The organism is Nocardioides sp. NPDC059952 (assembly GCF_042730435.1).
GTDB lineage: Bacteria > Actinomycetota > Actinomycetes > Propionibacteriales > Nocardioidaceae > Nocardioides.
In genome coordinates this window covers 1-84996 of the sequence record NZ_JBHWLY010000020.1, presented here as the reverse complement: position 1 = coordinate 84996, position 84996 = coordinate 1, and the positions used below count along the sequence as shown (strand labels likewise).

83 protein-coding genes and 2 tRNA genes are annotated in these 84996 nt (G+C 69.9%); 53 read left to right on the top strand and 32 right to left on the bottom strand.

Going from position 1 to position 84996, the window contains the following annotated elements:
* Positions 1–819: copper homeostasis protein CutC (locus ACFV9G_RS11895; RefSeq protein WP_378727684.1), on the top strand; the 819-nt coding region annotated here is incomplete at its 5' end.
* A gap of 9 nt (positions 820–828) precedes the next feature.
* Here the strand turns inward: ACFV9G_RS11895 and ACFV9G_RS11890 are convergent.
* A complete protein-coding gene (locus ACFV9G_RS11890) occupies positions 829–1290 on the bottom strand; it encodes a MarR family winged helix-turn-helix transcriptional regulator (protein ID WP_378727683.1) in 462 nt (153 codons plus the stop codon).
* Between the two features lie 58 nt (positions 1291–1348).
* On the opposite strand from ACFV9G_RS11890, the gene ACFV9G_RS11885 reads away from it, so the two are divergent.
* The gene (locus ACFV9G_RS11885) at positions 1349–1888 is read left to right on the top strand and encodes a DUF1697 domain-containing protein (protein ID WP_091049175.1); all 540 of its coding nucleotides are present in this window, start codon (positions 1349–1351) and stop codon (positions 1886–1888) included.
* Between the two features lie 3 nt (positions 1889–1891).
* Here the strand turns inward: ACFV9G_RS11885 and ACFV9G_RS11880 are convergent, their stop codons facing one another.
* From ACFV9G_RS11880 to ACFV9G_RS11870, 3 genes are read right to left on the bottom strand one after another with little or no spacing between them, the layout of a single operon-like run.
* The gene (locus ACFV9G_RS11880) at positions 1892–2731 is read right to left on the bottom strand and encodes an SDR family oxidoreductase (RefSeq protein ID WP_378727682.1); all 840 of its coding nucleotides are present in this window, start codon (positions 2729–2731) and stop codon (positions 1892–1894) included.
* Positions 2728–4245 (bottom strand): flavin-containing monooxygenase, encoded by a 1518-nt coding sequence (locus ACFV9G_RS11875; RefSeq protein WP_378727681.1) that lies wholly within the window; start codon positions 4243–4245, stop codon positions 2728–2730. The genes ACFV9G_RS11880 and ACFV9G_RS11875 overlap by 4 nt, the downstream gene beginning before the upstream one ends.
* Entirely contained in the window at positions 4242–5180 is a 939-nt protein-coding gene (locus ACFV9G_RS11870; RefSeq protein WP_378727680.1) for a patatin-like phospholipase family protein, read from the bottom strand. Before ACFV9G_RS11870 ends, ACFV9G_RS11875 begins: the two co-directional genes overlap by 4 nt.
* 59 nt (positions 5181–5239) lie before the next feature.
* Here ACFV9G_RS11870 and ACFV9G_RS11865 point away from each other — a divergent pair, with 59 nt between their 5' ends.
* A complete protein-coding gene (locus ACFV9G_RS11865; RefSeq protein WP_378727679.1) occupies positions 5240–5842 on the top strand; it encodes a TetR/AcrR family transcriptional regulator in 603 nt (200 codons plus the stop codon).
* A 4-nt stretch (positions 5843–5846) separates the two neighbouring features.
* Here the strand turns inward: ACFV9G_RS11865 and ACFV9G_RS11860 are convergent, their stop codons facing one another.
* From ACFV9G_RS11860 to ACFV9G_RS11850, 3 genes are read right to left on the bottom strand one after another with little or no spacing between them, the layout of a single operon-like run.
* Positions 5847–7094 carry an MFS transporter gene (locus ACFV9G_RS11860; protein WP_378727678.1) on the bottom strand — a complete coding sequence of 416 codons (1248 nt, stop codon included), beginning with the start codon at positions 7092–7094 and terminating at the stop codon, positions 5847–5849.
* Positions 7095–7149: 55 nt separating this feature from the next.
* Positions 7150–7725 (bottom strand): nicotinamidase, encoded by a 576-nt coding sequence (locus ACFV9G_RS11855; protein ID WP_378727677.1) that lies wholly within the window; start codon positions 7723–7725, stop codon positions 7150–7152.
* Positions 7726–7746: 21 nt separating this feature from the next.
* On the bottom strand, positions 7747–9039 hold the full coding sequence (locus ACFV9G_RS11850; protein WP_378727676.1) for a nicotinate phosphoribosyltransferase: 1293 nt from the start codon (positions 9037–9039) through the stop codon (positions 7747–7749).
* Positions 9040–9065: 26 nt separating this feature from the next.
* Here ACFV9G_RS11850 and clpS point away from each other — a divergent pair, with 26 nt between their 5' ends.
* Entirely contained in the window at positions 9066–9359 is a 294-nt protein-coding gene (clpS, locus tag ACFV9G_RS11845) for an ATP-dependent Clp protease adapter ClpS (RefSeq protein WP_378727675.1), read from the top strand.
* Between the two features lie 70 nt (positions 9360–9429).
* The gene (locus ACFV9G_RS11840; RefSeq protein WP_378727674.1) at positions 9430–10020 is read left to right on the top strand and encodes a DUF2017 domain-containing protein; all 591 of its coding nucleotides are present in this window, start codon (positions 9430–9432) and stop codon (positions 10018–10020) included.
* A 10-nt stretch (positions 10021–10030) separates the two neighbouring features.
* On the opposite strand, the gene ACFV9G_RS11835 is transcribed toward ACFV9G_RS11840, so the two are convergent.
* Positions 10031–10453 carry a MarR family winged helix-turn-helix transcriptional regulator gene (locus tag ACFV9G_RS11835; RefSeq protein WP_378727673.1) on the bottom strand — a complete coding sequence of 141 codons (423 nt, stop codon included), beginning with the start codon at positions 10451–10453 and terminating at the stop codon, positions 10031–10033.
* 73 nt (positions 10454–10526) lie between these two features.
* On the opposite strand from ACFV9G_RS11835, the gene ACFV9G_RS11830 reads away from it, so the two are divergent.
* The 3 genes from ACFV9G_RS11830 to ACFV9G_RS11820 all read left to right on the top strand — a co-directional run bounded on the left by ACFV9G_RS11830 (position 10527) and on the right by ACFV9G_RS11820 (position 13178).
* Positions 10527–12359 carry an ABC transporter ATP-binding protein gene (locus ACFV9G_RS11830; protein ID WP_378727672.1) on the top strand — a complete coding sequence of 611 codons (1833 nt, stop codon included), beginning with the start codon at positions 10527–10529 and terminating at the stop codon, positions 12357–12359.
* A gap of 82 nt (positions 12360–12441) precedes the next feature.
* Positions 12442–12870: a Mov34/MPN/PAD-1 family protein gene (locus tag ACFV9G_RS11825; protein ID WP_378677502.1), complete on the top strand. Its 429-nt coding sequence runs from the start codon at positions 12442–12444 to the stop codon at positions 12868–12870.
* 32 nt (positions 12871–12902) lie between these two features.
* Positions 12903–13178 (top strand): MoaD family protein, encoded by a 276-nt coding sequence (locus tag ACFV9G_RS11820; protein WP_008358635.1) that lies wholly within the window; start codon positions 12903–12905, stop codon positions 13176–13178.
* Positions 13179–13288: 110 nt separating this feature from the next.
* Here ACFV9G_RS11820 and ACFV9G_RS11815 read toward each other — a convergent pair whose 3' ends face one another.
* The 4 genes from ACFV9G_RS11815 to ACFV9G_RS11800 all read right to left on the bottom strand — a co-directional run bounded on the left by ACFV9G_RS11815 (position 13289) and on the right by ACFV9G_RS11800 (position 16903).
* Entirely contained in the window at positions 13289–13915 is a 627-nt protein-coding gene (locus ACFV9G_RS11815; protein ID WP_378727671.1) for a response regulator, read from the bottom strand.
* A gap of 76 nt (positions 13916–13991) precedes the next feature.
* Positions 13992–15206, bottom strand: coding sequence for a sensor histidine kinase (locus tag ACFV9G_RS11810; protein ID WP_378727670.1), 1215 nt, complete (start codon positions 15204–15206; stop codon positions 13992–13994).
* Positions 15207–15218: 12 nt separating this feature from the next.
* Positions 15219–15962 carry an ABC transporter permease gene (locus ACFV9G_RS11805; RefSeq protein ID WP_378727669.1) on the bottom strand — a complete coding sequence of 248 codons (744 nt, stop codon included), beginning with the start codon at positions 15960–15962 and terminating at the stop codon, positions 15219–15221.
* On the bottom strand, positions 15959–16903 hold the full coding sequence (locus tag ACFV9G_RS11800) for an ABC transporter ATP-binding protein (RefSeq protein WP_378727668.1): 945 nt from the start codon (positions 16901–16903) through the stop codon (positions 15959–15961). The genes ACFV9G_RS11805 and ACFV9G_RS11800 overlap by 4 nt, the downstream gene beginning before the upstream one ends.
* 90 nt (positions 16904–16993) lie before the next feature.
* Between ACFV9G_RS11800 and ACFV9G_RS11795 the strand changes: the two genes are divergently transcribed.
* Complete coding sequence (locus ACFV9G_RS11795) at positions 16994–17941, top strand: PLP-dependent cysteine synthase family protein (protein WP_378727667.1); 948 nt, start codon at positions 16994–16996, stop codon at positions 17939–17941.
* A 113-nt stretch (positions 17942–18054) separates the two neighbouring features.
* A complete protein-coding gene (locus ACFV9G_RS11790) occupies positions 18055–18345 on the top strand; it encodes a GIY-YIG nuclease family protein (RefSeq protein WP_378727666.1) in 291 nt (96 codons plus the stop codon).
* Between the two features lie 157 nt (positions 18346–18502).
* Here ACFV9G_RS11790 and ACFV9G_RS11785 read toward each other — a convergent pair whose 3' ends face one another.
* The 4 genes from ACFV9G_RS11785 to ACFV9G_RS11770 all read right to left on the bottom strand — a co-directional run bounded on the left by ACFV9G_RS11785 (position 18503) and on the right by ACFV9G_RS11770 (position 22248).
* Positions 18503–18832 carry a hypothetical protein gene (locus tag ACFV9G_RS11785; protein ID WP_378727665.1) on the bottom strand — a complete coding sequence of 110 codons (330 nt, stop codon included), beginning with the start codon at positions 18830–18832 and terminating at the stop codon, positions 18503–18505.
* 30 nt (positions 18833–18862) lie between these two features.
* Complete coding sequence (locus ACFV9G_RS11780; RefSeq protein ID WP_378727664.1) at positions 18863–20077, bottom strand: FAD-dependent monooxygenase; 1215 nt, start codon at positions 20075–20077, stop codon at positions 18863–18865.
* A gap of 74 nt (positions 20078–20151) precedes the next feature.
* A complete protein-coding gene (locus ACFV9G_RS11775) occupies positions 20152–21207 on the bottom strand; it encodes an alkaline phosphatase family protein (RefSeq protein ID WP_378727663.1) in 1056 nt (351 codons plus the stop codon).
* 42 nt (positions 21208–21249) lie between these two features.
* Positions 21250–22248, bottom strand: coding sequence for an alkaline phosphatase family protein (locus ACFV9G_RS11770; protein WP_378727662.1), 999 nt, complete (start codon positions 22246–22248; stop codon positions 21250–21252).
* Between the two features lie 118 nt (positions 22249–22366).
* Here ACFV9G_RS11770 and murI point away from each other — a divergent pair, with 118 nt between their 5' ends.
* Both murI and ACFV9G_RS11760 read left to right on the top strand, forming a co-directional pair.
* Positions 22367–23224 (top strand): glutamate racemase, encoded by an 858-nt coding sequence (murI, locus tag ACFV9G_RS11765; RefSeq protein ID WP_378727661.1) that lies wholly within the window; start codon positions 22367–22369, stop codon positions 23222–23224.
* Complete coding sequence (locus ACFV9G_RS11760; RefSeq protein ID WP_378727660.1) at positions 23221–23991, top strand: MBL fold metallo-hydrolase; 771 nt, start codon at positions 23221–23223, stop codon at positions 23989–23991. Before murI ends, ACFV9G_RS11760 begins: the two co-directional genes overlap by 4 nt.
* Positions 23992–24122: 131 nt before the next feature.
* Here ACFV9G_RS11760 and ACFV9G_RS11755 read toward each other — a convergent pair whose 3' ends face one another.
* Together ACFV9G_RS11755 and ACFV9G_RS11750 are read right to left on the bottom strand one after the other, a co-directional pair.
* Positions 24123–24809, bottom strand: a complete 687-nt coding sequence (locus ACFV9G_RS11755) for a response regulator (protein WP_378727659.1) — start codon at positions 24807–24809, stop codon at positions 24123–24125.
* Positions 24806–25966: a sensor histidine kinase gene (locus tag ACFV9G_RS11750; protein WP_378727658.1), complete on the bottom strand. Its 1161-nt coding sequence runs from the start codon at positions 25964–25966 to the stop codon at positions 24806–24808. The genes ACFV9G_RS11755 and ACFV9G_RS11750 overlap by 4 nt, the downstream gene beginning before the upstream one ends.
* Positions 25967–26099: 133 nt before the next feature.
* Here ACFV9G_RS11750 and ACFV9G_RS11745 point away from each other — a divergent pair, with 133 nt between their 5' ends.
* From ACFV9G_RS11745 to ACFV9G_RS11710, 8 genes are all read left to right on the top strand, one after another.
* On the top strand, positions 26100–27029 hold the full coding sequence (locus tag ACFV9G_RS11745; protein WP_378727657.1) for an ABC transporter ATP-binding protein: 930 nt from the start codon (positions 26100–26102) through the stop codon (positions 27027–27029).
* Positions 27026–27862: a hypothetical protein gene (locus ACFV9G_RS11740; protein ID WP_378727656.1), complete on the top strand. Its 837-nt coding sequence runs from the start codon at positions 27026–27028 to the stop codon at positions 27860–27862. Before ACFV9G_RS11745 ends, ACFV9G_RS11740 begins: the two co-directional genes overlap by 4 nt.
* Before the next feature lie 73 nt (positions 27863–27935).
* On the top strand, positions 27936–28694 hold the full coding sequence (locus ACFV9G_RS11735; protein WP_378727655.1) for an SGNH/GDSL hydrolase family protein: 759 nt from the start codon (positions 27936–27938) through the stop codon (positions 28692–28694).
* A gap of 9 nt (positions 28695–28703) precedes the next feature.
* A complete protein-coding gene (rph, locus tag ACFV9G_RS11730) occupies positions 28704–29411 on the top strand; it encodes a ribonuclease PH (protein WP_378727654.1) in 708 nt (235 codons plus the stop codon).
* Complete coding sequence (locus tag ACFV9G_RS11725; RefSeq protein WP_378727653.1) at positions 29401–30015, top strand: non-canonical purine NTP pyrophosphatase; 615 nt, start codon at positions 29401–29403, stop codon at positions 30013–30015. The genes rph and ACFV9G_RS11725 overlap by 11 nt, the downstream gene beginning before the upstream one ends.
* 201 nt (positions 30016–30216) lie before the next feature.
* On the top strand, positions 30217–30969 hold the full coding sequence (locus ACFV9G_RS11720) for a 2-phosphosulfolactate phosphatase (RefSeq protein WP_378727652.1): 753 nt from the start codon (positions 30217–30219) through the stop codon (positions 30967–30969).
* Positions 30970–31028: 59 nt separating this feature from the next.
* Positions 31029–31439, top strand: a complete 411-nt coding sequence (locus ACFV9G_RS11715) for a hypothetical protein (RefSeq protein WP_378727651.1) — start codon at positions 31029–31031, stop codon at positions 31437–31439.
* 2 nt (positions 31440–31441) lie between these two features.
* Positions 31442–31873 carry a hypothetical protein gene (locus ACFV9G_RS11710; protein ID WP_378727650.1) on the top strand — a complete coding sequence of 144 codons (432 nt, stop codon included), beginning with the start codon at positions 31442–31444 and terminating at the stop codon, positions 31871–31873.
* Here ACFV9G_RS11710 and ACFV9G_RS11705 read toward each other — a convergent pair.
* From ACFV9G_RS11705 to cls, 4 genes are all read right to left on the bottom strand, one after another.
* Positions 31855–32592 carry a cytochrome c biogenesis CcdA family protein gene (locus ACFV9G_RS11705; protein ID WP_378727649.1) on the bottom strand — a complete coding sequence of 246 codons (738 nt, stop codon included), beginning with the start codon at positions 32590–32592 and terminating at the stop codon, positions 31855–31857. The genes ACFV9G_RS11710 and ACFV9G_RS11705 overlap by 19 nt on opposite strands.
* Positions 32589–33041 (bottom strand): thioredoxin family protein, encoded by a 453-nt coding sequence (locus ACFV9G_RS11700; protein WP_378727648.1) that lies wholly within the window; start codon positions 33039–33041, stop codon positions 32589–32591. The genes ACFV9G_RS11705 and ACFV9G_RS11700 overlap by 4 nt, the downstream gene beginning before the upstream one ends.
* 80 nt (positions 33042–33121) lie before the next feature.
* Positions 33122–34384, bottom strand: coding sequence for a hypothetical protein (locus ACFV9G_RS11695; RefSeq protein ID WP_378727647.1), 1263 nt, complete (start codon positions 34382–34384; stop codon positions 33122–33124).
* A gap of 71 nt (positions 34385–34455) precedes the next feature.
* Positions 34456–35928, bottom strand: a complete 1473-nt coding sequence (gene cls, locus ACFV9G_RS11690) for a cardiolipin synthase (protein WP_378727646.1) — start codon at positions 35926–35928, stop codon at positions 34456–34458.
* Between the two features lie 39 nt (positions 35929–35967).
* Between cls and ACFV9G_RS11685 the strand changes: the two genes are divergently transcribed.
* From ACFV9G_RS11685 to ACFV9G_RS11675, 3 genes are read left to right on the top strand one after another with little or no spacing between them, the layout of a single operon-like run.
* Entirely contained in the window at positions 35968–36846 is an 879-nt protein-coding gene (locus ACFV9G_RS11685; RefSeq protein WP_378727645.1) for an alpha/beta hydrolase, read from the top strand.
* Positions 36843–37487, top strand: coding sequence for a class I SAM-dependent methyltransferase (locus tag ACFV9G_RS11680; RefSeq protein WP_378727644.1), 645 nt, complete (start codon positions 36843–36845; stop codon positions 37485–37487). Before ACFV9G_RS11685 ends, ACFV9G_RS11680 begins: the two co-directional genes overlap by 4 nt.
* Positions 37488–37505: 18 nt before the next feature.
* Positions 37506–38078, top strand: a complete 573-nt coding sequence (locus ACFV9G_RS11675) for a hypothetical protein (protein WP_378727643.1) — start codon at positions 37506–37508, stop codon at positions 38076–38078.
* Positions 38079–38088: 10 nt separating this feature from the next.
* Here ACFV9G_RS11675 and ACFV9G_RS11670 read toward each other — a convergent pair whose 3' ends face one another.
* Positions 38089–39144, bottom strand: coding sequence for an inositol monophosphatase family protein (locus tag ACFV9G_RS11670; protein ID WP_378727642.1), 1056 nt, complete (start codon positions 39142–39144; stop codon positions 38089–38091).
* Between the two features lie 601 nt (positions 39145–39745).
* Here ACFV9G_RS11670 and ACFV9G_RS11665 point away from each other — a divergent pair.
* The 7 genes from ACFV9G_RS11665 to tig all read left to right on the top strand — a co-directional run bounded on the left by ACFV9G_RS11665 (position 39746) and on the right by tig (position 45471).
* Positions 39746–41017: a DUF222 domain-containing protein gene (locus tag ACFV9G_RS11665; RefSeq protein WP_378727641.1), complete on the top strand. Its 1272-nt coding sequence runs from the start codon at positions 39746–39748 to the stop codon at positions 41015–41017.
* A gap of 215 nt (positions 41018–41232) precedes the next feature.
* The gene (locus tag ACFV9G_RS11660; RefSeq protein WP_350716267.1) at positions 41233–41751 is read left to right on the top strand and encodes a ribose-5-phosphate isomerase; all 519 of its coding nucleotides are present in this window, start codon (positions 41233–41235) and stop codon (positions 41749–41751) included.
* A 7-nt stretch (positions 41752–41758) separates the two neighbouring features.
* On the top strand, positions 41759–42601 hold the full coding sequence (locus ACFV9G_RS11655; RefSeq protein ID WP_378727640.1) for an Fpg/Nei family DNA glycosylase: 843 nt from the start codon (positions 41759–41761) through the stop codon (positions 42599–42601).
* Between the two features lie 66 nt (positions 42602–42667).
* Entirely contained in the window at positions 42668–43744 is a 1077-nt protein-coding gene (locus ACFV9G_RS11650; RefSeq protein WP_378727639.1) for a PP2C family protein-serine/threonine phosphatase, read from the top strand.
* Between the two features lie 105 nt (positions 43745–43849).
* A tRNA-Gly gene (locus ACFV9G_RS11645) sits at positions 43850–43923 on the top strand.
* 35 nt (positions 43924–43958) lie between these two features.
* Positions 43959–44031: transfer RNA gene (locus ACFV9G_RS11640), tRNA-Pro, on the top strand.
* A gap of 57 nt (positions 44032–44088) precedes the next feature.
* On the top strand, positions 44089–45471 hold the full coding sequence (tig, locus tag ACFV9G_RS11635) for a trigger factor (RefSeq protein WP_378727638.1): 1383 nt from the start codon (positions 44089–44091) through the stop codon (positions 45469–45471).
* A gap of 71 nt (positions 45472–45542) precedes the next feature.
* On the opposite strand, the gene ACFV9G_RS11630 is transcribed toward tig, so the two are convergent.
* A complete protein-coding gene (locus tag ACFV9G_RS11630; protein WP_378727637.1) occupies positions 45543–46295 on the bottom strand; it encodes a hypothetical protein in 753 nt (250 codons plus the stop codon).
* A 209-nt stretch (positions 46296–46504) separates the two neighbouring features.
* Between ACFV9G_RS11630 and ACFV9G_RS11625 the strand changes: the two genes are divergently transcribed.
* From ACFV9G_RS11625 to ACFV9G_RS11605, 5 genes are all read left to right on the top strand, one after another.
* Positions 46505–47515 carry a hypothetical protein gene (locus tag ACFV9G_RS11625; protein ID WP_378727636.1) on the top strand — a complete coding sequence of 337 codons (1011 nt, stop codon included), beginning with the start codon at positions 46505–46507 and terminating at the stop codon, positions 47513–47515.
* Between the two features lie 121 nt (positions 47516–47636).
* Positions 47637–48299, top strand: a complete 663-nt coding sequence (locus ACFV9G_RS11620; RefSeq protein WP_371113349.1) for an ATP-dependent Clp protease proteolytic subunit — start codon at positions 47637–47639, stop codon at positions 48297–48299.
* Positions 48300–48303: 4 nt separating this feature from the next.
* Positions 48304–48909 (top strand): ATP-dependent Clp protease proteolytic subunit, encoded by a 606-nt coding sequence (locus tag ACFV9G_RS11615; RefSeq protein WP_355231559.1) that lies wholly within the window; start codon positions 48304–48306, stop codon positions 48907–48909.
* 100 nt (positions 48910–49009) lie between these two features.
* Positions 49010–50302, top strand: a complete 1293-nt coding sequence (clpX, locus tag ACFV9G_RS11610) for an ATP-dependent Clp protease ATP-binding subunit ClpX (protein WP_160024669.1) — start codon at positions 49010–49012, stop codon at positions 50300–50302.
* Positions 50303–50418: 116 nt separating this feature from the next.
* A complete protein-coding gene (locus ACFV9G_RS11605) occupies positions 50419–51333 on the top strand; it encodes a hypothetical protein (RefSeq protein WP_378727635.1) in 915 nt (304 codons plus the stop codon).
* 149 nt (positions 51334–51482) lie between these two features.
* On the opposite strand, the gene valS is transcribed toward ACFV9G_RS11605, so the two are convergent.
* Complete coding sequence (gene valS, locus ACFV9G_RS11600; protein WP_378727634.1) at positions 51483–54113, bottom strand: valine--tRNA ligase; 2631 nt, start codon at positions 54111–54113, stop codon at positions 51483–51485.
* 79 nt (positions 54114–54192) lie between these two features.
* On the opposite strand from valS, the gene ACFV9G_RS11595 reads away from it, so the two are divergent.
* On the top strand, positions 54193–55062 hold the full coding sequence (locus tag ACFV9G_RS11595; protein WP_378727633.1) for a GNAT family N-acetyltransferase: 870 nt from the start codon (positions 54193–54195) through the stop codon (positions 55060–55062).
* Between the two features lie 15 nt (positions 55063–55077).
* On the opposite strand, the gene ACFV9G_RS11590 is transcribed toward ACFV9G_RS11595, so the two are convergent.
* Positions 55078–56883 (bottom strand): M48 family metallopeptidase, encoded by a 1806-nt coding sequence (locus ACFV9G_RS11590; RefSeq protein WP_378727632.1) that lies wholly within the window; start codon positions 56881–56883, stop codon positions 55078–55080.
* A gap of 104 nt (positions 56884–56987) precedes the next feature.
* Between ACFV9G_RS11590 and ACFV9G_RS11585 the strand changes: the two genes are divergently transcribed.
* The 3 genes from ACFV9G_RS11585 to ACFV9G_RS11575 are packed head-to-tail and all read left to right on the top strand — an operon-like array spanning position 56988 to position 59126.
* Complete coding sequence (locus ACFV9G_RS11585) at positions 56988–58430, top strand: bifunctional folylpolyglutamate synthase/dihydrofolate synthase (protein WP_378727631.1); 1443 nt, start codon at positions 56988–56990, stop codon at positions 58428–58430.
* Positions 58420–58839 carry a DUF4233 domain-containing protein gene (locus ACFV9G_RS11580; RefSeq protein WP_378727630.1) on the top strand — a complete coding sequence of 140 codons (420 nt, stop codon included), beginning with the start codon at positions 58420–58422 and terminating at the stop codon, positions 58837–58839. Before ACFV9G_RS11585 ends, ACFV9G_RS11580 begins: the two co-directional genes overlap by 11 nt.
* A gap of 11 nt (positions 58840–58850) precedes the next feature.
* Positions 58851–59126, top strand: coding sequence for a competence protein CoiA family protein (locus ACFV9G_RS11575; protein ID WP_378727629.1), 276 nt, complete (start codon positions 58851–58853; stop codon positions 59124–59126).
* On the opposite strand, the gene ACFV9G_RS11570 is transcribed toward ACFV9G_RS11575, so the two are convergent.
* A complete protein-coding gene (locus ACFV9G_RS11570) occupies positions 59123–60472 on the bottom strand; it encodes a PLP-dependent aminotransferase family protein (protein WP_378727628.1) in 1350 nt (449 codons plus the stop codon). The genes ACFV9G_RS11575 and ACFV9G_RS11570 overlap by 4 nt on opposite strands.
* Before the next feature lie 73 nt (positions 60473–60545).
* On the opposite strand from ACFV9G_RS11570, the gene ACFV9G_RS11565 reads away from it, so the two are divergent.
* The gene (locus tag ACFV9G_RS11565) at positions 60546–61244 is read left to right on the top strand and encodes a pyridoxamine 5'-phosphate oxidase family protein (protein ID WP_378727627.1); all 699 of its coding nucleotides are present in this window, start codon (positions 60546–60548) and stop codon (positions 61242–61244) included.
* A gap of 80 nt (positions 61245–61324) precedes the next feature.
* Here the strand turns inward: ACFV9G_RS11565 and ACFV9G_RS11560 are convergent, their stop codons facing one another.
* Complete coding sequence (locus ACFV9G_RS11560; protein ID WP_378727626.1) at positions 61325–63727, bottom strand: Tex family protein; 2403 nt, start codon at positions 63725–63727, stop codon at positions 61325–61327.
* Positions 63728–63838: 111 nt separating this feature from the next.
* Between ACFV9G_RS11560 and ndk the strand changes: the two genes are divergently transcribed.
* The 9 genes from ndk (at position 63839) to ACFV9G_RS11515 (ending at position 75844) form a co-directional block, all read left to right on the top strand.
* The gene (gene ndk, locus ACFV9G_RS11555; protein ID WP_091049296.1) at positions 63839–64243 is read left to right on the top strand and encodes a nucleoside-diphosphate kinase; all 405 of its coding nucleotides are present in this window, start codon (positions 63839–63841) and stop codon (positions 64241–64243) included.
* Between the two features lie 263 nt (positions 64244–64506).
* Complete coding sequence (locus tag ACFV9G_RS11550; protein WP_378727625.1) at positions 64507–65532, top strand: rod shape-determining protein; 1026 nt, start codon at positions 64507–64509, stop codon at positions 65530–65532.
* Between the two features lie 73 nt (positions 65533–65605).
* Entirely contained in the window at positions 65606–66559 is a 954-nt protein-coding gene (mreC, locus tag ACFV9G_RS11545) for a rod shape-determining protein MreC (RefSeq protein WP_378727624.1), read from the top strand.
* Positions 66556–67110 carry a rod shape-determining protein MreD gene (mreD, locus tag ACFV9G_RS11540; protein ID WP_378727623.1) on the top strand — a complete coding sequence of 185 codons (555 nt, stop codon included), beginning with the start codon at positions 66556–66558 and terminating at the stop codon, positions 67108–67110. The genes mreC and mreD overlap by 4 nt, the downstream gene beginning before the upstream one ends.
* A 1-nt stretch (position 67111) precedes the next feature.
* On the top strand, positions 67112–69199 hold the full coding sequence (mrdA, locus tag ACFV9G_RS11535; RefSeq protein WP_378727622.1) for a penicillin-binding protein 2: 2088 nt from the start codon (positions 67112–67114) through the stop codon (positions 69197–69199).
* 17 nt (positions 69200–69216) lie between these two features.
* Entirely contained in the window at positions 69217–70440 is a 1224-nt protein-coding gene (gene rodA / locus ACFV9G_RS11530; protein ID WP_378727621.1) for a rod shape-determining protein RodA, read from the top strand.
* 93 nt (positions 70441–70533) lie between these two features.
* Positions 70534–72216 (top strand): S8 family peptidase, encoded by a 1683-nt coding sequence (locus ACFV9G_RS11525; protein ID WP_378727620.1) that lies wholly within the window; start codon positions 70534–70536, stop codon positions 72214–72216.
* Positions 72217–72501: 285 nt separating this feature from the next.
* Positions 72502–73707, top strand: a complete 1206-nt coding sequence (locus tag ACFV9G_RS11520; RefSeq protein ID WP_378727619.1) for a S8 family peptidase — start codon at positions 72502–72504, stop codon at positions 73705–73707.
* A 166-nt stretch (positions 73708–73873) separates the two neighbouring features.
* The gene (locus tag ACFV9G_RS11515; RefSeq protein WP_378727618.1) at positions 73874–75844 is read left to right on the top strand and encodes a TIGR03960 family B12-binding radical SAM protein; all 1971 of its coding nucleotides are present in this window, start codon (positions 73874–73876) and stop codon (positions 75842–75844) included.
* Positions 75845–75859: 15 nt separating this feature from the next.
* Here the strand turns inward: ACFV9G_RS11515 and ACFV9G_RS11510 are convergent, their stop codons facing one another.
* From ACFV9G_RS11510 to ACFV9G_RS11500, 3 genes are all read right to left on the bottom strand, one after another.
* Positions 75860–76555 (bottom strand): septum formation family protein, encoded by a 696-nt coding sequence (locus ACFV9G_RS11510; protein ID WP_378727617.1) that lies wholly within the window; start codon positions 76553–76555, stop codon positions 75860–75862.
* A gap of 98 nt (positions 76556–76653) precedes the next feature.
* Positions 76654–77037: a RidA family protein gene (locus ACFV9G_RS11505; RefSeq protein WP_378727616.1), complete on the bottom strand. Its 384-nt coding sequence runs from the start codon at positions 77035–77037 to the stop codon at positions 76654–76656.
* 46 nt (positions 77038–77083) lie between these two features.
* Positions 77084–77506 (bottom strand): GNAT family N-acetyltransferase, encoded by a 423-nt coding sequence (locus ACFV9G_RS11500; protein WP_378727615.1) that lies wholly within the window; start codon positions 77504–77506, stop codon positions 77084–77086.
* Between the two features lie 48 nt (positions 77507–77554).
* Here ACFV9G_RS11500 and ACFV9G_RS11495 point away from each other — a divergent pair, with 48 nt between their 5' ends.
* Positions 77555–77923 carry a nuclear transport factor 2 family protein gene (locus ACFV9G_RS11495; RefSeq protein WP_378727614.1) on the top strand — a complete coding sequence of 123 codons (369 nt, stop codon included), beginning with the start codon at positions 77555–77557 and terminating at the stop codon, positions 77921–77923.
* 1 nt (position 77924) lies between these two features.
* Here the strand turns inward: ACFV9G_RS11495 and ACFV9G_RS11490 are convergent, their stop codons facing one another.
* Positions 77925–78917: an endonuclease/exonuclease/phosphatase family protein gene (locus ACFV9G_RS11490; protein ID WP_378727613.1), complete on the bottom strand. Its 993-nt coding sequence runs from the start codon at positions 78915–78917 to the stop codon at positions 77925–77927.
* 100 nt (positions 78918–79017) lie between these two features.
* On the opposite strand from ACFV9G_RS11490, the gene ACFV9G_RS11485 reads away from it, so the two are divergent.
* From ACFV9G_RS11485 to ACFV9G_RS11475, 3 genes are all read left to right on the top strand, one after another.
* Positions 79018–79746 (top strand): TIGR03936 family radical SAM-associated protein, encoded by a 729-nt coding sequence (locus ACFV9G_RS11485; protein ID WP_378727612.1) that lies wholly within the window; start codon positions 79018–79020, stop codon positions 79744–79746.
* Between the two features lie 24 nt (positions 79747–79770).
* On the top strand, positions 79771–80967 hold the full coding sequence (locus ACFV9G_RS11480) for a winged helix DNA-binding domain-containing protein (protein WP_378727611.1): 1197 nt from the start codon (positions 79771–79773) through the stop codon (positions 80965–80967).
* A gap of 409 nt (positions 80968–81376) precedes the next feature.
* On the top strand, positions 81377–84996 hold a 3620-nt coding region (locus ACFV9G_RS11475), incomplete at its 3' end, for an Rne/Rng family ribonuclease (protein ID WP_378727610.1).

Here is an 84996-nt window from a genome sequence, read left to right as displayed (position 1 = left end):
GGCGTCGGAACCGGTCAGGACGAGCCGACTCGGCGGGAGGGTCGAGGGGTCGGGCACACTGTCTGCCGTGAGGACGCGATGACAGCACTCGAGATCGCCGTGACGTCGGTGGCAGGCGCGCTCGCCGCGCGTGCGGCCGGCGCGACCCGGGTCGAGCTCTGCTCCGCCCTCGAGGTCGGTGGGGTGACGCCGTCGCAGGGGCTGGTCGTGGGAGTCCTCGACGAGATCGGCGGCGTCGACGCCGATGACGGCTGGCAGGGTGTGCACGTGCTCGTCCGGCCTCGGCCGGGCGGGTTCGGCTACTCCACCGAGGAGCGCCTCCTCCTGCGACGCGAGGTCGAGACGGTGCTGGAGGCCGGAGCCGACGGGATCGTGATCGGCGCGCTCACCCCGCACGGAGAGCCCGACCTGGAACTGGTCAGGGAGCTGGCGGATGCTGCCGCTGCGTACGGGGCGACGGTGACGTTCCACCGGGCGATCGACCTCAGCGCGGACCCGGTCGCGGCGATCCGGGCACTGGACGGCGTGGTCGACCGGGTGCTCACCTCAGGCGGCGCGCCGACTGCCGCGGCGGGGGCGGCGACGATCGCCGAGATGGTCGCGGTCGGCGGACCGGACGTACTGGCCGGAGGCGGCGTGACCGTCGACGCGATCAGCGCGCTCGCGGCGCTCGGTGTCGAGGGCGTGCATCTCTCCGCCAAGCGACGGGTCGTCACGAGCGGCGGGGTGGCGCTGGGAGTCGCCGACGACGGTGGTCACTGGGTGACCGATCCCGATGTGGTCGCCGCCGCGGCAGCGGCCTTGGCCGGGTCCGCCTAGCTGGTCCGCCTAGCTGGGGGAGTCGCCCTCGACGAGGTCGCGCAGCACCGCCACGGCGCTCTCGAGGTCGGCCTGGGTGCGGTGACGCGACTCCAGCCGCTCGGCGATGAGGTGGGAGATGCGCTCACGTACGTCGGCGAGGTCGGCGCGGCCGGCGTCGGTCAGCGTCACCAGGCTCGCGCGGGCGTCGGCGGGGTTGGGCTCCTTGCTGACCAGGCCGGTCTCCACCAGCTGGGCGATCTGGGCAGACATGGTCGGCTGCGAGCAGCCGTCGGCCCGGGCCAGGTCGGTGATGCCGAGCGGTCCGATGGCGTCGAGGATCGTGAGGACCCGGACGCTGGCCGGAAGGTCGAGCTCGCGGCGGACCAGGCGCATGAGGCGCGCCGCGTAGACGACGAGGTCGCTGGAGAGGTCCAGGGTCTCCGCCGAAGCGGTCGGGGCTTCCGAGGGAAGCAGCTGCTGTGAAGGCATCGATCGGAATCCAGAGTTGGGGGTTGCGGCGCGGTGAACGGGTGGAGACTATCTGAGAATGACTACGGAACGGCACACCTGGATCGCGTTCCTGCGCGCCATCAACCTCGGCGCGAACCGGAAATTCCCGAAACAGGCGATCTCCGCCGCCGTGGTGAGGGCGGGCGGAACCGATGTCGAGACCTATATCAACACGGGCAACGTACGCTTCGACCACCCGGTCGGCGACCGGGCCGAGATGGAGGCGATCCTGGAGGAGGCCTTCGCGGCCGACCGCTTCTTCGAGGTGCCGACGATCTGCGTGACGCCCGCTGAGCTGAAGGTGATCGCCAACGACGCCGCCGCGGTGGGGATGGGGCACGAGGGCAAGCAGTTCGTGTTCCTGTGCAAGGAGCTCACCGACTCCGGCTCCCGGGACGCGCTGGTCGCCCGGGCGGGGGAGGGCGAGCGGGTCTATGTCATCGGCCGCGCCGTGCACCTGCTCACCGAGAGCTTCCAGCAGACGAAGATCACCAACGCGGTCGTCGAGCGCCACATCGCCATCAGCACCAACCGCAACATCAACGTGATCCGCACGCTCGCCGACAAGTGGGCGTGAGGCCTACTGCGCCTCGATGCGGTCGAGGTAGGCCCGGCGTACGTCACCGTCGACGCGGGTGATCGCGGCGTCGTCGTGGACGGCGCGTCGGATCAGCCGCATCACCCGTTCGGGGACGAGCGGGGCGCCGTTGGCGGCCAGGCCGACGTAGGACGGGACGGCGATCTCGGCGGACCGGCTGCGGACCGATCTCACCACCGCGGCCGCGATGTCCTCGGGATCGACCGCCGGGAGGACGCCGAGGTCGATGCCGGAGGAGAGCTCGGTGCGTACGGCGCTCGGCAGCACGGTGGTGAGCGAGACGCCGGTGCCCTCGAGCTCGAGCCGGGTGGCCGCGCTGAGGCCGACGACGGCGTACTTGCTGGCGTTGTAGACCGCCAGGCCCTTGAGCGGGAACTTGCCCGCCAGCGAGGCGACGTTGACGACGTGACCGTGGCCGCGGGCGATCATCTGGGGCAGCGCGAGCCGCATCCCGTGGATGACGCCGTGGACGTTGACCTCCATCGTCAGCCGGTCGATCCGGTCCTCCTGGTCGAGGAAGGAGCCGTTGGGCATGACGCCGGCGTTGTTGACCAGGACGTCGACCTGCCTGCCGTGCGCCTCCTCCGCGGCGGCGAGGAAGTCGGCGTAGGACTGCTTGTCGGTGACGTCGAGCCGGTGGCCGCTGGCGCTCTCGCCGAGGCCTGCCGCCGCGTCCCGCGCCAAGGTGTCGTCGAGGTCGCCGAGGGCGACCCGTGCGCCGGCCGCGACGAACTCGCTCGCCGTGGCTAGGCCGATGCCGCGGGCCGCGCCGGTGATGACGACGAGGGCGCCGTCGAGGTCGATCCTGGGGTAGCGGGTCATGCGCTCACTTCCTCCGTCTTGTGCTCCGTCTTGTGCTCCGTCTTGTGCTCTGTCTCGTGGACCGTGATCTCGAAGTCGGCCGGGTCGAAGCGGCTGATCCGGCGGACCAGCTCGCCGGTGGACCACGGCCAGGAGAAGCTGTTGCGACCGTTGGCGTCGATGAAGTAGCTGTGGCAGGACGCGCCGCTGTAGGCGGTGCCGGTGAGTGCGGCCTGCACGTCCTCGACGTACGCGGCCTGGGCCCGCGGACTGACGTCGAGCTTCGCCCAGCCTTCTGCGCGGGCGGTCGTGATGGCCTCGGTGATCATCGCCACCTGCGACTCGGCGACGGCGAACGCCGAGCCGTGACCGGTGCCGAGACTCGGGCCGAGCACCACGAAAGCGTTCGGGAAACCGGTGACCGAGGTGCCCTGGTAGGCCTCGGGGGAGCCGGCCCAGTGCTCTGCGAGCGTGCGGCCGTCGGCTCCACGGATCAGGTCGGCGACCGGCATGTCGAGGATGTGGAAGCCGGTGCCGAGGATGATCGCGTCGACCTCCGCGGTGCTGCCGTCGGCGCCGATCACGCGCGCGCCCTCGACCCGCTCGACGCCGGTCGCGTGGACCTCGACGTTGGGCTTCGTCAGCGACTGGAGGTAGTTGTTGGAGAAGAGGATCCGCTTGCAGCCGAGCAGGTAGTCGGGCGTCAGCTTGGCGCGCAGCTCCTTGTCGCGGACGGCGGCGCGCAGGTAGGCCTCGCCGATCTTCTGCAGCCCGTGCATCAGCGGCTTGGGGCGGTGGAAGGCGACGCCGACGGTCTCCATCGCGGCGTACTCGACCGCGCCGAGCGCCTTCTCGAAGAGGGGCACGTTGCGCTTGACCCACTTCTCCGCGTCGGGGACCGGATGGTCGACCTTGGGCAGCACCCAGTGGGCGGTGCGCTGGAAGAGGTGCAGAGCGGCGACCCGCTTCTGGATCCGGGGGACGAACTGGACGGCCGAGGCGCCGGTACCGATGACGGCGACCCGCTTGCCGTCGAGGTCGACGTCGTGGTTCCACCGGGCCGAGTGCCAGACCTCGCCGGGGAAGCCTTCCAGGCCGGGCAGGTCGGGGATGTTCGGCTCGTTCCACGGACCGGCCGCGGCGACGAGGAAACGTGCGGTGGCCTCGCCCTCGCTGGTGTCCAGGTGCCACGTCGCGGAGTCCGCGTCCCAGGTCGCGCCGAAGACCTCGACCCCGAACCGGGTGATGTCCTCGAGCCCTCGGTCCCGGGCTACGCCGTCGATGTAGGCGAGGATCTCGGGCTGGTTGCCGTAGACCCGCGACCAGTCGCTGTTGGGCGCGAACGAGAACGAGTAGAGGTTGGACGGTACGTCGCACGCGCACCCCGGATAGGTGTTGGCCCGCCAGGTGCCACCGTAGGTGTCGGCCTTCTCGAGGATGACGACGTCCTCGACGCCCGCCTCGCGTAGCTTGATCGCGGCCGCGATGCCGGAGATGCCGGCGCCGATGACGACGACCTCGTGATGGGTGCTCATGCATCTGCTCCTTCGAGCGCGGCCGCGACGCGGCCGGGGAGGTTTCGGCGGGCCGCGGCGAGGGTGGCCTCGCGGCGCCCGAGGTCCATGAAGTTCGGGCCCATCGCGGCCAGCTCCGCAGGCCCGGGCTCGACCCGGACGACGCGTACGCCGCTCTCCCGGAGCTGCGCGACCTCGCGGTCGAGCACGGCGGTCATCTGGGAGCGAAGCAGGCGCTCGATCCGGTCGAGGCCACGGGCGGGAACGCCGCCCTCGGTGGTCATCGGGGCGACCACGACGACCTCGTCGACCGCCTGGCCGAGGAGGAGGTCAGCCGAGACGGAGGAGACGGCACCGCCGTCGACGTAGCGACGGCCCGCGATCTCGACCGGCGGGAACCAGCCGGGGATCGCCCAGGAGGCCGCGACCGCCGCGCCCAGGGTGGCCGAGGGGGCGTCCGTGGAGCCGAACGCCACCCGCTCGCCGGTGGCCGCGTCCGCCGCGACCAGCCAGGTCGCGGGGTGGTCGACCCAGCCGTCGGGTCCGGCCAGCGCGTCGCCGTACGCCCGCAGCCAGCCGGCGTCGCCGCGGCCGCGGGGGAGCAGGCCCGCCAGTGCGCTGTAGGGCGAGCGGCGGGAGAGGCCGGGACGTACCAGGCCGAGCGCGGGCAGCGCGGGTGCCGGCACCGGTGGCGCCGCGCCGGGATGGACGGCGACGTGGGCCGCCAGGACGGGGTCGGCGCCCGGTGCCCCGTCGAGCGCGTCGAGGAGGTCCTGCGGCGTACGGCCGGAGCCGAGGGCCGCGACGATCTCCGAGCCCGCGGACGTGCCGACGAGGACGTCGGCCGTGCGGACGTCCCAGTCCAGCGCCTCCTCCAGGACGCGGAGGGCCACGGCCGTCCAGGCGAAGCCGAGAGTGCCGCCGCAGCCGATGGCGAGTGCGCGTCGTCGAGTCATATTCGGATACTAACGGTATTTGAATACCAGCGGTACCCCGAACTGATAAGATCTCACCCGTGGGCCGGATCACGCGCAAGGAGTCGCACGCACAGACGCGGGAGCGTCTCATTGCGACCGCACGCCAGCTGTTCCTCTCGGACGGCTACAACGCGACCTCGCTCGACAAGGTCGCCACCACGGCGGGCTTCTCGAAGGGAGCGGTCTACTCGAACTTCTCCACCAAGGACGAGCTCGGCCTCGCCGTGCTCGACGTGATCCACCGGGAGCGGGCAGAGTCCCTGGCGGACGCCGTCAGCGGCGTCGACACCGTCGAGGGCCGGATCGACGCCTTCGCGGCGTGGGCCGAGGCCAACATCGGCGACGTCGGCTGGACCGCGCTCGAGGTCGAGTTCGCGACCAGCACCCGCCGCGTCCCGGGGGTGAGCCAGCAGCTCGCCGAACGGCGCCGTGAGCTCACTGCGGCCATCGCCGGACTCATCGAGCAGCAGGCCGCCGACCTCGGCCTGAGACTCGCCTCACCGGCCGAGGACGCGGCGGTCCAGCTGCTCTCCCTCGGCATCGGGCTCGGCGTCCAGCGTGCGTTCGACCCCGATCTCTCGGTCACCAGCCTGGTCGACCTGCTGCGCTCGCTCCTGGAGAGCGCGACGCCTGCGTCGTAGGTCCCTAGTGGGCCGGCGCGCCGTTGCGCTCCGGGGCCGGGAAGGAGACCCGGTTCAGGTGGCGTACGGCCGGGCTCAGCAGCGTGGCGAGGGAGATCACCACGTAGGCGATGCCGGCGATCGCGAGCATGTTCTCGATCCCGTACGCAGCGGCCAGCGGCCCCATGGCCAGCTGTCCGACGGGGATGGCGATGTAGGTGCCGAGCTGGTCGTAGGAAGAGGCCCGGGAGAGCAGGTCGCTCGGGACGTTCTCCTGCATCGACAGCTGCCAGCCGAGGCTGAAGACCTGGATGCCGGCGCCGGAGAGGGCGGCGGCGGGCAACAGCACGGTGAGGTCGGTGGAGAAGCCGAGTGCGGCGATCGGCAGCCCGAACAGGGCCATGCCGATCATGCCGTAGAACAGCGGCCGCTCGAGCCGGACCTTCATCAGCACGAGCGTCGCGGCGAGCACGCCGATCCCCTGGAAGGTCAGGATCAGGCCCCAGCCGCCCGCGCCCAGCGCCGAGCTCTCGGCCCGCTGCGGACCGAGCGTGAGCAGCCCGCCCTCGTAGAGCGCGTTGAGCATGGTCGCGGCGCCGACGCAGAGCCACAACCAGCTCGTCGTGCGGAAGTAGTCCCAGCCCAGGCGCAGGTCGCCGACGACCGAGGCCGCCTTGGTGACCGAGCCTTCGATCTTGACAGGGAGCAACAGGGCGGCGGCGATGATCCAGGTGGCGGCGTCGAGCGCGAGCGCCCAGCCCGCGCCGACGCTGAGGACGAGCAGGCCGGCGGTGCCGGGACCGGCGACCGCGACGACCGCCCGGGTCAGCGACATCAGTACGTTGGCTTCCTGCAGCATGGTGCGAGGCACCACGAGCGGGATGATCCCCTGTTGGGCGGGCAGGCCGGCGGCGGAGACGATGCCGTTGAGTGCGGAGAGTGCGATCAGGTGCCACAGCTCGGCGACACCGGCGATGACGAGGACAGCGACGACCGCCTGGCTCAGCCCCGAGACCAGGTTGGAGGCGAACAGGATCCGGGCTCGGCCGATCCGGTCGGCGAGCACGCCGCCGATGAGCATGAAGATGATCATCGGGATGGTGCGGGCCGCCAGGACGGCGCCGATCGCGATCGGGGCGTCACTGACCTCCATGACCGCGAAGGCCAGGGCGACGGGCGCCATGAAGTTGCCCACCAGGTTGATCGATCGAGAAGCGAAGAACCAGCGGAAGTGGGGTTCGTGAAGTGGGGCTGTCGCCGAGATCCGAGCCATTCGAGAGAGAATAGACCGTCGGGTGATTTCTATCTCCCGAAAATTCCCAATTCTGTCACGAGACCGTTATACCGGCCGAGCGCATCTCCTCGATGGCGGCCGAGGTGCTTGCCGGAGCCACGCCGGCGGCCAGTTCGGCGAGCAGCGTGGTGTGGAAACCGGCGGCTCGGGCGTCGAGCGCGGTGGCGCGTACGCAGTAGTCGGTCGCCAGTCCGCACACGTCGACCTCCTCCACTCCGCGGGCCCGGAGCCAGTCGGTCAGGGTGGCCCCGCCGGTGGCCGCGCCCTCGAAGCCGGAGTAGGCGGCTGCGTACTCTCCCTTGCGGAAGATCTCGTCGAAGGTGACCGGGTCGAGGTTGGGGTGGAACGCCTCACCGTCGGTGCCGACCACGCAGTGCGCCGGCCAGGAGTCGACGTAGTCCGGCGGGTTGCCGAAGTGGTCGCCCGGATCGATGTGGTGATCCTTGGTCGCCACGACCAGCCCGTACGTCTGCTCCGGCTCCTTGCTCGCCGCCCGGTCCCGCAGCAGCTGACCGATGTCGTAGGCCACCCGGGCCCCGCCGTCGACCGGCAGGGAACCGCCCTCGCAGAAGTCGTTCTGTACGTCGACCACGATCAGTGCACGCGTCATGGACGTCAGCCTAGACCGGCTCTACTGGAAGAGCGTCGGGATCGCGGGGTCGCCCTTCAGGAGCGAGTGGGCGATGACCGGGAGCTCGGCGACCGAGGCCCGGTGGCGCTCGCGCGCGGCGTCGAGGGGCTCGCGGCCGACGACCTCGCCCTTCCGGACCAGCTGGGTGAGGAGCGGACGGTCGTTGTTGTCGCCCTGAGGAGCGGTGCCGATGCCGATCACCTCGGCGTCGGCGACGTCTTTGCGGTTGCGGCGGCGCAAGGCGTACTTCCGGCCGCCGATCGAGGCCTTGGCGGCGCTCTTCTTGGCGACCGGCTCGAGGTCGCCGGAGGCACCCTCACGGGCGACCAGCTTGTAGACGAAGCCGGCCGTCGGATGGCCGGAGCCGGTGACCAGCTGGGTGCCGACGCCGTAGCCGTCGACGGGGGCCGCCGCGAGGCCGGCGATGGCGTACTCGTCCAGGTCGCTGGTGACGATGATCTTCGTCTCGGTCGCGCCGAGGTCGTCCAGCTGGCGACGTACGTCATGGGCGAGGAGCCCCAGGTCGCCGGAGTCGATCCGCACCGCACCGAGCTCGGGACCGGCGACCTCGACGGCCTTGGCCACCGCCTCGGCGATGTCGTAGGTGTCCACCAGCAGCGTGGTGCCCTTTCCGAGGGAGGCGATCTGGGCCTGAAAGGCCTGCTCCTCGGTGTCGTGCAGGAGGGTGAAGGCGTGTGCGGAGGTGCCGGTCGTCGGCACGCCGAAGCGGGCGCGGGCGGCGAGGTTGGAGGTGGCGGTGAAGCCGGCGACGTAGGCCGCTCGGGCGGCGGCGATCGCGGCCGCCTCGTGGGTGCGGCGCGAGCCCATCTCGATGCACGGGCGCTCACCGGCCGCCATCGTCATCCGGGATGCCGCGGTGGCGATGGCCGAGTCGTGGTTGTAGATCGAGAGGAGCACCGTCTCCAGGACGACCGCCTCGGCGAAGCTGGCCTCGACCACGAGCAGGGGCGACTGCGGGAAGAAGGTCTCGCCCTCGGCGTACCCCCAGATGTCGCCGGTGAAGCGGTAGCCGGCCAACCACTCCAGGGTCGGGCCGTCGACGACGCCCTCCAGGATCGCCAGCTGCTCCGAGCCGAAGCGGAACGCCTCGAGCGCGTCGAGCGCGCGCCCGACCCCGGCCACCACGCCGTAGCGCCGCCCGCCGGCCAGGCGCCGGGGGAACAGCTCGAAGACGGCACGGCGCTCCGCGGTGCCCGCCTTCAGGGCTGCCTGGAGCATCGTCAGCTCGTAGTGATCTGTCAGGAGCGCGGTCGAGTCCGCTGTCGAGTCCACGAGCACATCGTGGCACGATGGACTGCATGAGCGCGCCAAGCCCCGTGGAGCTCGACGAGCCGGAGATCGATGATCTCGTCGCCCCGTCGACACCGTGGGTGACCATCGTCTGGAACGACCCGGTCAACCTGATGTCGTACGTCACCTTCGTCTTCCAGAAGTACTTCGGCTACTCCAAGAAGAAGTCGGAGAAGCTGATGATGGAGGTGCACAACGACGGCAAGTCGGCCGTCTCCACCGGGTCGCGCGAGGAGATGGAGCGCGACGTGCAGGCGATGCATGAATACGGTCTGTGGGCGACGCTGGAGAAGCAGGAATGAACACCCCACAGCGTTCTTCGGTTCCCCCGCTGCGCTCCTCCACCGAACAACGCTGCGGGGACCCCGTCTGATGGGCGGGTTCAGCTACCACCGCCGCGGCAAGCAGATCATCGCGACCTTCTCCGGGTTCGAGGCCGACCTGCTCCGTTCGCTGGCCTCTCAGCTCGTCGAGCTGCTGCGCAACGAGGTCGCCGCCCCGGCCGAGAGCGATGACCCGCTCGAGGCGCTGCTCGACTTCTCGGGGCCGACCACCGAGCCCGAGGACCCGGTGCTGAAGCGGCTCTTCCCCTCCGCCTACGGCAACGACGAGGAGGCGGCCGGGGAGTTCCGGCGGTTCACCGAGGGTGGCCTGCGCGACGGCAAGGCGCGTGCCGCCTCGACGATCATCGACGAGCTGGAGGAGGCCGGGCTCCCGCCCGAGCTCAACGAGGACGGGCTGGTCATCGACGTCGAGCTGTCGATCGCCGACGCCGAGGCGTGGATGCGCTCCTTCACCGATATCCGGCTCGCGCTCGCGACCCGGCTCGGGGTCGAGGAGGGCGACGAGGACTTCTGGGACTCGCTGCCCGACGACGATCCCGCCGGCCAGGTCTACGGGATCTACCAGTGGGTCGGGATCCTGCAGGAGACCATCGTCGAAGCCCTGTGGGCCGCGGCCTGACCGACGCGCCCTAGCGTCCGGTCGTACGACCGTCCAGCAGGGTGACCAGGATGCGGGTGAGCGTCGCCCGGTCCTCCTCGGGAAGGGGCCGCAGGAGCTCGTCGGCGGCCTGCTGGCGGGCATCCTCGATCAGCCGTCCCAGGCGTACGCCCTCCTCGGTCGCGACCACGCAGACCGCCCGGCGGTCGGCCGGATCGGGCCGGCGTGCGACCAGGCCGTGGCCCTCGAGGCCGTCGACGACCTCGGTGGCCGACCTCGGGACGATGCGGAGCCGCTCGGCGAGGGCCGAGAGCCGTATCGGCTCGTCGGCGGCGAGCACGATCCGCAGGGCTCGGCTCTGCGAGGGGGTGATCCCCCAACGGGCGGTCGCCTCGCCGAAGCGGCGGCGGAGGGTGCGTGCTGCCGCCATCAGCAGGTCGGCGGTCTCGTCCACAGGAATAACCCTAACCCATCGTGCGTTAGCCTCATTGTGAGTCAACCTCAGTAATTAGGATCGAGGTGATCGGATGAGTGACCCGCACCCGTACAAGTCTTCCGAAGGACCCGGCCGTTCCGGCCGTGACCCCCAGAACAAGCGCGCCGACCGCGCCCAGCTCGAGGCCAAGCCGGTCTCGCTGCGCCGGATCGCGCGGCTCTTCGCGCCCTACCGTGGGCGCCTGCTTCTCGTCGTGGCGCTGATCGTGGTCAGCTCGGTGATCGGGCTGGCGCAGCCGTTCCTGGTCAAGCACGTCATCGACACCGCCCTGCCCGAGCGTGACACCACGCTGCTCCTGCTCTGCGTCGCCGCGATGGTGCTCGTCGCCATCGCCTCCGCCGCCCTCGGGGTAGCCCAGACGCTGATCTCGACCGAGGTCGGCCAGCGGGTCATGCACCGGCTGCGTACCGATCTCTTCGGGCACCTGCAGCGCCAGTCGCTCGACTTCTTCACCCGTACGCGGGGTGGCGAGGTGCAGTCGCGGCTGGTCAACGACATCGGCTCGATGCAGTCGGTGGTCACCTCGACCGCGACGTCGATCGCCGCCAACGTCACGGTCGTGACCGGCACCGTGGTCGCGATGATGGCGCTCAACTGGCGGCTCGCGCTGATCTCGCTGGTGGTGCTGCCGCCGGCGGTGTGGACCACCCGCAAGGTGGCACAGATGCGCTACGCGGTGACGACGCAGCGTCAGGCGAAGATGGCCGACCTGCACGTGCAGGTCGAGGAGGGGCTCTCGGTCAGCGGCATCCTGCTGACCAAGACCCTGGGCGCCGCGCCGGCCCTGGCCTCCCGCTTCGAGCAGACCTCCCACGACCTCGTCGGTCTGGAGGTACGCAGTCAGCTCGCCGGGCGGTGGCGGATGGCGACCATGCAGGTCATCTTCGCCGCGGTGCCGGCCGCGCTCTACGTCGCCGCGGGCTTCCCGGCGACCTCCGGTGGGTTGACGATCGGGACCCTGGTCGCCTTCGTCTCGCTCCAGGGCTCGCTCTTCCGGCCGCTGATGGGGCTGCTCAACGTCGGGGTCGACGTGACCTCCTCCCTGGCGCTCTTCTCCCGGATCTTCGAGTATCTCGACCTGCCGGTCGAGATCGACGACCCGGCCTCGCCGGTACCGCTGGGCGAGGCTCGCGGGGAGGTCGTCCTCGACGATGTCGGCTTCTCCTACGACGGCGCGCAACCCGTCCTCGAACACATCTCGCTGCGGGTGCCCGCGGGCGGCTCGCTGGCGCTGGTCGGGGCCACCGGATCGGGCAAGTCGACCCTCGCCGGGATGGTCGCGCGGCTGCACGACCCGACCTCCGGTCGGGTGCTGCTCGACGGGGTCGACCTGCGCAGTCTGACCCTCGCCGACCTGGCCGCCAACGTCGGCATGGTCACCCAGGAGACCTACCTGCTCCACGCGAGCGTGCGCGACAACCTGCGCCACGCCCGCCCCGAGGCGAGCGAGGCCGAGATCGAGGCGGCTGCTCGTGCGGCCCGGATCCACGACGTGATCGTCGGGCTCCCGGAGGGCTACGACACGCTCGTCGGCTCCCGCGGACACCGCTTCTCCGGCGGTGAGCAGCAGCGTCTGGCGATCGCTCGCACGCTGCTGCGCGACCCGCGCGTGCTCGTGCTCGACGAGGCCACCTCCGCGCTCGACAACACCACCGAACGCGAGGTCCAGGCGGCCCTGGGCCGCCTGGCGGAGGGACGTACGACGATCACGATCGCCCACCGCCTCTCCACCGTCCGCGACGCCGACCAGATCGCCGTGCTCGACCACGGACGGGTCATCGAGGTCGGCACCCACGAGGAGCTGCTGCTGCGGGGCGGTGCCTACGCCGACCTCGTACGTGGCGGCCTGGCCGCGGTCGCCTAGCACGGTTGGTGAGCGGTGGCAGGCCGGAGTCCGAGGGCCGGTCACGTTCGGGATCCGGTTCGGGTCCGCCTAGGCTGAGCCTGTGCTGACCATCGACCAGGCGACGTACGACGCGATCGTCGCCCACGCGAAGCGCGACCATCCCGACGAGGCGTGCGGGATCGTCGCGGGGCCTGAGGGCTCGGATCGGCCCGAGCGGTTCATCGAGATGATCAACGCCGCCGGCTCGCCGACCTTCTACGAGTTCGACTCGACCGATCTGCTCCAGCTCTACAAGGAGATGGACGCCAACGACGAGGAGCCGGTGGTGGTCTACCACTCCCACACGGCGACCGAGGCCTACCCCTCGCGCACCGACATCGGCCTCGCGATGGAGCCGAACGCTCACTACGTGCTGGTCAGCACCAGGGAGCACGGAAATGACGCGGGTCCGGTCGAGTTCCGGTCCTACCGCATCGTCGACGGCAACGTCACCGAGGAAGAAATCAGCATCGTCGCGACGTTGTCGTGACGCGCACCACCTACATCTAGGAGAACGAACCCATGGCCATCGAGGTCAAGATCCCGACCATCCTCCGCACCTACACCGCCGGTGAGAAGGCAGTCAGCGCCGAGGGCAAGACCCTGAGCGCGCTCATCGACGACCTCGAGGCGAACCACTCCGGCATCAAGGAGCGCCTCATCGACAACGGCGACCTGCGCCGCTTCGTCAACGTCTACATCAACGACGAGGACGTCCGCTTCATCGGCGGTCTCGACGCCGAGCTCAAGGACGGCGACCAGGTCGTCGTCCTTCCGGCTGTCGCCGGCGGCTGCTGAGTGGTGTGGATGCTCACCGAGGTAACTCGGTGAGCGCTCACTGCCTTCGCGGAGTTCCGCGAAGGCAGTGACTCCAGACCGAGGTAACTCGGTCTGCGGGCAGCGGTTTCTCAGCCCAGGATGCCGCGGTCGTACGCTCGTGCGACCGCGGCTGCTCTGTCTGTGACCCCGAGCTTGTCGAAGATGTGGCCCAGGTGGGTCTTGACCGTCGCCTCGCTGACGAAGAGCGACGCGGCGATGGCGCGGTTGGTCGTGCCGCGGGCGACCAGGGTGAGCACCTCGCGCTCGCGCGGGCTGAGCTGCGCAGTCGGGCCGGGGGAGCGGAGCCGGGAGGCGAGCCGGGTCGCGACGGCGGGGGAGAGGACCGTCTCCCCGGCCGCGGTCGCCCGGACGGCCGCGATCAGGTCGTGCGTCGGGGCGTCCTTGAGCAGGTAGCCGGTGGCTCCGGCCTCGATCGCGGCGACGACGTCGGAGTCGGTGTCGAAGGTCGTCAGGACGAGTACGCCGGCCCGTGACTCGCGCGCCCGGAGCCGCTCGATCACCTCGACCCCTCCGGTGCCCGGCATCCGGAGGTCGAGGACGAGCACGTCCGGGTCGAGCTGTTCCACGAGGGCCAGGGTCTGCGCCCCGTCTCCCGCCTGGCCGACGACCTCGAAGCCCTGCGCGCGGAGCACTCCGACCACCCCGTCGCGTACGACCGGGTGGTCGTCGGCGACCACGATCCTGATCTGAGTCATGCCGTCACCTCCGTAGCGCAGGCGTAAGAATACGGACGTGGCGGCCTGACGCTGATCGTCGCTCGCTGGCGCTCGCTCATGAGGGTCCTCGGGGGAGAGCGGGGATGCTGGCGGAGACGGCGGTGCCGGCGTCGTGCGCGGACTCCAGGGTCAGGGCGCCGGTCAGGCGTTCGGCGCGGTCGCGCATCACGCCCAGTCCGAACGAGGACGAGCGCCGCGGAGCGGTCGGGTCGAAGCCGGAGCCGTCGTCGCGTACGTCGAGGATCACGTCCGCGTCGTCGAAGGTGAGCGTGATGCCGACCCGGGTCGCGCCGGCATGCTTGGCGACGTTGGCGAGGGCCTCCTGGGCGATCCGCAGCAGCGTCGCCTCGACCTCGGAGTGCAGCGCCGTGGCGTCACCGACGACGACGAAGGAGGCCTCGACGCCATGGTCGTCGCGCCAGCCGGCGACCAACGTCGAGAGGGCGTCGGCGAGGCCCGCGTCGGCCAGCTCGGCGGGGGTCAGGTCCTGCACGGAGCGCCGGGCCTCCACCAGTGCGGTGCGGGCCATCTCGGTGGCCCGGGCCACTCGGCGGCGTACGTCCTCGGCGTCGTCGGACCCCTGGGCGGCCTGGAGTTGGGCGACGGCACCGGCGAGGGACTGAGCGATGGTGTCGTGGATCTCGCGGGCCAGGCGCTCGCGCTCGTCGCGCACACCACTCTCGCGCGAGCGCGCGAGGAGCTGCTCCTGCAGCCGTTCGTTCTCGGCGCGCGCGAGCTCCAGACGGGTGATCGTCTCGGCTCGCTCCTGGCTGACCGCGTCGAGATGGAGGCTGTAACGGCTCATCAGCGAGGCCAGCCCGAAGTTGAGGACGAACAGCACGGGCAGCAGCACGCTCTGCCACCACTCGTCATAGGGCGGTGCGCCGCCGGTCTGCCCGGTGGCCATGATCAGCGCGGTGGCCGCCATCGCCACCCATCGCCACCGGCCGCGGAACGAGTCGAAGGCGTCCAGGAACCCGATCCAGGCGAAGATGCAGAACAGCGGGTGCATCACGGTGAGGGCCGCGACGAGGAGGGTGCGTCCGATATAGCCGACCGGATGTGGGCGGGCGTAGACATAGGTCCATCGCCAGGTCCACACCGCGGTCGCGGCCACGAGCACACCGAAGACGACCCGGGTCGCGACCGTGTCCGGCCCTATCACCGGGAAGGTCGCGACGCAGACGATGGTGGCGAGCGTGAGCAGCACGAAGGGCAATGCCTTCAGGTTGCGGTCCCACTGCCGCTCGAGCTCGACGGCCGAGGTCATGGTCAGACCCTCTCATTCCCAGCGGAAGACGCGCACGGCAATCAGGTAGAGCACCACGGCCCAGCCGCCCATCACGGCCAGGTCGACCAGCTGGGGGAAGCTCCCACCGGCGGCGTCGTTGAGCGCGTTGGAGGCCGCACCGTAGGGAGTCATCGAGATGACGTCCCGCACCGTGCCGCCGAAGGCCTCGATCGGGAAGTAGACCCCCGCGGTGAACATGCTCGGGAAGAAGGCCGCCATCCCCACGACCTGCCCGACCTTGGCGGTCGAGGACACGGCCGTGATCGCCGCTCCGATCCCGAGCGAGACGGCCAGGGCCAGGACGTACGCCACCACGTATCCCAGGAGCGATTCCGGCAGCGGCGTCCCGAACACCACCCGTCCGAGAAGGATCGCGATGACCGACGAGGCCACGACGGCGGCGGCGTGCGCCAGGACCTGGCCGAGCAGGATCATCGAGGGGCTGACCGGGGTGGTGCCGAGCCGTCTCAGCACCCCGCTCTCGCGGTAGCCGGTCAACGTCGCCGGCATCGTCATGATCGATGCCGCGATCATCGAGAACAGCACGGTGGTCGGCACGTAGACATCGATCAGGCTTCGACCGCCGAGGTCGGCGCTGTCCTCGCGAAAGCTCGGGATGACCCCGAGCACAACCAGCAGCAGGCTCGGGAACAGGACGATCCAGAAGAGCGAGAGCCGCTCGCGGGCGAAGAGCCGGGACTCCGTACGGATCACGGCGACGGTCGGGCTGGTCATCGGAGTGCCTCCATGGCGTCGGTCTCGGGCGAGGTGTCGGTGAGGTCGAGGTAGGCGGCGTCGAGGCTCCCGGCGGCGACCCGGAACCGCTGTGGCGCCACCCCCTGCGTACGCAGCGCCTCGACGACCGCGAGCGCGACGCCTTCGGCGCCCTCGACGGTGACGGTGCCGTTCGCGCTGCGCGCGGCGGTGACGCCGTCGAGCTCGCGCAGGGAGGCGAGGTCGATCGCGACCGAGGTCTCGAAGGTGGTGATCGTGGCGGCGGAGGCGGATTCGATGAGCCCCGCCGGGGTGCCCAGGGCCCGGATCCGGCCGGCGTCGACGATGGCGATCCGGTCGCAGAGCGTCTGCGCCTCCTCCATCGAGTGGGTGACCAGCAGGACGGTCACACCCCGGTCACGTACGTCCCGCACCAGGTCCCACACCTCGCGACGGGCCCGCGGGTCCAGGCCCGTGGTCAGCTCGTCGAGCACGACGACCCGCGGCCGGCCGATCAGCGCGAGGGCGATCGAGAGCCGCTGCTGCTGCCCGCCGGAGAGGTTCTCGAACCGCTGCCGCAGGTGGCCGCCGAGGCCCAGCCGCTCGGCCAGCGGCGCCCACGGCTCCGGGTCGGGGTAGAAGGCGCTCCACAGCTCCAACGCCTCCTGGACCGTGATCTTCGGCTGCAGCTTGGCCTCCTGGAGCTGTACGCCGAGCACCTCCGTCACGGCTGCGCGGTCGGTCCACGGGTCGATCCCGTGGACCCGGATCCGGCCGCGGTCGCCGACCCGCAGGCCCGCGATCGACTCGACGGTCGTGCTCTTGCCTGCTCCGTTCGGGCCGAGGATGCCGAAGATCTCGCCTTCGTGGACGCTCAGGCTGATCTCGTCGACCGCCACCTTCTCGCCATAGGTCTTGCGCAGGCCGTCCACGACGACCGCTGGTTCTCGCTCCTGATGCATACCTTCAGCCTGGTCGGTGACGCGATCTCACGGATCGGGCGATCGGCGCGAGTGGGCATCAGTCGATCGGTTGATGCGACGATGGACCTCATGCGCTACGACAACCTGCTGGCGTCGGTCGGGGGCACCCCGTTGGTGGGGCTTCCCCGCCTCTCGCCCTCTCCCGACGTACGTCTGTGGGCCAAGCTCGAGGACCGGAACCCCACCGGCTCGATCAAGGACCGCCCGGCTCTTCGCATGGTCGAGGAGGCCGAGAAGGACGGCAGGCTCCGCCCGGGCTGCACGATCCTGGAGCCGACCTCCGGCAACACCGGGATCTCGCTGGCGATGGCGGCCAAGCTCAAGGGCTACCGGATCGTGTGCGTGATGCCCGAGAACACCTCCGAGGAGCGGCGTCAGCTGCTGCGGATGTGGGGTGCCGAGATCGTCTCCTCGCCCGCCGCCGGCGGCTCCAACGAGGCCGTCCGGGCCGCCAAGCGATTGGCCGCCGAGCACCCCGACTGGGTGATGCTCTACCAGTACGGCAACTCCGCCAACGCCCGCGCGCACGAGGAGGGCACCGGCCCCGAGCTCCTCGCCGACCTCCCCGCGATCACCCACTTCGTCGCCGGGCTCGGCACGACCGGGACCCTGATGGGCGTCGGCCGCTACTTCCGCTCCGCCAAGCCGGACGTACGCATCGTGGCCGCCGAGCCCCGCTACGGCGAGCTTGTCTACGGCCTGCGCAACCTCGACGAGGGCTTCGTCCCCGAGCTCTACGACGCCTCCCTGATCGACGCCCGCTTCTCGGTGGGTCCGCGCGACGCCGTCCGCCGGGTGCGTGAGCTGTTGGAGCTGGAAGGCATCTTCGCCGGCATCTCCACCGGCGCCATCCTCCACGCCGCCCTCGCCCAGGCCGCCAAGTCCCTCAAGGCGGGCGAGAAGGCCGACATCGCCTTCGTCGTCGCCGACGGTGGCTGGAAATACCTCTCCACCGGGGCGTACGAAGGCACCATCGACGAGGCCGAGGAAGGCCTCGAGGGCCAGCTCTGGGCCTGATCGACCCGCTGGTCGAGGGCCACTTCGTTCAGACCCTCGCGCCAGCGAGCGTGTCGAGACCAACACGGTCACCTGCCGCGAAAACTGTCGGTGGTCGCGCCCAGAATCGCGTCATGCCTTACATGTACATACTCCGCTGCCGCGATCACATGCTCTACGTCGGAAGCACCCACGACCTGGAGAGACGCATCGCCGAGCACAACGCTGGCCTCGGTGCCGAGTTCAATGTCCGACGCCTGCCGGTGACCCTGGCGTACGCCGAAGAGCATCAGACGATCCTCGGTGCCTACGAACGTGAGAAACAGGTCCAAGGGTGGAGCCGGGCCAAGCGCGAGGCGCTGATAGCCGGGGAGCTCGATCGGCTGCACGACCTGGCTCGCCGCCGTGGCAAACGGTCGCCGTAGGTGACCGTGTTGGTCTCGACACGCCTCCGCCTAGCGGCTCCGGCGGCTCGACCAGCGGGAGGCCACGGCTGGTCGAGCCGCGAGCGCGAGCGAGCGTGTCGAGACCAACACGGCCCGTCTGAGCGCGTCAGGGACCGGGTTGGTCTCGAGCCGGGCGTCAGCGGCAGAAGGCGTAGACGACGAGGCCGTGGTCCTCGCCGGTGAAGACCTGGTCGAGGGCCTTGCCGGTGAGGTGGGCGTCGACGTATTGCGGGGCGGGGCCGGTGGCGACGATGGCGTGGGCGGGGAGCCGGCCGGTCATGTCACGCGGGGCCTTGGCGCTCCAGCAGTCGTGCTGCTGGATCAGGGCGGCGGGGCTGCCGGGGGCGAGAGGACGGTCGGCCTCGGGGGTGGAGCCGAGCTGGACCAGCGCTACGGCGATGGCCGATGCGTACATCGCCCAGATGCCGAGCGCCATGAAGCCCTGGCGTCCGAGGAAGGCTCTCACATCTGAGCAACGCGGCAGCGGGCTCCGGGGTTACGGGAGGGCGGCGTCGTGCTCGTGGATCCAGGCGAGATGGCGGTCGTACGCATCGGGCGACCCGAGCCGTTTGTTGCGGGCCTGAGCGCGGGGACCGTCGGGGAGGTGGAGGACGTCGGCGGCGGCCAGCGAGGCGATCTGGAGCCGGCGGGTGCGGTCGCGGCGGCGTACCTCGTAGGTCGCGCGGGCGCGGCCGGTGTCGTCGTCGGTGGCGAGGCACTCGGCCAGGACGATCGCGTCCTCGATCGCCTGGGCGGCACCCTGGCCGTGGTGGGGCGCCATCAGGTGAGCGGCGTCGCCGAGCAACGTGACGCGGCCGCGCGACCAGGTGGCCAGGGGCGGACGGTGGAAGAGGGCCCAGTGCTCCGAGCATGGTGCCGCGGAGATCATCTGGACCACGGCCGGATGCCAGCCGGCGTACGCGTGCACGTGCTCGTCGGGGTCGGCCGGCCAGGACCACGAGTCCGGTGCCCAGGGTCCGAGCTGCCTCTTGACCAGCCAGAACGCGTGGTCGCCGTTGCCGACGGGATGATGCATCAGATGGCCGTCGGCTCCCGTCCACAGCTGCACACGGTCGGGATCGGGGAGCAGGGTGAGCCGCGATCGCGGGACGATCCCGCGCCAGGCGATGCAGCCGGAGAACTGCGCGTCGTCGTAGCCGACGACGTGCTCGCGCAGCATCGATCCGGGCCCGTCGGCGCCGATGACCAGGTCGGCCTCGACCGACCCGCCGCCGGCGAACTCCAGGGTCACGGGTCCGTCGCCGGAGTCGGTGAGCTCGACCAGACGGTGGCCGAGGTGGAGCCCGTCGGTGCCGAAGGCCCGGCTCAGGAGCGCACGCAGGTCGGCATGACCGATGCCGTAGCAGGGCGCCCCGGCGCGGTCCGCATACTCCGCGGCGGAGAGCACCCTGCCGATCGCGGCGCCGGTGTGGCCGTCGCGCCAGACCAGGCCGTCGACGGTCGCCGCCGCCTCACCGAGGCCCGGCTCGAGACCGATGCGCTCCAGGAGCCTGGTCGCGTTGGCCGGCAGCAGCACGGCGTCGCCGGTCGGGTGCGGGTCGGTCGCGGCCTCGTACACCTCGACCTCGAGACCCCGGCGGCGCAGCTCGACGGCGAGGGTCAGGCCGCCGATGCCGGCGCCGATGATCGTGACCCGCCGGACACGACGATCTCTGCGTAAAGCTGCCCGAGCCATCCGGGTGACTGACATCGCACGCTCCTTGGGGAGGTTACGTTCGAAACGTACCTCAGGGGCGTGTGTGCTCGTGGACGGTTACGACAACGTCATGTGACGTCGAGCGTCTGGTCCTTGCCGATGTCGCTGGTCCCGATCGGTCCGAGGCCGAGGAGATCCAGGGCCAGGTTGCCGAGGTCGGCGTTGCGTACGGGCTGAGGGCCTTCGTAGTCGGGGCGGCCCTTGCCGGGGTCGCGGTAGTCGTCGGCGTTGAGCTCGTAGAGGTCCGTGCCCGCGCCGGCGTCCGGGCCCCACACGATGAAGGGGATCCGGTAGTTCTCGTAGACCTTCTCGGAGTGGTTGGTGATGCCCGGCTTGAAGCCGTGGTCGGCGGTGAGGATGACGTCGAGCTCCTTCGCCAGCCCGGGATCGGCGTCGACGACGTCGAGGAACTCGCCGACCTGGGCGTCCGACTCCTCGACGGCATCCAGATACTCCGGCGACATCCCGCCGAACTCGTGACCGGCGACGTCGGGCAGGGACAGATGTACGAAGGTGAGGTCGCGCCGCTCGTCGGCGAGGTCCTCGGCGGCCTCCGGGACCAGCTCGTCGTGGTCGTCGATCGGCACGTATCGGTCGATGTCGTCCTCCCAGGTCCGCTGCCACAGCTCGAACTTCTGCTTCGTCACGAAGACCCCGGTGCTGAGCCCGGCCTCGTGGGCGACGGTGAACACCGAGTCCTCGTTCTTCGCAATCGACCTGGTCGGGTCGCCGACGTTCCAGGTCACCCCGTGGCCGCCCTCGTCGGCGTCGATCGGGTCGCTGGTGACCATGCCGGTGTGGTTGGGCAGGGTGATGTTCTTCTCGTAGGCGGTGCGGGCGTTGAGCGTCGAGGCGCCCTCGTCGATCAGCCGGTGGATGTTGGGCGTCTTCGCCGGCCCCAGCTTCGTCAACGCATCCGGGTTGAGCCCGTCGATCGAGATCGCGAGCACCTTCCGGTCGACCTGGGTGGCCTCGCGTTCCGGTCGACCGCCACCGTCGGCGCCGCCACCACCGCCGCCACTGTCGCCACCGCCGCCGTCCCGGTCGGGCAGCGCGGTGAGGGCCACGACGAGCACGACGACGAGGAAGATCCCGACGGAGAGGAGAGGGAAGAGGCGACGCACCGGCACACCCTAAGTGAACCCGATGGCGCCCCGGGCGAACGCTCAGCGAATGTCTAGCGACTGGGTTGAGTTCAATGTGCTGCCAGGGATGGGCCCCAGGCCGAGCAGGTCGAGGGCCAGGTTGCCGAGGTCGCCGTTGCGGATCGGCTGCCTGCCGGCGTACGTCGGCCGGCTCGTCCCCGGCGCCCGGAAGTCCGGGTTGAGGCGGTAGAGCGAGGCGCCGCGAGCGACCCCGGGACCCCACACGACGAACGGGATCCGGTAGTTCGCGTAGAGGTGCGCGCCGTGGTCCTTGGCGCCGGCCTTGAAGCCGTGGTCGGCGGTGAGGATGACGTACGTCGACCGCTTCAGCGTGGCCGAGGAGTCGATCGTCTTCAGCAGCCTGCCGATGCGGGCGTCGGTGCGGATCAGCGAGGTCCGGTAGGCCGCGCTCATCCCGCCGTCGCGGTGGCCGTAGTGGTCGGGGGAGCCGAGGTGGACGAAGGTGAAGGCGCGCTTCTTGTCCGCCAGGTCGCGCGCTGCCCGGTTGACCAGGTCGGCGTCGCCGTCGACCACGAACCGGTCGATCGAGGGCCAGGAGCGGTCGAAGAGGCCGAACTTCGACTTCGAGGCGAACAGGGCGCTGCTCCGACCGGTCCGCTCGACCTGGCTGAAGACCGACGAGACCGGATGTCCGGCGGCCTCCTGCACCGTCATCCACGACCGGTCGGTGTTCCAGGTGACCCCGTGGCCGTGGGCGGACCGGGTGATCCGGCGGCTGGTGACCATCGAGGTGTGGTTGGGCAGGGTGACGTTCTGCTCGTACTCGCTGCGCGCCTCGCGGGTCGAGGCGCCACCCCGCATCAGCCGGTAGAGGTTGGGCAGGTTCTTCGGGCCCAGCCTGTCGATCGCGGTCACGCTGAGACCGTCGACGGAGATCGCCAGCACCCGCTTCGCCGTCGCCGCCTGCGCGGTCCGCCCGGGCAGCTCGACGACCGCAAACGTGATGCCCAGCAGGGCGATCATGACCACCAGCACCAGCGACCGTCCCGAAATCGTCATAACCGGACGTTAACAACAGTTTCGCGCGCCGCACATGAACGTGAGATGGATCTCGGGTATGTCTCGAGTGACCCCCGGCACTGCGAAGAGGCGGTGTTTGGGCCTAGCCTTGACGATCGTGCAGTCCGTCTCGTCACTGGGTTCGACCTCGTCCCTGGGCTCAGCCCAGCCCGATCGCGACGCCCCGATCGGGATCTTCGACTCGGGGTTCGGCGGTCTCACCGTGGCGCGCTCGGTGATCGACCAGCTCGCCCACGAGTCGATCCTGTACGTCGGCGACACCGCCCGCGCCCCCTACGGCCCCAAGCCGATCGCCGAGGTGCGCGAGTATGCCCTGGAGTGCCTCGACCATCTCGTCGCGCAGGGCGTGAAGGCGCTGGTCATCGCGTGCAACTCGGCCTCGGCCGCGATGCTGCGCGATGCCCGGGAGCGCTACCGGCCGTTGCCCGTCGTCGAGGTCATCCTGCCGGCGACCCGCCGCGCCGTCGCCGCGTCCCGCACCGGCCGAATCGGGGTCATCTGCACCCGTGCGACGGCCGAGTCGATGGCCTACGACGACGCCTTCGCCGCGGCTCCCCACGTCTCCCTGCACACCCGGGCGTGCCCCCGGTTCGTCCCGTTCGTCGAGGCCGGCATCACCGGCGGCGACGAGCTCCTGGCCGCCGCGCACGAATATCTGGACCCGCTGACCAGCGCCGGGGTCGACACGCTGATCCTCGGGTGCACCCACTACCCGCTCCTGACTGGTGTGATCTCCTATGTGATGGGCGACAACGTGACGCTGGTCAGCAGTGCCGAGGAGTCGGCGAAGGACGTCTACCGCGTCCTGGCCGAGCACGACCTGATGCGTGAGGGCGGGGAGCCGACCTACACGTTCCTGACCACCGGCAACCCCGCCGAGTTCAAGGCGATCGGCGCCCGGTTCCTCGGTCCGGAGCTCGCCGCCGCCCAGCAGTTCGCCGGGGGGATGGGATGACCTCCGGGATGCGGCTGACCGTCATCGGATGCTCGGGCTCCTATCCCGGGCCCGACAGCCCTGCCTCCTGCTATCTCGTCGAGGCCGACGATGATGCCGGACGGACCTGGCGGATCGTGCTCGACATGGGCAACGGCGCGCTCGGGGTCCTGCAGCGCTACATCGACCCGCTGCTGATCGACGCGGTCCTGCTCTCGCACCTGCACGCCGACCACTGCGTCGACATGACCTCCTACTACGTGCTCCGCAAGTGGCACCCGACCGGCCCGCAGCCGCCGATCCCCGTCTACGGTCCGAAGGGCACGGGCCGGCGCCTGGCGAAGGCCTACGACCTGCCCAAGCGCCCCGGGATGCGCGAGGAGTTCGCGTTCTCGACCTACACCGGGCCGATCAATCTCGGTCCTTTTCGGATCATTCCGACGGCCGTGGAGCATCCGGTCGATGCGTACGGACTCCGGATCGAGGCGCACGGCAAGGTCATCGCCTACAGCGGCGACACCGCCGAGACCGAGGCGCTGCTCGACATCGCCACCGACGCCGACCTGTTCGTCTGCGAGGCCGCCTTCCGCGACGGCGTCGAGAACCCGCCCGGGGTGCACATCACCGGCGTCCACGCGGGCGAGTACGCCACCAAGGCCCATGTGAAGAAGCTCGTCGTCACCCACGTCCCGCCCTGGCACGACTCCGCCGACGCCCTCCGCGAGGCGCGCTCGGCGTACGACGGGCCGACCGAGCTGGCGGCCACGGGAGCTGTCTACGACGTCTGATTCCCCCGCTGGTCGAGCCGCGAGCGAAGCGAGCGTGTCGAGACCAACACGGTCTGGTCGAGCGCCGAGGGGACTGTGTTGGTCTCGACACGCCTCCGCCTAGCGGCTCCGGCGGCTCGACCAGCGTTCGCTCAGACCAGCCCGGCGTCGTGGACGGTGATCGCGATCTGAACCCGGTTGGTGGCGCCGAGCTTGTCGAACAAGCGAGACACGTGCGCCTTGACGGTGGGGATCGAGAGGTAGAGCTCCTTGGCGATCTCGGCGTTGCTCAGCCCGCGACCGACCGCGAGAGCGACCTCGTGCTCGCGCTCGGTGAGCGCCTCGAGACGGCGGTTGGCGGCGGCGGCGCGGTCGCCGGTCGGCTCGGCGCGGAGCCGGGTGATCAGGGTGCGGGTGGCCTTGGGGGAGAGGATCGGCTCGCCCGAGGCGACCGCGCGGATCGCCGCGACGATCTCGGGCGGCGGCGTGTCCTTGAGCAGGAACCCGTCGGCGCCGGCGGCGAGGGCGTCGACGACGTACTCGTCGGCACCGAAGGTGGTCAGCACGATCACTCGCGGCGACTTTGCCTCGGTCAGCACCCTGCGGGTGGCTTCGAGCCCGTTGATCCGGGGCATCCGGATGTCCATCAGCACGACGTCGGGGGCGGACGTACGCACCAGAGCGAGCGCCTCCTGGCCATCGGTGGCCTCACCGACGACCTCGATGTCGGCCTGACCGCCGAGCATCAGCCCGAGGGCCGAACGCACCAGCGGGTCGTCGTCGACGATCCCCACCTTGATCTTGACCGGAGTCTCTGGGCTGGTCCCTGGGCTGCTCACTGGCCCCACGGTAGCCATGCTTCGAGAATGAAGACATCCTTTTCCGTACGGTGCGCGAGCCGTCCGCCCGCGAGGTCGACGCGCTCGGTGAGCCCGATCAGGCCCAGCCCGGCGCCGGGTGTGTTGGAGTCGAAGCCGAGCCGGTTGCGCAGCAGCACGTCGATCCCGTGCTCCTCCGAGCCCTGCAGGGACACCTGCAGCGCCGCCCCGGGCGCATGCTTGCGGGCGTTGGTGATGCCCTCCTGCACGACCCGGTAGGTCGACCGCCCGACCGCCTCGGGTGGCGAGCCCTCGACGTCGTCCTCGAAGGTGATGTTCATGCCGCCCGCGCGGGCCTCCTCGACGAGGCGGCCGATGTCGGCGTACGTCGGCTGGGGCGCGGTCTCGGGGCCCTCGCCGTTGCCCCGCAGCACTCCGAGGACCGTCCGGAGGTCGTCGAGCGCCCGGTGGGCGCCCTCGCGGATGGCGCCGACCTCGCCCCGGACCTGTTCGGCGGAGAGGTCCTCGCGGTAGGCGAGCGCGCCGGCCTGCATGGAGATGTGGGAGATGCGGTGGGCGAGCACGTCGTGCATCTCGCGGGCGATCCGCCGGCGCTCGGTCTCGCGGGCCTGGGAGACGCGCAGCGCCTGCTCGGCCTCGGCGGTCTCGGCGCGGAGCCGGAGGGTGGCGATCAGCTCGCGCCGGGAGCCGATGTACATGCCCCAGGCGACCATCGCGGCGACGATCACCACGTTGACGCCGAGGTTGAAGCCCCACAACGGGATGCCTGGGATCTCCTCCGCCGTGGTGGTCTCCATGACCGCGAACCAGAACACGCCCGCGGCGCAGCTGAGCAGAGAGATCGGGATGATCTCGCGCCAGCGACGCCGGGTCGCCAGCGAGACCAGCGCGAGGGTGGACGCCCCGGCGGAGAGGATCGAGACCGCTCCGGCAGCTGTGGCGAAGGTGGCGATGGCCACCGGCCAGCGGCGGCGCCAGAAGACCAGGACCAAGGAGAGGATGCCCAGGCCGAGATCGAGCGCGAAGCGCCACTGCGGCCATCCGTCGGTGCTGGAGATCAACCCGACGGCGCTGATCGCCAGCGCAAGGGCATACCGCCACACGTGTCCCCACAGGCTCAGGCGTGGCTGATAGTCCTCGGGTGACGGTTGCTGCACGGCGTACACGCTAGTCAACCGAGGTCAGGGACACAGGATCCCGCGGTCGCGCTCGGCCCCATACTTTCGTCGGGTTGCGGGTCATCCGTATGTCCGATGCAGTCTGCGCCGGATGCACGGCAGGATGTACGTCATGATCAAAGTCGAAGGACTGACGAGGGTCTATGGGACCTTCACCGCGGTCGACGACGTGTCGTTCACCGCCGAGGCCGGCAAAGTCACCGGCTTCCTCGGCCCGAACGGCGCGGGCAAGTCGACCTCCATGCGCATCATGGTCGGGCTGACCAACCCCACCAGGGGTCGGGCAACGATCAACGGCAGCCTCTATGCCGACCTTCCCAACCCGGGCCGCCACGTCGGCGTCCTGCTCGACGCCAGCGCCCAGCACGACGGCCGCACCGGCCGCGAGGTGCTCACTCTCGCCGCGATGACGATGGGCCTGCCCAAGTCGCGCGTCGACGAGATGCTCGAGCTGGTCTCGCTGACGCCGTCGGAGGCCAAGCGCCGGATCAAGAACTACTCCCTGGGCATGAAGCAGCGTCTCGGCATCGCGCACGCGCTGATCGGTGACCCCAAGGTGCTGATCCTGGACGAGCCGGCCAACGGCCTCGACCCGGCCGGTATCCGCTGGATGCGTGGCCTGCTGAAGGAGTACGCCGACCGCGGCGGCACCGTCCTGCTCTCCTCGCACCTGCTGCACGAGGTCGAGCAGATCGCCGACGAGCTGATCCTCATCGGCAACGGCCGGATCGTGGCCGAGGGCACCAAGGACGAGATCCTCTCCAGCCAGGGCACCGTCGGGCAGTCGCTGGTCACCGCACTGGACAACGAGGCGCTCACCGTCGCGCTCAAGGCCAAGGGCTACAGCGTCGAGCCGATCGGCACCGGCATGCGCGTCTCCGCCGCACCTGCCGAGGTCGGCAAGGCGGCTCTGGAGGCGAGCGTCGTGCTCACCGACCTGCGTGACGGCGGCGCCGGCCTCGAGGACATCTTCCTCCAGCTCACCGCCGAGACCCAGCGCGAGAACGTCGCCCAGATCCACGCCGAAGGAGCCTCCGCATGAGCGCCGTGTCCGTAGCGCCGTCGACCCCGTTGCCGACGGCCACCAAGGTGCCGTTCGGCCGTCTCGTGCTGGTCGAGTGGCGCAAGATGACCGACACCCGCGCCGGACGGGTCATGCTGATGATCACCGGTGGGCTGATCGCCCTGGTCGCCGGCATCATCCTGCTCGTCACAGCGCTGTCCGACATGTCCGCGCTGGACGCATCGACCTGGATGAGCGCTCTCTCGTTCCCGGTCTCGCTGCTGGTGCCCGTGCTGGCGATCATGATCGTGACTCAGGAGTGGGGCCAGCGCACCCACATGGTCACCTTCACCCTCGAGCCCAGCCGGCTTAAGGTCGTCTTCGCGAAGCTCCTCGCGGTCTTCGTCCTCGGCATCGTGACGATGGCCATCGCAGTCGGCATCGGGGCGATCGGCACGGTGGCGGGAGCCGCGATCGCCGGCTCGGACCCGAGCTGGAACGTCACCGGTGAGGCGCTCGCCTGGACCCTGGCGACGCAGATCCTCTACCTGCTCATGGGCTTCGGGTTCGCGATGCTGCTGCTCAACACCCCGGCCGCTCTGGTCATCTACTACGGCTACACGCTGATCCTGGAGGCGTCCGTCTTCAGCGCCCTCTACTTCATCTTCGACTGGGCCCAGAACGTCTTCCCGTGGATCTCCATGCAGGTCGCGATGATGCCGTTCATCGCGGGGAACGAGATGGAGGCGGCCGGAGTCACCGTCGAGGACGGGGCGCTCGGGATCCTCAGACTGGCCACCTCGATCGCGCTGTGGGTCGGCCTGCCGCTGGTGCTCGGCACCATGCGGGTCCTCAAGTCCGAGCTGAAGTAGTTCATCGGACTGTTCGCGACGCGACACGCGGGGGTGGGTGCTTCGGCACCCACCCCCGTCACCGTTGTGAGACGTGGGCACCTACCTGCGTTACGCGGCGCTGGGCGACAGCGCCACCGTTGGCCTCGGCGACCCGGTCATCGAGGGTTGGCGAGGATGGGCCCGGCTGCTGGCCGAGGCTCTGGGACAGACGTACGACATCTCCTTCTGCAACACCGCGGTGATCGGGGCGACCTCGACCGTGGTGGTCGAGCAGCAGCTCGCCGACGCGGTGACGCACCGGCCCGACGTGGCCTCGCTGATCGTCGGGGTCAACGACGTGATGCGCTCCGCCTGGGACGTCGCCAGGCTCCGGGACGACCTGATGACCTGCGCCGACGCGCTCTCAGGCCAGGGCGCGCTGCTGATGACCGCGCGTTTCCACGACCACTCGGTGATGTGGCCGATGCCGGGTTGGATGAAGCGGTCGATCCAGCGCCGCACCGCCGATCTCAACACCATCTGGGACGAGGTGCATGCCACCTACGGGGGTCTGCGGCTCGACCTGGGTGCGGTTCCCGACCTGGAGGAGCGGAGGTTCTGGGCCGCCGACCGGCTGCATCCCTCCGAGCTCGGCCACCGGAGGATGGCTCGTGCGTTCGGCGAGCAGCTGGTGACGTACGGCTTCACCTTCGAGCCGCCTTCGCTGGAGCCGGCCGGTGGGCTGCCGACCACCTGGCGGCAGGATCTGGCCTGGATGGCAGGCGAGGGCGTGCCGTGGATGGGGCGCCGGGCACGCGATCTGGGGCCGTGGGTCGTACGCCGGGCGTGGGCGCGGGAAACCGTTGCATAGGGTGGTGCCGTGACCACACGAGCTGACGGGCGCGCCGACGACGAGCTGCGCCCCATCAAGATCACCCGCAACTGGCTCGACCACGCGGCCGGTTCCGTCCTCATCGAGTTCGGCAAGACCCGGGTCCTGTGCGCCGCCTCGGCCTCCGAGGGCGTGCCGCGCTGGCGCAAGGGCTCCGGGCTGGGCTGGGTGACGGCGGAGTACGCCATGCTCCCCGCTTCCACCCACGAGCGCTCCTCGCGTGAGTCGGTGAAGGGCCGGATCGGCGGACGTACGCACGAGATCTCCCGGCTGGTCGGGCGCTCGCTGCGCGCCGTCATCGACTACAAGGCGCTCGGCGAGAACACCATCAACATCGACTGCGACGTGCTGCAGGCCGACGGCGGGACGCGCACGGCCGCCATCACCGGCGCCTACGTCGCGCTGGCCGACGCGGTCGCCTCGCTGGGTGTCCCGAAGGCGCTGACCGGCTCCGTCGCGGCGATCTCGGTCGGGATCATCGACGGTGCGCCGCGCCTCGACCTCCCCTACGAGGAGGACGTGCGCGCCGAGACCGACATGAACATCGTGATGACCGGCGAGGGCAAGTTCGTCGAGGTGCAGGGCACCGCCGAGGGCGTCGCCTTCGATCGCACCGAGCTCGACGCCCTGCTGGCGCTGGGCGAGAAGGGCTGCGCCGACCTGACCAAGCTGCAGGAGGCCGCACTTGCCGGCTGAGCTGAGGATCCACGTCGCCTCGCGCAACGCCAAGAAGCTGGAGGAGATGTTCCGGATCCTCTCGCCGCTGGTGCCCGGGGTCTCGGTCGTCGGCCTCGACGACGTCACCCACTACGACGAGCCGGTAGAGGACGCGCCTGACTTCGAGGGCAATGCGCTGATCAAGGCCAGGGCCGGTTTCAAGGCCACCGGCCTGCCGACCGTTGCCGACGACTCGGGCCTCTGCGTCGACGCGCTCAACGGGATGCCCGGGGTGCTCTCGGCACGCTGGGGTGGCCCGCCCAAGTCGGATGAGCGCAACAACGCGCTGCTCCTGGCTCAGCTCTCCGACGTCCCCGACGAACGCCGCGGCGCCCACTTCGCCTGCGCGATCGCCTTCGTCTGGTCCGGCGGTGAGCTGGTCGTCGAAGGCCGCATGGATGGTCGCGTCCTTCGTGAGATCCGTGGCTCCGGCGGCTTCGGCTACGACGTCCTGTTCGTGGCCGTCGACACCGAGGACGGACGTACGTCTGCGGAGCTGTCGATCGAGGAGAAGGACGCGATCTCCCACCGTGGGCGTGCCCTGCGCGAGATAGCGCCGCAGATCGCCTCCGTGCTCGGCTGATCGTGGGTGCTTGACCGAGGTAACTCGGTCGGGTGGGCGGATGTTCACCGAGGTAACTCGGCCGGGGCTCACTGTCTTCGTGGAACTCCACGAAGACAGTCGATGCTCACCGAGGTAACTCGGTCAGCATTCGCGCGCCGTCGCATCGACCCCGAACCTGTACGCCGATCCGCGAGCGCCGCCGTTCACTAACCTCTGCGCGTGGCCACCTTCGACACGGAACATCGTCAGCGCGCTCATCAGGTCCGGTTCGAGTGGGGGCCGGTGGGCGCCGAGGCGATCGGGCCCGTGGGCATCGCCGTCGTGGTGGACGTGCTCTCGTTCACCACGACGTTGACGGTCGCGGTCGAGCGTGGGATCGAGGTGTTTCCGTTCACGTGGCGCGACGACCGGGCAGAGGCGTACGCGCGCGAGCAGGACGCCGTCCTTGCGGTCCAGCGTCAGGACGCGGCACCGGGGCGGCCCTCGCTCTCGCCGGCGTCGCTGCGGGATGATGCTGACGGCGTCCGGCGGCTCGTGTTGCCCTCACCCAACGGCTCGACGATCAGCAGCCTTCTCGCGGAGGGCGGTGCCACGGTCGTCGGGGCCTCGCTCCGCAACCGCACCGCGGTCGCCGGCTGGCTCGCCCCGCACGTGGCGGCCGGCGCGACCATCGGCCTCATCGCGTCGGGGGAGCGCTGGCCGGACGGAACTCTTCGACCGGCGGTCGAGGACCTCTGGGGCGCCGGAGCGGTCCTTGACGCTCTCGCCCCGGATGATCTCTCACCCGAGGCGGCCATGGCGCGCGTCGCGTTCCGTGCCGCCGACCTCCCGGACGCACTCCACGCCTGCGCCAGCGGTCGAGAGCTGGTCGCCAAGGGCTTCGCAGAGGATGTGCTCGTGGCTTCCCAGCTCGATACGTCCTTGCTCGTGCCTGTTCTCGAGGGTCACTCCTTCACCGGCGCCGAGGCGTGACCGACACAGAAGACGATCTGTGTGTACACTGCGTACACACGGAACCGGAAGGAGTCGCGATGGCGGCGTCAGTGGACTACCGCAGCGCGCGCGAGGCGCGAGAGCACTTCAAGGACATCCTCGACGCTGCAGACGTGGGTCGCCCGGCAACGGTCGCGCGGGGTTCGCGGCGGGTGGCTGCGGTGGACGCGGATCGGCTGGTCTACTTCCTGATCAAGGTCCATCCATCGGGTGCGGTCGCGGTTGCGGAGAACGATCTGTGGTCGATCTTCATCCCCGGCCTGCCGGTCGCCGCGGATGGCGTCACCCTCGACGAGGCGGTCGAGGAGATGATCGAGGCCCTTCGCGACTACGCCGAGGACTGGGTGGACCGACTCCACTCCGCGCCGAACCACGCCGACAACTGGGGCCTGGTGCAGATCGTCGGACTGGCATCCGACGAGCAGTTGCGCGAGTGGCTGCTGACCTGAACATGACCGAGCGCAGAGGCCCGGCGACCAGGGTCGACCATCAGACTTTCTGCCTCACCGAGGGATGGATCGAGCGGCGCCGTGCCACGGGCAAGCGCGGCACCCACCACGTGAACTACGAGTTCGCGCTGCCAGATGCGCGGATCCTCTACACGCGCATCAGCCATCCGGTCGACCGCAGCGACTACGGGCCGAGCATGTGGGGCCACATCCTCAAGGACCAGTTGGAAGTCACGGCCGAGGAGTTCTGGGCGTGTGTCGAGGACAAGGCGCTGCCGTCGCGCAGTCAGATGCCCGAGCCGCGGGAGGCGATCCCCTTGGGTGTGCTCCGTGTTCTCATCCAGGAGGCGCACATCCCCGAGTCAGAGGTGCGGGCGATGACCAAGGCGGTTGCCATCCAGCGCTTGGCCGACTTCTACACCCACGGCAGCTGAGTCGATGGTGAGGTGCTGAGGCCGCCCTCCAGGCCGATCTGCCAGTCGAAGAGGCCCTGCTCCACCAGCACGGTGAGCAGGGCCTTGTCGAGCCCGGTCGCGATCGCGACGCCGATCAGCACCAGCACGACGCCGAGCACCTTGTGGAAGGCGCCCTCGGGGTCGATCGCCCAGCCGAGCCGGGCGATCAGCGCCCGCCCACCCACCATGACCGCGGCGAGCAGGAGCGTCAGGCCGGCGACGTACGCGACCAGGTAGCCGAGTCCGCGCAACGGCTCGGCGGGGAGGATGGCGGCCACGATCAGGGCGTACGTCGGGCTGCAGGCGCTGAAGACCGGGCCCATGCTCGCGCCCAAGAGGATGTCGCCGCCGAGCCCGCGACGGGTGTTCGCCCGGGCCAAGCGCTCCTGAGCACGCGACCCGAGCCCGAGGCGGAACGCCACCGCGTCCCACAGCCGTGGCCAGACCATCACGACGCCGAAGAGCGCCACGATCACGCCGGAGACGACGCTCCAGAACCGTGGCGGGACGTCGATCAGCAGGGTCGTGGACTTGAGCGCGACGCTGAACACGATGACGGAGACACCGAGCGCGGCCACCGCCACCCACGGCCGGCGCTCGCCGGTCCCGCGGGAGAATATGGCGGGCACGAAGGCCACCACGCACGGCGCGAGCACCGAGAGCGCGCCGGCGAGGAACGACGCGAGCAGCAGCGTCACTGGGTGTTCTCGAGGATGGCGTCGACCGACTTGTCCTGGCCGTAGCCCGACCAGAGCTTGACCGTCTCGCCGGCGGGGTCGACGCGTACGAAGGTCGACTGGATCGTCACTCCGTGCTGCTTGCGCAGGTCGGTCGCGGAGTCGTAGTCGACCTTCAGGATCTGCGCTCCCGCAGGAACCTCGCCGCTCTTGATCGCCTCCTCGAACCCGCGGCACTCCGGGCACCAGGGCGCGTGGAAGAAGAGGATCGTGTCGGTGTAGCACTCCTCGGCGACGGCCGCGTCGGAGTAGTCGGCGTAGCGACCCTCGCAGACGGGTTCCTCGGCCGGCGTCTCGGCCGGGGTGGACTCGGCGGTCGACGGCGTCGAGGAGGCGACTGAGGTCGTCGAGTCTCCTGCCTGGCCTGCGCTGGAACCGCAGCCGGCGGAGAGGAGGAGAAGTGCGATCACAGCCACGAGGCGAGAATTCATGTGACTGGGTTCGGAGTGGATCGCCACGCGGATGGGCGTTCTCGGGCGCATGCGGCCAGTCACTCGGAGGGCAGCTCGGCGAACCAGTCCCAGGTGCCCTCGACCAGCTGCTCCTGGGTGATGCCGTACGACTCCCGCAGGGCCTTGTCGGTCCCGTCGTGGAAGTCGTCGCTACCGCTCGGCAGGTGCATGTAGAAGTCGTTGCAGAACTCCAGGAACTTCTTGAGCCCACCGTTCTCGTCGATCAGCCACGAGACCGCCGCGTGGGAGACGGCGTAGTCGATCGACCCGTCCTCGCCCCATTCCGCGTCGCCCGGGATCGCTCGCTCGTGCCCGAGCAGCGTGTCGCGCTCCTCGTCCTCGCCGCAGATGTTGGCCTCGCAGCCGGAGAGGTATTCGGCGAGACCTTCGTTGACCCAGACGGGCACCAGCGCCGGACCGTAGACATGGCTCAGCTCGTGGCGCAACGTGTGGTCGTCCGTGGCCAGCCGGTTGGTCGCCACGGGGTTGTCCTTGACGACGGCGCCGGCTAAGCCCGACATGGACCCGGACGCGTCGACCCAGTAGGTCACCGCGGCGGCGCCGTCGTCGCCCTCGAAGGTGTCCCCAGGCGGGCTGCCGTTGTACGTCGCGTCGATGAGCAGCGGCGTCTCACCCTCCTCGCCGCGCCACACGGGTTCGAGGGCTTCCTTGATCTCGGCGCGCGCGGTCGAGACGCGGTCCAGGAGCTCAGCGGCCCCGGTGGGCCCGTCGCGCTCGGTGACGACGAGGACCGAAGGCCCGCTCGCCGCCGCGACCGGACCGCCGAACCACGGTCGGCTGTACCTGTCCTCGGGCGCGGCGCGGTCCCGTCCGATCACCCAGTCACCGTCCTGGCGTACGAAGGTCATGTCGGTCGCATTGGCGACCGGCGCACGGTGCGCCTCCTCGAGCTGGGCCACCTCGGTGACGTGCGGCGCGAAGAGGACCCCGTCGTTGCGGACCTCGTCCGGGGTGCGGTCAAGGGCCTTCACCTTGTAGGCGAGCGACTTCAGCGGAAGCAGCTGGAGGTTGGTGAAGATTGTCTGCTGCTGGTCGACGAGCTTGTCGTCGCGGGGGTCGACGGTGGCGAGGAAGGCCGCCTCGTCACCCTGCAGCGCCGCCGTCGCCCGCTGGGCGAGCAGGTCCTCGACGGCCTCGAAGTCGGCCGGAGCGGGGTCGTACGGAGGATGCGACGGTGCCGGGGAGGCCCCGGCGTCCCCAGGAAGATCCGCGCAGCCGGCGGCGACGAGGCCCAGGAAGACCAGGACCGCGAGCGTCGCAGCGCGTGCTCGAAGGTCCACGGCGGGAGTCTAGGGAGCCTCCGGCGACCCTGCCCCCGAATTCTTCGGGTGAGCCGCTGCGCTCGTCGGGCTCACTGGAGAGCGGCGGTGAGGCGCAGCACGTTGTCGACGTACGCCGCGACCTTCGGCCGCACGAGCCACTCCTCGAGCATCAGCTCGCGGGAGATCTCCCGGTAGCTGTCCTCGACCTTCCGCATCTGAGCCACCGGGTCGCCGTCGAAGAGCATCAGCGAGACCTCGTAGTTGAGGGCGAAGGAGCGCATGTCCATGTTGCTCGAGCCGAGCACGGCGACCTCGTCGTCGATGCTGAAGTGCTTGGAGTGCAGGACGGCGGGTTTGGGGTAGAGGTAGATCCGGACGCCGGCCCGGAGCAGCGCCTCGTAGTAGGAACGCTGGGCGTGGTAGACCATGAACTGGTCCTTGCCCTCGCTGACGAACAGCTCCACCGCGACGCCGCGCCGGGCAGCGGTCGTCACCGCGTAGAGGAGCGACTCGTCGGGCACGAAGTAGGGGCTGGTGATCGAGATCCGCTCCTTGGCCGCGTAGATCAGCGAGGTGAACGCGCGCAGGTTGTTCTCGGCGTCGATGCCCGGCCCGCTCGGCACGATCTGGCCGGTGACCTCGCCGACCCGCGAGTCCGCCGTCGCCACCGACGCGGAGACGGCGAGCTCGGATCTCAGCAGCTCGCCGGTCTCGGTGTCCCAGTCGCTGGCGAACATGACGTTGAGCGCCGAGACCAGCGGACCTTCGATCAGAGCGGTCAGCTCCACCCACTCGCGGCCCGCCTTGTGGTTCTTGGGCTTGTTGTAGCCAGGCTCGATGAGGTTCTGCGACCCGGTGACGGCGACCCGGCCGTCGACGACCAGGAGCTTGCGATGGTTGCGCAGGTCCGGCCTGCGGATCTGGCCGCGCAACGGGTTGATCGGCAGCAGCGGGTGCCATTCGATGTCGGAGGCGTTGAGGCGTCTCACCAGCTGACGCCAGACCGGGATGCCGCGTGAACCCAGGTGATCGAGGAGGAGGCGTACGCGCACACCACGCGCGGCTGCGCGGTCGAGGGCGTCGAAGAACGGCTCGGTGACGTGGTCGCAGGCGGTGATGTAGAACTGCACGTGCACGAAGGTCTCGGCCCGGTCCACCGCCGCCGTCATCGCCTCGATCGAGGCGCCGTAGTCGGCGATGAGCTCGACCTTGTTCCCCGTCGACGCGGGCAGCGAGCCGAGCCGTTCGTTGAGCTCCATCGTGGTCGCGTCGACCCGCGAGATCGAGTCGGGGTACGGCGACCTCGGCAGGCCGCGTACGTAGCGCATCACCTCGTCGTTGAGCGCCCGCTGCCGCTCGTGACGCCGCCGGTCCAGCCGCGTCTGCCCGAGCATCAGGTAGGCCACCAGGCCGAGCCCCGGGACTATGAAGATCGCCAGCAGCCACGCCATCGCGGTCCCCGGCCGCCGGTTCTTCGGCACGACACCGAGAGCGATGACCTTGATCAACAGGTCGATGATGTAGATCGAGGTCCCCATGACCCCCGCCACTGTCATGCGCATCAGCATGCACCACGGCCACTCGTGTGGGAATCTTCTGACATGGTTCGACTCTTCCCTGCCGCCCGCCGTGCCATCGCTGCCGAGGAGGCCTCGCCGCCGGTGTGGGAGGTCGAGGTCGCTGCTCAGCGCGACCAGGCCCGCAAGCTGGCCGCGGCCGAGGCGAAGGAGGAGGTCGCGGAGGTCGCCGGGATCGACGCCGACGGGGTCCAGTGCCGGCTCTACACCCCCGAGGACGTACGCGAGGGGGTGATCGTCCACCTCCACGGCGGTGGCTTCGTCTTCAACGACGTCGAGGTCCACGACGGAGCGTGCCGGAAGCTGGCCAACCGGAGCAGGCTGCGGGTGCTGTCCGTCGACTACCGCCGGCCTCCGGAGCACCCCTATCCGGCGGCGCCCGACGACGTCGACACGGTCGTCAAGTGGCTGGGCAACGACCCGCTGCTGAGCACCCTGCCGGCGTACGTCCACGGCGACAGCGCCGGCGGCAACCTCGCCCTCGTCGCGGCGCTGCGCAACCCCGGCGTCTTCGGCGCGATGGTGCTGGTCTACCCGTTCCTCGACCCGTCGATGAGCACCCCGGGCTATGCGATGGAGGACGGCTGGAAGGAGGAGGCGGCGTGGTACTGGAAGCAGTACGCCTCGACCGAGGCCGATCTCCGCAACCCCGACCTCGGCCCCTACCTCGCCTCCGACGAGGAGCTTCGCAGCCTGCCGCGGACGCTGATCGTCAGCGCCGAGGGCGACATCCTCACTGACGAGAACGAGGACTTCGCGCTCCGGCTGGCCGACCTCGGCGTCGAGGTGGTCGCCTTCCGTGCCGTCGGCCAGATCCACGGTTTCTGGCGCCACGGCCAGACCTTCCCGGCCGCGGAGTCGGTGATGGCGATGACGGGTGCCTTCTTGAGCGGACGCCCGTGACGGAGCCCTACGACGTCACCGAGACCCGGGCCGCCTACGACACGGTCTCCAAGGCGTACGCCGAGATCGTCGACCCGACGGTCACGGAGACCTCGTTCGACGCCGGTGTCCTCGACACGTTCGTCGCCTACGTACGCAAGGACGGCGGCGGGCTCGTCGGCGACATCGGCTGCGGGCCCGGCCGGGTGACGGCCTATCTGGCCGAGCGGGGGCTCGACGTCTTCGGGGTCGACCTGTCGACGGGGATGATCGCGCAGGCGATGGAGCGGCATCCGACGCTCCGGTTCGAGGTCGGCGACATGGCCCGTCTCCCGCTCCGCGACGGTGAGCTCGCCGGGGTGCTGGCGTGGTACTCCCTCATCCACACCCCGCCCGCGCGCCGGCCCGAGGTCATCGATGAGCTCGCCCGGGTCACCCGCCGCGGCGGCCGGTTCGTGACCGCGTTCCAGGTCGGGGACGAGCACGTACGCCACATCGGCGCCTACGGCCACGACGTCACCTTCGACGGCTACCGGCTCCCGGTCGAGGCGACCAGCGCCCTGCTCGAGGAGGCGGGTTTCGAGGTCACCGCGACCGTGGTGCGCTCCGCCGAGAACTGGGAGCGGACGCCGCAGGCCTATCTCGTCGCGCGCCGGCGGTGAGCCCGATAGGTTGCGCGCATGACGCAGCAGCCCTACCACGTCCCCCGCTTCTTCCTCCGCCAGAAGGTGACGCCCTTCACCAACAAGTACGTCGCCCAGGCTGCCAATGCCGACGGCTCGGAGGGGCAGGTGCTCGCCTTCGCGCAGCAGAAGCGGCTGGCGTTCAAGGAGCAGGTGACGTTCTACGCCGACGAGTCGAAGTCGCAGGCCGTCTTCGCCTTCAAGGCGCGGGCGGTGATGGACCTCAACGCCGGCTACGACGTCACCGACCCGAGCGGTGCCGCGCTCGGCTTCTTCCGCAAGGACTTCGGCAAGAGCCTGCTGCGCTCGACGTTCCAGGTGGAGGGCCCCGGCTACGCCGGAACCGGTCAGGAGCGCAACCAGGTGGTCGCCATCGTGCGCCGCTTCACCGAGCTCGACTTCCTTCCGATCCATTTCGACTACGTGTCCTCCGAGGGCCGGCCGCTGATCTCCATCGAGCGCCGCTTCGCCTTCCGTGACAAGTACACGGTCACCGTCCAGGACCCGCGTGTCGACTTCCGGGTCGCCGCTGCCCTCGCGGTCGCGATGGACGCGCTGATGCAGCGCTGAACCGACCGGCTCAGGCTGGGCTCGTCCGGTCCGGGTCCGCCGCCGCCAGGTGCGGGCGGACCAGATCCAGCAGCAGCTGGTGGGTGGCCGCGTCGGCCGTGGCGATCATCCCGCGGCCGGTGTGGATCGGGTTGCCGTCGAGGTCGGTGACGATGCAGCCGGCGGCCTGGCACAGCGCGATGCCGGCGGTGAAATGGACGCTGCCCTCGAGGTGGCCGTCGGTGACGTACGCCGCCCGCCGGCCGGCCGCGACCCAGGCGACCGCGAGGGTGGAGGACATCACGCGCGGGCCGAAGTGGGCTCGTAGGCGTGGGTCGGCGACGAGCTGCCCGCCGACGAACGGTCGGTCGAGCGGGCCGTCGCACTGGATGTCGACGAGCCGGGTGCGCGGGGTCGGGGTGAGGACCGTGTCGCCGCCGCCCTTGCGGATCCAGGCGTTAGTGCCGTCGGTCCAGAAGATCTCCTCGCTGATCGGGTCCGCCGAGACCGCCGTCCGGATGCCGTCCGGGGTCACGAGCGCGACGTTGACCGCGGCGAGCGGGGTCTGGGCGGCGTAGTTGAGCGTCCCGCAGAGCGGGTCGACCAGCCATCTCCGCTCGCTGTCGCCGCTGCGTCCGGACTCCTCACCCTCGAAGGCGTCCTCGGGTCGGTACGTCGCGATCGTCTCCCGGATCGCCTTCTCCGAGGCGATGTCCGCCTCGGTCGCGAAGTCGGTCGGAGACTTGTCGAAGTGGCTCAGGTCGGTGCCGTACATCTCTCGGACGACCGCCGCGCCCGCCGTCGCCGCTGCGATCGCGACGGCCTCGTCCGGGAACGCCGCACGGAACGCGTCGATCGCCGGATCTGGGGCTTCCTCCGGCTCGTCGCCGATGAAGACCGCCACCACCTCGGCCTCCGGATCCTCGGTCAGCGCGGGCCGGAGCCTGTCGCGCCAGGTCCACAGGTTGGGGTGGTCGTAGTCGACGTACGCCTCCGCCGGGGAGATCAGCTCGATCGCCCGCTCCAGCTGCTGTCTGGTCAGCCTGTACGCCGCGGTGCCGCGCTTGTGGCCGACGACTGTTGCCATCACCACTGCTGGGAGGCGGTGGCCGTAGGCGTTGACCAGGGGAAAATGTTCTGGGGCGTGGGTGGCTGCTGTCGACGGGCGGAGGCCTACGCCGTGGGCTTGTGGGGGAGTCCAGCCGTCTATGGCTGATTCGAACCTTGATCTTGCTGCGAGGATCTCGTCCATCGTCTTCCAGTGGTCCACGCCGGGGGAATCTATCGGGGTGTGCTCGTTGGGGCCGTGCTTTTCGGGCTGTTGCTTCAGGGATGGCGTGGGCCGCCGACCCGTTCTCGAGGGTCTTCTCGACGGACCCCGGAGTAAAGGACGGCCTTCGGCCGCCGGCTTTGCCGGCCGCTTCGCGGTCCTTGACACCGGGGCCCGTCGAGAAAGGATTTGGCTGGCTATCGGGGCGGCGGCCCGGGTGTGGCGCAGCGCATTCACTCCGGGACGGGTGGTGTTTCTGGGGCGGAGGGGTGGCCCTTCGGGCCACTTACCATCCACAGGAGCGGCGCCGTTCGCTCGCCGCGAAAAAAGCGTTTGACCTGCACCTATGGGTGGTTAGGTATCCGTTCGAGGCGTAGAATGAGACCCAACACAACACACCTCTAAGGGAGGGTATGCGATGAGTCTCGGCCGCGAGATCGACCCGTGGGGCACCAACCCCGGCGACGCGATCGATGCTGGCCTCGAGGCCATCGAGACCGCCCTCCACGAGCTCCTTGCGAGTGACCCGGCGTATTGGCGGACCGGGCAGAAGAAGGACCTGTTGGAGCGGTTGGAGAAGCTCCAGGCCCAACAGGCCGCGTTGAAACTTCGAGTCCTGGCTACGGCTGGCGATATCGCGGAGGAGACCGGCGCGAAGGATGCGTCGGGGTGGATGCGGAGCGAGTTGTTGGTCGACAAGGGGGTGGCTCGCTCCCAGATCAAATTCGCTGCCGGCCTCGCGAAGTACGACCTGGTCGCTGCTGGTCTGGCCGAGGGTGTGGTGTCCGAGGACAAGGCCCGGGTGATCACGAAGGCGCTCGATGTCATCGAGTCCGACCCCGCGGCCAGTGCCGAGGACCTGATCCTGGCCGAGAAGCTCCTCGTGGACTACGCCAGCCAGTTGACCGCGAACGAGCTCAAGATCGCCGGACGACGGGTCCTGGCCGAGATTGACCCCGAACGATTCGAAGCCGCCGAGGCCAAAGCCCTTCAGCGCGAAGAGGAGCACGCCGCCCGGCGCATGTTTTTCTCCTCGCGTGACAACGGCGACGGCACCATCGACCTCCATGCTCGGGTCTCCCGTGCGGTCGGGGTCCGGTTGCGCACGATCCTCGACTCGTTGGCCCAGCCCCGGAAGTGGTCCGCGGAGGACAAGGGCCGCAAAGCCCCCTACGACCGGCTCCTCGGCCAGGCGTTCGCCCGGGTGATCGAGACCTACGACGTCGACCAGCTCCCCAGGCACGGTGGCCACGCCACCACGGTGTTCATCACGATGAGCGTCGAGGACCTCCGCAAGGATCTCGGCACCGCGGCGTTGGGGTTTGACGGCGAGAAGATCACCGCCGCCGAGGCTCGCCGCCTGGCTTGCAACGCCGACCTTGTCCCCGCCGTGTTGGGCACCAACTCCGAAGTCCTCGACCTCGGCCGTACCGCCCGCCTGGCCCACCCGATCCAACACCGAGCCCTGCGGCTCCGAGATCAAGGCTGCCAAGCCGAAGACTGTGACGCCCCAGCAGCCTGGACCGAAGCCCACCACCTCACACCCTGGTCCGAAGGCGGCAAGACCGACATGGCGAACATGGTCCTGCTGTGTCCCAGCGACCATCGCCGCATCCACGACGCCGGCTCTGAGTATGAGCGGCTCCCGGACGGGCAGATCCGGTTCGCCCGACGTACTCGAACCGGCTGACCCGGGTCGATCGATCCCGTGGCTGCAGCCGCACCCGCAGCGTGTGTCCTGGCACAGCGGCGTGTCGCCGCTGCAGGTTGCGGGGCCGCCGGGCTCGTCGCTCCTTCAGGAGGACCGGATTCGGACCATCCGTAACGGGTCGGCGGCCCCAACCATCCGAGATACATCAACCCACCAAATCCGAAGATGAGCCGACGGTGAGAGAGGATGGAAGCATGCGCGTCCACATCGGCTGTGACCACGCCGGTCTCGAACTTAAGTCCCACCTGATCAACCGTCTGACCGAGCTCGGCTACGAGCCTGTCGACCACGGCCCGTTCGTCTATGACGCACTCGACGACTACCCGGTCTTCTGCATCCGGGCGGCCGAGGGGGTGGCCCGGGACCGGGAGCAGGGGCTGGACAGCCTCGGCGTCGTCATCGGAGGGTCGGGCAACGGTGAGCAGATGGCGGCCAACAAGGTGACCGGCATCCGCTGTGCGCTCGCGTGGAGCGAGGAGACCGCCAAGCTCGCCCGCGACCACAACAATGCCCAGGTGGTCGCGGTGGGTGGCCGGATGCACAGCCTCGAGGACATGACGAAGTTCGTCGAGATCTTCCTGGCCGAGCCGTTCAGCGAGGACGAGCGGCACGTCCGCCGCATCGACCAGCTCCACGCCTACGACGCCGACGGCGTACGTCCGCCGCTTCCCGACTCGGCCAAGGGCCTGGGGCCCGCCGAGGACCAGGACTGATCCGGGGATGCCCGAGGGGCACACGCTCCACCGTCTCGCGCTCGACCTGAGCGATGCCTTCGCCGGCGAGCAGGTCCGGGTCAGCAGCCCACAGGGCCGGTTCGCCGAATCCGCCGCGCTCCTGGACGGTCAGGTCGTCTCCGGCGCCGAGGCGTGGGGCAAGCAGCTGTTCCTCGAGTTCCCGGGGGAGCAGTACGTCCACGTCCATCTCGGCCTTTACGGCAAGCTCGACCTGAAGCCCTACTCCACCGAGCCGCCGCTCCCGGTCGGCCAGGTCAGGCTCCGGGTGACCGGCAGCGAGACGTACGCGGACCTGCGAGGCGCCAACACGTGCAACCTGGTCACCACGGCCCAGCGTGACGCCGTGGTCGCGAGGCTCGGACCGGACCCGCTGCGCGACGACGCCGACCCGGGCCGGGCGTGGCTGCGGATCAGCCGGAGCCGTACGACCATCGGCGCGCTGCTGATGGACCAGTCCGTCCTGGCCGGGGTGGGCAACGTCTATCGCGCCGAGGTGCTCTTCCGGCACCGGATCGACCCGATGCGCCCGGGCAACACCCTGCGCAGGCAGCAGTGGGACGCCATCTGGGATGACCTGGTCGAGCTCATGAAGCTCGGCGTCCAGCGGAACCGCATCGACACCGTCCGCGACGAGCACACCCCCGAGGCGATGGGTCGTCCGCCGCGCAAGGACGACCACGGCGGCGAGGTCTACGTCTACCGCCGCCACGGCCAGCCGTGCCTGGTGTGCGGCACGAGCGTACGCACCACCGAGCTGCAGCAGCGCAACCTGTTCTGGTGCCCGAAGTGCCAGCGCACCTACCGGCCCCGGACGACCGTAAAGAAGTAGCCCGCACTACTCTCCGGCCTGCGAGAACGACCACGCAGCTCCCCCCTCGAGACCTAGAGTGAGGCCATGTCGAGCCATGCCTTCGCGGACCGTCTGCGAAGCAACGCCCTCCGCCGCAGACTCCGCGACCCGGAGCTGCGAGCGGTGCTGTGGCTCGGCCCGCTCACGATCCTCCTGACGGTCCTCGCGGCGGCTCAGACAGGCTGGCTGCAGGTGGTCCCGGTGGCGGTCCTCACCGTCCCGCTGCTGCTCGGCGGGGTGCTGCTCGGGCCGCGTACGTTGAGCTGGTTCGTCGTCTTCGTGATGGTCATGATCGTGGTCGCCGCGAGCCGCCTCACTCTCTCCGACCGGGACGCCGTCGCCATCGGCGTCCACTTCATGCTCGGCTTCATCCTGCTGTTCGTCGGGGAGCGCCGCACCGACCTCGGGGTGGGTGGTCTGAGCAACGAGGTGATGCTCCGCGACCTGACCCGCAAGCTCGACCAAGGCGCGATCCCGCCGATGCCTCCCGGATGGCTCGCCGACTCGGCGGTCCTGCCGGCCGGTGGCACCCAGTTCGCCGGCGACCTCGTGGTCGCCGTGCGGGTCGAGGACCGGCTCGAGATCGTCGTCGTCGACGTCTCCGGAAAAGGGGTGCGCGCCGGCACCCGGGCGCTCCAGCTCTCCGGCGCGTTCGGGGGCCTTCTCGGTGCGCTCCCGCCGAGCGAGTTCCTACCCGCCGCCAACCGCTACCTGATCCGCCAGGACTGGCAGGAGGGCTTCGCGACCGCGGTCTACCTCTCGATCGACCTGACCAACGGTGCGTACGAGATCCGCTCGGCCGGCCACCCGCCCGCCCTCCTGCGCCGCGCCGCGACCGGCCGCTGGGAGGAGGCCGAGAGCAACGGTCCGGTGCTGGGGCTCATCGACGACGTCGAGTTCGACGCCTGCGAGGGAGTGCTCGGGGTGGGCGACATGGTGATGCTCTACACCGACGGTGTCGTGGAGGCGCGAGGCGTCGACCTCGAGCACGGCATCGGCAACCTGGTCGCCACCGCCGACCACCTGGCGGTCACCGGACGCGGTGGCGGAGCGCGCCGTCTGCTCGAGGGACTGAGCGCCAGCTCCGACGATCGCGCGCTCGTCGCGGTCGGGCGAAGGTGACCCGGCCGACCCCGCGAACCGGCCGGTAGGGGAGCCGGTTACAGGTGTGAGCCAGATCTATGGCAGGATTTCGCAGGTCGCACGAGGGCGCTGGCTCTCGCGTGCGCGGATGTAGCTCAATGGTAGAGCCTCAGTCTTCCAAACTGATTACGCGGGTTCGATTCCCGTCATCCGCTCCAAGTGCCATTCCCGCTGATTGGGGAGGGGCCCTTGACGGGGCGTAGCGTAGTGGCTAGCGCGCCTGCTTTGGGAGCAGGAGACCGCAGGTTCGAGTCCTGTCGCCCCGACATTTCATAGCCCTGCACGCGACATCATTCTCAGAATCAAACGACAGGAGACACCCTGTGAAGAGCGCCGTCGAGACGTTGAGCCCGACCCGGGCCAAGCTGACCGTCGAGGTGCCCTTCGAGGAGCTCAAGCCGAGCCTCGACGCGGCGTACAAGCAGATCGCCAAGCAGATCAACGTCCCCGGCTTCCGCCGGGGCAAGGTCCCGCCCCAGGTGATCGACAAGCAGGTCGGCCGCGGTGCGGTGCTCTCCGAGGCGGTCAACAACGCCCTCCCGCAGATGTACTTCGAAGCCCTCCAGGAGAACTCGCTCGAGCCGCTCGCGCAGCCCGAGATCGAGGTCACCAAGCTCGAGGACAACGAAACGCTGGAGTTCACCGCCGAGGTCGACATCAAGCCGGAGATCACGCTGCCCGACTACGAGGGCATCGAGGCGAAGGTCGACGACATCGAGCTCACCGACGCTGACGTCGAGGAGCAGATCCAGGCGATGCGCGAGCGCTTCGGCACCCTCAAGGACGTCGAGCGCGCAGCCGCCGACGGCGACTTCGTGGTCATCGACCTGAAGGCGACCAAGGACGGCGAGGACGTCGAGGGCGCCGAGGCCGTCGGGATGAGCTACCAGGTCGGCAAGGGCGGCATGCTCGACGGCCTGGACGAGGCCATCGCCGGTCTCTCCGCCGGCGAGTCCACGGACTTCAAGAGCACCCTCGTGGGCGGTGAGCTGATCGGCCAGGAGGTCGACGTCAACGTCACCGTCAACCAGGTGCAGGAGCAGGAGCTCCCCGCCTACGACGACGACTTTGCCCAGCTCGCCAGCGAGTTCGACACCGTCAAGGAGCTCGAGGAGGACGTCCGCGGCCGCCTCGGCAACGGCAAGCGCCTCGAGCAGGCCGCCGCCGCCCGTGACGCCGTCCTCGAGGCGCTCCTGGCGCAGATTGAGATCCCGCTGCCGGAGAGCATCGTCACCGACGAGCTCAACGCGCGCCGCGAGGGCATCGAGCAGCAGCTCGGCTACGCCGGCCTCACCTTCGAGAAGTACCTCGAGGACGAGGAGCAGACGATCGAGGAGTTCGAGGCTGACCTCGAGCGCCGCGTTCGTGACGCCGTCGCCGCTCAGATGATCCTCGACCAGATCGCCAAGGAGAAGGAGATCGGGGTCGAGCAGCAGGAGCTGACCGAGCACATGATGCGCCGTGCGCAGCAGTCCGGTCAGGACCCGCAGGAGTTCGTCAACCACATGCTCGAGCACAACCACGTGCCCGAGCTGGTCCAGGAGATCCTCCGCGGCAAGGCGCTCGCCCAGCTGGTCGAGGCCGCCAAGGTCACCGACGAGTCCGGCAACCACGTCGAGCTGAAGAACCTCCGCCCCGACGGCACCATCGGCGAGGACGAGCCCGAGGCCGAGGCTCCCGAGGAGACCGAGAAGGCAGACGCCTGATCACCCCCTGACGTACGTCACAGCGCCCCTGCCTCGCGGCAGGGGCGCTGTCGTTTTCGGGTGGCTCGGCGCTACTGGGCGTCGAAGTTGTCCGTCGGGTCGCCCGAGACCTCCAGGTGCTTGGCAGCACAGTCGGTCTTCGACAGTCCCTGCTCGACGCACCACTCCAGCGCGGGGCTGGAGGTGTCGCTGGGATGGGGCACCACGACGGCGTACATCCCCGGTTTCACGTACGAGCTCGGCCACTCGCCGGTATCGAGGAGCAGCGCCTCGGGGTGGGCGGTCTTGATCTTCTGGTAGCGGGTGAGCGCCTGGCGCCAGTCGGCGTCGCCGCCGTCCCCGGCCCCGACCGCCGCGAGCTGCGGGATCCAGGTGCCGATGAGCTTGGTGGCCGCCTCGGTGTCGAGGCGGGAGATGCGGAGCAGCTGACGCTCGGGCGGGGCGCTCGGGTCCACGGAGCTCGACGGCTCGCTCGTGGGGCTGGTCGAAGGCTCCGGCTCCGCCTCGGACTGCACGGGTCCGATCCCGTCCTTGCCGAAGATGAACCCGAGCACGCCGGCGACGAGCACCAGCACGACGATCATCACCAGGATCGGGGCGGTACGACCCTTTCGTCGCGCCGGTGGTGGTGAGGCAGCGTCGTCGAAGAAGTACCCGCGCGTGGTGCGGCCCGTGGTCTCCCCGTCGCCGAGCTCGTCCACGAAGAGCGGACGGTGCTGCTCCGGGGGAGCCAGGAGTGGGGTGCCGCAGCCGATGCAGTAGACGGCCCCCGGCAGCAGTGCATCACCGCACGACTGGCAGTGTGATTCCTTCTCGGTACTCACGCCTGGACACCCCCTTACCCATCCGACGGTAACCCCTGAAGGCCGCTGTCGTCACGCAACACCAGTAACAACAGCATCACAGACACCAGACGCGCGAGTGAACGCAAACGGTCTGAATGTGGTCGCGGCGGTGTGATCTGAGACACAGGCGGGCCGCGCAGTGGCCACGGGTGATCCTGTCGGCGGCGCGGAGGCCCTACGCTGCCAGCGTGACCCCCAGCCCTGAGACCGTCCGCGCCGTGGTCCTCAATGTCGAGGACGCCCCGGTGGACCCCGACGCCGAGGAGCTGCTCGACCGCGGTCAGGGCAAGGTGGCCGGCCTCGTCGGTCTGGCGAAGCTCGCCTGGCGCATCACGGCCTTCGCGCGCCGCCCGTTCGCGGCCCCGTTCGCGCTCGCGACGCCGATCATCCGTGGCGTCGTCAACACCGACTCCGGACCCGCCGTCGCGGTCCGGCACCAGGGCCGCACGGTCAGCCCGAAGGAGTGGGCCGCCGCCCAGCGGCAGGTCGGGACGAGCCCTCGGATCCTGGTCCTGATCCCACCGGCGGGCAAGAGCGAGACCGTCTGGGACGAGGGCTCGCAGGCGACCGGGGCGACGTACGCCGACCGGCTCGCCGATCTGCTCGGCTGGATGCCGCTGCACATGCAGGTGTCGGCCGGCAGCAAGTCGGTGCCCGCCGCGGTCGCGCTCAGCAGCCGGATCCAGGAGTGCGTCGACGCTCTCGCGGCGGAGTCGCGCATCGATGTTGCCGGCTCGCCGCGCATCGTCCTGGTCGGCTATGCCGGTGGTGGTCTGATCGCCCGCAACGCGCTCGGGGTGGCCACCGCCGGGGCGCGGCCCTGGACGACGTACGTCTCCGAGCTGATCGCCCTCGGCACGACCCCCTATGCGGTCACCTCCGCCCCGATCTCGGGTGGTGTCGGCAAGCAGCTCGACGAGCACCTCGCAGGCATCGCGGTCGTCGGGGCCGACGAGGCGATGCTCCCGCCGCGACCGGACGTCGACTATCTGCTGGTCACCGACAAGGCGACCTCGCGCCCCAACCGGGTGGGCCGACTCTTCGGCGAGATGCTGTGGTGGCGGCACAAGACGCCGCTGCGTACGCGCCGGGTGCGCGACCTGTTCCCGACGGCGGAGCGCTTCGCGCTCTCGACCGCCGAGACGCCGCTGTCGAACCATCCGGCGGTCCACGACGCGCTGCTGCGCTGGCTGGCGTAGCCGTCGGAATCGCGGCGCCGCCCGGATTGCGACGCGATCGCCAATAGTTCTGCCGTCGGCGAACAATGGCACACCAGCCGTGGAACAACGGGATGTGGCGGCTAGTGTCGATCCTGTGAACATCGACTCCAGCGCGGCTGACGCTCATGCCGGTGCCCCAGGGCTCTCCCCGAGCCTAGGCGGCAACGGCGGCGGTCTGAGCCTTCTCGACGACAACATCTACAACCGACTGCTGCGGGAGCGCATCGTCTTCCTCGGCTCCGAGGTCCGCGACCAGAACGCCAACGCGATCTGCGCGCAGCTCCTGCTGCTCTCCGCGGAGGACCCCGAGGCCGACATCTTCCTTCACATCAACTCGCCCGGTGGCTCGGTGGATGCCGGTATGGCCATCTACGACACGATGAACTACATCCCCAACGACGTCGCCACCGTCGGCATGGGCCTGGCCGCCTCGATGGGCCAGTTCCTGCTGTGCGCCGGCGCGAAGGGCAAGCGCTACGCGCTGCCGCACGCGCGGATCATGATGCACCAGCCCTCCTCGGGCATGGGTGGCTCGGCCTCCGACATCAAGATCCAGGCCCAGCAGTCGCTGCACATCAAGAAGGTGCTGCTCGATCTGATCAGCGAGCACACCGGCCAGAGCGTCGAGCAGGTCACCACGGACGCCGACCGCGACCGCTGGTTCACCGCCGCCGAAGCTCTCGACTACGGCCTGGTCGACCAGGTCATCCGGAGTGCCAAGGAAGCCTCCGACGAGGGCCGCCCCGCTCACAAGAAGGACTGAGGACATGAACTACTACATCCCGCAGTGGGAGGAGCGTACGTCGTACGGCGTCCGCCGGATCGACCCCTACGCCAAGCTCTTCGAGGACCGGATCATCTACCTGGGCACCCCGATCAGCGACGATGTCGCCAACGCGGTCATCGCCCAGCTGCTCTGCCTGCAGTCGATGAACCCGGACCAGGACATCTCGATCTACATCAACAGCCCCGGTGGCTCGTTCACGGCCTGCACCGCGATCTACGACACGATGCAGTTCATCAAGCCGGACGTGCAGACCGTCTGCATCGGTCAGGCCGCTTCGGCCGCCGCGATCCTGCTCGGCGCGGGTGCGCACGGCAAGCGGATGGCGCTGCCCAACAGCCGCATCCTGATCCACCAGCCCTACACCGAGGGCACCTTCGGCCAGACCTCCGACATCGAGATCCAGGCCAACGAGATCCTGCGGATGCGTGAGCTGCTCGAGAAGATGATCGCCGACCACAGCGGCAAGTCGATGGACGAGGTCAGCCACGACATCGAGCGCGACAAGATCCTCACCGCCGCCCAGGCGGTCGAGTACGGCCTGATCGACTCGGTGCTCGAGTCGCTCAAGACGCCGCAGCTCGTTTGACCTTCGGGCCCCGTGCCGCTCCCACACTGAGGGCGCGGCGCGGGGTACCGTCAGTAACTATTCGGACCTAGCAGCACAAGTCGGGGAAGGAAGGCCACTCGTGGCACGCATCGGCGACGGAGGTGACCTGCTGAAGTGCTCCTTCTGCGGGAAGAGCCAGAAGCAGGTCAAGAAGCTCATCGCGGGTCCCGGCGTCTACATCTGCGACGAGTGCATCGATCTCTGCAACGAGATCATCGAGGAGGAGCTCAACGAGGGCTCCGAGGTCGAGATCGCAGACCTCCCCAAGCCGAAGGAGATCTTCGACTTCCTCAACTCCTACGTCATCGGCCAGGAGCAGGCGAAGAAGTCGCTCGCGGTGGCGGTCTACAACCACTACAAGCGCGTCCAGGCCGGCCTGCAGCCCGGCGGCCCGCAGGGTCCTGGCAAGCACGCCAAGGAGGAGCAGGTCGAGGTCGCCAAGTCCAACATCTTGGTGATCGGCCCGACCGGCTGCGGCAAGACCTACCTGGCGCAGACGTTGGCCCGGATGCTCAATGTCCCGTTCGCGATCGCGGACGCCACCGCGCTGACCGAGGCGGGCTATGTCGGCGAGGACGTCGAGAACATCCTCCTCAAGCTGATCCAGGCCGCCGACTACGACGTCAAGAAGGCCGAGACCGGCATCATCTACATCGACGAGATCGACAAGGTGGCCCGCAAGGCGGAGAACCCCTCGATCACGCGCGACGTCTCCGGTGAGGGCGTGCAGCAGGCGCTGCTGAAGATCATCGAGGGCACCACCGCCTCGGTGCCGCCGCAGGGTGGCCGCAAGCACCCGCACCAGGAGTTCATCCAGATCGACACCACCAACATCCTCTTCGTGGTGGGTGGCGCGTTCGCCGGTCTGGAGCACATCATCGAGCAGCGGGTCGGCAAGAAGACCCTCGGCTTCACCGCCGAGGTGCGCGGCAAGGCCGAGAAGGAGTCCGAGGACCTCCTGAAGCTCGTGCGTCCCGAGGACCTCACCAAGTTCGGGCTGATCCCGGAGTTCATCGGTCGGCTGCCGCTGATCGCGAGCGTCGAGAAGCTCGACCAGGCCGCGCTGGTCCAGATCCTGACCGAGCCGCGCAACGCGCTGGTGAAGCAGTACCAGAAGCTCTTCGACCTCGACGGCGTCGACCTCGAGTTCACCGAGGACGCGGTCACCGCCATCGCCGACAAGGCCCTCGAGCGCGGCACCGGTGCCCGAGGCCTGCGGGCGATCATCGAGGAGGTCCTCCTCTACGTGATGTACGACGTGCCCTCTCGTGGCGACGTCGGCAAGGTGATCGTGACCCGCGAGGTGGTCGACGACGGCGAGATGCCGACCCTGGTTCCTCGTGAGAAGGAAACCAAGAAGAAGTCCGCGTAGCCCGTTTGGGTCATTTTCGCCGTCCGGGTCGGTATTGGCCCGGGCGGTCGGACACAATACGCACTGATGAGCATCTGTACCTTTCCAGCTCCGTCACTCGGTAGGGAAGTGGGCACGTGAGGTTCCAGAGGGGCCCGGTGATGGCCTACGCCGCCGTAGTGCTCATCGGCCTGCTCGTGGTCATCCAGACCCTCAGCCCGGACGTCTCCGCGCTGCACCGGGTGCCGCGTACGCTCTCGGGCCAGGCCGACTTCACCGTGATCCCTCCGGCGCCGTCTCCCGACGTCTCCGGGGTGTCGACGATTCCCAGCACCACACCCGACGCGGACCGGAAGAGCGACCGGGAGGACCCTGCCCCGCCGAAGAGCCGCGAGGACAAGAAGCCGGACAAGGCGCCGTCCGCGCCCGCCGAGCAGCCCGACGACGCGCCGCCGTCCGCGGATCCGACGACGCCCGCGGACCCCGGTGAGGATCAGGGCCACGGCAAGCCACCCAAGCTGGTTCCGTCCGTGGGGCCGATCCCGGGCATCATGGCGCCGCTGCTGTGGCCGTTCGTGGCCGAGGAGGACGCCCGCCCCGTCGACGAGGCCGTGCCGATGTTCCTGCGGCAGTTGATCGCCGCCGACGCCGGCGTCCCGGTCGAGGACCTTCCGCTCGAAGAGCCCAAGAAGGACCGGGAGTCCGACGAGGAGACAGCACAGACGAAGGAGTCCGACCCGGAGTCGACCAAGCGCGAGTCCGAGGCCGAGCAGGTCATCGAGAACGCCTGCGAGCTCACCGCCGCGATCGCCGAGGATGTGAAGACGCTGCCGGGAGCGGACGAGGCTCCCGACTCGAAGGGCACGCCCGAGTGCGATGAGGCGTGCGCTGAGCCGAAGACACCGGTAGGGTCGTCGCCCGCAGCCGAACCCGAGGCCACCACCGAATCCGCTGAGCCGTCCGTCGAAGAGACGACGGATTCACCGGAGCCGGAGGAGCCGAAGGAAGGCAGCAAGGACGACCAGACTTGTGCCGAGAAGTCGGTGCAGTAGGGATCACTCCGATGGCGACTGCACCACGCCAGAGTGACCGGCCGAGCGAGTCCCCCCGGGCGCTCGGCTGCAGTGAGGGACGAAGCAGGCCCCGGACCGCATCGCGGTCCGGGGCCTGCTCCGTCGTTCGGGCTCTGTCGGCCTGAGGCTCAGGCCTCCTCGGGGACCTCTGCCAGCTCGGCGGTGACGGAGAGCTCGGTGGCGTTCTCGTCGACGGTGAAGAAGAGGTCGCCGACGATGTTGCCGACCCGCTTGAGGTCCGGCCCGGCGGCCTCGGCGTCCTTGACCAGCTTGGCCGGGCCGGTGACCTCGGCCTTGGCCAGCGGGTGACGCATCTTCACCTTCGCGGTCGACTTAGCGCCGCGGATCCCGGTCAGGGTCGCCGCGACGGCGTCGAGCGCCGCCGGGTCGGCGGCGGCAGCGGTGCCGAGCTCGAGCTCACGCGGCCACGAGGAAGTGTGGATGGAACCGGGCTGCCACCACGACCAGACCTCCTCGGTGACGTACGGGAGGAACGGCGCCAGCAGGCGCAGCTGGACGTGGAGAGCCGTGGCCAGCGTCGCGCGCGCGGACTCGGTGGCGAGACCGCCGTCCTCGTCGTAGGCACGCTCCTTGACCAGCTCGAGGTAGTCGTCGCAGAACTCCCAGAAGAACTTCTCCGAGGTCTCCAGCGCCGTGGAGTAGTCGTAGGCGGTGAACGCGTCGGTCGCCTTGGTGATCGTCTCCTTGAGGCGGGCCATCAGGGAGCAGTCGACCGGCTGGGTGATCGCGACCGGGTTGAGGGTGGTCGCGCCGACGTTGCCGAGGACGAACTTGGAGGCGTTGAGGATCTTCATCGCCAGCCGGCGACCGACCTTCATCTGGGTCTCGTCGAACGGCGAGTCCATGCCCGGGCGGGTCAGTGCGGCACGCCAACGGACCGCGTCGGCACCGAACTTGTCGAGGATGTCGGTCGGGACGACGACGTTGCCCTTCGACTTCGACATCTTCTTGCGGTCGGGGTCGAGGATCCAGCCGGCGATCATCGCGTGGCTCCACGGGACGGTGCCGTCCTCGAGGTGGGCGCGGACGATGCGGCCGAAGAGCCAGGTGCGGATGATCTCGTGGCTCTGGGTGCACAGGTCCATCGGGTAGACCCGGCTGAACAGGTCGGGGTCGGACTCCCAGCCGCCGGCGATCTGCGGGGTCAGCGACGAGGTCGCCCAGGTGTCCATGACGTCCGGGTCGCCCTGGAAGCCGCCGGGCTTGCCGCGCTGCGCCTCCTCGTAGCCGGCCGGGGCATCCGTGGACGGGTCGATCGGCAGCTGGTCCTCGCTCGGCAGCAGCGGCTTGTCGTAGTCGGGGTTGCCCTCGGCGTCGAGTGCGTACCAGACCGGGAAGGGGATGCCGAAGAAGCGCTGGCGGGAGATCAGCCAGTCGCCGTTGAGGCCGCCGACCCAGTTGTCGTAGCGGTGACGCATGTGCTCGGGCAGCCAGGTCAGCTCGCCGCCACGGGCCAGCAGCTTCTCGCGCAGCTCGGGGTTGCGGCCACCGTTGGTGATGTACCACTGGCGGCTGGCGACGATCTCGAGCGGCTTGTCGCCGCGCTCGTAGAAGTTGGCCATCCGCTGGGTCTTCTTCGGCTCGCCGTCGAGGTCGCCGGACTCGCGGATCATCTCGACGACGGCCTCGCGGGCCGAGTGGACGGTCTTGCCCTTCAGGTCCTCGTACGCAGCGATCCCGGCCTCGGTGGTGATCCACTCCGGGGTCTCGCGGGAGAAACGGCCGTCGCGGCCGATCAGGGCACGGGCGGGGAGGTTGAGCTCACGCCACCACTGGACGTCGGTGAGGTCGCCCCAGGTGCAGGACATCGCGATGCCGGCGCCCTTGTCCATCTCCGCGGCCTCGTGGGCCAGGACCGGGATCTCGACCCCGAAGATCGGGCTGGAGACGGTGCTCCCGAAGAGGTGCTTGTAACGGTCGTCGTCGGGGTGCGCGATCAGCGCGACGACGCTCGGGATCAGCTCGGGACGGGTGGTCTCGATGTGGATCTTCGTGCCGTCAGGAGCGTGGAACGCGACCCGGTGGAAGAAGCCGGGGTAGTCCTTGGCCTCGAGCTCGGCCTGGGCGACGGCGGTCTGGAAGGTGACGTCCCACAGGGTCGGCGCCTCCTGCAGGTAGGCCTCGCCGCGGGCCAGGTTGCGCAGGAACGCCCTCTGCGAGGCGGTCTGGGAGACCTTGCCGATCGTCGTGTACTGCTGGTCCCAGTCGAAGGAAAGACCCAGCGTGCGCCACAGGTCCTCGAAGACCTTCTCGTCCTCGACGACCAGCTGGTTGCACAGCTCGACGAAGTTGGGCCGGCTGATCGAGATCTGGCGCTTCGGGTCCGGCTTCTCCGGCGGGGTGAAGTCGGGGTCGTACGGCAGGCTCGGGTCGCAACGGACGCCGAAGTAGTTCTGGACCCTTCGCTCCGTGGGGAGACCGTTGTCGTCCCAGCCGATCGGGTAGAAGACCGACTTGCCGTTCATCCGCTGGAAGCGGGCGACCAGGTCGGGGTGGGTGTAGGAGAAGACGTGGCCGACGTGCAGGCTGCCGGAGACGGTCGGCGGCGGGGTGTCGATCGAGTAGACGTTCTCGCGCGGCTGGGTGCGGTCGAAGGCGTAGGTCTTCTCGTTCTTCCAATGCTCGGCCCACTTGGCCTCCAGGCCCTCGAGGACCGGCTTGTCCGGTACGGCGACTACGCGCTGCTCAGCGGGCGTAGTCGTCTCCGGTGCGGTCTGCGTGGGCGTGGTCTCAGTCATGGGACCAAATCCTATGGGCGCGCGGTGGTTGGCGCGAAACCGGTTGAGACCGGCGTTGCGCACTCGCCATGCTTCGGTCATGGGCACCATCGACTTCTTCACCGACCCAGCCGAGTTCCTCGCCGTCGCGAAGGACTATCTCGCCGCGGAGCCGGTGACCGCCAACGTGGTCGCCACCAACGCGGAGAAGGCGACCCGGGTGGAGCAGAAGGGGCCGTATCGCTGGTTCGCGGTCGCCCGCGACGGTGACCGCGTCGTGGGGGCGGCGATGCGGACGGCCGACTTCGAGCCCTACCCCCTCTACGTCTGCCCGATGCCCGAGCCGGCGGCGCTCGAGCTGGCGCGGGCGCTGCACGCGAGGGGCGAGTACGCGGGTGGGGCCAACGGCGCACTCCCGGCGGCCCGGACGGTGGCCGAGGAGACCGCGGGGCTCGCGGGCGGGCGGGTGAGCGTCGCGATGGCGTCGCGCCTGCACGAGCTCGGCGCGCTGGTGATCCCGTCCGGCGTGCCCGGGCACGCCCGCCCGGCGACGTACGACGACCTCGAGCTGTGCCGGGAGTGGCTGGCCGACTTCGGGCACGCGGCCCGGGAGCAGTCCTCGAACAAGGCCTACGCCCACGAGCACGCTGCCGTCGGCGAGGACGAGGTACGGCGCCGGATCGAGGAGTTCCTGCTGCTGTGGGAGGTCGACGGTGAGGTCGTGTCCCTGTGTGGCGCGACCCTGCCGGCCCACGGCGTCGTCCGGATCGCGCCGGTCTACACGCCGAAGGAGCAGCGGGGTCACGGCTACGGCACCGCGGTCACCGCCGAGGCCTCCCGCCTTCTCGGTGCCGATGGCACTCGGCTGTGTCTGTTCACCGACGCCGACAACCCCGTCTCCAACCACGTCTACGCCAAGATCGGCTACCGCCCCGTCGTCGACATGGCCAACCACACGCTCGTCCCCTGACCCACCGACTCGGGGTCAGTCGACGGTGAAGCGGCGGCCGAGGTAGTGGTCGACGGCGGGCCAGATGTGGCCTTCGGCCTCGGCGGCGTCGGTCCAGCGCAGGGACCAGCCCTGCCCGGCGGCGGTGGTGATGTCGGCGGAGCGGCGGCCGCTGCTGCTCTGCTTGAGGTGGAGGGCGCGGATCTGGTCCCAGGGGACGTAGGCGGCGTTGGCGGTGGCGGCCAGCTCGGCCGGTGACCTGTCCAGGGCGCGCTGGATCAGCTTGCGGCCGGGGGAGCCGGCGGTCACCGAAGCCAGGCCGGTGGCGAGGCGGTCAGAGCCGGAGGGCTTGAGCAGCATGAGGCCGGCGTCGGTGACCAGCAGCGTACGGAAGCCGTCGCCGGAGATCGGCGCGAGAGCGCCGATGTAGCCGTCGGGCTGCGTCGGCGACGGTGGCTCGGGGTCGGCCTCCGGAGCGACCGTGGCGTCGAGCTGATGCACCCACGCGCGCAGGGCGGCGGCGTAGCCGGGGGAGCCCAGCGCCTCGTAGGCGAGGTCCTCGGGGTCGACCTCCTGGCCGGCGATGTCGACCAGTCGCCACGGGCCGGCCCAGCTGAGCTCGTAGCGGGCCTTGTCCTCGCCGACCAGCTCATGGGCGATGGCAGCGCCGAGAAGCCGGGCGATGACCTTCCGTTTCGCCTCGCCGGCCTGCTCGGGAGTGGTCTCGACCTCGACGAGGTCCAGGAGCGCGTCGAGGTTGCCAGCGGCGATCAGGTCGAGGGCGCCGCGGACCGTGGCCGGCAGGACCTGGTTCTCCTGCATCGCGTTCAGGAGGGCCTCGGCGTTGACCGCCGCGGCGCGGGCGCCGGCGACGGTGACGATCTCGGCCATCGGAGCCGGGGTCAGACCGGAGCCGGCGAACGTCTTGTCCTCGAGGGCGAGGAAGTTCTGAGACGGGTAGCGCAGGATGCTGGCGGCGTTGCCGGACTTGTCCGCCTCATCCACGGGGGCCATCGCCTCCAGCCGCTCGATCCGCTCGGACAGCGGCGGGTGCGAGTCGTAGGCCGACGTCTTCGCCTCCGGCGGCGCCGCGCTGATCCTGGCGAGCTCCTCGAGCCGCTCGGGGTCGCTCATCAGGTTCGTGAAGTTGTCGAAGAAGCGGGTGGGCCGCAGGCCGTAGTGGGTGCCGGCCTCGACGTACTGCTCCAGGTAGATGCGCCAGGCGGCGTCGAGCGCGGGGAGGGTGCGCAGCGCGATCGCGGCGGTCCGCGGGCCGGCGACCTCCGCACTGAGCCTGTCGGCGTCGATCTCATGGGCGTGCGCGATGGGGCCGGTGAGGGAGAAGAAGAACCGGGCGTACGTCCGGAACGGTCGCTTCGTCAGCGGGTTGGAGAGGCCGGCGGCAATCTCGGCGATCGCCAGGCGGCTGCGGTGGATGAGGGCGCCGAGCCGGGTCTGAGTGGTGCTGTGGTGACCGAGCTCGTGGGCGAGCACCGCGTGGAGCTGGTTGCGGGAGAGGCCCTGGAGGAGAGGTACGCCGAGGAACATCCGTCGGGTGCCGGTCCGGAGGCCGAGGAGGCTGGTCTCCTCACTGACCGCCGCGTTGGCGTCCGGCACCAGCCGGATCTCGTCGGGCGCACGGGTCCCCACGGCGGCGGCCAGCTGGCGCACCTCCGCCCACAGTCCCGGCTGATCCTGCTCGGTGAGGACGAGGCCGCCGGGATCCTTGGGGGCCCGCGGACGGCGTCGCGGGGCCACCTGCCGGCCGACGAGCGCGAGGGCAGCCAGGACGTAGGCGACGGCCAGGAGCGAGACCGCGAGAGCAGCCCGGAGCGTACGCATGAATGGTGGACCTTGGTGGGGGATGGGGTGTCAGTCCGAGATGAGGGGGAGGGTAGCCGGTCCGGCGATTCGCTGGGAAGGGACCACGCCTTAGACTCGGGCTGATGAGTGAGACTCCCGCGCCGCGCCTGGCGGCCACGATCGAGGAGGTCTGGGAAGCGCTGCAGTCGCGCTGGCCCGAGACCCGTCTCGAGCCCTCCCTGGATCGGATCCGCGCCCTGCTCGAGATTCTCGGTGATCCGCAGGACGCGTTCCGGATCATCCAGCTGACCGGCACCAACGGCAAGACCTCCACCTCCCGGATGATCGACACGCTGCTGCGGTCCTTGGATCTGCGGGTCGGGAGGTTCACCTCGCCGCACGTCGAGCGGATCAACGAGCGGATCTCGGTCGACGGTGCGCCGTTGGACGACGACGAGTTCGTGGCCGCGTTCAACGACGTCGCCCACTACCTCAGCATGGTCGACGACGACCAGCCGCACCCGCTGTCGTTCTTCGAGACGATCGTCGGGATGGCGTACGCCAAGTTCGCCGAGGCGCCGGTCGACGTGGCCGTCGTCGAGGTGGGCCTGGGTGGCGGCTGGGACGCGACCAACGTCGCGGACGCCGATGTTGCCGTGGTGACCCCGATCGCGGTCGACCACGCGAAATACCTCGGTGACAACCCGGTCGCCATCGCCCGCGAGAAGGCCGGGATCATCAAGCCCGGTGCGATCGCTGTCATCGCCGAGCAGTCCGTCGACGTCGCCGCCGTGCTGGACCAGCACGCCGCCGAGGTCGGCGCCCGGCTGCTGTGGGAGGGCACCGACTTCGCGGTCGAGTCCCGCACCCCGGCGGTGGGCGGACAGATCCTCACGCTGCGCGGGATGCGGGGGACGTACGAGGATCTCTTCCTGCCGCTCTACGGTGCCCACCAGGCGCAGAACGCGGCGGCGGCGCTGGCCGCGGTCGAGGCATTCCTCGGCGAGACCGTCCTGGCCGACGAGGTCGTGCGCGACGCGTTCGCGAAGGTCGACTCGCCGGCGCGGCTGGAGATCATGCGGTCGTCTCCGACGGTCCTGCTCGATGCGGCCCACAACCCTGCCGGTGCGGAGGCGACGGTCGCCGCTCTCGAGGACTCGTTCTCGTTCTCCGGTGTCGTCGGGGTCATCGGGGTGATGGGCGACAAGGACGTCGAGGGTCTGCTCGCGGTCTTCGAGCCCGTGCTCGAGCATCTCGTCGTCACCCAGAACTCCACCGAGCGAGCCCTTCCGGCCATCGAGCTCGCCAAGATCGCCGTCGACCTCTACGGCGAGGAACGGGTCTCGGTGGTCCCGCGTCTCGCCGACGCCATCGACGCCGCGATCGGCCTCTCGGAGTCCTCCGGCGGCGGCTCGATCTCCGAGGGTGCGGTGCTGGTGACGGGCTCCGTGGTGACCGCCGGAGAGGCGCGTACGCTGCTGGGCTCCCGCGGCCCGGCCGCCCGGTCGGCTGCGACCGCCCGGGTCGTACCGACCGCCGACCCCGAGCTGGACGCCTATCTGGAGGCGGACGCAGATGGCGAGTGAGCGGGAGAAGTCGCCGCGGCGCGGGATGTGCGCCGCGATCATCTCGATGGAGGGACTCGCGGTAGCGCTGGCCGCACCCGTGATGATCTCGATCGGCGGGGTCTCCGCCGGGCTGGCGCTGCCGCTGGGCCTCGGGTTCTTCGTGGCCTGCATCGTGGTGGCCGGCATGCTGCGCCGCCCGTGGGCCTACTGGGTCGGCTGGGCGCTGCAGGTCGTGGCTATCGGGATGGGCTTCCTGATCCCGATCATGTTCGTCGTCGGCGCGATCTTCGCGGTCCTGTGGGGCATGGCCGACATCCTCGGTCGCAAGATCGAGAGCGAGCGTGCCGCGGCTTTCGAGGCGTTCGACCGGATCACCACCGAGGAAGAGGCCGAGGAAGAGGCCGGGACTGAGGCCGAGCCCAGGTAGGGTTGGCTGCCGTGGAGGAGCACGACGAGCTGCAGATGGCGACGGACGACGAAGCGGCCACCGACTGGGCACTGTGCCCGGCGTGCGGCAACGCGCTGGTGCTGCGGCGGCCGCGGACGCGCACGGCCCACTACGCGCACAAGGCAGGGGAGTCGTGCCGGCTCGTCGGCGCCCAGCTGCGGCGGACCAGCTCCGGGTGGGCCGTCGGCGGAGGCGAGGACGACCCGGACAGCCTCGAGAACCTCTTCGACCTCATCGAGGACGACGCGCCAGGACGCTCCGGCTAAGGGGCGAGGGCGCCGGTGACCGCGGCGAGCGCTTGATCCAGCTCGGTGTCGGTGACGCCGCCGAACCCGATCACCAGCCCGGTCAGGCCGCTGGTGCGGGCGTAGGTGGAGAGCAGGTTGATCTCGAAGCCGGCGGCTCGGGCGGCGTCGCGGGCTCGGCGCGCGTCCGCCTCGGGCAGCAGCCAGGTGGAGTACATCCCGGCGAGCGGGCCGGCGAGCGTGGCGTACAGGCTCATCGCCTCGGCCACCTTCGGGGCACGCTCGGCGTAGACGCGGCGGGCGGAGCGTACGGCCCTGTCGAGCCAGCCGTCGCGAAGCAGCGTCAGGAGCGCGCGCTGCGAGGGCCAGGCGGCGCCGGCGTGGGTGATCGTGCGGCGGCGCAGGATCAGCTCGTGCAGGTCGGGCGGTGCGACCAGCCAGCCCAGGCGCAGCGTCGGAACCACCGACTTCGCCGCAGTGCCGAGATAGACCACCCGGCCGCGGTCCAGCCTGGCCATCGCGGGCACCGGCGCGACGTCGTAGCGGAACTCCGAGTCGTAGTCGTCCTCGATCACGACGGCGTCCGCCCGCCTGGCCGCCTCGAGGAGTGCCAGCCGGTCGGCCGCCGGCATGACGCGCCCGAGCGGGTGCTGATGCGCCGGAGTGACGTACGCCGCGACGGCAGGCCCCAGGTCGGTGACCCTCTCCACGGCCGGCAGGTCGATGACCTCACGTCCGTAGGTGAGCACCGTCTCGGCCGCCGCCCGGTATCCCGGGTCCTCCACCGCCACCGGCCCTCGGCGCAGCTCGGGGAGGAGCGCGCGGAGCCCGTCGGTGGTGCCCGCGGTCACGATGATCTCGTCCGGATGGAGGTCGAGGCCGCGGGTGCGTCCGAGCCTCGCCGCCAGCGCCTCGCGCAGCTCGAGCAGTCCCCGGGGGTCGTCATAGCCACGCGGGGGAGCGGCCACCGAGACCTCCCGCCACGCCCGCCGCCACCCCGGCTCCAGCCGCGGGTCGAAGAACGGTGTGCCCGTGTCCAGCCGAGGAGTCAGGCGCGTCGGCCGAGGTGTCGGTTGCGTCGGCCGAGGTGTCGGTTGCGTCGGCCGAGACGTCACGCCGGTCGGGTGGGTCGTGGTGACGTACGTCCCGGACCCGCGGCGCGCCTCGAGCCATCCCTCGGCGGTGAGCTGGTCGTAGGCCTGCTCGGTCACCGCGCGCGAGACGCCCAGATCGGCGGCGAGCGCGCGGCTCGAGGGCAGCCGGTCGCCGGTCCCGAGCGTGCCGGCCAGCACCAGGGTGCGGACCTGCCCGGCGAGCTGGGCGGGTAGCGGCTCGGCGGAGGTACGGTCGAGGGTCACGGGGAGCATTGTTCGAATGGCCTGTCGGAGTGGGCGGGAATTGGCTCGTGCATGCAGGCCACTTCGCTATCAAGATGGTGCCATGAGCACGATGTTGTCACCCACCTCACGCACCCGGGTCAGCCGCGGGAAGAACCGCGCCGTCCCCGACCGCGAGCGCCTCCACACCTTCCTCGGCGAGGCGCTCATCGCCCACCTGGGCGTCACCGTCGGGTCGGGCGAGGACGCCCACCCGGTCGTCCTGCCCACCGCGTACGGCTTCGATCTCGACGGCCCGGACGCGGGCGGGTCGCTCTACCTGCACGGCTCGGTGGCTGCCGGGTGGCTCGCGCGGGCGTTGGAGCGCGACGTGTGCGTCACGATCACCGAGCTCGACGGCCTGGTCGCGGCGCGGAGCGGGTTCCACCACTCGATGAACTACCGCTCGGCGGTGGTCATCGGCCGCGCCCGCCTGGTCGAGGACCCGGACGAGCGCGAACGCGCCCTCACGCTGGTCGTCGACCAGATGATCCCCGGCCGCTGGGAGACCCTGCGTCCGGCGACCCGCAAGGAGCTCGCCGCGACCGCCGTACTCGCCCTCCCGCTCGCCGAGGCGTCGATGAAGGCGCGCGCCGAGGGGCCGGTCGACGACCCCGCCGACATCGACTCCGGCACCTGGGCCGGGGTGATCCCGATCCACCGCGTCGCCGGCGCCCCGATCACCGCCGAGGACGCGACCGGGCCGGCGCCGGAGGATGTCGTACGCCGCGCCGCGGGGCTGAACCTTCGTCAAGGTATGTAGCCGAAGGCTCACATCCCGCGCGGAGGTCCGCTAGGGATGTGAGCCTTGACCTGCATACCTTGACGAAGGAACCGTCTGGCTCAGCTGAGCCCGGCGCGCCGCAGCGCGTCGGCCATGGCGCCGTTGGCGGGCGCCGGGCGGTTGCTCTGTCCGCCGCGGCCGCCACCCTTCGAGCCGCCCTTGGGCCCGCCCTTGCCCTGGCTGCCACGCTGACCACCGGGGCGCCCAGGGCGGCCACCGGACTCGCCCTTGGCGGGCGCGGCGGAAGGCGAGTCGTCGTTGAGCCGGAGCGTGAGCGAGATCCGCTTGCGGGCCTCGTCGACCTCCAGGACCTTGACGCGCACCACGTCGCCGGAGCGGACCACGTCGCGCGGGTCCTCGACGAACTTGTCCGACATCGCGGAGATGTGGACCAGGCCGTCCTGGTGGACCCCGATGTCGACGAAGGCGCCGAAGGCGGCCACGTTGGTGACGGTGCCCTCCAGGACCATGCCGGGACGTAGGTCGGCGATCACGTGCACTGACTCGGAGAAGGTCGCGGTTCGGAACTCCGGACGCGGGTCGCGGCCGGGCTTCTCGAGCTCGGAGAGGATGTCGGTGACCGTCGGCAGACCGAACTTCTCGTCGACGAACTCCGACGGTTTCAGCGACTTCAGCGTCGAGGCGTTGCCGATCAGCGAACCGATGTCCGCGGACGCCTTGTCCAGGATGCGGTTGACCACCGGATAGGCCTCGGGGTGGACGCCGGACATGTCGAGCGGGTCGTCGCCGCCACGGATCCGGAGGAACCCGGCCGCCTGCTCGAACGCCTTCGGGCCGAGCCGCGCCACCTTGGTGAGCTCGCGGCGGGTCCGGAACGGGCCGTTGGCGTCCCGGTGCGCGACGATCGCCGAGGCGAGCGACTCGGTGATCCCCGAGACCCGGCGCAGCAGGGGAGCCGAGGCGGTGTTGAGGTCGACGCCGACGCCGTTCACGCAGTCCTCGACGACCGCGTCCAAGGACTTGGACAGACCGTATTCGGGCAGGTCGTGCTGGTACTGCCCGACGCCGATCGACTTCGGCTCGATCTTGACCAGCTCGGCCAGCGGGTCCTGAAGACGGCGCGCGATCGACACCGCTCCACGCAGCGAGACGTCGAGCTCCGGAAGCTCGGAGGAGGCATACGCCGAAGCGGAGTAGACCGAGGCGCCCGCCTCGGAGACCATCACCTTGGTCATCTTCAGGTCCGGCAGCAGCTTCAGCAGGTCGGCGGCGAGCTTGTCGGTCTCGCGCGAGGCGGTGCCGTTGCCGATCGCGATCAGGTCGACGGAGTGCTTCTTCGCCAGCTTCGCCAGGGTCGCCAGCGATCCGTCCCAGTCACGCCGCGGCTCGTGCGGGTAGACCGTCGAGGTGTCGACGACCTTCCCGGTGGCGTCCACGACGGCCACCTTCACGCCCGTCCGGATGCCGGGGTCCAGGCCCATCGTCGCCCGCGTGCCGGCCGGCGCGGCCAGCAGCAGGTCGCGCAGGTTGTCGGCGAAGACCGCGATCGCGGCCTCCTCGGCAGCGGTGCGGATCCGGGTGCGCATGTCGAGCTCGAGGCGGAAGAGGATCCGCGTACGCCACGCCCACCGCACCGTCTCGGCCAGCCACTTGTCTGCCGGACGGCCGGAGTCAGCGATCGCGAAACGAGCGGCGATCGAGCGCTCGTAGTCGGTGACGACCCCAGCCTCCGGCTCCTCGGCGTAAGGGGAGAGGGTGACGTCGAGCACCTCCTCCTTCTCCGCGCGCAGGACGGCCAGGGTGCGGTGCGACGGCAGCGACGCGTACGCCTCGGAGAACTCGAAGTAGTCGGAGAACTTCGCCGCCGCCGGGTCGTTCTCGCGGCCCTCGCGGACGCGGGTCACCAGGCGGCCCTGCTTCCACATCCGCTCGCGCAGCGTGCCGATCAGGTCGGCGTCCTCGCCGAACCGCTCGACCAGGATCGCGCGGGCGCCGTCGAGCGCGGCCTTCGTGTCGGCCACGTTCTCCCCGAGGAAACCCTCGGCGAGAACGACCGGGTCCTGGGACGGGTCGGCCATCAGCCCGTCGGCCAGCGGCTCGAGCCCGTTCTCGCGGGCGATCATCGCCTTCGTGCGCCGCTTCGGCTTGAACGGCAGGTAGATGTCCTCCAGCCGCGCCTTGGTGTCGGCGGCGAGGATCGAGGCCTGCAGCTCGGGGGTGAGCTTGTCCTGCTTCGCGATCTCGGCGAGCACGGCCGCACGCCGCTCCTCCAGGTCGCGCAGGTAGCCGAGACGCTCCTCCAACGTACGCAGCTGGGCGTCGTCGAGGCCGCCGGTCACCTCCTTGCGGTAGCGCGCGATGAACGGCACCGTCGAGCCCTCGTCGAGCAGGGCGACCGCGGCGGTCACCTGCGCCGGGCGCACCCCGAGATCTTCGGCGATGCGGGCCGGGATGGCGGCCATCGAGTCTGCGAGCGTCGGAGCTGATGGGGTTGTCGTCACGGAGCGCCATCCTGCCGCATCCCACCGACATGGTTTCAACAAGGCTGACGAGGCACGGCCGTGACCGGCCCGAACGTGCCCGGGCCGGCTCGCCCCGATACGCTCAGCCCCATGACGCAGCGCACGTTCGTGATCCTGAAGCCCGACGCCGTCCGCCGGGGCCTGGTGGGGGAGATCCTGTCCCGCTACGAGGCCAAGGGCCTCTCGATCGTGAAGCTGGAGCACCGCACCATCGACGCGGGCACGGCCGACGAGCACTACGCCGAGCACGTCGAGCAGCCGTGGTACCCGCCGCTGCGTGACTTTGTCACCTCCGGCCCGCTCGTCGCCGCGGTCCTCGAGGGCGACGAGGCGATCGAGGTCGTCCGTGCGCTCAACGGTGCCACCGACGGCCGCAAGGCCGCCCCGGGCACCATCCGCGGCGACCTGTCCCTCTCCAACCGCGAGAACCTCGTGCACGGCTCCGACTCGCCCGAGTCGGCCGATCGCGAGATCAAGCTCTGGTTCGGCGCCTGAGACGCTCGAGCAAGTGACCGCGCGAAGCGCGGATCCGCTGACCGATCGCGCCGGTGATCCACCGGCGCGATCGGTCGTTTTTGCGGTCTTTCGACGGTGTCCGAAACCAGGTATCCCCGGCTTCGGCGCCGCGGACGTACCCCGTATCGTTGCGGTTTCGGCGAGCCTCTCCGGATTGAGGCTCGGACCTTCGTAGCCTCGTCGGGAGGCCCGTATCCTGCAGCACAGATCCCCGACGCGGCGCCCCGGGAACGCGAGGACGTATGGCGAGCATCATTGGACGTGACATGGCGGTGGACCTCGGCACCGCAAACACACTCGTCTACGTTCGCGGCAAGGGTGTCCTTGTCGACGAGCCGAGTGTGGTCGCGCTCAACAAGAACACCGGCGAGATGGTCGCCGTCGGCCATGAGGCCAAGAAGATGCTGGGACGTACGCCTGACGACATCGTCGCCCTGCGGCCGCTGAAGGACGGCGTGATCGCCGACTTCGAGGCGACCGAGCAGATGCTTCGCTACTTCATCCACCAGGTCCACCGTCGCCGCTACTTCGCCAAGCCGCGGATGGTCATCTGCGTCCCGTCCGGGATCACCGCGGTCGAGATCCGCGCAGTGAAGGAGGCCGGCTACCAGTCCGGCGCCCGGATGGTGAACATCATCGAGGAGCCGATGGCGGCCGCGATCGGCGCCGGGCTCCCGGTGCACCTGCCGACCGGCAACATGGTCGTCGACATCGGCGGCGGCACCACCGAGGTCGCGGTGATCAGCCTCGGTGGCATCGTGACGAGCCAGTCGATCAGGACCGCCGGCCACCAGCTCGACAACTCGATCATGACCTGGCTGAAGAAGGAGCACGCGCTGCTCCTGGGCGAGCGCACCGCCGAGGAGGTCAAGATGACCCTCGGGTCGGTCTGGCCGCTGCCCAACGAGCCCGAGGCCGAGATCAGGGGACGCGACCTGGTCAGCGGCCTACCGCGCACCGTGACCGTCTCGAGCGCCGAGGTGCGCAAGGCGATCGAGGAGCCGCTGCACGACATCTTCGACGCGGTCCGCTCCACCCTCGACCAGACGCCACCCGAGCTCGCCGGCGACATCATGGACCGCGGCATCGTGCTGACCGGCGGCGGTGCCCTCCTGCGCGGGCTCGACGAGCGCCTGCGCCACGAGACCGGCATGCCCGTCCACGTCGCGGAGCTGCCGCTGACCTCGGTCGCGATGGGCGCCGGCCGCTGCGTCGAGGACTACGACGTGCTCCGCCCCGTCCTGGTGAACGAGAACAGGAGATGGTGACGTGTCGTTGCTGAGCCCCCGACCCAGCGAACGTCTGCGCAAAGGGCTGGAACAACGCAAAGGCCCCAAACCCATGGGCCGTACGCCGCGGGAGAGGCTCAACCGCCGCGGCAGCCTCGAGACCAAGCCCGGCGGCGGGGGGCCGAAGCGCTCCTGGCTGATCGCGCTCATCCTGTGCTGCGCGACGCTGGCCACGCTCGACCAGACCCCCGCCCTGGAGCCGGCCCGGGCCGCGGTCGGCGAGGTGATCTCCCCGCTCGAGACCGGCGCTGCCCTGGTCGCCCGTCCGTTCACCGGCATCCCGGAGTGGTTCGACACCCGCGACGACCTGCGCGACCGGGTCGCGAAGCTCGAGGCCGAGAATTCCACGCTGCGCCGCCAGGTCGAGGTCACCGACTACGGCCGGGCCAAGCTCGCCGAGTACGAGTCGATCACTCGCGCCGCCGAGGACCTCGGCTACTCCATGGTGCCGGCGCGCGTGACCGCCTACGGCCCCGCCCAGACCTTCCGCCGCACCGTCACCATCGACGCCGGCAGCGCCGCCGGGATCAGGTCCGACATGTCGGTCGTGACCGGCGACGGCCTGGTCGGCCGGGTGCTGCGGGTCACCAAGACCTCGGCGACGGTCCTGCTGATCGTCGACGCCGCCTCGGTCGTCGGCGGCCGCGTCGGCGGCGCCGACCGCAGCGGCAAGAAGTCGGGCCAGGTCGGCATGGTCCGTGGCTCCGGCGTGGTCGCCGGCGGCGCCGGATCGGGTCTGCTGACCCTCGACCTCGTCGACCGTTCCACCGTCCCGCTCAAGGGCGACACGGTCATCACCTGGGGTGACGGCCGAGCCGCTCCGTACGTCTCCGGGCTGCCGATCGGCGAGGTGACCGACACCGCCGAGAGCGTGCGCGACTCCTCGCAGACGGCCCGGATCAAGCCGTACGTCGACTTCGGCTCGCTCGACGTCGTCGGTGTGGTGGTGCCCAACGGCACCATGAGCGACCGCGCCGTGATCACACCGGAAGGAGAGCTGCGATGAGCGAGATGGAAGGCCGTGCCTCGAGCGCCGCACCGGTGCTGCGCAACGTCCTGGTCGGCATGCTGGTCGTCATCGCCGTCGTCCTCCAGCTGAGCGTGGCGCCGGCCTTCGCCATTCGCGGGATCACCCCCGACCTGGCGCTCCTGGTCGTCCTCGCGGTCGCGCTCTCCCGCGGTGGGCAGGCCGGTCTGGTGACCGGGTTCGCCGCCGGGGTACTCCTCGATCTGGCGCCGCCCGCCGACCACACCGCGGGCCGGTGGGCCCTCGCGCTGCTGATCGTCGGCTACGTCGCCGGGCGCGTCCGCGAAGGCAGCATCGGCGAGGGCAGCAGCCACGGTGGCCAGGGCCGTCCCAACGCGATGACCGTGATGGCGACGGTGGCCACCTGCGCGTTCATCGGGGTCAGCATCTTCGCGGTCAGTGGGCTGATCCTCGGTGAGGCGCCGCTGACGCTGCTGCCGACCGTGGCGATCAGCGTGGGCTACGACCTGCTGCTGGCGCCGTTGCTCATCCCGGCGCTGCTGTGGCTGATCGGCAAGGGGGACGTCTGAGATGGCACCGAGTCGACTCTCCACCGCCCAGGTCAGCCGGCTGCGGCTGATCGTGATCCAGGCGCTCGTCTTCTCGCTGCTGGCCACGCTCGGGGTCAGACTCTTCTACCTCCAGGTACGCCACGGCGACGCCTATCAGGCAGCGGCGGCCTCGCAGTCCAAGCGCGAGATCGTGCGCCAGCCGGTGCGTGGCATCATCGTCGACGCCCAGGGTCGGCCGATCGTGACCAACCGCTCCGCCTGGGTGGTCAGCCTCGATCAGGGCGTGCTCGACGGCCTCGACGACGACGACAGGAAGACGCTGATGGCTCGCGTCGCCAAGGCCGTCGACGTGTCCCCCAAGAAGCAGAGCGAGGCGATCGCCAGCTGGTCCGGCACCCGCTACCAGCCGGTCCCGATCGCCACCGACGTCTCCGAGTCGACCGCGCTGCGCATCCTCGAGCAGCCGGAAGACTTCCCCGGCGTGGTCGCGGAGAAGCAGACGCTCCGCTCCTATCCCAGCCCCTTCGGGATCAACGCCGCCGGCGTCCTGGGCTATCTCTCCCCGATCACCGAGGACGAGAACGACAACGCCAAGGAGCGCGGCGACGAGTCGCTCAACATCACCTCGATGGTCGGTCGCTCCGGCGTCGAGAAGCAGTACGACCAGTGGCTGCGCGGGATGCCCGGCTACGACACCGTCACCGTCGACTCGCTCGGCCGTGAGATCGGGCGCGGCGACTCGGTCGCCTCCCAGCCCGGAGACACGCTGGTGACCAGCATCGACGCCAAGGTGCAGGGCCGCGCCGAGAAGCTGCTGGCCGAGTCGATCGAGACCGCCCGCGGCACCTTCGACAAGATCACCGGCCGCAACTTCGAGGCCGACTCCGGCTCGGTCGTGGTCATGGAGGCACAGACCGGACGGCTGGTCGCGATGGCCAGCCAGCCGACCTACGACCCGGAGGAGTGGGTCGGCGGGATCACCCAGAAGCAGCTGGACCGGCTCTACTCCGAGAAGGCGGGCTACCCGCTGCTGCCGCGGGCGACCCAGGGTCAGTTCGCGCCCGGTTCGACCTGGAAGCCGTTCATGACGGTGGGTGCGCTCAACAACGGATACAGCCGAGACACCCGGCTCAACTGCTCCAGCGGTCTCCAGGTCGGCAACCGCTGGTTCAAGAACTACGAGTCTGGCGCCTACGGTTTCATCGACTTCGCCAAAGCGCTCGAGGTCTCCTGCAACACGTTCTTCTACCAGATCGGGGTCAACTACTGGCAGAAGTACGGCTCCAACCCGGCCGACGTCAAGGCCAGGGACCCGCTGGTGGAGACGGCCAAGGCGTTCGGCTTCGGCAAGCGCACCGGCATCGACCTGCCCGGTGAGTCGTCGGGCCGGATCGCGGACCGGAAGTGGAAGGCCGAGTACTACGAGGCCATGAAGGGCTACTACTGCCGGATGGACGAGAAGGACAACGCGCCGACCCCGTTCCTGCAGCTGTTCGCCCACGAGTTCTGCATCGAGGGCAACTACTACCGCACCGGCGACGCGGTGAACTTCTCCGTCGGCCAGGGCGACACCATGGTCACCCCGATCCAGCTGGCCCGGGCCTACTCGTCCCTCGCCAACGGCGGCACCCTCTACGAGCCCCGGATCGGCAAGGCGGTCGTCAGCGGCGACGGCACCGTGGTCGAGAAGATCGACCCGAAGGTCGTCGGCAAGGTCAAGATGTCGGCCAAGAGCATCGACTACGTCAACGAGGCGCTCCTCGGCACCCCGCGCGCCGGCTCGCTGGCGTGGAAGTTCGGCGGGTTCCCGCTCGACGAGGTGAAGGTGCGCGGCAAGACCGGCACCGCCGAGGTCACCGGCAAGCAGACGACCGGATGGGTCGCGTCGTACAACAAGAAGTACGTCGTGATCATGACCATCTCCCAAGGTGGCACCGGCTCGGGATCGGTCGGTGATTCCGTACGCAAGCTGTGGGAGTCGCTCTACGGGATCGAGGAGGGCGGTGCCGAGGTCCGGCCCAACAAGGCCATGATCACGGGCATCGACCCGCCGAGGAACCTGCCGGCCTTCGGCGCCGACGGCTCGATCGTCGCTCCCAAGGACTGAGCGGAGGAGACGGATTCATGAAGAACGACGTGATGGCCTTCGTACGCCGCATCGACCTGATCCTTCTCGGTGCGGTCCTGGTCCTGGTGTCGCTGTCGGTGTTGCTGGTCTGGTCCGCGACCATCCACCGCGACGCGATCACTGGTGGCGACACCACCGCCTACCTGCGCAAACAGGCGATCAACGTGGCCGCCGGGCTGGTGATGATGGTGGGCGTGGTCGCGACCAACCACCGGTGGGTCCGGCTGCTGACGCCCGTGGTCTACCTGGCCGCGGTGGTCGGGCTGGTGCTGGTGCTCGTGATGGGCTCCACGGTCAACGGGTCGAAGTCGTGGGTGAATCTCGGGCCGGTGCAGGTCCAGCCCTCGGAGCTGGCCAAGCTGGCCGTGGTCATCGCGATGGCGCTGGTCCTGGCCGAGCGCAGCGAGGGCCGCTGGCGGGCACGGGTGTCGCTGGGCGACGTGGTCGCGATGATCCTGGTCGCGGCGGTGCCGATCGTCCTGGTCCTGCTTCAGCCCGACCTCGGCACCACGCTGGTGCTCGGGGTGACGGTCTTCTGCGTGCTGGCGGCAGCTGGGACACCGCGGCGATGGCTGGCGCTGCTGGCGTTGACCGGTGTGGCGGGTGCCACGACGGTGGTCGCGACCGGGGTGCTGAAGCAGTATCAGATCAATCGGTTCATGGCGTTCACCGATCCGTCGCTGGATCCTCGCGGGGCCGGTTACAACGTCCAGCAGGCGCGGATCGCGATCGGCGACGGCGGCATCTTCGGGCAGGGCCTGTTCCAGGGATCGCAGGCCCGGGCGGGCTTCGTCCCCGAGCAGCACACCGACTTCATCTTCACGGTCGTAGGGGAGGAGCTCGGCCTGGTCGGCTCGCTGCTGGTGATCGGGCTGATCGGTGTCGTGCTGTGGCGCGGCCTGCGGATCGCGGCGCGCACCGACGACCTCTTCGGTCGGGTGGCGGCCGCCGGGATCGTGTGCTGGCTCGGGATCCAGAGCTTCCAGAACATCGGGATGTGCCTGGGCATCATGCCGGTGACCGGGGTGCCGTTACCTCTGATTTCCTATGGTGGTTCCTCGATGATCGCGGCGCTGCTGGCGGTGGGTCTGCTGCTCGGCATCTCGGCCCGTTCGCGTCGCACCGGTCTGGACCGGTCCGGACCACTTCAGGACCTCCGCTCGCGTGATCGCCTGCAGGTTGCTGCAGTGCGAAAAGATGTCGCGTTTCATCGAAATTAAACTCGATTACGTTCCCTCCCGGTTGCCCTACAGGGCATCTGTGACCCCTTGCAGCCCTCATCCCGAGGCTGCTTGACGACGGGAGCAGTAATCGTGAACCGACCCCACAGAATCCAGCGTCTCGGCGCACTGGCAGCAGCGACGGCCACCGCCGTCGGCGCCGCCACCACCATCCTGGCCATGTCCGGTCCCGCCGGCGCAGCCGACAGTCCGGCACCGCTGATCGGTGCCGAGAAGTCGACGGCCATCGACAACTCCTACATCGTCGTGATGAAGGGCAACGGTGCGGCCGCCAAGGCCAACGCCGCCGACGCCCGGGCGCTCGCCAAGGAGAAGGGTGGCTCGGTGAAGTACGCCTACGACAAGGCGATCACCGGCTTCTCCGCCACGCTCGACGCCGACGCGCTCGACGCGCTCCGCAGCAACCCCGACGTGGACTACGTCGAGGCCAACCAGGTCGTGAAGGCCAGCGGCGACCAGGCCAACCCCACGTGGGGGCTCAACCGGATCGACCAGCGCAACCTGCCGCTGAACTCGAACTACCACTACGACTACACCGGCTCGGGTGTGAAGGCGTACATCATCGACACCGGGATCCGCTCCACGCACGCGGACTTCGGCGGCCGGGTGACCTCCGGCTACACCGCGATCGGGTCCAGCACCGAGGACGAGAACGGCCACGGCACCCACGTCGCCGGCACCGTCGGCGGGTCGACGTACGGGGTCGCCAAGAACGTCACCCTGGTGCCCGTCCGCGTGCTCGACGCCTCCGGGTCCGGCACGACCGCCGGTGTGATCGCGGGTGTGAACTGGGTGACCTCCAACCACACCTCCGGTCCCGCGGTCGCCAACATGTCGCTCGGTGGCGGGGTCTCCTCGACCCTCGACTCCGCGGTCACCAGCTCGATGGCGGACGGCGTCACCTACGCCGTGGCCGCGGGCAACGACTCCGGTGCGAACGCGTGCAACGGCTCGCCCGCCCGGGTGGCCGGGGCCCTGACCGTCGGCTCGACGACCAACACCGACGCCCGGTCGAGTTTCTCCAACATCGGCTCGTGCGTCGACCTGTTCGCCCCGGGCTCCTCGATCACCTCGGCGTGGTACACCTCCAACACCGCGACCAACACGATCTCCGGTACGTCGATGGCGACCCCGCACGTCGCCGGTGTGGCCGCGCTCTACCTGCAGGCGAACCCGACGGCATCGGCCTCCGCCGTCGCCTCGGCGATCAACTCCAACGCCACCACCGGCGTGGTCACCTCGCCCGGGACCGGTTCACCCAACCGCCTCCTCTACTCCCTGTGGAGCGGTGGCACCGACCCGACGGACCCGCCGACCACGGGCAACCTGCTGACCAATCCGGGCTTCGAGTCGGGCGCGACCGGCTGGAGCTCCTCCTCGGGTGTGATCGACAGCTCGAGCAGCGCCCCGGCCCGGTCGGGCTCCTACAAGGCGTGGCTGAACGGCTACGGCTCCGCCCACACCGACACGCTGTCGCAGTCGGTCACCCTGCCCACGACCGGCAAGACCCTGTCGTTCTACCTGCGGGTGATCACCAACGAGACGACCACCTCGACGGCCTATGACAAGCTGACCGTCAAGGTCGGCTCGACGACGCTGGCGACGTACTCGAACCTGAACGCGAGCTCGTCGTACTCGTTGAAGTCGTTCTCGCTCGGGTCCTTCGCGGGCAGCACCGTCACGCTGACGTTCACCGGCACCGAGGACTCCTCCCTCGGGACCAGCTTCCTGATCGACGACACCTCGATCGCCTGATCTCACCACCGTCACCACCCCGACCGGGTCGCCCGCGTAACGCGGGTGGCCCGGTCTGCCGTTGTCAGAGACATTTTCATGCCTTGTTTATGGGCTGTTTACAGGTGTTCATCATTGGTATCTGCACGTTGCTGCAATGCGAAGAGTTGGGTCGTTACGAGCACTACGTAACGTGATTACGTGGTTGGCCGAACGCTTCGGGCTGCGGCCGCAGGGAGGGCGCAGGGCGTTCACCGTGGCCCCACAGGGCCGCATGATGACGGGAGTCAGTTCGTGAACCGAACCATGAAGAACCGTGCCATCAAGGCGCCGGCGGTCATCTCCGCCGTAGCTGTCGGAGCAGCAGCCTCGGCGATCGCCTTCGCCGTCCCGGCCGGTGCCGCCGACAGTCCGGCGCCGCTGCGCGGCGCGGACGCCTCGACCGCGATCGAGGGTCAGTACATCGTCGTGATGAAGAAGCAGGGCGGCAGCGACGTAGCCAAGTCCGAGTCCAAGTCGGTGCGCAGCGACGCCCGCGACGCCGGTGGAGACGTACGGGAGGTCTTCAACACCGCGTTCAACGGCTTCTCGGCCTCGCTCGACAAGGACGCGCTCGCCGAGGTCCGCTCCAACCCGGACGTCGCCTACGTGCAGGCCAACCACCGCTACACCACCCAGGGTGACCAGGCTGACCCGACCTGGGGCCTGGACCGGGTCGACCAGGCTGCGCTGCCGCTCGACTCGAACTACCACTACGAGCAGACCGGTGCGGGTGTGACCGCCTACATCATCGACACCGGTGTCGCGACCGACCACTCCGAGTTCAGCGGCCGCATCGGCGAGGGCTTCGACGCGGTCGACGGCGACACCGACCCGACCGACGGCAACGGCCACGGCACCCACGTCGCGGGCACCGTCGCCGGCACCACCTACGGTCTGGCCAAGGAGGCCACGATCGTCCCGGTCCGCGTCCTCGACGACAACGGCTCCGGCACCACCGAGGGTGTCGTCGCCGGCATCGAGTGGGTCACCGAGAACCACACCGACGGCCCGGCCGTCGCCAACATGTCGCTCGGTGGCGGCAACGACACCGCTCTCGACGCGGCCGTCCAGGCCTCGATCGCCGACGGCGTGACCTACGCCGTCGCGGCCGGCAACGAGAGCTCGGACGCCTGCGGTTCCTCCCCGGCGGCCGTTCCGGAGGCGATCACCGTCGGTGCCACCGACGACACCGACGCCGCTGCGGACTTCTCCAACACCGGTGAGTGCCTCGACATCTTCGCCCCCGGCGTCGACATCACCTCGGCCTGGAACGACGGCTCGACCAACACCATCTCCGGTACGTCGATGGCGACCCCCCACGTCGCCGGTGCGGCCGCGCTCTTCCTCGAGGCGAACCCCTCGGCCACCCCGGCCGACGTCGCCGAGGGCCTGACCGGCGCCGCCACCCCCGACGTGGTCACCAACCCGGGCACCGGTTCCCCGAACCTGCTGCTCACCACGCTGTTCTGAGCCGCCTGCTCTGAGCTGAAGGCGTTGGGGTCGCTGTAGGGGCGGCCCCAACGCCTATTTCGGCTCCGCCGGCTCGTGCTGGCTCCCGCGGCGCGAGGTTTGGTCGGGGAGTCGCGGGGCGGCGTACGCTTGGGGTTGATCGTTCCCGAGCTTTGAGGTGCCCATCGTGACCGTCGCCCAGAGCGACCTCGTTCCTGATTCTGTCTTCCCTCGGCTGGAGCCGCGCCTGGCGCTGGTGTCCAAGCCGATCCAGTACGTCGGAGGGGAGCTCAACTCGACCGTCAAGGAGTGGGACGACGTCGAGGTGCGGTGGGCGCTGATGTACCCCGACGCCTACGAGGTCGGCCTGCCCAACCAGGGTGTCCAGATCCTCTACGAGGTGCTCAACGAGCGCGACTGGATCGCCGCCGAGCGCACCTACGCCGTGTGGCCCGATCTCGAGAAGATCATGCGCGAGGGCGACGAGCAGGGGCCGATCCCGCAGTTCACCGTCGACGCCCACCGTCCGGTGAAGGCCTTCGACGTCTTCGGGCTCAGCTTCTCGACCGAGCTCGGCTACACCAACATGCTCAACGCGCTCTCGCTCGCCCAGATCCCGCTGCACGCGGTCGACCGTGGCGACGACGACCCGATCGTGCTCGCCGGCGGCCACGCTGCGTTCAACCCCGAGCCGATCGCCGACTTCCTCGACGCCGCCGTGCTCGGTGACGGCGAGGAGGTCGTGCTCAAGATCTCCGAGGTCGTGCGCGAGTGGAAGCAGGACGGTCGCCCCGGCGGCCGCGACGAGCTGCTGCGTCGGCTGGCCGTCTCCGGCGCTGTCTACGTCCCGAAGTTCTACGACGTGGCCTACGCCGCCGACGGGGCGATCGAGGCCGTCGTACCCAACGTGCCCGGCATCCCGTGGCGGGTGCGCAAGCACACCCTGATGGACCTCGACGCCTGGCCCTACCCGCGCAACCCGCTGGTGCCGCTGGCCGAGACCGTCCACGAGCGGTTCTCGGTGGAGATCTTCCGCGGTTGCACCCGCGGCTGCCGCTTCTGCCAGGCCGGGATGATCACCCGTCCGGTGCGCGAGCGCTCGATCACCACCATCGGTGACATGGTCGAGAACGGGATCCGGAAGTCCGGTTTCGAGGAGGTCGGCCTGCTCTCGCTGAGCTCGGCGGACCACACCGAGATCGGTGACGTCGCGACCGGCCTGGCCGACCGCTACGAGGGCACCAACGTGTCCTTGTCCTTGCCGTCGACGCGCGTCGACGCCTTCAACATCACCCTGGCCAACGAGTTCTCCCGCAACGGCCGTCGCTCCGGTCTGACCTTCGCGCCCGAGGGTGGCTCGGAGCGGATGCGCAAGGTGATCAACAAGATGGTCACCGAAGAGGACCTGATCCGCACCGTCGGTGCCGCCTACAGCCACGGCTGGCGCCAGGTGAAGCTCTACTTCATGTGCGGCCTGCCGACCGAGACCGACGAGGACGTGCTCCAGATCGCCGAGCTCGCCAAGAAGGTCATCGCCAAGGGCCGCGAGGTCTCGGGCCGCAACGACATCCGCTGCACCGTCTCGATCGGTGGCTTCGTACCCAAGCCCCACACCCCCTTCCAGTGGGCCTCCCAGCTCGACCACGAAACCACCGACGTACGGCTGCAGAAGCTGCGCGACGTGGTCCGCTCCGACAAGAAGTTCGGCCGCGCGATCGGCTTCCGCTACCACGACGGCAAGCCCGGCATCGTGGAGGGCCTGCTGTCTCGCGGCGACCGTCGCGTCGGCCGAATCATCGAGCAGGTCTGGCGCGACGGCGGCCGTTTCGACGGCTGGTCGGAGCACTTCTCGTACGACCGCTGGCTGACTGCCGCCGAGACCGGCCTCGCCGGCACCGGTGTCGACCTCGACTGGTTCACCACCCGCGAGCGTGAGTACGACGAGATCCTCCCCTGGGACCACCTCGACTCCGGCCTCGACAAGGACTGGCTCTGGGCCGACTGGGAAGACGCCCTCGCCGTCGCCGACGGCGAGGACATCGAGGTCGAGGACTGCCGCTGGACCCCGTGCTACGACTGCGGCGTCTGCCCGGAGCTCAACACCGAGATCCAGATCGGCCCCACCGGTCAGAAGCTGCTCCCGCTGTCGGTCGTGTAGAGGGTCCCTGTCGGATCAGTCGCTGATTGAACCGGTGGAGGGAAAGACGTTGCCCGCTATGCAGGTCGCGTAGTGGTCGCCGGCATTCCATTCGTACTCCGTGGGCGCGAAGCTGTAGGTGGACAGCGAGAGCCCATCGTTGCTGTCGGCAGTGAGCCGGATGAATGCCGCGCGACACGAGGCGTAGGTGCGGTCTTCGATCTCGCTGTACCCAGGCCAACTCGTGCCCGGTATCGGGGCGAGCTGGTAGATCTCCCAGTGGTGCTCCTGGGCACACGGGACGACGTCGACGATGCCGAGTGCGCCTTTGACACTGCCCCGCCCTGGGTCGATGTAGCAATCCCCGATCTGTAGCTCCGTGACCAAGGCCGTACCGTTCGACGTCACCGCTCCGATGCTGTCGCGTTCGATATTGGCACCGGTCGTGAACCACCAAGCACTACTCACGAGCCCGACGATGAGGGCAAGGCCGGATGTTCCGATCGCGATTCCGGTGATCGCCTTCTTGGTGCCATGGTTGCGGCCCCGGCGGGACCTGATGAGCACCGCGATCGCCAGCCCGATGCCGACGATCGGTGCCAGCGGGAAGAAGATGAAGCAGCACAAGATGAGTGCGACGATCGCCATCGCCTGAGAGGGGCTCTCGGGGTTCAACGAAGGTGAAAGTGCTGGCGTGGGGCCAGGCGCGGTGGGGTGCGCGTCGTTCGACATGGGGCGGATGATGACATACCGGTCAGGGCATGCGCGGAGCGCAGTGACCTACCACGCCTCGGTGGGTAGCCGTCAGCGAGTCGGCGCCCGCTTCGGCGTCAGTAGATGGCGGCGGTGGCCTCCACCTCGATGAGCAGGTCGGGGCGGAAGAGGCCGGCGACCTGCACCAGCGAGCTGGCGGGCGGCTGCGTGACGTCGACGAACTCGTCGCGCACCGACCGGATCAGCGGCAGCTCGGTGGTGGAGACGACGAAGTAGGTCAGCTTCACGACGTCCGCCCAGGTCGCGCCGGCTGCGGCCAATGCTACGCCGAGGTTGATGAAAGTCTGCCGGGTCTGCGCCTCCCAACCCTCCTCGACGCTGCCGTCGGCGGTGATGCCGATCTGGCCCGAGGTCACGATCAGCCGGGCGCCGGGATCGGTGATCACGACGTGGCTGTAGCCGGCGGGTGCGGGAAGGTCTTCGGGGGTCAGGAAGTCCACGCGCCGAAGGTAGACCGGTCTCGCGATCCAGGCGACCGATTAGCGCTCAGCCGACCGGGCGGACCCAGCGCCGCCACTCCGACTGGGACTCGTAGCCCGAGCTCTTCCACAGCGACTGGCCCAGGTCGTTGCCTTCCAGCACCATCGCGTCGATCCGGCTCGCGCCGAGACCCACGAGGCGGTCCTCGGCGTGGGACAGCAGGCGGCGGGCGAGCCCGTGGCGGCGTACGTCGGGATGGACCGCCAGGCGGTAGAGGTGAGCGCGCCAGCCGTCCCACCCGGAGATCAGGGAGCCGACGACCCGGCCCTCGGCGGTGACCGCGACGGTGCAGGCCTCAGGGTCGCGCGCGATCAGCGCCTCGACCTTCGCTGCCGAGTCCGTCGGCCGTGAGTCGTTCTCCGCGGCCACCTCCCACAGCTCCATCAGCGTGGGGACGTCAGCAAGAACGGCAGGGCGCAACTCGATCACGGCGGGAAGTGTCCCACGCGGTCGTCCGGCCACCGATAGGTTGCGGCCATGACGGACAACAGCGCGTTGGGTCGTAGGTATCTCGAGCTCCTCGAGGCCAGGGACTGGAACGCCTGGGTGAGGCTGCTGGACGAGGACGTCGTCTACGACATGCCACAGACGCGCGAGCTGCTCATCGGTCGCGCGTCGTTCCTCGAGTTCAACCAGACCTACCCCGGGCAGTGGCACCTCACCCCGAAGGTGGTGATCGCCGACGACGAGCGCGCCGTGGTCTGGTTCGACTGGCGCATGGGGGAGGAGTCGGGGGAGTCGCAGGCGTTCCTCGAGATCGCGGATGGGCGGATCACCCGGGTGACCGACTTCTGGCCGGAGGCGTACGAACCGCCGGAGCGCGCCGTGCCGGTCGAGCGCTACTGACTCAGCAGTCCGCGGCGCCACGCATCGCGAAGTCGATGCTGACCGCGTGGTGGTCGGAGAGGCCGGTGGGGGTGACGTTGCCGTCGCCGGCCGAGAGCCAGGAGTTGGGGAGCAGGTAGTCGACCCGGCCGCCGCCGTCGTGGCTCGCGCCGAGAGCGGCGCCGGCGTCGGACAGCGTGGCCAGGGCGGCGCCCAGGACGCCGGAGCCGTCGCCGGCGTTGAGGTCGCCGCCGAGGAGCTTGGCGCCGTCGTAGGCGTTGACCTTGGACATGACCGCGCCGATCTGGGCCTGCCGCAGCGAGTCGGAGGTGTGGTCGAGGTGGGTGTTGAAGACGACCAGGCGCTGGCCCTCGACGATGATGTTCGCCCGCAGCACGCCGCGCTGCTCCTTGCCGTCGCGGTTGGGCAGGTGGGTGTTGTCGTAGCCGTCGATGGGGAAGCGCGACAGGATCGCGGTGCCGTAGCCACCGCGGTCGGTGATGTAGTCGTTGGCGCCGAAGACCGACTGCATCCCCAGGTGCGAGGCGATGATCGCCGGCTGGTCGACGTTGCCGGAGCGGCGGCGGTTCTGGTCGACCTCCTGGAGGAGTACGACATCGGCACCGGAGGCCCGGATCACGCTCGCGATCCCGCCGAGCTCGCCGGGCGAGACCCGGCCACCCTTGATGTTGAAGGTCATCACGTTCAGGTTGCGCGGGACCGCGCACGGGTCGATCTTCGGCTTCTTCGGCACCTTGTCGATCGCCGGCGGCGCGTCGAGCGTCTTGAACTTCGGCAGCGGCTCGGACAGCACTGAGGCGGAGGCCGACGGGCTGGTCTCGTCGGGTTCGGAGCTCGGCGAGGAGGAGGCCTCCGCGGAGGCCTGCCTGGAGTCGCTCAGCCGAGGCGCGAGGACGGTCAGAGCGGCGATGGCGCCGACCGTGAGGACCACCGCGAGGATCGGCAACAGCTCCTTGAGGCGTACCGAGAACTTCCTGCTTCTGTGGTGGGTCACCGCGCGAGTCTCCCATTTTTCGTAGGCGAGCCGTTACATTCCGTTGGCTCTGCATTCGCCGGATGGGTCATCGTGCCCGGGGACCGCCATAATCGACTTCGTGCGTCAACAGCCCGAACAGCAGGCCCCACCGGTCCAGCGTCTCCGCATCCGCTACGCGAAGCGCGGCCGGCTCCGGTTCACCAGCCACCGCGACTTCAGCCGCGCCTTCGAGCGCGCGGTCGCGCGGGCCCGGATCCCGGTGGCCTACTCCTCGGGATTCAACCCTCACCCGAGGATCTCCTACGCCGGCGCGGCCCCGACGGGAGCGGCGAGCGAGGCCGAGTACGTCGAGCTCGGACTGCGCGAGACGGTCGACCCGGCCGCGACGAAGGCCGCCCTGGACGAGGTCATGCCCGACGGCCTCGACCTGATCGACGTCGTGGACACCGCCACCTCGCCCAAGGGCGCGCTGGCCGACCTGCTCACCGGCAGCGAGTGGATCATCGACCTCCCGACGGCGCCGGAGGAGGCCGCGGCCGCGGTCGAGGCGTTCCTCGGCGCCGAGGAGGTCATCGTGTCCCGGATGACCAAGAAGGGTCTGCGCGAGTTCGATGCCCGAGGAGCGGTCGTACGCCTCGGCTCGGCGCCCCGCGAAGGCGGCTCCCGGCTGGAGCTCCTGCTCAAGCACGGCACCCCGACCGTACGTCCCGACGACGTCGTCACCGGCCTGGAGCGCATCGGCGGCCTGAAGGTGGGCCCCGAGCACGGCGGACTGCCGCTCCTGACCCGGCTCAGCCAGGGAGTCTTCGACGAGGACTCCGGCACGATCGGCGACCCGCTCCACTAGCGTGTCTTCGATGAGGCTCTGCTGATGAGAACGGTCACCGACCAGGAGCGCCGGGCGCGATTGGCCCGCAGGCACGGGCTCTCCCCGGTCCACAGGTACGCCGACGTGGCGGCCGCGACGCAGGCGATGACCGCCTGGCATGCGACCGAGGCCGCCACCGTCCACCTCGCGTTGCACGCGCGCGTCCACGATCTCCGGATCGAGGACGTCGAACGGGCGCTCTACGAGGAGCGCTCGCTGGTCAAGCAGCTGGCGATGCGGCGTACGCTCTTCGCCTTCCCACGCGAGCTGGTCCCGGCGGTCTGGGGCAGCGCCTCGGCCCGGGTGGCGGCAGGGGAGGAGAAGAACCTCCACAAGTGGCTGACCGCGGGTGGCATCGAGGAGGACCAGGACGGCTGGATCGAGAAGGCGTACGCGGCGACGCTGGCGGCGCTTGCCGACGGGAAGCCGCGGACGACCACGCAGCTGCGGGAGCTGGTGCCGGAGCTCGACGTCCGGTTCCGGATGGGCGCGCCGGACAAGAAGTGGGGCGGTGAGTTCGCGATCGGGCGCTGGGTGATCGGCACCCTCGCCGCCCAGGGACGCCTGATGCGGGCCACCAACCTCGGCCACTGGCGGCTGAACAAGCCGGCCTGGACGCTCACCGAGTCGTGGCTCGGCGAGCTGCCGGATCCGCTTCCCGCCGCGGAGGGGTACGCAGCCCTCGTCCGCCGCTGGCTGGGGACCTTCGGTCCGGGCACCGAGGCCGACCTGGTCTGGTGGCTCGGGTCCACGAAGACGGCCGTGCGGGCTGCGCTCGCCGCGGTCGGTGCCGTGGAGGTCGGGCTCGAGGGCGGGGGCACCGGATGGGTGCTGCCGGACGACCAGATCGCCACCTCGCCGGAGCCCGAGATCGAGCCCTGGGCCGCGCTGGTGCCCACGCTCGATCCCACGGTCATGGGCTGGAAGGAACGCGGGTTCTATCTGGGCGCCGAGGATGTGGCGTACCTCTTCGACTCCAACGGCAACGCCGGCAACACCGCCTGGTGGGACGGCCGGATCGTGGGGGCCTGGGCGCAGGACGAGGACGGCCGGGTGCAGCCGATCGTGCGCCACGACATCGGTGAGGACGGGCACAACGCCTTGGCGGCCGAGGCCGCGCGGCTCACCGAATGGCTCGACGGCGTGATGATCGTGAACGTCTACAAGTCGCGCCAGATGAAAGAAGCCACGCTCCCCTGAGTTTCGTTAGCGTCCGGATATCGGTCTGTTGACAGGGTGTATGCGATACTCCGAGACGACTGCTCAAACAATCGGGCCCGCCCCGAGGAATGGACAGTCCGACGACGCCTCGCCGGCGTGGGCCCTCCGGGGCCGCACTCCGGCACACAGGGGTAGGGCGTCACCAGACCGCGACGCAGGCCTAGCAGGTCAGTGAGAGCGACTCGCCCGGGAAGGTCCCGGACGGCCGAGCGACCGCGGCAGGTGACGAACCGCTGCCTGTGACGCACCGCTGCGGAGGATGCCGCCGCCCTGACAAGCTTTGCGCCGCGACGCGGCTGCTACGTGGAAAAGTTAGATACTGCGCAGCGCCCGTTTCCCGGCACCTGACTATCCGGCACCTGTGAAGGTCCTGGATGAGGAGAACGGCATGGCCGACGAGACCACTGTCGAGAACCCCGAGAACGGCGCTGAATCAGCGCAGACTCCGGTGACCGACACCCCCACGACCGACGCGGAAGCGACCGGCGAGACCACTCCCGCGAAGAAGACCGCGGCGAAGAAGACCACGCGCAAGCGCACCACCAAGAAGGCCGCCGCGGCCCCGGCCGAGGCTGTCGAGGCCCCCGCCGGCGAGACCGCCGAGGCTGCCGAGACGGCCGAGGCCCCCGCCAAGAAGACGGCGGCGAAGAAGACGACCCGGAAGCGTACGGCCAAGAAGGTCGCCGCCCCTGCGCCGGCTGAGGGCGAGACCCCCGAGGCCACCACCGCGCCGGAGGGCGAGACCGCCGAGACCTCCGAAGCTCCCGCCGAGACTGTCGGGGCTCCGGCCAAGAAGACGGCGGCGAAGAAGACCACCGCCAAGCGGACCACCACGAAGAAGACGGCCGCCAAGAAGGCTGCCGCGCCCGTCGTGGAGCCTGTCGTAGAGCCCGTCGAGACCCTCGCCGAGGACGTCGCCGAGGAGACCCTCGAGGAGACCGAGGCCGAGCAGGCCGGTCCGCCGGCCCCCGCGGTGCTGTTCCAGGCGCCGACCAAGACGACCACCCGCCGGCGTACGCGTAAGACGGCCGAGCCGAAGCCCGTCGCCGAGCCGGTAGAGGCTCCGACCGAGGACGAGCCGCAGGCCACCGAGCCCGCCACCGAGCCCGTCGTCGAGCCCGCTGCCGAGCCCGCCGCCGAGGCTGCGAAGGAGGAGGCCCCGACCCGGACCCGCAAGCGCAACGTACGCAGCGCCGCCCCCGTCGAGGAGAAGGCCGCCGACGAGGAGCAGCCCGAGGCCACCGAGTCCGAGACCCAGACCGAGACCGAGTCCGACGAGAGCTCGGCCGACGACGGTGAGGGCGGCGGCAACGGCCGTCGTCGCCGCCGCCGTGGCGGCCGCCGCCGGCGCAAGGGTGCCAACGGCGACGCCGACGGCTCCGACGCGGCTGACGCCGAGGACAGGTCCGAGGAGTCCGAGAGCGACGAGGCAGGCAAGGACGCCGACGCCGACTCCGACCAGGGCGAGGGCGGCACGTCCTCGCGCCGTCGCCGTCGCCGCCGCCGGGCCGGCGAGGCCTCCGGCGACGCCGGGGACGACCCGGAGAACACCGTCACCAAGGTCCGCCAGAGCCGCACCGGCGAGGACCAGATCACCGCGCTGTCGGGCTCGACCCGCCTGGAGGCCAAGAAGCAGCGCCGCCGTGAGGGCCGCGAGGCCGGTCGTCGTCGCGCCCCGATCGTGAGCGAGGCCGAGTTCCTGGCCCGCCGCGAGTCGGTCGACCGGGTCATGGTGATCCGTGAGCGCGAGGATCTCACCCAGATCGCGGTGCTCGAGGACAAGGTGCTCGTCGAGCACTACGTCGCCCGCGAGAGCCAGACCAGCCTGATCGGCAACGTCTACCTGGGCCGTGTCCAGAACGTGCTGCCGAGCATGGAGGCCGCGTTCATCGACATCGGCAAGGGCCGCAACGCGGTGCTCTACGCCGGTGAGGTCAACTGGGCCTCGCTCGGCTGGAAGGAGGGCCAGCCCCGCAAGATCGAGTCGGTGCTGACCTCCGGCCAGAAGGTGCTCGTCCAGGTGACGAAGGACCCGATCGGCCACAAGGGCGCCCGCCTGACCTCGCAGATCTCGCTGGCCGGCCGTTTCCTGGTCTACGTGCCCGATGGCACCACCTCCGGCATCTCCCGCAAGCTGCCCGACACCGAGCGCAACCGCCTCAAGACCCTCCTGAAGGAGATCGTCCCCGACACGGCCGGCGTGATCGTACGCACCGCCGCGGAGGGCGCCGCCGAGGAGGAGCTCACTCGCGACGTCGAGCGGCTCAAGGCACGCTGGGAGGACATCGAGAAGCGTGCCGGCGGCAACGCCCCGCAGCTGCTCTACGGCGAGCCCGACCTGACCCTCAAGGTCGTCCGCGACCTGTTCACCGAGGACTTCGCCAAGCTGGTCATCTCCGGCGACTCGTCGTGGGAGACCGTCAAGGACTACGTCCAGTCGGTGGCCCCCGACCTCGAGGAGCGGGTGGAGAAGTACGACGGTGAGGCCGACGCCTTCACCGCGTACCGCATCGACGAGCAGATCGCGAAGGGCCTGGACCGCAAGGTCTGGCTGCCCTCGGGTGGCTCGCTGATCATCGACCGCACCGAGGCGATGACCGTCGTCGACGTCAACACCGGCAAGTTCACCGGCTCCGGGGGCAACCTGGAGGAGACGGTCACCAAGAACAACCTCGAGGCGGCCGAGGAGATCGTGCGCCAGCTCCGGCTGCGCGACATCGGCGGCATCATCGTCGTCGACTTCATCGACATGGTTCTCGAGTCCAACCGTGACCTGGTGCTTCGTCGCCTGGTCGAGTGCCTGGGCCGCGACCGGACCCGTCACCAGGTCGCCGAGGTCACCTCGCTGGGCCTGGTGCAGATGACCCGTAAGCGGATCGGCACCGGCCTGCTCGAGGCCTTCTCCGAGAACTGCGACGCCTGTGCCGGTCGTGGCCTGGTGATCCACGAGCACCCGGTCGAGGCCGGCAAGTCCTCCGGTGTCGCCCCCGACGAGCCGCGTTCGCGCCGTCGTGGTGGCCGTGGTGGCAAGGGCAAGGGCAGGGACGAGGTCGGCACCGAGCACCGCGCCGAGCCCGTGGAGGAGTCCGCCAAGACGCCCACGCCCGCCGAGTTCGCCGCCATGGCCGGACAGAGCGAGACGAACGAGCCAGTAGCCGCGCAGGAGACGGAGCGGACCGACGAGTCGGCCGCCCACGTCGAGCCCGTCGAGACCCCCGCCGAGCCCGCCGAGGCTCCCAAGGTCACGACCCGTACGCGTTCGCGTCGGTCCAAGGCATCGGCCCCGGTGGTCGAGCCGGTCGAGACCCCGGCCGAGTCCACGGTGGCCGCGCCCGTCGAGGCGTCCGAGGCGGTGGCGGTCGAGGCTCCCAAGGTCACGACTCGCACGCGTTCGCGTCGGTCCAAGGCGTCGACCCCGGTGACCACGCCGGTCGAGACGCCCGCCGAGACCCCGGCCGCCGAGACTCCGGCCGAGCCGAAGGCCCCGGCCGAGCCCGAGGCGCCGAAGGTCACGACGCGTACGCGCACCCGCCGTGCCGCTACGACCGGTCGTCCGGTCCTGGCCGCGGTCGTCGGCAGCTCGACCGAGTCGAAGCCGGAACCGGCCGCAGCCGAGCCGGTCGCAGCCGAGCCGGTCGCAGCCGAGCCGGTCGCAGCCGAGCCGGTCGCAGCCGAGCCGGTCGTCGAGGAGCCCGCTCCCGTCGCCCCGGCCGTCGAGCCCGAGGCAACCGAGCCCGAGGCGACCGAGCCGATCGTGGCTGAGCCGGTTGCGGCCGAGCCGGTCGACTCCAAGCCCAAGGTGGTCACCCGGCAGCGCCGCGGCGCCCGCCGCGAGGTCGTGAGCACCGGCGAGGGTGCGGTGATGACCGCGACCAAGTCGGAGGCGCCGACCGTCAGCAACGGCACCGCCTCGACCCCGGCGCCCAAGGTCGTGACCCGCACCCGCGGTGGCGCGAGCCGCGACACCACGCCGTCGGTGAATATATTAAAAATGACAGGTGGCACGTG

Bases quoted from the DNA above. Each gene is read 5' to 3' on its own strand.
- ACFV9G_RS11770 (WP_378727662.1), bottom strand. From the start codon at position 22,248: ATGACGATTTCGGGACGGTCGCTGGTGCTGGTGGTCATGATCGCCCTG.
- ACFV9G_RS11740 (WP_378727656.1), top strand. From the start codon at position 27,026: ATGAGCGCCGTGTCCGTAGCGCCGTCGACCCCGTTGCCGACGGCCACC.
- ACFV9G_RS11590 (WP_378727632.1), bottom strand. From the start codon at position 56,883: ATGCGTACGCTCCGGGCTGCTCTCGCGGTCTCGCTCCTGGCCGTCGCC.
- ACFV9G_RS11670 (WP_378727642.1), bottom strand. From the start codon at position 39,144: ATGGCAACAGTCGTCGGCCACAAGCGCGGCACCGCGGCGTACAGGCTG.
- ACFV9G_RS11890 (WP_378727683.1), bottom strand. From the start codon at position 1,290: ATGCCTTCACAGCAGCTGCTTCCCTCGGAAGCCCCGACCGCTTCGGCG.
- ACFV9G_RS11815 (WP_378727671.1), bottom strand. From the start codon at position 13,915: ATGACTCAGATCAGGATCGTGGTCGCCGACGACCACCCGGTCGTACGC.
- ACFV9G_RS11685 (WP_378727645.1), top strand. From the start codon at position 35,968: ATGGTTCGACTCTTCCCTGCCGCCCGCCGTGCCATCGCTGCCGAGGAG.
- ACFV9G_RS11840 (WP_378727674.1), top strand. From the start codon at position 9,430: ATGGGCGGGTTCAGCTACCACCGCCGCGGCAAGCAGATCATCGCGACC.
- ACFV9G_RS11860 (WP_378727678.1), bottom strand. From the start codon at position 7,094: ATGGCTCGGATCTCGGCGACAGCCCCACTTCACGAACCCCACTTCCGC.
- ACFV9G_RS11570 (WP_378727628.1), bottom strand. From the start codon at position 60,472: ATGCTCCCCGTGACCCTCGACCGTACCTCCGCCGAGCCGCTACCCGCC.
- ACFV9G_RS11615 (WP_355231559.1), top strand. From the start codon at position 48,304: ATGAACTACTACATCCCGCAGTGGGAGGAGCGTACGTCGTACGGCGTC.
- ACFV9G_RS11880 (WP_378727682.1), bottom strand. From the start codon at position 2,731: ATGACCCGCTACCCCAGGATCGACCTCGACGGCGCCCTCGTCGTCATC.
- ACFV9G_RS11760 (WP_378727660.1), top strand. From the start codon at position 23,221: ATGACCTCCGGGATGCGGCTGACCGTCATCGGATGCTCGGGCTCCTAT.
- ACFV9G_RS11875 (WP_378727681.1), bottom strand. From the start codon at position 4,245: ATGAGCACCCATCACGAGGTCGTCGTCATCGGCGCCGGCATCTCCGGC.
- ACFV9G_RS11595 (WP_378727633.1), top strand. From the start codon at position 54,193: ATGGGCACCATCGACTTCTTCACCGACCCAGCCGAGTTCCTCGCCGTC.
- mreC (WP_378727624.1), top strand. From the start codon at position 65,606: ATGGGCCGTACGCCGCGGGAGAGGCTCAACCGCCGCGGCAGCCTCGAG.
- ACFV9G_RS11585 (WP_378727631.1), top strand. From the start codon at position 56,988: ATGAGTGAGACTCCCGCGCCGCGCCTGGCGGCCACGATCGAGGAGGTC.
- ACFV9G_RS11805 (WP_378727669.1), bottom strand. From the start codon at position 15,962: ATGACCAGCCCGACCGTCGCCGTGATCCGTACGGAGTCCCGGCTCTTC.
- ACFV9G_RS11665 (WP_378727641.1), top strand. From the start codon at position 39,746: ATGAGTCTCGGCCGCGAGATCGACCCGTGGGGCACCAACCCCGGCGAC.
- ACFV9G_RS11800 (WP_378727668.1), bottom strand. From the start codon at position 16,903: ATGCATCAGGAGCGAGAACCAGCGGTCGTCGTGGACGGCCTGCGCAAG.
- ACFV9G_RS11715 (WP_378727651.1), top strand. From the start codon at position 31,029: ATGGCGGCGTCAGTGGACTACCGCAGCGCGCGCGAGGCGCGAGAGCAC.
- valS (WP_378727634.1), bottom strand. From the start codon at position 54,113: ATGACTGAGACCACGCCCACGCAGACCGCACCGGAGACGACTACGCCC.
- ACFV9G_RS11745 (WP_378727657.1), top strand. From the start codon at position 26,100: ATGATCAAAGTCGAAGGACTGACGAGGGTCTATGGGACCTTCACCGCG.
- clpS (WP_378727675.1), top strand. From the start codon at position 9,066: ATGAGCGCGCCAAGCCCCGTGGAGCTCGACGAGCCGGAGATCGATGAT.
- ACFV9G_RS11660 (WP_350716267.1), top strand. From the start codon at position 41,233: ATGCGCGTCCACATCGGCTGTGACCACGCCGGTCTCGAACTTAAGTCC.
- ACFV9G_RS11580 (WP_378727630.1), top strand. From the start codon at position 58,420: ATGGCGAGTGAGCGGGAGAAGTCGCCGCGGCGCGGGATGTGCGCCGCG.
- ACFV9G_RS11520 (WP_378727619.1), top strand. From the start codon at position 72,502: ATGAAGAACCGTGCCATCAAGGCGCCGGCGGTCATCTCCGCCGTAGCT.
- ACFV9G_RS11795 (WP_378727667.1), top strand. From the start codon at position 16,994: ATGCGCTACGACAACCTGCTGGCGTCGGTCGGGGGCACCCCGTTGGTG.
- ACFV9G_RS11810 (WP_378727670.1), bottom strand. From the start codon at position 15,206: ATGACCTCGGCCGTCGAGCTCGAGCGGCAGTGGGACCGCAACCTGAAG.
- mreD (WP_378727623.1), top strand. From the start codon at position 66,556: ATGAGCGAGATGGAAGGCCGTGCCTCGAGCGCCGCACCGGTGCTGCGC.
- ACFV9G_RS11710 (WP_378727650.1), top strand. From the start codon at position 31,442: ATGACCGAGCGCAGAGGCCCGGCGACCAGGGTCGACCATCAGACTTTC.
- ACFV9G_RS11855 (WP_378727677.1), bottom strand. From the start codon at position 7,725: ATGACGCGTGCACTGATCGTGGTCGACGTACAGAACGACTTCTGCGAG.
- ACFV9G_RS11655 (WP_378727640.1), top strand. From the start codon at position 41,759: ATGCCCGAGGGGCACACGCTCCACCGTCTCGCGCTCGACCTGAGCGAT.
- mrdA (WP_378727622.1), top strand. From the start codon at position 67,112: ATGGCACCGAGTCGACTCTCCACCGCCCAGGTCAGCCGGCTGCGGCTG.
- ndk (WP_091049296.1), top strand. From the start codon at position 63,839: ATGACGCAGCGCACGTTCGTGATCCTGAAGCCCGACGCCGTCCGCCGG.
- ACFV9G_RS11870 (WP_378727680.1), bottom strand. From the start codon at position 5,180: ATGACTCGACGACGCGCACTCGCCATCGGCTGCGGCGGCACTCTCGGC.
- ACFV9G_RS11550 (WP_378727625.1), top strand. From the start codon at position 64,507: ATGGCGAGCATCATTGGACGTGACATGGCGGTGGACCTCGGCACCGCA.
- ACFV9G_RS11510 (WP_378727617.1), bottom strand. From the start codon at position 76,555: ATGTCGAACGACGCGCACCCCACCGCGCCTGGCCCCACGCCAGCACTT.
- ACFV9G_RS11790 (WP_378727666.1), top strand. From the start codon at position 18,055: ATGCCTTACATGTACATACTCCGCTGCCGCGATCACATGCTCTACGTC.
- ACFV9G_RS11675 (WP_378727643.1), top strand. From the start codon at position 37,506: ATGACGCAGCAGCCCTACCACGTCCCCCGCTTCTTCCTCCGCCAGAAG.
- rodA (WP_378727621.1), top strand. From the start codon at position 69,217: ATGAAGAACGACGTGATGGCCTTCGTACGCCGCATCGACCTGATCCTT.
- ACFV9G_RS11885 (WP_091049175.1), top strand. From the start codon at position 1,349: ATGACTACGGAACGGCACACCTGGATCGCGTTCCTGCGCGCCATCAAC.
- cls (WP_378727646.1), bottom strand. From the start codon at position 35,928: ATGCGCATGACAGTGGCGGGGGTCATGGGGACCTCGATCTACATCATC.
- ACFV9G_RS11495 (WP_378727614.1), top strand. From the start codon at position 77,555: ATGACGGACAACAGCGCGTTGGGTCGTAGGTATCTCGAGCTCCTCGAG.
- ACFV9G_RS11650 (WP_378727639.1), top strand. From the start codon at position 42,668: ATGTCGAGCCATGCCTTCGCGGACCGTCTGCGAAGCAACGCCCTCCGC.
- ACFV9G_RS11565 (WP_378727627.1), top strand. From the start codon at position 60,546: ATGAGCACGATGTTGTCACCCACCTCACGCACCCGGGTCAGCCGCGGG.
- ACFV9G_RS11820 (WP_008358635.1), top strand. From the start codon at position 12,903: ATGGCCATCGAGGTCAAGATCCCGACCATCCTCCGCACCTACACCGCC.
- ACFV9G_RS11780 (WP_378727664.1), bottom strand. From the start codon at position 20,077: ATGTCAGTCACCCGGATGGCTCGGGCAGCTTTACGCAGAGATCGTCGT.
- ACFV9G_RS11830 (WP_378727672.1), top strand. From the start codon at position 10,527: ATGAGTGACCCGCACCCGTACAAGTCTTCCGAAGGACCCGGCCGTTCC.
- ACFV9G_RS11480 (WP_378727611.1), top strand. From the start codon at position 79,771: ATGAGAACGGTCACCGACCAGGAGCGCCGGGCGCGATTGGCCCGCAGG.